Below are 104,963 nucleotides of genomic sequence, written 5' to 3'. Positions count from 1 at the left end.
CGATGGTAGTGTGGGGTCTCCCCATGTGAGAGTAGGGAACTGCCAGGCATCAAATAAAGCAGAAAGCTCAGTCGAAAGACTGAGCTTTTTGTTTTTGCGTTTAAAAAGAACCCCGTCCCGAAAGGTGCGGGGTTTTTTGCTGTGTGGGGTATATCTCCCCGGTGGCGCTGCGCTTACCGGAGCTACGGATCCTCGGCCACCTGCTGGCCGAGGGGACATCAATGCCGCAAAGTTACCGACGTCAATCGTAGTCTGCTTCAGCCTGCTGCTCATGTATCAAATTCAATAACGGATACGGTTGACCCAGATCGTCCGTTTCAGAGCGACCTGTCACTTTGAAACCCATTCTCCGATAAAACCCGACCGCTTGTTCATTCTGCTCATTTACGTTGGTCGTCAGTGTTGGCGTTAACGACAGCGCATGCGCGATCAGCAATCTCCCCACACCGCAGCCGCGGACATCCGGATCGACGAACAGCGCATCCATATGATCTCCGGTCAACAGCATAAAGGCGATCGGCTGGTCCTCCGTGTTAACCGCCACCCACAGCGGAGCCTCCGGTAAAAAGGCACGTACCAGCTCCTCCAGCTCTCTCCGATACGCTTTTGACAGAAAATCGTGCGTGGCGTCGACTGACCGACACCAGATCGCAATCAGTTTATCCCCTTCATCAGGCCGGGAACGGCGGATGCTAATAACCATATTTTCTCCTTTTCTTCATTCTTATATTCTAACTCAATGCGCGCCGTGAAATTTTCTCACCGTGAACATGCAGACTCGACATTCACCCGATTCCTGGTTATCTTCAGCTATCTGGATGTCTAAACGTTTATACGTATGCTATGAGGTAATAGAGTTATGCCAATTCGGGTGCAGGACGAGCTACCAGCCGTCAATTTCTTGCGCAATGAAAACGTCTTTGTGATGACGACAACGCGTGCAACAACTCAGGAAATCCGCCCCCTGAAGGTGTTAATCCTCAACCTGATGCCGAAGAAAATCGAGACGGAGAATCAGTTCCTGCGTCTGCTGTCGAACTCTCCGCTGCAGGTGGACATCCAGTTATTACGTATCGATGCGCGTGAGTCACGTAATACGCCGGCGGAGCATCTGAATAACTTTTACTGCAATTTCGATGAGATCTGCGATCAGAACTTCGACGGCCTGATCGTCACCGGCGCTCCCTTAGGCCTGGTTGAATTTAATGATGTCGCTTACTGGCCGCAGATCAAACAGGTGCTGGAGTGGGCCAAGGATCACGTCACTTCGACGCTGTTCGTCTGTTGGGCGGTTCAGGCCGCGCTGAATATTCTGTACGGCATTCCCAAGCAGACCCGCGCCGAAAAGATTTCTGGCGTTTATGAACACCATATTCTTCATCCACACGCTTTACTGACCCGCGGTTTCGACGACTCTTTCCTGGCCCCACACTCACGCTATGCTGACTTTCCTGCAGGGCTTATCCGGGATTATACCGATCTCGAGATCCTCGCGGAGACGGAAGAGGGCGATGCGTATCTGTTCGCCAGTAAAGATAAGCGTATAGCCTTTGTCACCGGCCACCCCGAGTACGATGCCAATACCCTGGCAAGTGAATATTTCCGCGATGTGGAAGCCGGTTTGAACCCTGAGATTCCCCACAACTATTTTCCGCAAAACGACCCGCAGAACAAACCGCGCGCCACCTGGCGGAGCCACGGTAATCTGCTGTTCGCTAACTGGCTGAACTATTACGTCTACCAGATTACACCATACGATCTGCGTCATATGAATCCAACGCTGGAGTAATACTCCGCACGAAACGATCCTAAAGCGTTTCAGCACTTTGCCTCTGGCACCTTCGGGTGCCTTTTTTATTTCCGAAATTCACCTCATGGCTGATGATAACTTTAATTTCATTGTTATCAATATGTTAATCTCATTTTAAAATTAAAATGGAAATTGTTTTTGATTTTGAAAATTAATTGAGTAGTCTTAATTGTGCTGAGCGAAAACTGCACAACGATCTTTCGCTCGCTTCCAGCGGATCAACCAAGAGGAGCAGCACAATGACGCAGCAGGCGACAATCACCGATGAACTGGCCTTTAGTCAGCCCTATGGCGAGCAGGAGAAGCAGATCTTGACGCCTGAGGCGGTAGAATTCCTGACGGAACTGGTGAGCCGCTTTACGCCGGCGCGCAATAAACTGCTGGCCGCGCGTCTGCAGCAGCAGCAGGCCATTGACGATGGGCAGCTGCCGGATTTTATTTCGGAAACTGCTTCCATTAGAAATGGCGACTGGACCATTCGCGGTATCCCGGCGGATTTGCAGGATCGCCGCGTTGAAATCACCGGCCCCGTCGAGCGCAAGATGGTCATTAACGCGCTGAATGCTAACGTAAAAGTCTTTATGGCGGACTTTGAGGATTCGCTGGCGCCGGACTGGCGTAAAGTCATTGATGGCCAAATCAACCTACGCGATGCCGTGAACGGGACCATCAGCTACACCAATGAGGCTGGCAAAATCTACCAACTGCAGCCCAATCCCGCTGTGCTGGTATGCCGTGTGCGCGGCCTGCACCTGCCGGAAAAGCATGTGACCTGGCGTAATGAGGCCATTCCCGGCAGTCTTTTCGATTTTGCGCTCTATTTCTTTCATAACTACCAGGCGCTGCTGGCGAAAGGAAGTGGTCCCTACTTCTATCTGCCAAAAACCCAGGCCTGGCAGGAGGCGGCATGGTGGAACGATGTCTTCAGCTTTACTGAAGATCGCTTTGACCTGCCGCGCGGCACCATCAAGGCCACGCTGCTGATTGAAACACTGCCGGCGGTGTTCCAGATGGATGAGATCCTGCATGCGCTGCGCGACCATATTGTCGGCCTGAACTGCGGCCGCTGGGACTATATCTTCAGCTATATCAAGACGCTGAAAAACCATCCTGACCGCGTACTGCCGGACCGCCAGGTGGTGACGATGGATAAACCCTTCCTCAGCGCCTACTCACGGCTGTTGATTAGGACCTGCCACAAACGCGGGGCGTTTGCGATGGGTGGAATGGCGGCCTTTATCCCGAGTAAAGAGGCCGAGCGTAACCGTCAGGTGCTGAATAAAGTCACCGCCGACAAAGAGCTGGAGGCGAACAACGGTCACGATGGCACCTGGATCGCCCATCCTGGGCTGGCGGATACCGCCATGGCGGTGTTTAACCGCGTGCTCGGCGACAAGCCGAATCAGCTCTCGGTGACCCGTAGCGAGGACGCGCCAATTACCGCCGAACAGCTGCTGGCCCCCTGCGAGGGCGAGCGCACGGAAGCCGGGATGCGCGCCAACATCCGCGTGGCGGTGCAGTACATCGAAGCCTGGATCTCCGGCAACGGCTGTGTACCGATTTATGGCCTGATGGAAGACGCCGCGACGGCCGAGATCTCGCGCACCTCTATCTGGCAGTGGATCCATCATCAGAAAACCCTGAACGACGGCACGCCGGTCACGAAAGCGCTGTTCCGCCAGTGGCTGGCGGAAGAGCTGATGGTGATTCAGGAGGAGCTGGGGGAGCACCGCTTCAGCCATGGCCGCTTTGACGATGCGGCGCGGCTGATGGAGCAGATCACCACCTCCGACGAACTGATTGATTTTCTGACATTACCGGGCTACCGCCTGCTGGCCTAATCGCCAGATGGTGTTGTTCGCCATTTAGTCCTTCACCAATGACGCCTGGGGAGCCAGGAAATAATATGGAGCATCTGCACATGAAAACCCGTACCCAACAAATCGAAGAATTAAACAAAGAGTGGACGAACCCGCGCTGGGAAGGGATTACCCGCCCGTACAGCGCGGAAGAGGTGGTGAAATTACGCGGCTCGGTGAACCCGGAATGCACGCTGGCGCAGCTTGGCGCAGCGAAAATGTGGCGTCTGCTGCACGGTGAGGCGAAGAAAGGGTACATCAACAGCCTTGGCGCGCTGACCGGCGGCCAGGCCTTGCAGCAGGCGAAGGCCGGCATCGAAGCCATTTATCTCTCCGGCTGGCAGGTGGCGGCGGATGCTAACCTGGCGTCCAGCATGTACCCGGATCAGTCGCTGTACCCGGCCAACTCGGTACCGGCGGTGGTGGATCGGATCAACAATACCTTCCGCCGCGCCGATCAGATCCAGTGGTCAGCCGGGATTGAGCCGAACGATCCGCGCTTTATCGACTACTTCCTGCCGATTGTGGCGGATGCGGAGGCCGGTTTCGGCGGCGTCCTGAACGCCTTTGAGCTGATGAAATCGATGATTGAAGCCGGTGCAGCGGCTGTTCACTTCGAAGATCAGCTGGCGTCGGTGAAGAAGTGCGGTCATATGGGCGGTAAAGTGCTGGTTCCAACCCAGGAGGCGATACAGAAACTGGTGGCGGCGCGTCTGGCGGCCGACGTGATGGGGGTCCCGACGCTGGTGATCGCCCGTACCGATGCTGACGCTGCCGATTTAATTACCTCAGACTGCGATCCGTACGATCGTGAGTTTATTACCGGAGATCGCACCAGCGAAGGGTTCTTCCGCACCCATGCCGGGATCGAGCAGGCGATCAGCCGCGGGCTGGCTTACGCGCCGTATGCGGACCTGGTGTGGTGTGAAACGTCGAAACCGGATCTCGAGCAGGCGCGTCGCTTTGCCGAAGCCATTCATGCGCGTTTCCCGGGCAAACTGCTGGCCTATAACTGCTCGCCGTCGTTTAACTGGAAGAAAAATCTCGATGATAAAACCATCGCCAGCTTCCAGCAGCAGCTGTCGGACATGGGGTACAAATACCAGTTTATTACCCTCGCCGGGATCCACAGCATGTGGTTCAACATGTTCGACCTCGCCCATGCCTACGCTCAGGGTGAGGGGATGCGCCACTATGTTGAAAAAGTGCAGCAGCCGGAATTCGCCGCCGGGCCGGAAGGCTATACCTTCGTCTCGCATCAGCAGGAGGTGGGCACCGGCTACTTCGACAAGGTCACTACCATTATCCAGGGCGGCGCCTCGTCGGTGACGGCGCTGACCGGCTCGACCGAAGAAGATCAGTTTTGAGCCATGCCCGGTGGCAGGACGCTCACCGGGCCTGTGAAGGGATCCAGACCGGATAAGCGAGCGCGCCATCCGGCCTGACGTGGTACCGGATGGGGGAGTTCGATGACGCGTGGTCTGGAATTACTGATTGCCCAAACGATATTGCAGGGATTTGACGCTCAGTATGGGCGTTTTCTCGAAGTGACTTCCGGCGCGCAGCAGCGCTTTGAACAGGCCGACTGGCATGCGGTGCAGCAGGCGATGAAACAGCGGATCCACCTCTATGACCACCATGTGGGTCTGGTGGTGGAGCAGCTGCGCTGCATCACGGAGGGAAAAAGCACGGATGCCGACTTTTTGCTGCGGGTGAAAGCCCACTACACCCGTTTGCTGCCGGATTACCCTCGTTTTGAAATTGCCGAGAGCTTTTTCAATTCGGTCTACTGCCGCCTGTTTGACCACCGCTCGCTGACCCCCGAGCGGCTCTTTATTTTCAGCTCGCAGCCCGAGCGTCCTTTTCGCACCCTTCCGCGCCCGCTGGCGAAAGATTTCTATCCAGAGCGCGGCTGGTCGCACCTGCTGGGTAAAGTGCTGTCCGATCTGCCGCTGCGGCTGCCGTGGCAAAATAAAGCGCGGGATATCGGCTATATCATTGCCAGTCTGCAGGAGGCGCTGGGGGAGGAACCGCTCGCCACCTGTCATCTACAGGTCGCCAATGAGCTGTTCTATCGCAACAAAGCCGCCTGGCTGGTGGGCAAACTGGTGATGCCGATGACCACGCTGCCCTTCTTGCTGCCGATCCATCGCAGCGACGAGGGCGAGCTGTTTGTCGATACCTGCCTGACCACCCATGCCGAAGCGAGCATCGTTTTTGGCTTCGCGCGTTCCTATTTTATGGTTTATGCGCCCCTGCCCGGCGCTCTGGTGGAATGGCTGCGCGAGATCCTGCCGGGTAAAACCACGGCCGAGCTGTATATGGCGATTGGCTGCCAGAAGCACGCCAAAACCGAAAGCTATCGCGAATATCTGCACTACATCGCTCGCTGCGATGAGCAGTTTATCGAGGCGCCGGGCATTCGCGGGATGGTGATGCTGGTGTTTACCCTGCCGGGGTTTGACCGGGTGTTCAAGGTGATCAAAGACCGCTTCGCGCCGCAGAAGGAGATGACCGCCGCCCACGTGCGCGCCTGCTATCAGCTGGTAAAGGAGCATGACCGCGTCGGGCGGATGGCGGACACGCAGGAGTTTGAAAACTTCGTGCTGGAGAAACGACAAATCGCGCCAGCGCTGCTGGCGCTGCTGCAGGCGGAAGCGGGGAACAAACTGACCGACCTCGGCGACCGGATTGTCATCAGTCATCTGTATATTGAACGGCGAATGGTGCCGCTCAACCTGTGGCTGGAGCAGGTTAACGGCCAGGCGCTGCGCGATGCGGTAGAAGAGTATGGGAATGCTATCCGCCAGCTGGCCGCCGCCAACATCTTTCCCGGCGATATGCTGTTTAAAAACTTCGGCGTCACCCGCCACGGCCGGGTGGTGTTCTACGACTATGATGAAATCTGCTATATGACGGAGGTGAATTTCCGCCAGATCCCGCCGCCGCGCTATCCCGAGGATGAGCTGGCCAGCGAGCCGTGGTACAGCGTCTCGCCGGGGGATGTGTTTCCGGAGGAGTTCCGCCACTGGCTGTGCGCTGACCCGCGCATTGGGCCGCTGTTTGAGGAGATGCATGCCGACCTGCTGCGTGCCGACTACTGGCGCGAACTGCAGACGCGGATTAAAAACGGTCATGTGGAAGATGTCTATGCTTACCGGCGTAAGCAGCGTTTTAGCGTGCGCTATGGCGCCGACAGTAGGCCGGATGAGGCGTTTACGCCGCCATCCGGCAAGGTGCGCCGATCTGCCTGATGGCGCTACGCTTATCAGGCCTACTTAAAATGCCCCTGCGGGGCATTTTTTTATTTAACCCCGCCGTATGCCAGCGTCACTTCCTTCGCCGCTTTGATCACCAGCGCGCCCAGCTCGGTCACCCGATCATCGGTCATGCGTGAGATGGGACCGGAGATGGAGATTGCCGCGAACGGTTCGCGGTGTTCATCATAAATGCAGGCGGCGACGCAGCGCAGGCCGAGCGCGTGCTCCTCGTCATCGAACGAGTAGCCCCGCTTGCGGGTCTGCGCTAAATCTTCCTTCAGATGCAGCGGCGAGACCAGCGTGGCATGCGTATAGGCATGCAGCCCTTTACGGTGCAGCAGGCTGGTCACCTGCTCTTCGCTCAGCTGCGAGAGGAACGCCTTCCCGGCGCCGGAGGCGTGCATCGGCAGTTTTCCGCCGATTGGCGCCGACATACGCATCAGCTGGGTGCACTGCACCTGGTCGATAATGATCGCCTGGTGGTCGCTCTGGTCAAGCACCGCCAGATTCACCGTTTCACCGGAATCCTCCATCAGCTGGCGCAGGATCGGGTGGACAATCGCCAGCAGATTGCGGCTTTGCAGAAAGCTGCTGCCGACCACGAAGGCATGCGCGCCGACGGCCCAGTGGCCCAGCTCGCCGACCTGGCGAACGAAACCCAGCTGCTGCATGGTGGTCAGCAGGCGGTGAGTGGTTGAGTTGGGCAGACCCGCCTGCTGCGCCAGCTCGGTCAGCGCGACGCTGCTGTGGGACTCGGCAATCCATTCGAGCAATTTCAGGCCGCGGGTCAGCGACTGAACCTGACCGCCAGCCTGTTGGGCGGTGGCAGCCGCGGGTTTTCTGCCGCGTTTCGCGGGAACGGGGGTAGTGGCCATCGCGGACTCCTTTTTCTGTATCGTGGAAATGATTTTCGTTTTATTTGGCGATAATGCAATCACAACCGGACTCATCGGAGGAGTGAAGCTGAACATGTCTCATATTGCCCGTTGTTGTCTTTTCCGCTCCGGTGGTTTATGCCAGTATGGTTTGTTGGCTATTTGGCCTGTGTTGAGCGTTGTCGGGAGCAAGTGTGAGCAGCAAAGTTGAGCAACTGCATCAGCAGTTAAAAGAACGTATTCTGGTTCTGGATGGGGGCATGGGCACCATGATCCAGGGCTACCGTCTGAGTGAGCAGGACTTTCGCGGTGAGCGCTTTGCTGACTGGCCGTGCGACCTGAAAGGCAACAACGACCTGCTGGTGCTCAGCAAGCCCGAGGTGATCCGCGAGATCCACGACGCCTACTTCGAGGCCGGCGCGGATATCATTGAGACCAACACCTTTAACTCGACGACCATCGCGATGGCGGATTACCAGATGGAGTCCCTGTCGGCAGAGATCAACTTTGCGGCGGCGAAGCTGGCCCGCGCCAGCGCCGATGCCTGGACGGCCCGCACGCCGGAAAAACCGCGCTACGTCGCGGGCGTGCTTGGCCCAACCAACCGCACCGCCTCTATTTCGCCTGATGTGAACGATCCGGCGTTCCGCAATATTACCTTTGATCAGCTGGTGGCTGCTTATCGCGAATCCACCCGGGCGCTGGTGGAAGGCGGCGTGGATCTGATCCTGATTGAAACGGTATTTGACACCCTGAACGCCAAAGCGGCCATCTATGCGGTGAAAGAGGAGCTGGAGGCGCTGGGCGTTGACCTGCCGCTGATGATCTCCGGGACCATTACCGATGCCTCCGGCCGCACGCTTTCCGGGCAGACCACCGAAGCTTTCTATAACTCGCTGCGTCACGCCGAAGCCTTATCGTTTGGTCTGAACTGCGCCCTCGGGCCGGACGAACTGCGCCAGTACGTCCAGGAGCTGTCGCGTATCGCTGAGTGCTACGTTACCGCACACCCGAACGCTGGCCTGCCCAATGCCTTCGGCGAATACGATCTGGATGCCGATACCATGGCGGCGCAGATCCGCGAATGGGCGGAAGCCGGTTTCCTCAATATCGTCGGCGGCTGCTGCGGCACCACGCCGGAACATATCGCCGCCATGAGCCGCGCGGTGGCCAGCCTGCCGCCGCGCCAGCTGCCGGAGATCCCCGTCGCCTGCCGTCTTTCCGGCCTTGAGCCGCTGAATATCGGCGATGACAGCCTGTTTGTGAACGTCGGCGAACGTACCAACGTTACCGGCTCGGCGAAATTTAAACGCTTAATCAAAGAAGAGAAGTACAGCGAAGCGCTGGACGTGGCGCGTCAGCAGGTGGAAAGCGGCGCGCAGATCATCGATATCAACATGGACGAGGGGATGCTCGACGCCGAAGCGGCGATGACGCGCTTCCTCAACCTGATTGCCGGCGAGCCGGACATTGCCCGCGTGCCGATCATGATCGACTCCTCCAAGTGGGAAGTCATTGAAAAGGGCCTGAAATGCATTCAGGGCAAAGGCATCGTTAACTCGATTTCGATGAAAGAGGGCGTTGAGCCGTTCATCCAGCATGCGAAAAAGGTGCGCCGCTACGGCGCCGCGGTGGTGGTGATGGCCTTTGACGAAGTGGGACAGGCTGATACCCGCGAACGTAAAATTGAGATTTGCCGTCGCGCCTACAAAATCCTCACCGAAGAGGTCGGCTTCCCGCCAGAAGATATTATCTTTGACCCGAATATCTTCGCGGTGGCGACCGGTATCGAAGAACACAATAACTATGCCCAGGACTTTATCGGCGCCTGCGAAGACATCAAACGCGAGCTGCCGCACGCGCTGATCTCCGGCGGCGTCTCCAACGTCTCCTTCTCTTTCCGCGGCAATGACCCGGTACGTGAGGCGATCCACGCGGTATTCCTCTACTACGCGATCCGTAACGGCATGGACATGGGCATCGTCAACGCCGGCCAGCTGGCGATTTACGACGATCTTCCCGCCGAGTTGCGTGACGCGGTGGAGGACGTGATTCTCAACCGCCGCGATGACAGCACCGAAAGATTGCTCGAGCTGGCGGAAAAATATCGCGGCAGTAAAGTTGACGACGGCGCAAATGCCCAGCAGGCGGAATGGCGCAGCTGGGAGGTGAAAAAACGCCTCGAATATTCGCTGGTGAAGGGCATTACCGAATTTATTGAACAGGACACCGAAGAAGCGCGTCAGCAGGCCGCTCGCCCGATTGAGGTGATCGAAGGGCCGCTGATGGACGGCATGAACGTGGTCGGCGATCTGTTCGGCGAAGGCAAAATGTTCCTGCCGCAGGTGGTGAAATCCGCCCGCGTCATGAAACAGGCGGTGGCCTACCTGGAGCCGTTTATTGAAGCCAGTAAAGAGCAGGGCTCCAGTAACGGCAAAATGGTGATTGCCACGGTAAAAGGCGACGTTCATGACATCGGCAAAAACATCGTCGGCGTGGTGCTGCAGTGCAATAACTACGAAATAATCGATCTTGGCGTGATGGTCCCGGCGGATAAAATTCTCAAAACCGCCAAAGAGGTGAACGCGGATCTCATCGGCCTTTCCGGGTTGATTACCCCGTCGCTCGACGAAATGGTTAACGTGGCGAAAGAGATGGAGCGCCAGGGCTTTACCATCCCGCTGCTGATCGGCGGCGCGACCACCTCTAAAGCGCATACGGCGGTGAAAATCGAGCAGAACTACAGCGGCCCGACCGTTTACGTACAGAACGCTTCGCGCACCGTCGGGGTGGTGGCTGCGCTGCTCTCGGACACGCAGCGCGATGAGTTTGTCGCCCGTACGCGCAAAGAGTATGAAACCGTGCGTATCCAGCATGGGCGTAAAAAACCGCGCACCCCGCCGGTGACCCTGGCCGCCGCACGGGAAAACGATCTGGCCTTTGACTGGGAGAGCTACACTCCGCCGGTGGCCCATCGCCTGGGGATTCAGGAGGTGGAAGCCAGTATCGAGACGCTACGCAACTACATCGACTGGACGCCGTTCTTTATGACCTGGTCGCTGGCGGGCAAATATCCGCGCATTCTGGAAGATGAAGTGGTAGGGGAAGAGGCGCAGCGCCTGTTCAAAGACGCTAACGAGCTGCTGGATAAGCTGAGCGCAGAGAAAACCCTCAACCCGCGCGGCGTGGTGGGCCTGTTCCCGGCCAACCGCGTGGGCGACGATATTGAAATCTATCGCGATGAAACCCGCACCCACGTGCTGACGGTGAGCCATCACCTGCGCCAGCAGACGGAGAAGGTCGGCTTCGCCAACTACTGCCTCGCCGACTTTGTGGCGCCGAAGCTGAGCGGCAAAGCGGACTACATCGGCGCCTTCGCCGTCACCGGCGGCCTGGAAGAGGACGCGCTGGCGGAAGCCTATGAAGCGCAGCATGATGACTATAATAAGATCATGATCAAGGCCATCGCCGATCGTCTGGCGGAAGCCTTCGCCGAGTATCTGCACGAGAAAGTGCGCAAGGTCTACTGGGGGTATGCGGCCAATGAGAACCTCAGCAATGAGGAGCTTATTCGCGAGAATTACCAGGGGATCCGTCCGGCGCCGGGGTATCCGGCCTGTCCGGAGCACACCGAAAAAGGCACCATCTGGCAGCTGCTGGACGTCGAAGCCCATACCGGCATGAAGCTTACCGAATCGTTCGCCATGTGGCCGGGGGCATCGGTTTCCGGCTGGTACTTCAGCCATCCGGACAGCAAATACTTCGCCGTGGCGCAGATCCAGCGCGACCAGGTCGAAGACTACGCGCTGCGTAAAGGGATGACCCCGGCGGAAGTCGAGCGCTGGTTAGCCCCTAATCTGGGCTATGATGCGGACTAGTCGTCATCTTTCCTTACAACAAACAAGGCGCTCTGTGAGCGCCTTGTCTCTTTATTGAGGTTAACCCCTTATACTGAGATAGGTTCCAGAACGTCGGAACACCTATAACGATAAGGAGAAGCTGATTCCGTGTTAACTCTGCTACACCTGTTGTCCGCGGTCGCTCTGCTGGTGTGGGGCACGCATATCGTGCGTACCGGGGTGATGCGCGTCTATGGCGCTCGCCTGCGTACCGTTCTCAGTAGCAGCGTAGAGAAAAAGCCGCTCGCCTTCTGCGCGGGTCTTGGCGTGACTGCGCTGGTGCAAAGCAGCAATGCCACCACCATGCTGGTGACCTCGTTTGTCGCCCAGGATTTAGTGGGCCTCACGCCGGCGCTGGTGATGGTGCTGGGAGCCGACGTCGGTACGGCGCTGATGGCGAGGGTGCTGACCTTCGACCTGTCGTGGCTGTCGCCGTTGTTGATATTTATCGGGGTGATTTTCTTCCTCGGCCGCAAGCAGACCCGCGCCGGGCAGCTGGGGCGAGTGGGGATTGGCCTTGGGCTGATCCTGTTGGCCCTGGAGCTGATTGTGCAGGCCGTCCACCCCATTACCCAGGCCAACGGCGTGCAGGTGATTTTTGCCTCGCTGACCGGGGATATTATGCTGGATGCCTTGATTGGCGCCGTATTCGCGATCATCAGCTACTCCAGCCTGGCGGCGGTGCTGCTGACCGCGACGCTGACCGCGGCAGGAGCGATCTCTTTTCCGGTGGCGCTGTGCCTGGTGATTGGCGCCAACCTGGGATCGGGGCTGTTGGCGATGCTCAACAACAGCGCGGCGAACGCGGCGGCGCGCCGGGTGGCGCTGGGCAGCCTGCTGTTTAAGCTGGTGGGGAGCCTGATCATTCTGCCGTTCGTCCATCCGCTGGCCGCGGCGATGCACAAGCTGCCGTTGGCCGAGTCCGAGCTGGTTATCTACTTCCACGTTTTTTACAACCTGCTGCGCTGCATCGCGATGGTGCCTTTTGCCGGACCGATGGCGAAGCTGTGCCAGCGCATGATCCGCGATGAACCCGAGCTGGATAACCATCTCAAACCCAAGCATCTCGACCCGTCGGCGCTGGACACCCCGGCGCTGGCGCTGGCCAATGCCGCGCGCGAGACGCTGCGCATTGGTGACGCGATGGAGCAAATGCTGGAGAGCCTGCATAAGGTGATGCATGGCGAACCGCGTCAGGAGAAAGAGCTACGCCGCATGGCGGACGATATCAACGTACTCTACACCGCCATTAAGCTCTATCTGGCGCGTATGCCAAAGGATGAGCTGGCGGAAGAGGAGTCCCGGCGCTGGGCGGAAATTATTGAGATGTCGTTAAACCTCGAGCAGGCCTCCGATATCGTCGAGCGGATGGGCAGCGAAATCGCTGATAAATCGCTGGCGGCGCGGCGCGCCTTCTCGGTGGAAGGGTTAAAGGAGCTGGACGCCCTGTACGATCTATTGCTCAGCAACCTGCAGCTGGCGATGTCGGTCTTCTTCTCCAGCGATGTACCCAGCGCCCGTCGCCTGCGGCGCAGCAAACACCGGTTCCGCATTCTTAACCGCCGCTACTCGCATGCGCACGTTGACCGTCTGCATCAGCAGAACGTGCAGAGTATCGAAACCAGTACGTTGCACCTGGCGCTGCTAGGGGATATGAAGCGTCTGAACAGCCTGTTCTGCTCGGTGGCTTACAGCGTGATGGAGCAGCCGGATGAAGACGACGAACGGGATGACTATTGAGACCTTCCCCGGCGGCGCTGCGCTAACCGGGGTTATGCGTTTGGACGTTCCGTTGAGGCAGCCCGGATAAGGCGCAACGCGCCGCTATCCGGGAAACGTTAGCCATACCAGCTCAGAAGCGGTGGCCTGCAGGCAGGGTTACCGCTGCTTCCCCCGCTTTGAACAACAGCGTCGGGTTCGGGCCGCCAAGGGTCGCGTGACCATCGGTGACCTGGATCCAGTTTCCTTCCGGTAAACCAATCACCGTTAATTCCGGCGCCACGACCAGCAGTTCGCGGATACGCTGTTCGCGGGTTTCACCCTGATGCCCGGTCGGCAACGCGTTGGTGAAGTGCGGGTTAATCTGGAGCGGGAACAGCCCCAGCGCATCAAATCCTTGGGGATCGACAATCGGCATATCGTTGGTGGTGCGAATGGTCGGGCAGGCGAGGTTTGAACCTGCGCTCCAGCCGATATACAACGCCCCGCGTTTGACGACATCGACAATCGGCGCCAGCAGCCCGCGGCTGCGGCACTCTTTCAACAGCTGGAAGGTGTTCCCGCCGCCGACGATCACCATCTCGGCGCTTTCAATGGCGGCGATAGGGTCGGCGACGCGGTGGATACCGGTTACGCTGACCGCCATCGGCGCCATAACCGCAGCCACTTTGGCCGTGTAATCATCCCAGGTTTGCGTCACGCCAGCGAAGGGGATGAATACCGCCGTCCGGCGGCCTTTGACCTGACCGGCAATCAGCGGCAGGGCGTGTTCCAGCCAGGCTTTCCCCGGCAGCGTGGAGTTACTGAGTAGCAGCAGTTCCATCTTTTCTTCCTGTTTTAAACCTATTATTGAAGCAGAAATTCTAGCATCGCCCCGATACCGGCGCGCTGACATGGCGCATGATGTGGGTAAGCGGAATGCTGTTCATGAGCCCGACGAAGCCGTTGAATAATGAATAACGCAATCCAGGTTTTTTCTCGCCCGCAAGGTAGGGTATATTTCGCTTTTACAGGAGAATCTATGCTGCCCGACTCATCAACCCGATTAAACAAATACATCAGTGAAAGCGGCATCTGCTCGCGTCGCGAAGCGGACCGCTTTATTGAACAAGGCAACGTCTTTATCAATGGCAAGCGCGCCACGATTGGCGATCAGGTGAAGCCTGGCGACCTGGTCAAAGTTAACGGACGGTTGATTGAGCCGCGCGAAGCGGATGATCTGGTGCTGATTGCGCTGAATAAGCCGGTCGGCATTGTGAGCACCACGGAAGACGGCGAGCGCGACAACATTGTCGATTTCGTCAACCACAGCAAGCGTATCTTCCCTATCGGCCGTCTGGATAAAGACTCCCAGGGGCTGATCTTCCTCACCAATCACGGCGACCTGGTGAATAAGATCCTGCGCGCCGGCAACGACCATGAAAAAGAGTATCTGGTTACGGTCGATAAGCCGGTGACCGATGAGTTCATTCGCGGCATGGGCGCGGGGGTACCGATTCTCGGGACCGTAACCAAAAAATGTAAGGTAAAGAAAGAAGCGCCGTTCGTTTTCCGCATCACGCTGGTGCAGGGGCTGAATCGCCAGATCCGTCGCATGTGCGAGCATTTTGGCTATGAAGTGACGAAGCTTGAGCGTACGCGGATTATGAACGTCAGCCTGACGGGGATCCCGCTGGGTGAGTGGCGCGATCTGACCGATGACGAGCTGATCGATCTGTTCAAGCTGATTGAAAACTCTTCTTCCGAAGCGAAGCCGAAAGCTAAGCCGAAGGCCAAAGCGGCGACCCCCGGCATCAAGCGCCCGGTGGTGAAGATGGAAAATAGCAACGATAAGGGCCGCCCGGCTGGCAACGGCAAACGTTTCACCCAGCCGGGACGTAAAAAGAAAGGGCGTTAACGCCTGCCGCGGGTCGGCGTATTCGCCGACCAGGAAAAGGTCGCTTCCTTATCCGTCTTATAAGCCTGCTGTTTTTTTACCTGGCGGGCTTTCTTCGCTTCCGCTTCACGCTGGGCCATCAGCTTATCGATATATTCCTTTTTCACGCTGTTCGTTTCCGCATTGCTCAGCGGGCGGCCGTGCGCAATGCGCGCGCGGTCAAGCAGCGTTTTCAATTCGCGCTGTTCGCGCTCGGTCATCTCTTTTTGTGTAATACGGGGGAGTGCCATGGTGGTGCCCTCAGTCAGACCAGAGCACCCAGTGTACGGCAATGAATATTTTACTGATAGCCTGTATGGCAACTAAAGCAGGCTAACGTCCGGGCCGGCGCCCGGACGTGTCACGCTCAGCGCTTGCTGGCTTTTTTGGCGATGGGCTTCCCTGACCAGTATCCGGCCAGCAGCGAACCGGACAGGTTATGCCAGACGGAGAACAGGGCTCCCGGCAGCGCCGCCAGCGGGCCGAAGTAAATTTTACCCAGCGCGGCCGCCAGGCCGGAGTTCTGCATCCCTACCTCGATCGCCAGCGTACGGCAGGTGGATTCATCAAAACCAAACAGACGTCCGCCCCAGTAGCCGCCGAGCAGGCCAATGGTGTTATGCAGGATCACCGCGATAATCACCACCAGGCCAACGGACGCGATATGGGCCGCGGAACCCGCCACCACCGCGCTGATGATCGCCAGAATGCACACCATCGAGAAAGCGGGGAGGAACGGTTCCACCGCTTTCACCACCTTCGGCAGCAGATGATGGACAATCAGCCCCAGGGCGATGGGGATGACCACAATCTGCAGAATGCTCAGCAACATCCCCATGACGTCGACCTGAATGTGCGCGTCGACGTACAGACGGGTCAGCAGCGGCGTCGCGATGACGCCGACCAGGGTGGAGACCGAGGAGATAGTCACTGACAGGGCCACATCCCCTTTGGCCAGAAAGATCATCACGTTGGAGGCCGTCCCGCTGGCGACGCTGCCCACCAGCACCATCCCGGCGGAGAGCTCCGGCGGCATATGAAACAGCAGCGCCAGCAGCCAGGCGGCGAGCGGCATCACCAGATAGTGCAGAAATATCCCTGCGGCGACCGGCGCCGGACGCGACAGGACGCGTTTGAAATCCGCCAGCTTCAGATGAACCCCCATACCGAACATAATCAGCATCAGCAGGGTGGTAACCCACGGGCCGATCGGGGTGAAGGTGGTGGGGGTGTAATAGGCCAGAACGGAGAGCAGCAGTGCCCATAACGGGAACAGCCGCGTCAGAGTTGCGAGCATGTTGTGTTCCTTGCGATACGCAAACCGGCCGCGCCGTCCCGGTAGGGCGGCGAGCAGGTCAGCTGGTTGTGTTGATGTTGTTATAAAAAAGCCGGGTTCGAGCCCGGCTATAGGTATTGTTTATCGTGCTAAGGAATTTTATTCAAACAAATTATGATGCAACGTCTGCACCACCTTCTCCGCATCGGCCCCAGGCACCAGGAAGCAGAGGTTGTGGCTGGACGCGCCATAGCAGATCATGCGGATGTTAAACGGATCAAGGACGCCAAACACCTCTTTGCCGACGCCGCAGGCTTTCGACAGCTCGTTGCCGATCAGGGCAACCAGCGCCAGGTCTTCTTCCACTTCCACGCGACACAGCGAGGAGAGCTCGGTCAGCAGCGCCTGGGTCAGCAGGGTATCGCCCGCAGAGGTTGAGCCAGTGGTGTCCATGGTCAGGGCCACGCTCACTTCGGAGGTGGTGATCAAATCGACGGAGATGTTATGGCGCGCCAGAATACCGAACACTTCGGCGAGGAAGCCGCGGGAGTGCAGCATATTCAGGCTGTGCAGCGTCAGCAGCGTCTGGCGGCGACGCAGCGCCAGCGCGCGGAACAGCGGCGGGTTCTCGGTGGTTTTACACACCAGCGTACCGCCCGCTTTAGGTTCTTTACTGGAGCCGACAAATACCGGGATATCGCTGCGCACGGCAGGCAGCAGGGTCGCCGGGTGCAGCACTTTGGCGCCAAAGGTGGCCATTTCCGCCGCCTCTTCAAAGGCGATGACGTCGATGCGTTTCGCCGCTGGCGCGACGCGCGGGTCGGTCGTATAGATCCCGGGCACATCGGTCCAGATATCGACGCGGGTGGCATTCAGCGCTTCGCCGAGCAGAGCGGCGGTATAATCGCTGCCGCCGCGGCCGAGGGTGGTGGTGCGGCCCTTCGCTTCGCTGCCGATAAAGCCCTGCGTCACCACCAGGCCTTCCGCCAGACGCGGCGTCAGCTGCTGCTGGGTCAGTTCGGCGACAGCGGCGATATCCGGTTCGGCGCGGCCAAAGCGATCGTTAGTGCGCAGCACTTTACGGGCGTCAAACCATTGCGCCTGAATTCCGCGTTCACGCAGAATCTCCACAAACAGCAGGGTGGACATCAGTTCGCCATGGCTGACCAGTTCGTCAGTCAGCGCGCTAGAGGAGGCGAGCGCGGCTGCTTCCGCCAGCGTGGTGATATTTTCCAGCAGGCGCTCAATCTCTTCGCGGATCACGTTCGGATAGCGCAAACGCTCCAGAATATTGAACTGGATCTGGCGCAGAGCGTCCAGCTGGGAAAAACGTTCGGTGGGTTCCAGCCCTTCCGCTAAGGCCACCAGAATGTTGGTCACGCCGGCAGAGGCGGAGAGCACAACAATACGGGTATTGGCATCAAGCAGCGCCACATCAATGCTGCGGTTCATCGCGTCAAAATCAGCAACGCTGGTGCCGCCAAATTTGGCGACGACTAAATCTGTCATAACAACCTCGTGTCAGGGGGCCTGACTTATTAAAACGATTCCTGAACACCGATCCTGACAGGGGCTGGATGCCGCCGGATCGCAACAAAATGTCTTAATAAGCCAGGCCAAATTATTCAGCCATGGCACAAGGGAAGAGCGATAAACAGGGTGGCGCAGAATGATAAACAACTACGATGTCACCCAGAAGTGCTCCACCTTGTAGACCCGACTCACCGCTCTGGGCGCTGAAGTGTTCGGGTATGAAACGCCCGACTGCGAACGTTTCTGGTGACAACCCAGGGGATTCAGCCCCTGTGGCCGGTGAGGAGCGTAACCAGACGCTCTTTCACCTCGGCGTTGCTCCCCCTCACGTATTTTCGCCGGACTGGTTCCTCCAATACGGTTACCTGGGCAACGCACCTCTTCTGGCAATTACCGACGTCTTTCACCTGGCCGGGGGAATAAGGACATTATATCCCCCGCGAATACCCTTTCGCTGTAGCGTGAAATGCGCGAGCAATAGATACTTACAATACGTAAGCACTGCGGATATATAAAGGCTTAACGCCAGCTATGTCAACGCTGCGGTTATGCGGATTTTTCATGCCCCTGCGGCTAACAGAAAAAAGCCTTATGATAGCTATACTAATGGGGCTTTTTACTCCGTTTTGACCTGATTCCTGACCGGCGTCAGGGACAAGTCACAAAAATCATCACAATTTTCCGTCACCGGCGCTACAATCGACCGAAGTCACAATCTCAAATCAGAAGAGTATTGCTAATGAAAAACATCAACCCAACGCAGACCTCTGCCTGGCAGGCATTACAGAAACACTTCGACGAAATGAAAGATGTCACTATCAGCGAGCTGTTCGCCAAAGATAGCGACCGTTTTTCTAAGTTTTCCGCGACGTTCGACGATCTGATGCTGGTGGACTTCTCCAAAAACCGCATCACCGAAGAGACGCTGGCTAAACTGCAGGATCTGGCGAAAGAGACCGATCTCGCAGGCGCCATCAAGTCGATGTTCTCCGGTGAAAAGATCAACCGCACCGAAGATCGTGCGGTACTCCACGTCGCGCTGCGCAACCGCAGCAATACGCCGATTGTGGTTGATGGCAAAGATGTGATGCCGGAAGTGAACGCTGTGCTGGAGAAGATGAAAGCCTTCTCTGAAGCGATTATCTCCGGCAGCTGGAAAGGCTACACCGGCAAACCGATCACCGACGTGGTCAACATTGGTATCGGTGGCTCCGACCTCGGTCCGTTCATGGTCACCGAAGCGCTGCGTCCGTATAAAAATCACCTCAACATGCACTTTGTCTCCAACGTCGATGGCACCCACATCGCCGAAGTGCTGAAGAACGTCAACCCGGAAACCACCCTGTTCCTGGTCGCGTCCAAAACCTTCACCACTCAGGAGACCATGACCAACGCCCACAGCGCACGCGACTGGTTCCTGGCGACCGCGGGCGACGACAAGCATGTGGCTAAACACTTCGCGGCGCTCTCCACCAACGCGAAAGCGGTTGGCGAGTTCGGCATCGACACCGCCAACATGTTCGAATTCTGGGACTGGGTTGGCGGCCGTTACTCCCTGTGGTCGGCGATTGGCCTGTCCATCATTCTCTCCGTGGGCTTCGACAACTTCGTTGAGCTGCTGTCTGGCGCGCATGCGATGGATAAACACTTCTCCACCACCCCGGCGGAGAAAAACCTGCCGGTGCTGCTGGCGCTGATCGGTATCTGGTACAACAACTTCTTCGGTGCGGAAACCGAAGCGATTCTGCCGTACGACCAGTACATGCACCGTTTTGCCGCCTACTTCCAGCAGGGCAACATGGAGTCCAATGGTAAGTATGTCGACCGTAACGGCCACGCCGTGGACTACCAGACTGGCCCGATTATCTGGGGCGAGCCGGGCACCAACGGTCAGCACGCGTTCTACCAGCTGATCCATCAGGGCACCAAAATGGTACCGTGCGATTTCATCGCCCCGGCTATCACCCACAACCCGCTCTCCGATCATCATCCGAAGCTGCTGTCCAACTTCTTCGCCCAGACCGAGGCCCTGGCCTTCGGTAAATCCCGTGAAGTGGTGGAGCAGGAATATCGCGATCAGGGTAAAGATCCGGCGACCCTGGAGCACGTGGTGCCGTTCAAAGTGTTCGAAGGCAACCGCCCGACTAACTCTATTCTGCTGCGTGAGATCACCCCGTTCAGCCTCGGGGCGCTGATTGCTCTGTACGAGCACAAAATCTTCACCCAGGGCGCGATCCTTAACATCTTCACTTTCGACCAGTGGGGCGTTGAGCTGGGCAAACAGCTGGCTAACCGCATCCTGCCGGAACTGAAAGACGGCAGCGAAGTCAGCAGCCACGACAGCTCCACTAACGGTCTGATTAACCGTTATAAAGCCTGGCGCGCATAACGCTTGCGCCGTTAAGACGAAATGCCGACCTTATGGTCGGCATTTTTTTACAGCCGCCGCAGCAGGCGGGCTGGGTTTCCCGCCCACACGCCTTTCTCGGTGATGGACTTCGTCACCACGCTGCCCGCGCCAATCACCACGCCGTCGCAGATGTTGACGGCCAGAATCGTGGCGCCGCTACCGATCGACACGTCATCGCCAATCTCAATCCGCCCCCAGCTGGCGCGGTCGGCGTTTGGTTTGCCGTCGCGAAACAGGTCGTTGGCGAACATCACCCCGTGACCGATAAAACAGCGCCGGCCAATGGTGACGTACTCGCAGATAAAGGTATGCGACTGGATTTTACTCTCCGCGCCGATGCGGGTATTCCCCTGGATCTCAACGAACGGTCCAACGAAGACGTTATCACCCAGCGTGCAGTCGTACAGGTTGGCGGGCTGGTAAATAACGACATTTTTCCCACAGACGACGTTACGTACGCCGGTATCACGAAGCTCAGGCATAGTTCCTCTCACAGCGGTTTGGCCAGAATATGCAAGGTGCTTTGCTGGCTGGCGGAATGGAAAGTCGTGTCTCTGATGTGCTGCATCCCCTGGCGTTCGTAAAAACGGCGCGCGGCGGGATTCGCGGCGAGTACTTCCAGCCACAGCCAGCGTTCGCCGGCCGTTTTTGCTCGCGTCTCGACGGCGTGAAAAATCTGCTCGCCGTAGCGGTGGCCAGTCTCCCCCGGCATCAGGTAGAGCTTATGCAGCAGCGTACCCATCGTGCCATCTTCAGCCATTCGCTGCTGAAAGCTATATTTAGCGAAACCAACGGGGGAAGCGGCTTCGGCGATGAGCCAATGATGGTTGGCATCGGTAAGACTCCGACGTAGCGCATCTTCGGCATATTCTTGCTTAAGAAATAACGCCAGTTCATCGGCATTGCTCCAGAGATGGGCGAAGTGGTGCTGGTAACTGGCATAACCCATCGCGCTCAGTTGTGGCGCGTCCTCGGGCAATGCCTTTCGGATAGTTAACATGCTGCGTTCCTCGGGTCGTTCAGCGGCTATAGTGCCTGTAATATGAACAACGTGGAACGACAAAAATCGGTGGGGAAGGGGCTGGAGGTTCTTCCTCCAGCCGGGGGGGTTAACGGGCGAAAGCGATCGCTTCGATTTCGACGCCAGCGTCTTTCGGTAACCTGGCCACTTCCACGCAGGAGCGCGCCGGAAAGGCCGCCTGATGTTCGGTAAAGAAGGCCTCGTAGGCGGCATTGATGGCGGCAAAATCCGCCAGGTCTTTCACAAACACCGTGGTTTTGACGATCTGACCAACGGTGAGGCCGGCGGCTTCGACGATGGCTTTCACGTTCTCCAGCGACTGGCGCGCCTGTTCGGCAATGTCGTCGGGCATGGTGCCGTCCTGCGGATTAATGGGCAGCTGGCCGGAGGTAAGGGTCATCGCGCCGAGCTTGACGCCCTGAACGTACGGACCAATCGCGGCGGGCGCGTCAGCGGTAGTAATAATCATGTGGTTACCCCTTCAAACAGTTACAGAAAATAATTCAACAGCACCAGCGAGCCGACGCCGCTCACCACCACCCACACCAGACCTAAACGGAAGCTGGCGAGCGTACAGATAATGGCGGCGATCACCTTCGGATTTTTTAAGTCGAACTCCATGCTGGAATTCACGCTCAGGATCTGAATGGTGATGATGGCCGGCAGGACGGTGACCGGCACGAAGCGCAATGTTTTGGTCACCCGCTCAGACATCTGGATCTTGCCGGCCAGGCCGATAAACGAGAAACGAATAAGAAAAGTGACCGCGGCCATGCCCAGCGTCAGGGCGATAAAATAGCTATTACTCATTTTCCAGCGCCTCCACTAACGGCATGTCGGATTCGGTTGTTGCCCTCTGTTTGCGCTCTTCCGCCAGGTCGACGCACAGGCCGGCGAGGACGCCGAGCACGGAGGCGACGACGATACCCAGCGAGTAGGGCAGGACCACTAACAGCACGCCGGAAACGGCGGCCACTACCGCGGCGACGGTGCAGGCCTGGCTTTTAATTTGTGGCACCACGATGGCGATAAAGGCGGCGACCATGGCGAAATCGAGACCGTATTTTTCAATGTGGGGAAACGAGGCGCCGACCAGCGCGCCAAGAAAATCGGCCAGCACCCAAATCGCCCAGAAGGTGATCATCGCCGAGCCATAAAACAGATATTTTTCCTTTTTATTTCCTTCCATCTCTTTAACGGTGGTGGCATACACCTCGTCGGTGAGCGCATAGGACATAAAGCATTTTTTAAAGAATGAGGCTTCGCGCACGGTACCGGAAATAGAGGCGCTATACAGCACGTGGCGAAGATTAATAATTAATGTGGTGAAAATAATCACGCCGAGCGTGGCGCCGGTTTTTAACATATTCAGTGCCAGCATCTGCGCCGAGCCGGCAATCACAATCGCCGACCACGCGGTACTTTGCCAGACGCTCATTCCGGCGCTGACGCTTAACGCGCCAACAATGAACGAGAAAGGAAAGTCCCCGATGCACAGGGGCATAATGGCGCTGGCGCCGCGTAATATGACTTTTTTATTCATCGTAAAATACCTGTTGGTGCAGGCAATAAATCATTATTGCGTAGGGTACAAAAGGGCTGGTCTTATTTGCTGACCATAATGCGAATGATCTCTTTATCGGTTTGCGCCATAGGCTTAATTACGAGGCGGCACAGGTTATTAATCGACTGTTCGACGTCGGCGCAGACAATGCCGTCGTTGGCGCTGGCGCAGCGGTTTTGCATCGCCATCAACACAGATTTAAAGGCGCTGGAAACCACCGAGGAGACCTTCATCGCGCAGCTGTTGGAAGCGCCATCGCAAATCATACCGGTAACATCGCTAATCATATTGATGATGGCGGTGTTGATGGTTTCGATATTGCGGGTAAACAGCCATGCCATACCGGCGGCGGCGCCCATGGCGGCGGTGGAGGCCGCGCACAGTGCGGACAAGCGGGTATAGCGCGAATGGATGGAAATGGCCGTCAGATGCGAGAGCGCCAGCGCGCGAGCGAGCGTCTCTTCATCGGCATTCAGATGCTCGGCGACGGTAACTACCGGCATGGTCGCTGCGATCCCCTGGTTGCCAGAGCCGAAGTTCGACATGGCGACCACCGGGGCTCCGCCCATACGCGCATCGGAAGCTGCGACGGTGTTGATAATGACCTCGCTCATTAAGTCATTACTTAACAAACCATTTTTAACGGCTTCAGAGAATGTTCCGTTAATATTCAACCCATACTTTTTCGATTTGCCTTCTGCAGCCAGTGCGCTATTCAGGCGGGCGGCTTCCAGAATAAACGTAATATTCTCAACCGGGGTGGAGATAATAAAGTCATACGCTTCCTGGAGAGAGAAAGTTGGCAGTTCAGTCTGCGCTGTGGCGCTATTTTCCCCGGCGTGTAATGGCTGCTGTTCGCCATTAATATATAACTCGACCACATTGGTATGCGTGCCTTTTACCACGACGCGACAGGTCTGGTCACCGGCGCTGAGGGTGAGATCGAGATGAATAAAGTCAGGTGTATCCTGGACATCAATAGTAACGTGGCCGGCATCCACCAGCGCTTGTGCCTGTTCCACATGCTGTGAAGTAATGCCTGCCAGGGTCTGTAATCCCTTATCGGCATCGCCACCAAAGGCGCCGATGGCGGCGGCCAGCGCGACGCCATTAACTGTCGTGCCGGGAATCGTGACGCCCGTGGCGTTTTTGTACAGATTGGCAGAAATAAAACCGCTAATTTTTTCGCAGGGTGTCGCTAAATGTTTCGCGGCGTAAGCGGTGGTAAATGAAATAGCAACAGGTTCCGTACAACCTAATGCTGGTGCGACTTCTCGCTGTAGCCAGCGAATAAAAAGTGAGGATGCTTGGTCAGACATTATTATGATTCCTGGACGTAAGATGATGAGGAAATATGCTAAGGGAATCGGCAGAAAAAAACTTTCTCAAATAACCCTTTATTTATTAAGGTCTGGAGAAAAATTTTATTTTTAGCCTTATCTAAACATGCAGGCCTGTATGTAAATTAAGTTATTGATTAACAATGACTGTGCAGGGATAGTTTTATACAAAAAAGGGGATTCAGTTATGTCGATCACACGCCGTTAAGGAGGGCATTTTTCTCTTTTGCCGAAATCCTGTCCTGAGGGCGCAAACGTGTAAAGCCCACGCGGTGAGGGGTAACTGTAGATCTGGATCACACTTTTGCGCTATACCGGACGCAACAAGGACTGATTATGAGGTGTGAATATGTCGTCGGTTTATCGCCCACTGGTGAATTTTATCGCCACTGCGATGCAAACGGTTTTGAATCTGGGGCTGCTGTGCCTGGGGATTATCCTGATCGTCTTCCTCGGTAAAGAGACGCTGCATCTGGCCGATGTCCTCTTTACCCCGGAGCCGACCAGTAAGTACCGGCTGGTGGAAGGACTGGTGGTCTACTTTCTCTACTTCGAATTTATCGCGCTGATCGTCAAGTATTTTCAGTCGGGGTTCCACTTCCCGCTGCGCTATTTCGTCTATATCGGCATCACCGCGATTGTGCGTTTGATCATCATCGATCATGAATCGCCGATGGCGGTGCTCATATACTCCGCCGCGATCCTGATCCTGGTGATTACGCTCTGGCTGTGTAACTCCAATCGCCTGAAACGCGAATAAAAAAAAGCGGCCTCCAGGGCCGCTGACCAACAGTCACAAATAGAATTTATGTAGGGTCCAGTTGAGGATAGCAGTGGCATTGGCCTTACTTTTTCAGCTGAGGGCGACGGCGACAATACCCGGTTGGGGTCGTGTATTGCGGCTAGACCGTCGGCCCCCATCTGAAATTTGGGCCGGTGTTACAAAAAAAACTTAACCTTTCACCCCACCCGCCGTCAGGCCGTTCACCAGCCAGCGCTGCGCCAGCAGGAACACTACCGTGATTGGGATGGCGGAGAGTACCGCCGCGGCGGCAAAGTCGCCCCACAGATAGTTCTGCGGGTTGAGATACTGTTGCATACCTACCGCCAGGGTATAGCTGTTCACATCGCGCAGCAGCAGCGAGGCGACCGGCACTTCGGTGATGGCGGCGATGAACGACAGAATAAATACCACCGCCAGAATCGGCACCGACAGCGGCAGCAGCACGAGACGGAACGCCTGCCATGGGGTCGCGCCATCCAGCGCCGCCGCTTCTTCCAGCGAGCCATCGATGGTTTCGAAGTAGCCTTTAATCGTCCAGACGTGCAGGGCGATACCGCCCATGTAGGCAAAGATCACGCCGCCGTGGGTGTTGAGGCCGACGAACGGGATGTACTGGCCCAGGCGGTCAAACAACGCGTACAGGGCAACCAGCGACAGCACCGCCGGGAACATCTGGAAAATCAGCATCCCTTTCAGCAGGGTCGCTTTCCCCGGGAAGCGCATACGGGCAAAAGCGTAGGCGCAGGTGGTGGAGAGGGCGACGATGCCGATCGCGGTAATCCCGGCGACCTTAATCGAGTTCCACAGCCACAGCAGGACCGGGAACGGCGGCGGCGTGACGCGGCCATCCGCGTGTTCGACGCTGAAGCCTAACGCCAGACGCCAGTGTTCCCAGGAGATGGTATCCGGGATCAGGCTGCCGGTGGCGAAGTTGCCTTCGCGCAGCGAGATAGCGATAACCATCAGCAGCGGAAACATAATCGCGGCGATAAAAATCAGTAGCAGGAGATGCGTGGTAAATAAACGTAGCTTCTGCGATTTGGGTTGGACCATAGCCATTATCGTTATCTCCCTTAATCAAACTTCATGCGTGTGGCTTTCAGGTTCACAATCGCTAACGCGCCAACCAGCAGGAAGATAAGCGTTGCGATAGCCGCCGCCAGGCCGAAGTCCTGACCGCCGCCGCCTTCAAAGGCGATACGGTAGGTGTAGCTCACCAGCAGGTCGGTATAACCGGCCGGGGTGGTGGTGCCGAGACGGTCCGGACCGCCGTTGGTCAACAGTTGAATCAGGACGAAGTTGTTAAAGTTAAAGGCGAAGCTGGCGATCATCAGCGGCGTCAGCGGCTTAATCAGCAGCGGGAAGGTAATTTTAAAGAAGTTCTGGAACGGGCCGGCGCCATCCATTGCCGACGCTTCGTACAGATCGTCCGGAATCGCCTTCAGCAGCCCCATGCACAGGATCATCATGTACGGGTAGCCCAGCCAGGTGTTGACGATGATGATCATGGTGCGCGCGGTGGTCGGGTCGCTAAACCACGCCGGTTTAATGCCGAACAGCGCGCTGAGCATCATGTTGATTTCACCAAAGCTCTGGTTGAACAGGCCTTTGAAAATCAGAATCGAAATAAATGACGGTACGGCATACGGCAGAATCAGCAGGACACGGTAAATCGCTTTGCCTTTCAGCGCTTCCCACTGCACCAGGCAGGCGAGGATCATCCCCACCGCGACGGTCAGCACCACGGTCAGAACCGAGAACACCACCGTCCAGACGAAGATGGCGAAGAACGGTTTCTGGATGCCTTCATCGTGGAAGACGCGGGTAAAGTTATCCCAGCCGATAGTCACGGTGTAGCCCGGGCTCAGCTTTTCTGTGCCCCAGCTACCGTCGGCGTTGATTGCCTGGTAGAAACCAACGTCGTTGTTCGGGCGGTATTTGACGTGGGTTTGATTGTTGGTCAGCTCGCCGTTTTCGCCAAGCGTATACAGCGGTTGGGTGCCGGAGAACTGGCGCAGCGAGCTCATGATCACTTTGCTGTCATCTGGCAGTACGGCGGTCAGCTGGTTCAGCGCGGTGCGGTTCTGGGTAATGACGCGCAGGTTGGCGCGCTCGCCTTCCGGCAGGGCGTCAGTTTCTTTTAACGCCAGCTTCTGCTCGCCGCCGAATTTAAAGGCATCGGAAAGGTAGTTTTTACCGCTCTCGCCATCGGTCAGGGCCAGCTTCCACTCGTCGCCTGCCGGGATCAGCGTGAAGTTATAGGCTTTGCCGGCCTGGAAGGAGCGATCCATCAGCACCTGCTGCGCGCGCTCAAAGGTCAGCTGGTTGGTGCTGCTGTAGTTGGTGAACGCGATAGCGATAGTACAGATCAGCGGAAACAGGACAAACAGGCCCATGCCGGCGAGGCCGGGATAGACATAGCGCCAGGCATAGGCCTTGCGATTAGCGAAAATATACAGGCCAACTGAGCTTAAAATCAGCGTCATGATGGCGAACAGGTACTCCCCCTGGGCGTACATCAAAACAACAAGGTAACCCACCAGCAGGCACAGTAAGCCAATCACAGACCATGTGAGTTGCGGACTTTGCCACCAGTGTCTCTTTTTAACGGCATCCATGGGGATCATCCTCTACAGCGTTAAACATCTGTCGGCGTCAGTGCCTGATGGCGCTGCGCTTATCCGGCCTACGGATTGTGTAGGCCGGATAAGGCATTCATGCCGCCATCCGGCACGTACGCTACAGCATTACTTAGTGATACGGCTCTGGGCATCCTTCAGCGCAGCATCGACAGTCTGACGGCCGCTGGCGGCGTTGATAACCGCGGTACGAACGGCATACCAGAAGGCAGACATCTGCGGGATGTTAGGCATAATTTCGCCTTTCTGGGCGTTCGCCATGGTGGCAGCGATGCGCGGATCTTTTTCCAGTTTTTCCTGGAAGGATTTCAGCGCCACCGCACCCAGCGGTTTGTCGTTGTTAACAGATTCCAGACCCTGATCGGTCATCAGGTAGTTTTCGAGGAACTCTTTCGCCAGCTCTTTGTTCGGGCTGGCGGCGTTGATCCCCGCGCTCAGCACGCCAACGAACGGTTTCGATGGTTTGCCTTTAAAGGTCGGCAGCAGGGTCACGCCGTAGTTAACCTTGCTCTTATCGATGTTAGACCACGCCCACGGACCGTTGATGGTCATCGCGGTTTCACCTTTGTTGAAGGCCGCTTCCGCGATGGAGTAATCGGTATCGGCATTCATGTGCTTGTTCTTGATCAGGTCAACCAGGAAGGTCAGGCCCGCTTTCGCGCCTGCGCTGTCCACGCCGACGTCTTTCACATCGTACTTGCCGTTTTCAAACTTGAACGCGTATCCGCCGTCGGCAGCGATCAGCGGCCAGGTGAAGTACGGTTCCTGCAGGTTGAACATCAGCGCGCTCTTACCTTTCGCTTTCAGTTCTTTATCCAGCGCCGGGATCTCTTCCCAGGTCTTCGGCGGGTTCGGCACCAGGTCTTTGTTGTAAATCAGGGACAGCGCTTCCACCGCGATCGGGTAGGCGATCAGTTTGCCGTTATAGCGAACGGCATCCCAGGTGAACGGATAGAGTTTGTCCTGGAACGCTTTGTCCGGGGTGATTTCCGCCAGCAGGCCGGACTGCGCGTAGCCGCCGAAACGGTCATGCGCCCAGAAGATGATGTCCGGGCCGTCGCCGGTCGCCGCAACCTGCGGGAATTTCTCTTCCAGCTTGTCCGGGTGTTCTACAGAAACTTTAATGCCGGTGTCTTTTTCAAACTTTTTACCCACTTCAGCGAGGCCGTTGTAGCCTTTGTCGCCGTTAATCCAGATAACCAGCTTACCTTCTTCAATTTTCGCGAGGGCAGAGGCGGAAAACATCATCGTGGTCAGTGCCGACAGCGCGAGGATGCGAGCGCCAGTTTTGATTTTCATATACCCGTCCTTTTTGGTGTTGTACTCGTGGATACACTTCGGTGGCTTAACGATGATGAGTTTCCTTTTTTAACAACCCCTTTCCATCCTCCCCAGGTCTACGCCCCACCCGCTGGTTGTGTGATCTCCATTGCAAAAACGGCCGTATTGCGTCCTGGAGCACAGAAAAAAGCGCCCAATTTTGTCGCCTCCATCACGAAATCACCCGCTGCCCGCCATCCCCCGCGGCGAGAGCCAATCTCTCATCCTCCCATCTCCTCCCCCATAAAAAAGCCGGGGGGTGGAGGATTTGCCCGGCTAATGAATGCCGCATAGTCGACCCATCTTGAATGTGACTGTTAGTGACAGGTTGTAACGAAGGGAGAAGGGCATGGCGAGCGTACAGCTGCGAAATGTAACGAAAGCCTGGGGTGACGTGGTGGTATCGAAAGATATCAATCTCGATATCCACGAAGGGGAATTCGTCGTGTTTGTCGGGCCATCGGGCTGCGGCAAATCTACCCTGCTGCGTATGATTGCCGGGTTAGAAACTATTACCAGCGGGGACCTGTTTATCGGTGACACCCGCATGAACGAGATCCCACCGGCAGAACGCGGCGTTGGGATGGTATTCCAGTCTTATGCGCTCTATCCCCACCTTTCCGTTGCGGAAAATATGTCGTTTGGCCTGAAGCTGGCCGGCGCGAAAAAAGATCTGATTAACCAGCGGGTGACCCAGGTGGCGGAAGTGCTGCAGCTGGCCCATCTGCTGGAGCGTAAACCGAAAGCCCTCTCCGGCGGTCAGCGCCAGCGTGTGGCGATTGGCCGTACGCTGGTGGCTGAGCCGAGCGTCTTCCTGCTGGATGAGCCGCTCTCCAACCTCGATGCCGCCCTGCGCGTTCAGATGCGTATCGAAATCTCCCGTCTGCATAAGCGACTGGGCCGCACCATGATCTATGTGACCCACGATCAGGTTGAAGCGATGACCCTCGCGGACAAGATCGTGGTCCTCGACGCCGGCCGTGTGGCGCAGGTCGGGAAACCGCTGGAACTCTATCACTATCCGGCTGACCGCTTCGTCGCCGGCTTTATCGGTTCACCGAAGATGAACTTCCTGCCGGTCAAAGTTACCGCGACGGCTATCGATCAGGTGCAGGTTGAACTGCCAAACCGTCAGCAAATCTGGCTACCGGTGGACAGCGCCAATGTTCAGGTGGGCGCCAACATGTCCTTAGGTATCCGCCCGGAGCATTTACTGCCCAGCGATATCGCCGATGTGACCCTCGAAGGCGAGGTTCAGGTTGTAGAGCAGTTAGGTCACGAAACGCAAATTCATATCCAGATCCCCGCCATCCGTCAAAACCTGGTCTACCGCCAGAACGACGTGGTGTTGGTAGAAGAGGGAGCCACATTCGCTATCGGTTTGCCGCCAGAACGTTGCCATTTATTCCGTGAGGATGGCACCGCTTGTCGTCGGCTGCATAAAGAGCCGGGCGTGTAAGGCTTCCCATTAAAAAAGGCGCGAACCCGGCTGGCGGTACACCGGCGAAGCGTGCAAAGAAAAGCAATGATCTCAGGAGATAGAATGATGATTACTCTGCGCAAACTTCCACTGGCGGTCGCCGTCGCGGCAGGCGTTATGTCTGCTCAGGCGCTGGCTGTCGATTTCCATGGCTACGCGCGTTCCGGCATTGGCTGGACCGGCAGCGGCGGCGAGCAACAGTGCTTCAAAGCGACCGGCGCTCAAAGTAAATACCGTCTTGGTAACGAATGTGAAACCTATGCGGAACTGAAGCTGGGCCAGGAGCTGTGGAAGGAAGGAGATAAGAGTTTTTATTTCGATACTAACGTTGCCTATTCCGTGAATCAGGAAGATGACTGGGAAAGCACCTCTCCGGCGTTCCGTGAAGCCAACATCCAGGGTAAAAACCTGATCGACTGGCTGCCGGGCTCCACGCTGTGGGCGGGTAAACGCTTCTATCAGCGTCATGACGTTCACATGATCGACTTCTACTACTGGGATATCTCCGGCCCGGGTGCAGGTCTGGAAAACGTTGACCTTGGCTTCGGTAAGCTCTCTCTGGCCGCTACCCGTAACTCAGAAAGCGGCGGCTCTTATACTTTCTCCAGCGATGACACCAAGAAATATGCTGCGAAAACTGCCAACGACGTCTTTGACATCCGTCTGGCGGGCCTGGAAACCAACCCGGGCGGCGTGCTGGAGTTAGGCGTCGATTACGGCCGTGCGAACCCGCAGGATGACTATCGCCTGGAAGACGGCGCGTCGAAAGACGGCTGGATGTGGACCGGTGAACATACTCAGTCCATCTGGGGCGGCTTCAACAAGTTTGTGGTTCAGTACGCCACTGACGCAATGACCTCCTGGAACAGCGGCCACTCTCAGGGAACCAGCATCGATAACAACGGCAGCATGATCCGCGTTCTGGATCACGGCGCGATGGACTTCAACGATGACTGGGGCCTGATGTACGTTGCGATGTACCAGGACGTGGATCTGGACAGCAAAAACGGCTCCACCTGGTACACCGTGGGTGTTCGTCCGATGTACAAATGGACGCCGATCATGAGCACCCAGCTGGAAATCGGTTACGACAACGTGAAATCTCAGCGTACCAGCGAAAACAACAACCAGTACAAAATTACTCTGGCTCAACAGTGGCAGGCAGGCAACAGCGTCTGGTCTCGTCCGGCTATCCGTATCTTCGCAACCTACGCGAAGTGGGATGAAAACTGGGGCTACAGCAACACCTCTGGTCTGCAGACGAAAGACAGCAGCGGAAGCGGCGCTTTCACCTCCAGCCGCGGTGACGACAGCGAAGTTACCTTCGGTGCCCAGATGGAAGTGTGGTGGTAATACCGTCCGCAGGACGGGTGTAACCTGGGAGGGGCATCGGCCCCTCCTGACTATTCAGGGTTAGCGCGCTATTGCCTGGCTACCGCTAAACCGATGCTATCCAAGGTGAGAAGAATGAAAATGAAGAAAACTCTCGTCGCTCTGTGTTTATCCGCAGGGATGTTGGCATGCGTGCCGGGGATGAGCCTTGCCGATGTTAACTTTGTACCGCAGAACACCAGCGCCGCGCCGTCTATTCCAGCCAGCGCGCTGCAGCAGCTGATCTGGACGCCTGCCGATCAATCGAAGACGCAGAGCGTAGATTTAACCACCGGCGGTCAACGCCTGGATGTTCCAGGGATCGTCGGACCGGTCGCCGCCTGGAGCGTGCCGGCCAATATTGGTGAGCTGACCCTGACCCTCGACAGCGAACTGAACAAACATAAACAGATTTTTGCGCCGAACGTGCTGATTCTCGACCAGAACATGACGCCAGCGGCGTTCTTTCCCAGCAACTACTTTACCTATCAGCAGCCGGGCGTGATGACTGCCGATCGCCTGGGCGGAGTGATGCGCCTGACCCCGGCGCTGGGCCAGCAGAAGCTCTATGTGCTGGTGTTTACCACTGAAAAAGATCTCCAGCAGACCACCACCCTGCTGGATCCGGCGAAGGCCTATGCCAAAGGCGCAGGCAATGCGGCGCCGGACATCCCGGATCCGATCGCCAAACATACCACCGATGGCGTGCTGAAGCTGAAAGTGAAAACCAACAGCACCTCCAGCGTGCTGGTGGGGCCGCTGTTCGGCTCCTCCGGCCCGGGCCCGGTCACCGTCGGTAACACCGCGGCACCGGTAGCTGCGCCAGCCGCCGCAGCCGCTGCGGCGCCGGCCGCCAAAAGCGAACCGATGCTCAGCGATACCGAGACCTACTTCAACAACGGTATTAAGCAGGCGGTGAAACAAGGTGACATCGACAAAGCCCTGAAATTGATGAACGAAGCTGAGCGCCTCGGCTCGAAATCCGCTCGTTCCACCTTTATCAGCAGTGTAAAAGGCAAGGGGTAATCGTCTCCCCACAATGCTGATGTTTAGGCACAGCCTTTAGGTGCATCCTCCGGGATGCACCTTTTTTTGCACGCGCGGCGGTCTGTTGCATGGCTGTTGCGTGAATGATCGTATATTGACGTTTGCCCGCCACCAACCGCCTATTCTGCGATACAATGCTCTCACGTTATGTACCGGAGAATCAGGCATGTCCCATCCTGCGCTTACGCGACTGCGTGCGCTGCGCTATTTTGCCGTTATGCCGCCCCTGGCGCCGGCCCTGAGTGACTGGCTGCTGCTGGAGGACTCAATGACCCAGCGTTTTGAGCAACAAGGAAAGCAGGTCACCGTCACCCTGGTTAACGAAGGGTATATCGGGCGTGAGGCGCTGGCTGACGAAGCGGCTCTGTTGCCCGACGAGCCGCGCTACTGGCTGCGGGAGATTATACTCAATGCCGATGGCGAGCCCTGGCTGGCCGGGCGCACGGTGGTGCCGGAGTCGACGCTGTGTGGGCCGGAGCTGGCGCTACAGCAGCTCGGGCAGACCCCGCTGGGCCGATACCTGTTCACGTCGTCGACGTTAACCCGCGATTTTATTGAAATTGGTCGCGATGCAGCGCTGTGGGGGCGTCGTTCCCGTCTGCGGCTGAGCGGCAAACCCCTGCTGCTGACCGAGCTGTTTTTGCCTGCGTCGCCGTTGTACTAAGAGGAAGAAAAAATGGAGTGGAGTCTGTCGCAGAATAAGCTGTTGGCGTTTCATCGCCTGATGCGCACTGACAAACCGATCGGCGCCTTGCTGCTGCTGTGGCCGACGCTGTGGGCGCTGTGGGTGGCCTCGCCGGGCGTCCCGCCGCTGTGGATCCTGGCGGTATTCGTCGCCGGCGTCTGGCTGATGCGCGCCGCCGGCTGCGTGGTGAATGACTATGCCGATCGAAAATTTGATGGTCACGTAAAGCGTACCGCCCGCCGTCCGCTGCCGAGCGGCGACGTCACCGAGAAAGAGGCGCGAACGCTGTTTATCGTTCTGGTGCTGCTCTCCTTCCTGCTGGTGCTCACCCTCAACACCATGACGATTTTGCTGTCGGTGGCGGCGCTGGCGCTGGCGTGGGTCTATCCGTTTATGAAGCGCTACACCCATCTGCCGCAGGTGGTGCTGGGGGCGGCCTTTGGCTGGTCGATTCCAATGGCCTTCTCGGCCGTCAGCGAATCGCTGCCGCTGAGCTGCTGGCTGATGTTCCTCGCCAATATTCTGTGGGCGGTGGCCTACGATACCCAGTATGCGATGGTGGATCGCGATGACGACGTCAAGATCGGCATTAAATCGACGGCGATCCTGTTCGGCGAAAACGATCGTCTGATTATCGGTATCCTGCAGGTGGCCGTGCTGGCGCTGATGGGCGCGGTAGGCTGGCTGAACGGGCTGGGCTGGGAATACTACTGGTCGCTGTTCGTGGCGGCGGGTCTGTTTGGCTGGCAGCAGAAGCTTATCTTCAATCGCGACCGCGATAACTGCTTTAAAGCGTTTATGAACAATAACTACGTCGGGCTGGTGCTGTTCCTCGGCCTGGCGATGAGCTACCTGTAAAATCCCTGTCCCCATCCCCCCGGTTTGCCGGGGGGCGAGGAGGACAGCAAACGCCGCGTTACGCGTCGTCCTGCGTGACGCTTTCGATCGTCAGACGTACATCCGACGTAATCAAATCCGCCAGCATCCGATAGACCTTCAGGGTCTCTTCCGGCTCGGCATCGCCCGTATCGCTGATATAGCCTTCATCGCGCAGGGTCAACACCAGGGTACTGAACACCGCTTTATCGAAGAACTCCGGCGCGTTGATGCCATGCAGCACCGACAGGCGCTGAGCCACGGTACGGCTCTCTTTCTCCAGCGAGCTGCGGTTGATCGACGGGTTAGCGCTCAGCAGCCAGAAGGTAATGGCGTAGCGCTGCAGCGTCTCGCGGGCGCCTGCGGCCAACAGCTGCAGAGAGCGAGAGTGCGACGGGTTGAGGCTCATCATATCGCCATCGATGACGATCAGCTCCTGACGCAGCATCTCGGCAATCAGCGCATCCATCACTCCGGCCAGCTCCGCTTTCTCCCAGCGCAGGAACAGCTCGGCTTTAAGGAACGGATAGAGCGTTTCCACATGGCGCAGCACTTCGGCGCGGCTGAGATGACGATGCTGAGTCACCAGGGCGGCTAACAGCGACGGCATCACCAGCATATGGGCGATGTTGTTGCGATAGTAGGTCATCAGCACCGCCTGCTCGCGCGGCAGAATGATGATGTCGCCAATGGTGTCTTTCTCGACTTCGAACTTGTTCATCTGCAGGGCGTGGTCGATAAGTTCGCTGGCCGAAGCGGACGGCGCGGTGGCATCCGGCGAATAGGGCACATTGCGCAGCAGCGCGAGGTAACACTCCAGCTGCTGGGTGAGCTGCTCACGGGTCAGCGAACGCTGGCGGGAGGCCAGCAGCGCCGTACAGCAGAGGTTCATGGCGTTGGCCGCGCCGGCGTTGTTGATGCGTACCATCAGGTCAGCGGCGATGTTATTCACCGTCGGCGTCAGCCAGGAAGGGCGGACCGCTTCGATCGGGTCAATCGCTTCCCGCCACTCCGGCACATGGTGGTTCAGATAGGTCATCAGCGGTAGCGGTTCGCCGAAGTTAACGTAGCCCTGGCCAAGATTGCGCAGCTTGCTTAAGCCGCGCACCATCTGCGGCAGACTCTCTTTCTCTTTGGTGGCGCCGCGCAGCTCTTTGGCATAGGTCCCTACCTCCATCACGTGCTCGTAGCCGATGTAAATCGGCACCAGGGTGATCGGCCGGGTGCCGCCGCGCAGCATCGCCTGGATAGTCATCGACAGCGTACCGGTCTTCGGATCGAGCAGACGGCCGGTACGGGAGCGGCCGCCTTCGACGAAATACTCTACGGAATAGCCGCGGCTGAACAGTTCGCCAAGGTACTCGCGGAACACCGTGGAGTAGAGCTTATTGCCCTTAAAGGTGCGGCGAATAAAGAATGCGCCGAGGCGGCGGAAGATTGGCCCGGCTGGCCAGAAGTTAAGGTTGATACCCGCCGCGATATGCGGAGGCACCAGCCCCTGGTGGTACAGGACGTAAGAGAGCAGCAGATAGTCCATGTGGCTGCGGTGGCAGGGGACATAGACAATCTCATGGCCGTCGTGCGCCAGCTGGCGTACGCGCTCGGCGTTATGCACGTTGATGCCCTGGTACAGGCGGTTCCAGGTGAAGCCGAGAATGCGGTCGGTCAGGCGGATCATCTCGTAAGAGAAGTTCGCGGCAATCTCTTCCATCAGCGCAATCGCGTTCTGCTGGGCCTTCTCGTGGGAAATTTTCTTGCTGCGCGCTTCGTCTTCCACCGCCCGGGCAATGGCCTTCGACGCCAGCAGCTTGTTAAACAGATCCTGGCGGGCCGGCAGACGCGGGCCGACGGCGGCCAGGCGCTGGCGGGCAAAATGCATCCGCGCGACGCGAGCCAGTTTCTGGGCGATGATCTTATCGGTACCGTGCTCATCCGCCATGCGGCGCAGCGATACGGAAGGCGAGAAGCGCACGAAGCTGTCTCGGCCGAGCCAGGAGACGGCGAAAAATTTCTGAATGCCGTTAAGCATCCGCAGCGGCGGATTAACTTCCCCTTTCTCACGACCCGGCGAGCGGCCGAACATCACCGACACCGGCACCATTTGCACATCGAGATCCGGATGGTTGCGGTGCAGATCGAGGTAGTCGTGGAACAGCTTGATGGACTCTTCTTTTGGCGTGTAGTAGGTGAATACGCGCGGCCCGCCGTGGATGAATACGTAGCGCGGCAGCAGGGCGCCGTCGATTTCCAGCGGTTCAAGCGGGTCAGGTAAATCATGCGCCAGACATTGGGCGCGCAGCGTCAGCAGGTCCGCCTTGGAGTTATAGGGCAGGACGTACATGACCGGACGCGAGGTATCGAGTCCTAATTCCTGAGCAGGCTCTGCCGGAATAGACTTGCTTTTTACCAGCACCCGTAATGGTAAATTCAGTAATTTATAGTAAATTCGTTGCCAGCCGGACATAAACGATGTGAAGCCTCTGGTTAATCATGCAAATGCGCGGCAAGAATAACAGAAAGCGGGCAAAATTTCCGTTACCGCGCGGCAAACGCGTACACTCATCGACGTCATTTACATAAAAAGGTTTTGTGATGGCCAATAATACCACCGGGTTAACCCGAATCATTAAGGCGGCAGGTTACTCCTGGAAAGGATTTCGCGCGGCGTGGATCAACGAGGCCGCGTTTCGTCAGGAAGGTGTCGCCGCCATCGTGGCCGTCGCGATAGCCTGCTGGCTGGACGTCGACGCCATCACCCGCGTATTGCTGATTGGCTCGGTCCTGCTAGTGATGATAGTCGAAATTCTCAACAGCGCGATTGAGGCGGTCGTGGACCGTATTGGCTCGGATTATCACGAGCTTTCAGGGCGCGCCAAAGACATGGGGTCGGCGGCGGTCCTGCTGGCGATTATCATCGCGCTGATCACCTGGGGAACGCTGCTGTGGAGCCATTATCACTAACGTTCTTCGCTAACCCTCGCAAAATATAAACAATCTGCCGATTTTTGTGTGCCATGTGGTTCCAAAATCACCGTTAGCTGTATATACTCACAGCATAACTGTATATACACCCAGGGGGCGGAATGAAAGCGTTAACGACCAGGCAGCAAGAGGTGTTTGATCTCATTCGGGATCATATCAGCCAGACGGGCATGCCGCCGACGCGTGCGGAGATTGCTCAGCGCTTGGGGTTCCGTTCCCCAAACGCGGCGGAAGAACACCTGAAAGCGCTGGCGCGTAAAGGCGCAATCGAGATCGTCTCCGGCGCCTCGCGCGGTATCCGCCTGCTGACGGAAGAAGAGCACGGCCTGCCGCTGATCGGCCGCGTCGCCGCCGGTGAGCCGCTGCTGGCGCAGCAGCATATTGAAGGCCACTATCAGGTCGACCCGTCGATGTTCAAGCCCAACGCCGATTTTCTGCTGCGCGTCAGCGGGATGTCGATGAAAGACATCGGTATTCTGGATGGTGATCTGCTGGCGGTCCACAAAACCCAGGATGTGCGTAACGGCCAGGTGGTGGTAGCGCGCATTGATGATGAAGTGACGGTCAAGCGCCTGAAAAAGCAGGGCAACGTCGTCGAACTGTTGCCGGAAAACAGCGAATTTACCCCTATCGTTGTCGATCTGCGTCAGCAGAGTTTTACCATTGAGGGTCTGGCCGTTGGCGTGATCCGTAATGGAGAATGGCTGTAACGCCTGCCCCCGCGCAGCGTCATCTGATGCATGACGCTGCGACGTTTGTCCTCAATCAGGTCTCCGAACATGCTGCTCAACGCTGCCGATAAAGCGCTGTGGCGCCTTGCACTCCCCATGATTTTCTCCAATATCACCGTCCCGCTGCTGGGGCTGGTGGATACCGCGGTGATCGGCCACCTTGACAGCCCGGTATATCTCGGCGGCGTCGCGGTCGGAGCGACGGCCACCAGTTTCCTGTTTATGCTGCTGCTGTTTCTTCGCATGAGCACCACCGGGCTGACCGCTCAGGCCTGGGGGGCCAAAGATCCGCTGCGACTGGCGCGGGCGCTGGTGCAGCCGCTGGCTCTGGCGCTGGGCGCCGGGGTGTTGATTATCCTGTTTCGCCTGCCGCTGATTAACCTCGCCCTGCATATCGTCGGCGGCAGCGGGGCGGTTCTCGAGCAGGCGAGACGATTTCTCGATATCCGCTGGCTCAGCGCTCCCGCGTCGCTGGCCAACCTTGTGCTGCTTGGCTGGCTGTTGGGGGTCCAGTATGCCCGGGCGCCGGTGATTTTGCTGGTGGTCGGTAATCTGTTGAATATTGTGCTCGACCTGTGGCTGGTGATGGGCCTGCGGATGAACGTCCAGGGGGCGGCGCTGGCCACGGTCACTGCGGAGTACGCCACACTCATTATCGGCCTGATGATGGCGAAGCGGGTGCTGACGCTGCGCGGCGTGCCGCTGGCGATGCTGAAAAACGCCTGGCGTGGCGACATGCGCCGTCTGCTGGCGTTGAATCGCGACATCATGCTGCGCTCCCTGCTGCTGCAGCTGTGCTTTGGCGCGCTGACCGTCTACGGCGCCCGTCTGGGCAGCGATATCGTGGCGGTCAACGCCGTACTGATGACCATGCTGACCTTTACCGCCTACGCGCTGGATGGCTTTGCCTATGCCGTGGAGGCCCACTCCGGCCAGGCCTACGGCGCGCGCGACGGCAGCCAGCTGCTGGAGGTGTGGCGGGCGGCCTGCCGGCAGTCCGGTATGGTGGCGCTGGCGTTTGCCCTGGTTTACAGCCTGGCGGGGGAGTACATCATCGCGCTGTTAACCTCGCTGCCTTCCCTGCAGCAGCTGGCCGATCGCTATCTGATCTGGCAGACCATCCTGCCGGTGGTCGGGGTCTGGTGCTATCTGCTGGACGGCATGTTTATCGGTGCGACGCGCGGCGCGGAGATGCGGAACAGTATGGCGGTCGCTGCGGCCGGCTTCGCCGTGACGCTGCTTACGGTCCCGGCGCTCGGCAATCACGGCCTGTGGCTGGCGCTGGCGGTGTTTCTCGCGCTGCGAGGCCTGTCGCTGGCGCTGATCTGGCGCCGCCACTGGCGACGCGGCACCTGGTTTAGTTAGCCCTTTCTCTAGCTCGCCGTTATCGGTGAACGTCCTCCGGTCGCGCCAGGCTTGCCGGAGCGACTCAGTAGCCCGGCGAGCGTAGCGCGTGTCGGGAAAACCACCTTCAGCGTTTCCAATGAGGGCTATGGTTAAAAATTCCGAATAACGAATCGGCGCCAGCATTCTCATCTATAGTTAATACCATGTCCGGCACAAAACGGGCTGTAAACCCACCGAATGATGAGGACGTTATCATGAATAAAGACGAAATCGGCGGTAACTGGAAACAGTTGAAAGGTAAAGCCAAGGAACAGTGGGGCAAACTTACCGATGACGATATGACCGTAATCGAAGGGAAGCGCGACCAGCTGGTCGGCAAAATTCAGGAGCGTTACGGCTATGAGAAAGATCAGGCTGAGAAAGAAGTCTCAGACTGGGAGCATAAGAACGACTATCGCTGGTAGCGTTCCGTGATCCGAAGAATGAAGCATTTGTGTTAGTGCCTGTCTAAATGGCGCAGGGACGCGCCGTTAACCCTTTTTCCCGCTGCGGCTGCCGCTCAGCGGGCTTTCTTTTTGAGCTGAATCGTATGATCATGCTGGCAGTGTCCCGGCGTGCTGCAGGCTTCCACTTCCACGCAGCTCGCGCAAAGGCCATGAGCTTCAATCACGTTGTGGCGCAGGGCGAAGCCCATTCTGGCCGCCAGCGTGTGCATGATATCTTCCACCCCTTCAGCCGCCTCTTCCTTCACCACGCCGCAGCGGTCGCAGATAAACATGGCCGAGCTGTGGGTTGGCTGGTCAAAGAGATGACACAGCACATAGCTGTTGGTCGATTCCACCTTGTGGACAAAACCCTGCTCGAGTAAAAACTCCAGCGCGCGGTAGACCGTCGGCGGCTTCGCCTGCGGCTCTTTCTCACGCAGCAGATCCAGCAGGTCGTAGGCGCTGATTGCCCCTTGCTGCAGGCTCATCAGGCGCAACACTTCCAGACGCTGTGGGGTCAGGCGTACGCCGCGTTGCGCACACAGCTTTTCAGCATGCGCTAACATCTCTTGCGAAGGGGTCTTATCCATGAGCATCCTCAGGTTGCGTGAAATTGAATCTGTTACTTTATCACGTTCCGCGGAAAACGCCGAGACCCGACGGGTGATGCGGGTCATACTTCAGATTGTCGGCGCCAGTCCACTCCCTGGCGCTGGCCGCTGACGCTCGTGGAGGCTGCGCCTTAGCCGGTCGTTAAAACCGTATGCCCGATTTAATCGCAACACGCCTGACCCAGGGTATGCTATATCTGAAGTGTCTCATTTTCGGGAGAAAACGATGAAACGACCTGATTGCATTCGCCACTGGCGCGAACTGGAAGGGCCCGACGATGCCACTTATCCCGACAGCCCGGAGCGTTTTTCCATTGGCGCGCCGCTGGGGCGCGGTTTACGCCTCAACCGGCTGGGGATCCACCACGAGAGACTGCCGCCCGGGCGGCGCACCTCTTACCCGCACGCGGAGAGCGATGAGGAAGAGTTCATCTATGTGCTGGAGGGCTATCCGGAAGTGTGGATAAACGGCTATCTCTGGAAGCTGGAGCCGGGCGATAGCGTAGGTTTCCCCGCCGGCACCGGCGTTTGCCACACTTTTCTCAATAACACCGAGCAGGAGGTTCGTCTCTTGGTGGTGGGTGAGGCCAACAAAAAGTACAACCGAATTTACTACCCGCTCAATCCCGGCTATGCCGCGACGCGCCAGGATCGCTGGGTTGATCATCCGCCGCAGTTCTTTGGCCCACATGACGGCAAACCGCGGATAAAGTAATCGACACCGGGAAGGGGCGAAGCGCGGCGCACTACGCGCCTGTGGTTTATCTTTATGCTATAGTAGCGCCCCTTTTTACCCGGATGCTTATTTATTCGCCATGATGCCTGAATCAACGTCACCTGTTTTTCCTGCTCACCGCTTCTCCATCGCGCCGATGCTCGACTGGACTGACCGGCATTGCCGCTACTTCCTGCGGCTGCTGTCGCGGCATACGCTGCTGTATACCGAAATGGTGACCACCGGGGCGATTATTCACGGCAAAGGGGACTATCTGGCCTATAGCGAAGAAGAACACCCGGTTGCTCTGCAGCTCGGCGGCAGCGATCCGCAGGCCCTGGCGCAGTGCGCGAAGCTGGCCGAGGCGCGCGGCTATGATGAGATCAATCTCAACGTCGGCTGCCCCTCCGATCGGGTGCAGAACGGGATGTTTGGCGCCTGTCTGATGGGGAACGCCCAGCTGGTGGCCGACTGTATCAAAGCGATGCGCGATGTGGTGTCGATCCCGGTCACGGTGAAGACCCGTATCGGCATCGACGACCAGGATAGCTATGAATTCCTTTGCGATTTCATTGAGACGGTCTCCGGCAAGGGCGAATGTGAGATGTTTATTATTCACGCCCGCAAAGCCTGGCTCTCCGGTCTGAGCCCGAAAGAGAACCGCGAGATCCCGCCGCTGGATTATCCCCGCGTCTGGCAGCTGAAGCGTGACTTCCCCCACCTGACGATGGCGATTAACGGCGGTATCAAATCGCTGGATGAAGCCAGAGTGCAGCTTGAGCATATGGATGGGGTGATGGTCGGGCGTGAGGCCTATCAGAATCCGGGTATTCTGGCTTCGGTCGACCGGGAGATTTTCGGCGTCGCCGGCGCGGATGCCGATCCGGTGGCCGTCGTGCGGGCCATGTACCCGTATATTGAGCGCGAGCTCAGCAAGGGTACTTATCTGGGCCATATCACCCGTCATATGTTGGGACTGTTTCAGGGTATCCCGGGCGCCCGGCAGTGGCGTCGCTACCTGAGCGAGAATGCGCATAAAGCCGGCGCCGACATTGCGGTGCTGGAGCAGGCCCTGAAGCTGGTGGCCGATAAGCGTTAGTTTCTCACCAAAACCTGGTGAAATTGACCACGCCTCGCACACCATTGCGGGGCGTTTTCTTTTAAATTCAGTTGGTTATTGTTGGCATGTTTTTTGTAATACCTGCAGAGCGACATATTAATGACTGTGGGGAGAGAGCCATGCTGGAACTGTTATTTGTCATCGGATTTTTTGTCATGCTGCTGGTCACCGGTGTATCGCTGTTGGGGATTATCGCCGCCATCGTGGTGGCTACGGCGCTGATGTTCGTCGGCGGTTTGTTTGCTTTAATGATTAAATTGCTGCCGTGGCTGCTGTTGGCGGTGGTGGTGGTGTGGGTTATTCGGGCACTGAAAACCCCGGACGGAAACGCTTTTCGCGACAATAACCGTTGGCGTTACTAAGGTATTGAGGGGTATGTCACAACCTGAACAATTTTGCACAGAACCGCGTAGGCATTACTGCGCAAATCTGTCACTATTAGCGCGTTAACGAATTCATCGCGCTGTACCCTACATACAGCCGAACTAAAAAAAAGTAAGGGCTTCCCAGGTGGAAGCCCTAAACTTTTGTCCCTTTGTCCGCTTACGGCAGCAGCAGACTCGACCCCTGTGTCACCCGGCTCTCCAGAACTTCATGCGCTCGTCGCGCTTCGGTCAGCGGATAGGTCTGACTCTCGGGCACGTCCACTTTAATCACGCCGCTGGCGATCAGCGAAAACAGCTCACTGCAGGCTTCCGCCAGCTCTTCCCGGTTGGTGATATAGCCCTGTAGCGATGGGCGGGTGACATACAGAGAACCTTTCTGGTTCAGGATCCCCAGATTAACGCCGGTTACCGGGCCGGAAGAGTTGCCAAAGCTGACCATCAGGCCGCGGCGTTGCAGACAGTCCAGAGAGGCTTCCCAGGTATCTTTCCCTACCGAGTCATAGACCACGGCGACTTTCTTACCGTCGGTGAGCGCTTTGAGCCGCTCCGCGATAGGTTCTTCGCGATAGTTAATCACCTGCCAGGCGCCCGCCGCTTTGGCGCGCTGCGCCTTCTGCGCGCTGCCGACGGTGCCGATAAGTTTCGCCCCCAGCGCTTTCGCCCACTGACAGGCTATCAGCCCCACGCCGCCGGCGGCTGCGTGAAACAGGAACATCTCATCAGGCTTAATTTCATAGGTTTTGCGCAGCAGATACCAGACCGTTAATCCCTTGAGGAACGACGCGGCGGCCTGTTCGAAAGAGATGGCGTCCGGGAGGACCGCCGCTTTGTCGGCCAGCACATTGTGCACCGTGCTGTAGGCGCCGAGCGCCGACTGGGCGTACACCACCCGATCGCCTACCTTAATGTGCGATACCCCGTGGCCAACTTTACTGACGACGCCGGCCGCTTCGGTGCCGAGGCCGCTCGGCAGCGACGGCGGCGGATAGAGGCCGCCACGAACATAGGTGTCGATATAATTGATACCGATGGCTTTGTTTTCGACCTGAATTTCATGCTCAGCGGGATCGCGGGGCGTGAATTCAACCGCCTGAAGCACCTCCGGCCCCCCGTGTTTTGAAAATTCGATGCGTGTTGCCATGTTCGCTCCTGTGTTGTTCTGAGATTATCCAGTAAGCTTAACAGCCTGCGGCGGCGGCGACGGATTTTCTTACCCGCCTCAGGCCAGTCACGCTGAATGGGTTCTTTAGCGGCAATGGCTTTCTCGCTATACTGTCACGCTCTTTTCCGTATCGGTGAAACGTTAGGCTATGGCAGGAAATAAACCCTTCAACAAACCACAGACAGAAACCCGCGAACGCGATCCGCAGCTCGCCGGGCTGAAAGTCCCGCCGCACTCGATTGAAGCGGAGCAGTCGGTGTTGGGCGGTTTAATGCTGGATAACGAGCGCTGGGACGACGTCGCCGAACGCGTCGTTGCCGACGACTTTTATACCCGTCCGCATCGTCATATCTTTACCGAGATGGCGCGCCTGCAGGAGTCGGGCAGCCCGATTGACCTGATCACCCTTGCGGAGTCGCTGGAGCGTCAGGGACAGCTGGACAGCGTGGGCGGCTTCGCCTATCTGGCTGAACTGTCCAAAAATACCCCCAGCGCGGCAAACATCAGCGCCTATGCCGACATCGTGCGCGAACGCGCGGTCGTGCGCGAGATGATCTCGGTGGCCAATGAAATCGCCGAGGCCGGCTTCGACCCGCAGGGGCGAACCAGCGAAGATCTGCTCGACCTCGCCGAGTCCCGCGTCTTTAAAATCGCTGAAAGCCGGGCCAATAAAGACGAAGGGCCGAAAAACATCGCCGATGTCCTCGACGCCACCGTCGCCCGTATCGAACAGCTGTTCCAGCAGCCCCACGACGGCGTTACCGGGGTCAACACCGGCTACGACGACCTCAACAAAAAGACCGCCGGCCTGCAGCCGTCGGATCTGATTATCGTCGCCGCCCGTCCGTCGATGGGTAAAACGACCTTCGCCATGAACCTCGTGGAAAACGCAGCGATGCTGCAGGACAAGCCGGTACTCATCTTCAGTCTCGAGATGCCCTCGGAACAGATCATGATGCGTTCTCTGGCCTCGCTGTCGCGCGTCGATCAGACCCGCATTCGTACCGGTCAGCTGGACGATGAGGACTGGGCGCGGATCTCCGGCACCATGGGCATTCTGCTGGAAAAACGTAACATCTATATCGATGACTCCTCCGGCCTGACGCCGACGGAAGTGCGTTCCCGCGCGCGGCGTATCGCTCGCGAGCACGGCGGCATCGGGCTGATTATGATCGACTACCTGCAGCTGATGCGCGTGCCGTCGCTCTCCGACAACCGTACCCTTGAGATCGCCGAAATCTCCCGCTCGCTGAAGGCGCTGGCCAAAGAGCTGCAGGTGCCGGTGGTGGCGCTGTCGCAGCTGAACCGCTCGCTGGAACAACGTGCTGATAAACGTCCGGTCAACTCCGACCTGCGTGAGTCCGGCTCTATCGAACAGGATGCCGACTTAATCATGTTCATTTACCGTGATGAGGTCTATCACGAGAACAGCGATCTGAAGGGCATCGCGGAAATTATCATTGGTAAACAACGTAACGGCCCGATCGGCACCGTGCGACTGACTTTCAACGGCCAGTGGTCGCGTTTCGATAATTATGCTGGCCCTCAGTATGATGATGAGTAATCCTTCCTCCTTCTTTAATTAAGGAATTCAAATGCAAGCGGCAACTGTAGTTATCAACCGCCGCGCTCTGCGACACAACCTGCAACGTCTGCGTGAACTGGCGCCTGCCAGCAAACTGGTTGCGGTGGTGAAAGCGAACGCCTACGGACACGGTCTTCTTGAGACCGCGCGAACGCTGACCGACGCCGACGCTTTTGGCGTCGCCCGCCTGGAAGAGGCGCTGCGCCTGCGAGCGGGGGGGATCGCCCAGCCGATCCTCCTGCTGGAAGGCTTTTTTGCGGCGGAAGACCTGGCGGTGATCGCCGCTCAGCGTCTGCATACGGCGGTGCATAGCCCCGAACAGCTGGCGGCGCTGGAGCAAGCCGACCTCCCCGAGCCGGTGACCGTGTGGATGAAACTGGATACCGGTATGCATCGCTTAGGGGTGCGCCCGGAGGAAGCTGAGGCGTTTTATCAGCGTCTGAGCCAGTGCAAAAACGTCCGCCAGCCGGTCAACGTGGTGAGCCACTTCGCCCGCGCCGATGAGCCGACCTGCGGCGCCACCGAACGGCAGCTGGATATCTTCACCACCTTTACCGAAGGCAAGCCGGGATGGCGCTCTATTGCCGCCTCGGGCGGCATCCTGCTGTGGCCGCAGTCGCATTATGACTGGGTGCGTCCGGGCATTATCCTGTATGGCGTGTCGCCGCTGGACGATCGCTCCACCGGGAAAGATTTTGGCTGTCAGCCGGTGATGACCCTGACGTCCAGCCTGATTGCCGTGCGCGAGCATAAAGCAGGGGAGCCCGTCGGCTACGGCGGCACCTGGATCAGCGAACGCGACACTCGGCTCGGCGTGGTCGCGATGGGCTATGGCGACGGTTATCCGCGCGCCGCGCCGTCGGGCACCCCAGTGCTGGTCAATGGCCGCGAAGTGCCGATTGTCGGCCGGGTGGCGATGGATATGATCTGTGTTGACCTCGGCCCGCAGGCCGAGGATAAAGCCGGCGACGCGGTGGTGCTATGGGGAGAGGGACTCCCGGTAGAGCGCATCGCCGAGATAACGAAAGTGAGCGCTTACGAACTTATTACGCGACTGACCTCCCGCGTCGCCATGAAATACCTCGACTGAGCCTCGTTCGTACCGGATAGCTCAGACGCTGGTCCGGTACGCAATCGGTATAGCCGCGGACAAAAAAGCGGTTTATACCGCTGCGCAGTCACTTTCCCCTCAACATCCTCTCGACCTGCCGTCATATCCGGTTTATTGTGTAAGAACCTGCCCTATGTAAACCTGGAGATACATCGCGTGTTTCAAAAAGTTGACGCCTACGCCGGCGACCCAATTCTTTCTCTGATGGAACGCTTCAAAGAAGACCCGCGAAGCGACAAAGTCAACCTGAGTATCGGGCTATATTACAACGATGACGGCATTATCCCGCAGCTGCAGGCGGTGGCGGAAGCGGAAGCGCGCCTGAACGCCGAGCCGCACGGCGCCTCGCTGTATCTGCCGATGGAAGGGCTGAGCGGCTACCGCCAGGCGATTGCCCCGCTGCTGTTTGGCGCAGAGCATACCGCGCTTAAGCAAAACCGCATCGCCTCCATTCAGACGGTCGGCGGTTCGGGCGCGCTGAAGGTCGGGGCCGACTTCCTCAAACGCTACTTTCCTGAGTCTCATGTCTGGGTCAGTGACCCGACCTGGGAAAACCACATCGCCATATTTGAAGGGGCTGGCTTCGAAGTAAGTACTTACCCCTGGTTTGATAAAGCCACCAACGGCGTGCGCTTTGAAGCGCTGCTGGCGACGCTGCAAACGCTGCCGGCGCGCGACATTGTGCTGCTGCACCCCTGCTGCCACAACCCGACCGGCGCCGACCTGACGCCGGAACAGTGGGATCGTGTGGTGGAGATCCTGAAAGCGCGTCAGCTGATCCCGTTCCTCGACATTGCCTACCAGGGCTTTGGCGCAGGGCTGGAAGAGGATGCCTACGCCATTCGCGCCATCGCCAGCGCCGGGATGCCGATGCTGGTCAGCAACTCTTTCTCCAAAATTTTCTCCCTGTACGGGGAGCGCGTCGGCGGCCTGTCGGTGGTCTGTGAAGACAGTGAAACCGCAGGCCGCGTGCTGGGCCAGCTGAAGGCCACCGTGCGCCGCAACTACTCCAGCCCGCCGAGCTTTGGCGCGCAGGTGGTGGCGATGGTGCTGAACGATGCCGGGCTGAAAGCCACCTGGCAGGCGGAAGTGGACGCCATGCGCGCGCATATCCTGACCATGCGTCAGGCGCTGGTCGACGCGCTGCAGCAGGTTGCTCCGGGCAGCAAAGTGGATTATCTGCTCAAGCAGCGCGGGATGTTCAGCTACACCGGCTTCAGCGCGGCGCAGGTGGATCGCCTGCGCGACGAGTTTGGCGTCTACCTGATTGCCAGCGGACGTATGTGCGTGGCGGGGTTAAACTCACGTAATGTTCAGCAGGTAGCGAAAGCCTTTGCCGCGGTAATGTAAGCCGCTCTCCAGCAGGTTGTCTCTGCCGGTCAACGGGCAGGGGCAACCCCCTCTGATTGTGATCATCCTCTTTTTCTATGACATCTGCGCGAAAAAGGCTTTTCATCCCTGCCGCCTGCGGGTAAGGTCGGGACGTTACTAAGCATGCACATTATTGAAAACAATAATGATTGATAGATTTAGGGATAAATATGCGCAAACTTACTCTCGCCCTTGCGGCGGCCTCTCTCCTGTTCACGCTGAACAGCGCCGTCGTGGCGCGCGCCTCCACGCCGCAGCCGCTGTGGGTCGGTACCAACGTGGCCCAGCTGGCCGAGCAGGCGCCGATCCACTGGGTTTCGGTGGCGCAAATTGAGAACAGCCTGCTGGGGCGCCCGCCGATGGCCGTCGGTTTTGATATCGATGACACCGTCCTCTTCTCCAGTCCCGGTTTCTGGCGCGGGCAAAAAACCTTCTCCCCCGGCAGTGAGGATTACCTGAAAAACCCGCAGTTCTGGGAAAAAATGAACAACGGCTGGGACGAATTCAGCATGCCAAAAGAGGTGGCGCGCCAGCTGATTGCCATGCATGTGAAGCGTGGCGACAGCATCTGGTTCGTCACCGGCCGCAGCCAGACCAAAACAGAAACCGTTTCTAAAACCCTGCAGGATGATTTCCTCATCCCGGCCGCCAATATGAACCCGGTAATTTTCGCTGGCGATAAGCCGGGTCAGAACACCAAGACCCAGTGGCTGCAGGCGAAGCAGATAAAGGTTTTCTATGGCGACTCGGATAACGACATTACCGCTGCCCGCGAGGCGGGCGCCCGCGGGATCCGCGTGCTGCGCGCCGCCAACTCCTCCTACAAGCCGCTGCCGATGGCCGGCGCGCTGGGCGAAGAAGTGATCGTCAATTCCGAATACTGATGGGCGCCTGAACGGGATAAACGGCAGCGGTGACGCTGCCGTTTTTTTATGCAAAATCCGGGGTGGAAGGTTTTACCTTTTCACGTATTGCTGCACACTTAGAGGGATTCATTCGCAAAAAGGAGTCGATGATGTGGTATCAGCAAACCCTGACGCTTGGGCCTAAATCCCGTGGTTTTCATCTGGTCACCGACGAAATCCTCGGCCAGATCCGCGGGCTGTCCGGGGTGAAGGTCGGCCTGCTACACCTCCTGCTCCAGCATACTTCCGCTTCCCTGACGCTCAACGAAAACTGCGATCCCACCGTCCGGTATGACATGGAGCAGTATTTTCTTAACGCCGTGCCGGACAATGCGCCGTACGAACATGATTATGAAGGCCCTGACGATATGCCGTCGCACATCAAATCATCGATGCTTGGCGTGTCGCTGATGCTGCCGGTCGAGGACGGACGCGTCAGGCTGGGGACCTGGCAGGGCATCTGGCTGGGGGAGCATCGGATACACGGCGGTTCGCGGCACATCGTTGCGACGCTCATGGGGGAATAAAAGATGACAATTTCGGAGTTATTGCAGTACTGCATGGCGAAGCCGGGAGCAGAGCAGAGCGTCCACAGCGACTGGAAAGCCACGCAGATTAAGGTCTCGGACGTGCTGTTTGCCATGGTGAAGGAGGTCGAAGACCAGCGGCCGGCGGTTGCGTTGAAGGCGAGTCCGGAGCTGGCGGAGCTCCTGAGGCAGCAGCATCGCGACGTCCGGCCCAGCAAGCATCTCAATAAAGCGCACTGGAGCACCGTCTTTCTGGATGGCTCGCTGCCGGATTCGCAAATCTACTACCTGGTCGATGCGTCTTACCAGCAGGCGGTGAAAATGCTGCCGGAGCCGGTCCGGCAGCAGCTTTCCCGCTAATTATTTCAGCATCGGCTTCAGGAAGCGCGCGGTGTGCGAGGCTTCGCACTCAGCGACGGTTTCCGGCGTACCGGAAACCAGAATTTCGCCGCCGCCGCTGCCGCCTTCCGGGCCGAGATCGACAATCCAGTCGGCAGTTTTTATCACGTCGAGGTTGTGCTCAATCACCACGATGGTATTGCCCTGATCGCGCAGCTGGTGCAACACTTCCAGCAGCTGCTGGATATCGGCGAAGTGCAGACCGGTGGTTGGCTCATCGAGGATATACAGCGTCTGCCCGGTACCGCGTTTGGACAGCTCGCGCGCCAGCTTGACGCGCTGTGCCTCGCCGCCGGAGAGCGTAGTCGCCGACTGGCCAAGGCGAATATAGGTCAGCCCGACGTCCATCAGCGTTTGCAGCTTACGCGCCAGCGCCGGAACCGCATCGAAGAACTCACGGGCTTCTTCAATGGTCATATCCAGCACTTCATGAATCGTTTTGCCTTTGTACTTAATCTCCAGCGTTTCGCGGTTATAGCGTTTGCCTTTGCACTGGTCGCACGGTACGTAGATATCCGGCAGGAAGTGCATCTCGACCTTGATCACGCCGTCGCCCTGGCAGGCTTCACAGCGGCCGCCGCGCACGTTAAAGCTGAAGCGGCCCGGCGTGTAGCCACGCGAACGTGATTCAGGTACGCCGGCAAACAGTTCACGGACCGGAGTAAAGACGCCGGTGTAGGTGGCCGGGTTGGAGCGCGGCGTACGGCCGATCGGGCTCTGGTCGATGTCGATCACTTTATCGAAATGTTCCAGACCCTGTACATCGCGGTACGGCGCCGGTTCCGCAATGGTGGCACCGTTGAGCTGGCGCTGGGCAATCGGGAACAGCGTGTCGTTGATCAGCGTGGATTTACCCGACCCTGAAACGCCGGTAATACAGGTGAAGAGCCCCACCGGCAGCGTCAGCGTTACGTCTTTCAGGTTGTTACCGCGCGCGCCGGTCAGTTTGAGGACTTTCTCCGGATCGGCGGGCACGCGCTGCTTCGGCACTTCAATTTTGCGCTTGCCGCTCATGAACTGGCCGGTCAGGGATTCCGGGACGGCCATAATGGCCTCCAACGGCCCTTCCGCCACCACCTGGCCGCCGTGGACCCCGGCCCCAGGGCCGATATCGATCACATGGTCGGCGGCGCGAATGGCGTCTTCGTCATGCTCAACGACGATCACCGTGTTGCCTAAATTACGCAGGTGGATCAGGGTCCCGAGCAGGCGCTCGTTATCGCGCTGGTGCAGGCCGATGGAGGGCTCATCCAGGACGTACATCACGCCAACCAGTCCGGCGCCAATCTGGCTCGCCAGACGGATACGCTGGGCCTCGCCGCCGGAGAGCGTTTCCGCCGAACGGGAGAGCGTCAGGTAGTTGAGGCCGACGTTGACGAGGAACTTCAGGCGATCGCCAATCTCTTTCAGCACTTTTTCGGCGATTTTCGCCCGCTGGCCGGAGAGTTTCAGATTGTTGAAGAAGTCCATCGCGTGGCCGATGCTCATATCGGAAATGGTCGGCAGTGGGGTGTTTTCCACAAACACGTGGCGCGCCTCGCGGCGCAGACGCGTACCGTCGCAGCTGGCGCACGGGCGATTGCTGATGAACTTCGCCAGCTCTTCGCGCACCGCGCTGGATTCCGTCTCTTTGTAGCGGCGCTCCATGTTATGCAGCACGCCTTCGAACGGATGGCGGCGTACCGAGGTGTCGCCGCGGTCGTTCATGTATTTGAATTCAATATTCTCTTTACCGGAACCGTACAGGACCACTTTCTGCACGCTGGCGCTGAGAGTGCCCCACGGCGCTTCGACGTCGAACTTGTAGTGCTCCGCCAGCGACTTCAGCATCTGGAAGTAGTAGAAGTTACGTCGATCCCAGCCGCGGATGGCGCCGCCCGCCAGCGACAGCTCCGGATTTTGCACCACGCGATCGGGGTCGAAATATTGCTGCACGCCGAGGCCGTCGCAGGTCGGGCAGGCGCCCGCCGGGTTGTTGAAGGAGAACAGGCGCGGCTCCAGCTCGCGCATGCTGTAGCCGCAGATCGGGCAGGCGAAGTTGGCGGAAAACAGCAGTTCTTCCGCTTTCTCATCATCCATATTGGCCACGATGGCGGTACCGCCGGAGAGCTCCAGCGCGGTTTCAAACGACTCGGCCAGACGTTGCGCCAGATCGTCGCGGACCTTGAAGCGGTCAATTACCACCTCGATGGTGTGTTTCTTCTGCAGCTCCAGCTTCGGCGGATCCGAGAGATCGCAGACTTCGCCGTCGATCCGTGCGCGGATATAGCCCTGGCTGGCGAGGTTTTCCAGGGTTTTGGTGTGCTCGCCCTTACGCTCTTTAATAATGGGCGCCAGCAGCATCAGACGCAGGCCTTCCGGCTGGGCGAGGACGTTATCGACCATCTGGCTGACGGTCTGCGCCGCCAGCGGCACGTCGTGGTCCGGACAGCGCGGCTCGCCGACGCGGGCGTACAGCAGACGCAGGTAGTCGTGAATTTCGGTAATAGTACCCACCGTCGAGCGGGGGTTGTGAGAGGTTGATTTCTGTTCGATGGAAATCGCCGGCGACAGCCCTTCGATATGGTCGACGTCCGGCTTCTCCATCAGCGACAGGAACTGTCGCGCATAGGCGGAGAGCGATTCGACGTAGCGACGCTGGCCTTCGGCATACAGGGTGTCGAAAGCGAGTGAAGATTTGCCAGACCCGGAAAGCCCGGTGACGACAATGAGTTTGTCGCGCGGGATAACGAGGTTGATGTTTTTGAGATTATGGGTGCGGGCGCCCCGAACTTCGATCTGATCCATTCACCTTTCCCGGTAGGTAGATACACGGATTGCCTGGTTTGCTTGAAGGACAAACGGCAGAAACGGCTAATTATGACACAATTTAACCTGTCTGGATATACAGTATTGGAATGGCGCTGCGGGAAGCGTGTGAAAATTTGCATAGCGGCGGCATGTTTTCTGGAATTGGCTTAGCAGCTATCAAATTGTCCCTTTGTGGTGTTAGAATTCCCGGTTTACACTTATACAAAACGTATTATTCAGGAGATTCGATCATGGCCAGCAGAGGCGTAAACAAGGTGATTCTCGTCGGTAATCTGGGGCAGGACCCGGAAGTACGCTACATGCCAAGTGGCGGCGCAGTCGCCAACTTCACGCTGGCAACTTCCGAATCCTGGCGTGACAAGCAGACCGGCGAAATGAAAGAGCAGACTGAATGGCACCGCGTTGTGCTGTTCGGCAAACTGGCGGAAGTCGCTGGTGAGTACCTGCGTAAAGGCTCTCAGGTGTACATTGAAGGCCAGCTGCGTACCCGCAAGTGGACCGATCAATCCGGTCAGGACAAATACACCACTGAAGTGGTGGTGAACGTTGGCGGCACCATGCAGATGCTGGGCGGCCGTCAGGGCGGCGGCGCACCGGCAGGCGGCGGCCAGCAGCAGGGCGGTTGGGGTCAGCCTCAGCAGCCGCAGGGCGGCAACCAGTTCAGCGGCGGCGCGCAGTCCCGTCCGCAGCAGCAGGCTCCGGCAGCGCCTTCCAACGAACCGCCGATGGACTTCGACGACGATATCCCGTTCTAAGGCTTGCCTTAGACGCAATAGCCGCGTAGTTAAAACAGAAAGCCCCGGTTTCGCCGGGGCTTTTTTTATGATTATTCCACCACCGCCTCAGGAGTCGTTTTGACCACTGACCACTGATCGCGGATCGCGAGCGCTTCAGGCCGCGGGCACCTGAGCGGTTGCGGGCGTCGCCACGCCTGGCTGCGGTGCGGCGGGCTGTGTCGCTGGCCTCTGCCGCGGCGCGGCCGTCGCTTTTTGTTTGCGGGCCATGTCATCGACGATCAGCCGATAGGCGATGTAATACTTATAGATATTGCTGACGTAGGTCACCGTTTCCGCGCCGATTTTTTCTGCCGCCAGATTTTCGACATTACCGAACCAGACGTTTGGATCAAACCCGCGCTGTTTGGTCATGGTGCGCAGGCGGGCGATACGCGCTGGACCGGCGTTGTAGGAAGCAAAGGTAAATAGCGCTTTATCCAGCCGGGTCATGGGCTCATCAGCATAGTATCGATCTATCATCCAGCGCATATATTTCACGCCAGCATGAATGTTGGGATCCAGCTGTTTAATATCGCCCACCTTCAGCTCTCTTCCGGTGCTGGGCATCACCTGCATCACCCCGACGGCGCCGACGTGGCTTCGAACCGACTGGTTCAGCCGCGACTCCTGGTATCCCTGGGCCGCCATCAGCAGCCAGTCGACATCGTAGCGATCGCCATATTTACGGAAGACGTCCACCATGGCGAGGAACTTGCGCCGTTCCTGACTCGCTGCGGCATTTTTGACATATTTAGCGTTTTTCAGGTAACGCAGCAGGAGAGTATTGCCCAGCGTGGTGCCCTGACGATTCTTTTTCACGAAGTTGTTCAGCAGCGCCAGCAGCTGTGGACTGTCCTGGCGTACCGCCCACGCAATGTTGCCGCCGTCGCGCAGCACCACGTTGTCATGGACCTGGATTTTCGGAAACACCTGTTTCCAGAAAACAGCTTTATGCTGATCGACGACGATCAACGGCACCAGCCCGGCGTTGAGCATTTCCAGCAGATCTTCATCCTCCAGCGCTTCCGGCGCCGCTTCCAGGGTAACCGGCGGTCTTGACTCACTGGCAAATCGGGCGTTCAGCGCTTGCAGACTGTCGTAATAGCTGGAGGAGCGGCGAACAAAGACCGTTTGACCGGAGAGCTGCTCCAGGCTGTCGACCTTTGGCGACGCCGGGCCGGAGATCAGCAACTCTTTGACGCCGCTGTAGAGCGGCTGAGCGAAAGCGGCCTGGGCTTCCCGCGACGAAGTGATGGTCAGGTTGGCGGCGACGATATCCCCTTTACCTTCATTGAGCGCGGTGAAGAGATTATCCCGGCTGACCGGCACGAAAACGATATGCAGCTTCAGGTGGCGCTGTTTCAGCTTTTTATCCCTGGCCAGCTGTTTATTCAGATCTTTTTCCAGCGCCATGAAAATGTCGTGCGTCGCTCCGCGTTGGGTTCCCTTATCAATAAAAAAGAAGGTCTTGCTGTAGGTGGTTAATACCCGGATGGTGCGCCGATCAAGCATGCCAGGCAGATCGCCTTTCCACGGCTGCAGCATGTCGTCGATATGGATTGACAGCGTGTTGTCTTCGGTTGCCACCGGCGGCGCTTTTTCCGCCTCCGCCGCAAGCAGGATAGGGGCGAATAACAGCGTCGCGAGGCAGGTGAGCCAGGCGATAAACAGGCGTGATAGCAAGTTGGCGTTCATGGAGGAACACTCCGCAGGGGGATGTGTTTATTTTAGCAGAACGGCTGCCGTTAGCCGGATTCAATAATAGGAAAATAACGCTGATAAACCTGAACATGCCGCCGAGTATCGTTCGGCAGATTATTATTATTTGGCTATGCAGGAAGGGAAAAGAGAATAGCGAAGAAGGAAGATCTGATGATATTTCAGGGCCAGTCATAAGGCTTCCGTTTGCGTTAATTATCGGCAGATATTATTGCGGTTGAATAAACCCCAGGCAGGCCCGTTGGGCCTGCCTGCTGTGTGGATCAGGGCTGCACCACTTTCCAGATGGTATATTTCTCTTCGCCCGGTTTTACCGCCTGAGCAAAGTGCTGGTTTAAATGGCTGGCGGTGAACATTACCGCGCCGTCCGGGCCGATAGTCGGCGTATCGGGCCAGTATACGCGCTCGTCAGCGGCCAGCAGGGTGAACTGTCCGCTCTGCGGGCGATACCGGACAATACCGTTATGGGTCACATCGGTGATATAGAGCGCGCCATGCTTATCGACCACGATGCCATCGCTATTCCCGCCGACCTCACCCGCTGTACGGATGGCGGCGGCGAGTTGTCGTTCGCTCATGGCGGGATCGCGCAGCGCGGCGGTGGCGATGGTCCGCGCCGTGGTGCCGGTGGTGACCGTCCAGTAGAGGGTTTCCTGGTCCGGTGACAGCGCGATACCGTTGATGCCCAGAATAATGGGATTGCCCGGCCAGACGGTTTCCCCATGGGACGTCACCTGCAGGCCGGCAACCGGCATCAGCGCCGGGTGCTTATTCAGTACCCGGCGAACCGTCCCACGCTGAGCATCCACAACGATCAGTCCGGCCTGGTTATCCGGCGCGCTGCGCAGGCCGCTGTCGGCGATATAGGCCACCCGGCGCGCTTCATCGACCACAATATCGTTAAGAAAGCTCCCTTCACGATCGGCAACGCTGTCGAGCGGAATACGCTGCACCAGTTTGCCGTCGCTGAGCGCATAAATCATGATCTTTTGCGCCTCCGGCGGCGCCGTCTTTTCGCCGGCGACAAAGCCCTGATCTAATGCCCACAGCCAGCCGTTGCGGTGGTCGACATAAAAGCCCAGCACATTGCGCAGGTGCGTGCGGGGATCGGCGCTGATGCTGTTCGCCTCGGTGGATGGAAAGGCGGTAAGGCGTGCGGGGCCGCTCAGCGACGCGGTATCGAGCAGGCTGAGCGTAGCGGGCGCCTGGGGCGAGATCAGGCGTGGGGTACTGACAAACGCCCGGCCAGCGGCGTCAAAATGCAAGCCCGCGATGGGGGCATCGACGGAGCGCGCATCGACGCGCTGCTCCCAGGTTACTCCGGCATAACTGCGCCAGAGCGCTAAATGGGCGGGGTCGTCGGCTCCTGCCGCCAGCGCGTTCTGTCCCAGGGACAGTAGGCCGAGAATAACAAGTGAAAAACGATGCATTATGGTCTCCAGGAAGCAGAAAAACGAGAGAGGGTTGGTTAGCTCTGGTAAAGGATTTTATTAATTCCCCTGGCGAAGATAAGATGCCGGGAATGACAATCATTTGTTCTCTGGAGAACCAAATGGCCCGGCGGTTTGATTATCTTTCGGATGTGGAAGTGTTTCTGGCTGTGGCCGAGCGCGGGTCATTTACCGCCGGCGCGGTGGCGCTATCGTCAACGCCGTCGGTGCTCAGCCGGGCCGTCACCCGTCTTGAGACGCGCCTGGGATGTCAGCTGCTGCGCCGTTCCACCCGGCGGATCAGCCTGACTGAGGCCGGAAATGCTTACCTGATTCAGGTCCGCCAGGCATTTGAGGTGCTGGATAATGCCGAACGGGAGGCGCAGGGGCAAGAAGGGTCGCTGTCCGGACGCGTAAAGCTGAGCGTACCCACCACCTGGGGACACTACCGTCTGCCGCCGCGCCTGGCGCTGTTCCGTCAATTACATCCCGACGTACAGATTGAGCTGAATATGACCAACCGTAATGTCGATATTATCGCCGAAGGTTTCGACCTGGTGGTGCGCCAGGGACATTTACCCGACAGTGGTCTGGTGGCAAAAAAACTGGAGGATGCCGGGCTATGTCTGGTGGCCTCGCCGGCTTATTTATGCTCTACGACGCAACCGCTCAATAAAATAGCCGATTTGCGCCATCATTCATGCCTGACATTTATTTTGCCGGCGACGGGAAAAGTTGCGGAATGGGTATTTCGTGAAAATGACCAGGATATTAACTGGCTACCGCCTTCCTCCCTGCATGTTTCTGATGATGTGCTCGGGGTAGTCTCGTTGGCCCTCGCAGGGGCGGGGATCTGCCAGAGCTATGCGTTTATTGTGCAGGAGGCGGTGGCGCGTGGGGAGCTGGTCCCTGTGCTTCCAGCATTCGCCGGACGCTCACGGCCTTTCTCGGTCGTTTACCCGCCGCATAAAAGCCAGTCAGCCGCCGCACGGGCGTTGATTGCGCTGCTGCCCCTGCCGGCGGAAGCTTTGGCGACGCTCAGCGCCACATCGTCTGATACGAATGGATGAAGACTCATCCAAAGGGACTAATACATATTGTCAATTATTTTTATTTAATCTTATTTTTTATTGTATTTTCTTTTCTTAGGTTGATTTGTTTCTATTTTTATAGCGCCTAATCATTAATCTCTCGACGAAAAGTAAACGTTACTAATAATGGAGTATGTTGTTAGGAATTGTCTTAAGTCCAAATAATTGTCAGGGATGCTTGCAGTTTATATTAATGAATGCTATCACTATATACGGTAACAATTTGAAGCATTTATATAAGGAAGGAATATGAAATGGACTATTCTTAATACTCTGATCTGCCCGCAATCCGGCATCGCCTTTTCGGCGATATCCAGCCTGCGTTTCTTAAAATTTATTATGTGGTACGAGGCCGATGTGATCCTGCTGCCCGGCGAGACAATGAAGCTCTATTCCTCAAGAGTTTTAATTAATGACCAGTATCATTCATTAAAAATCTACAATATTGCGGTGTACGACGAGGCGCAGTGGGAAATATTACGCGAGCGGCCATCGTGCCCATACCATGCCGGCGGCGAGCGGTCTGACTCCTGTTTTTACCAGTCCTTTTGCGCGATTAAGCGCTGCCCGAATAATATTCCCCGCAGCGAAACCTGGCGGTAGTCAGGCCACGCCGGGGGCGGTGTAGCGTCATTTCTCCAGCAGGGCGGCCAGTCGTGGCTGGACGCCTGCGCAGCCGGCCAGCACGCGGTTACCTCGCCGCAGCCCCTCATTGGCGAGAAACGCATTGCACGTTCCGCCCGCCTCCTCAATCAACAGCATGCCTGCCAGCGCGTCCCAGCTGTTCATATGCGCTTCATAATAGGCATGGAGTTGGCCGGCGGCGTTATCAGAGCAGACATCATCCACCCCGGGGATCGTTGCCGCCAGCATCTTTGTTTTTCTGGAGTCGCTGGATGAGTTTACCGGCACCTTTTTCGTCGGGGCGCCGGATGTCACTACGCTACCGCTGCTGCTCAATAACGCCAGCATGTCGGGTAACTATCAGGTCTTGTCGAATACCGCGCTGATTTTGCTGGCGCCATCGCTGCTCTTTATGGTGGTGATCCATAAATTTATGCGTCCGGAGATGATGGCGAGACTGGGGAAATAAGGGCTGCAGAAAACGAAAAAGCTTCCCGGTGGGAAGCTTTTTAACCTCAGGTCATCATCATTGGCCATTCTGGCGGTGTCTGACTCATGACTTCAATCATCACATCTTTGATATTGCCCCAGATTTTGGCAATATCGAGCAGGGTGATGCCGAGCAAACCGGTGGCGAACCAGCAGGCGGCGGCAAGGCCGAGGCAGCTGCAGATCACCGCCAGACCGGCATAATCGCTTTTGCGAAGTTGGATATTCAGTGAACTGGCAAGAAACATCAGTACCGCGCTCACCAGGGGCCAGCGCAACAACACAACACTGGTAGTAATGGAAGCCATTAACCTGTCCTCAAAGAAAGTCGGAGAGCCATGGACGACCTGGCGCGACTGACGATGGCATAGCGCTCTGGTCTCAACTGGCCTACTAGAGAGTGATGAAACGCCATTTCTGTTTCATCAACTTGTGTGAACTATATCACACTTGGCGCTTTATTCACCAGTCAAAAAATGAGCTTTCGCTGCGCTTAATAACAATGCTATTTATGTGGATATTAGTGAGTAACCTCCGATGATCTTATTTTCATTCTCTTGCTAATGATTATTATTCTGCGGGTTTTATTACTTGTTCTTGTTTAATACACGGAGAAACCGAGTCAGAAGCGCGTCTATTCTTAATCTTGGCGGAATATCTTCCGAATACCTGATAAATAAGTATTATTCTTCCCTGTCAGTGGTAAAGCTGACGCCCGTGAGGGCTGGCGGAAATCGGCTGATGTCTATCGCAGTCGCGATTGCTAACGTGTTTGGGCTACCTTAATTAAGGCATATCGCATGGATGTAAGCGTAAATGGGTGACAGTACGCCGCATAAGGCGCTAAGGCTCATCGGAACGGGTTTGGTTATTTTATTGCCAGTGGTACTGGCATTGTGGTTTGCCCAACTGCGGGCGAAAGCCGAAACCATTGATCAATTACACTCATTTTCGCAGCTGGCGCTGCAAAAAACGGAAATGGTCATCCGCGAAGCGGATCAGGCCCGGGCGAAAGCCAGCCAGTATCGCGGGGAGCTGTGCTCAGCGGACCATCAGCGTTATTTATTGCATATCGTTCGCGGCCTGCTGTATGTAGAAGATCTGATCTACGCTAACGGCCAGCGCTTTATCTGTTCAACGTCCGTTCATCAGCAAACCGGCTGGCGGATGCCGGCGGCCAATTACACCAAAAAGCCGGATGTCGCGATTTACTATTACCGGGACACGCCGTTTTATCCCGGCTTTGCCATGAATTATATGCAGAAGGGGCCCTATGTGGTGGTGGTCAATCCCTTCTCGTACAGCTCGGTAATCGCCAGCGATCGCGATTTAGCCTATGGCGTGTTCGATACCAAAACCAACCTCTTTTTCTCGGTGAGTAACAATGTCGAGCCCGCGGAGCTCCATGCGTTAATTCGCGAAGGCGATACCTTTTTTGATCAGAATGGCCGGGTGTATACGATAGCCCGCTCCGCTATCCGGCCGATCGCCGTCATTATGTCCACCTCGCGGGCCAGCTATTATCATAACTTTTGTGACCAGGCCAGCCTGACGCTGCCGCTGGGGATCATCTGCAGTATTTTACTGGTGCTGGTGTGGTCGCGCACCCGCCGGCAGTATCACTCGCCGCGCAATATGCTGCAGCGGGCTCTGAGCTGCCGCCAGCTGCGCCTGCACTACCAGCCGATTATCGATATTAAAAATAACCGCTGCGTCGGGGCGGAAGCGCTGCTGCGCTGGCCAGGGTTTGACGGTCCGGTGATGAACCCGGCGGAGTTTATTCCGCTGGCGGAAAATGAAGGCATGATTGCCCAGGTGACGGACTACGTGGTGGATGAGCTGTTTTACGAAATGGGAGAGTTTCTTGCCAGCCATCCGCAGCTGTACGTGGCGATCAATCTCTCTGCGTCGGATTTCCACTCGGCGCGGCTGATTTCACAGATCAGTGAGAAAGCGCGCAGCTATGCGGTCTGTATCGGGCAGATCAAAATCGAAGTAACCGAGCGGGGGTTTATCGACGTACCGAAGACCACGCCGGTGATTCAGGCGTTCCGCGAAGCGGGCTATGAAATTGCCATCGATGATTTCGGCACCGGCTATTCGAATCTGCATAATCTGCACGCCCTGAACGTCGATATCCTTAAAATCGATAAAACCTTCGTTGATACGCTGACCACCAACAACACCAGCCACCTGATTGCCGAACACATCATCGAGATGGCGCGCGGGTTGCGTCTAAAGACTATCGCGGAAGGCGTGGAGACGCCTGAGCAGGTAAGCTGGCTCTACAAGCGCGGCGTGCAGTATTGCCAGGGCTGGCTGTTTGCGAAAGCGATGCCGGCGCGGGAGTTTATGCAGTGGTTAGCCAATGCGCCCGCGCCCGTGAACGTGCCTCAGCCGTCGCGTCACGCGGAGATCTGATGGCGGTAGTCGCTGGGGGTGCGGTCGAACTCCCGGCGGAAAACCCGCGAGAAGGTTTGCTGCGAGACGTAGCCCAGATCCATGGCGATATCAAAGATCGGCCGCTGGGTGGTTCGCAACGCCTCCGCCGCCAGCAGCAGACGGCGCTGACGAATATAATCCCCCAGCGTCTGATGCATCACGGTGCGGAACATCCGCTGCAGGTACCACTTCGAGTATCCTGACTTTCTAGCGACTACATCAATGTTAAGTGGTTGATCGATATGTTCATCAATCCATTCAATCAGTGTTTGAATAATATCCTGATGGGACATAAAGCGGCCTCTCTCAATTCTCGATTCGTCGTTTTGTCTGCGGGCGAGTATAATTCCTCAAGTTAACTTGAGGTAAAGCGCTTTATGGAAAAGAAATCACCCCGCATCAAAATGCTGCTGACGCCCGGGGAAGTGGCAAAACGAACCGGCGTGGCGGTCTCGGCCCTCCATTTTTATGAGAGTAAAGGGCTGATCCACAGCCAGCGGAATGCCGGCAATCAGCGGCGCTACCGGCGCGATGTCCTGCGCGCGGTGGCGATTATCAAAATTGCGCAACGTATCGGCATCCCGCTGGCCACCATCGGCGACGCGTTTGGCGTGCTGCCGGAAGGGCACAATCTCAGCGCAAAAGAGTGGAAAATGCTGTCATCACAGTGGCGCGAGGAGCTGGACCGGCGTATCCACACCCTGACGGCGCTGCGCGACCAGCTCGACGGCTGCATCGGCTGCGGCTGTTTATCGCGGCGCGACTGCCCGCTACGCAACCCGGGCGATAAACTGGGGGAAGAGGGGACCGGCGCCCGGCTGCTGGAGGAGGAGTGATAAAACTAAAGCGCCACAACTGGGCGCTTTAGTTGTTTTCCGGTCTTGGTCTTTCGCATTATCTCGTTGGTTCACGAGAGGGTTTCCCCCGACGTCGACGTCCCTCAGTATTGCGCAATCTGTTGATGGAGGTTCCGGTTTGCGTCGACACTTTAACTATGGCATCTGCCGCCGTTTTTTCCTCACTATTTTGCCGAAATTTTCCCGGCAATCAGCGCCTGTTCCTATAGTTAATTTGAACAAACCACGGGAGAGGCCCATGCTGACGGTACATCATCTTAATCAGTCACGATCGCAACGCGTACTGTGGGCGCTGGAGGAGCTACAGCTGCCTTATCAGATAGTCCGCTATCAGCGGGAAAAGTCGATGCTGGCGCCAGCGGCATTGAAGAAAATCCACCCGCTGGGTAAATCGCCAGTGCTGGAAGACAACGGCAATGTGCTGGCGGAGTCCGGAGCGATCCTTGAGTATTTGCAGGAGAGCTGGGACAGCGATGGGCTGCTGAAGCCACAGGGCGCGGATGACAAACTGCAGTACCGCTTCTGGCTGCACTATGCCGAAGGCTCGCTGATGCCGCTGCTGTTAATGAAGTTGGTGTTTGCCAGCCTCGGCAAACCCCCGGTGCCCTTTGGCGTCCGCTCGCTGGGCTCGCTGCTGGGCAAAGGTATCCAGAAAGCGTGGCTCGATCCTCAGCTGGCCACCCATGCGCGGTTCATTGACGACCATCTTGCCACGCGGCCATGGTTTGCCGGCGATCGGCTGAGCATGGCCGATATCCAGATGAGCTTCCCGGTAATGGCGCTGCTGGCCCGCGGCGGCATGCATGATCTTCGCCATATTGAGGCCTGGCGACAGCGGGTGGAGCAGCGCCCGGCCTGGCAGCGGGCTATCGAGCGCGGCGGCCCCTTCACCTTACCCGGCGCCTGAAGTATCAGCGGATCCGATGACGCGGCTAAATGAAAGCAACTCACTAAAAAATTGTTAGCGGATTGCGCATGGACGATAACGTTTGCGCATCGGCTGGTTATTTTCTGTTCGTCATAAGCGAAATTTAGCGAAATACGATAAACATCGGTTGAAAAGGGTTATCTAAAGGCCGGATAATCGTTTGCCTTTCTGTTTTACTCCCTCTTTTTTCTGCTAGCCGGGGGGAGTTGATAAGGTTGACACACCGTAGTGTATGCGCGGAGTTAAACGTTTGCTTTTTTGCGGCCCCCCTGGCGCTGCGATTCGGTACAAGGAGATCGCGTTTAACTGGCAGTGGAAGGTCCACCACGCATATCAACGAACAATAAAAATTTTCAGGGGAAGTTTTCTATGTCTACGCCTTCAGCGCGTACCGGCGGTTCATTAGACGCCTGGTTTAAAATTTCGGCGCGCGGTAGCACCGTGCGTCAGGAGATTGTTGCAGGTCTTACTACCTTTCTGGCAATGGTGTACTCCGTCATCGTGGTGCCGGGCATGCTCGGAAAAGCGGGCTTCCCACCGGCCGCGGTGTTTGTTTCTACCTGTCTGGTGGCGGGCGTTGGCTCGCTGGCGATGGGATTATGGGCAAACCTGCCGATGGCCATCGGCTGCGCTATCTCGTTGACCGCTTTCACCGCCTTCAGCCTGGTGCTGGGGCAACACATCAGTATTCCGGTGGCGCTCGGCGCGGTATTCCTGATGGGCGTCCTGTTTACGGTGATCTCGGCAACCGGCATCCGTAGCTGGATCTTGCGCAACCTGCCGCAGGGCGTGGCCCACGGTACCGGGATCGGGATCGGTCTGTTCCTGCTGCTGATTGCCGCCAATGGCGTTGGCCTGGTGATCAAAAACCCGCTGGACGGTCTGCCGGTGGCGTTGGGGAACTTTGACAGCTTCCCGGTGGTGATGTCGCTGATTGGCCTCGCGGTGATCATCGGTCTGGAAAAAATGAAGGTACCGGGCGGTATTCTGCTGACCATTATCGGCGTGTCGATTGTCGGCCTGATTTTCGATCCTAACGTCCATTTCTCCGGGATTTTCGCCATGCCATCCCTGAGCGATGACCAGGGCAACTCGCTGATTGGTAGTCTGGATATCGTCGGCGCGCTAAATCCGGTCGTGCTGCCCAGCGTACTGGCCCTGGTGATGACGGCGGTCTTTGACGCCACCGGCACCATCCGCGCGGTGGCCGGTCAGGCGAACCTGCTGGACAAAGACGGACAGATCATCAACGGCGGTAAAGCGCTGACCACCGACTCCCTGAGCAGCGTCTTCTCTGGCTTAGTCGGGGCGGCGCCGGCGGCGGTGTATATCGAATCGGCGGCGGGTACAGCAGCCGGCGGTAAAACCGGCCTGACCGCGGTGACGGTAGGGGTCCTGTTCCTGCTGATCCTGTTCCTCTCTCCGCTCTCTTATCTGGTGCCGGCCTACGCGACCGCGCCGGCGCTGATGTACGTCGGCCTGCTGATGCTGAGCAACGTGGCGAAGATCGATTTCAATGACTTCGTTGACGCGATGGCTGGCCTGATCACCGCGGTGTTTATCGTGCTGACCTGCAACATCGTGACCGGCATCATGATCGGTTTCGCGACCCTGGTGATCGGCCGTCTGGTCTCCGGCGAGTGGCGCAAGCTGAACCTCGGCACGGTGATTATCGCTGTGGCGCTGGTGGTGTTCTACGCCGGCGGGTGGGCGATTTAAACCCTTTGTGCTCCTCACGGGCGGCTCAGGCCGCCCGTTTTATTTTTAAGCCACATCCTGTTTCCATTTGCGTTAATCTGGGTAGCGTATGATTCAAAGGCAAGACGCCTCACAGGTATAAAAGAAAACGCAGCAAACAGGGAACACATGGAAATATTCTTTACCATCCTCATCATGACCCTTGTGGTCTCACTCTCCGGGGTAGTGACGCGCGTACTGCCCTTTCAGGTTCCACTCCCACTGATGCAAATCGCCATTGGCGCGCTTCTGGCGTGGCCGACCTTTGGTTTGCATGTTGAATTTGATCCAGAGCTGTTTCTGGTCCTGTTTATCCCGCCGCTGTTGTTCGCCGACGGCTGGAAAACGCCAACTCGCGAATTCATTGAGCACGGGCGCGAGATCCTCGGCCTGGCGCTGGCGCTGGTGGTCGTAACGGTGGTCGGCATCGGCTTTCTGATCTACTGGATTGTGCCGGGCATTCCGCTGATCCCGGCGTTCGCGCTGGCGGCCGTGCTGTCGCCGACCGATGCCGTGGCGCTCTCGGGTATCGTCGGGGAAGGGCGGATACCGAAAAAAATCATGGGTATTTTGCAGGGTGAGGCGCTGATGAACGACGCCTCCGGCCTGGTCTCGCTCAAGTTTGCCGTCGCGGTGGCGATGGGCACCATGGTCTTTACCGTCGGCGGCGCCACCGTCGAGTTTCTGAAAGTGGCGATTGGCGGCGTGCTGGCCGGGTTTGTGGTGAGCTGGTCGTATGGCCGCTCGATGCGCTTCCTCAGCCGCTGGGGCGGTGACGAGCCCGCCACGCAGATCGTCCTGCTGTTCCTGCTGCCGTTTGCCTCCTATCTGATTGCCGAACATATCGGCGTCTCCGGCATTCTGGCGGCGGTGGCGGCAGGGATGACCATCACCCGTTCCGGCGTGATGCGTACCGCGCCGCTGGCGATGCGCCTGCGCGCCAACAGCACCTGGGCGATGCTGGAGTTTGTCTTTAACGGCATGGTGTTTCTGCTGTTGGGCCTGCAGCTGCCGGATATCCTCTCCAGCTCGCTGGTGGCGGCGGAAGCCGACCCCAATGTCGAGACCTGGATGCTGTTTACCGACATCATCCTGATCTATGCCGCGCTGATGCTGGTGCGTTTTGGCTGGCTGTGGTCGATGCGTAAGCTTAGCCAGCGCTTCCTTAAGAAGAAACCGATGGAGTTTGGCTCCTGGACCACGCGCGAGCTGCTGATCTCCTCCGTTGCCGGGGTGCGCGGGGCGATTACCCTCGCCGGTGTGCTCTCTATTCCGCTGTTGCTGCCGGACGGGAATGTCTTTCCGGCGCGCTATGAGCTGATTTTCCTCGCCGCCGGGGTGATCCTGTTCTCGTTGTTCGTTGGGGTGATTGCGCTGCCGATCCTGCTGCGCCACATTGAATCGAGCGATAATGTGCAGCAGCGGAAAGAGGAGCGTCTGGCGCGCGCGGCGACGGCGGACGTGGCGATTGTGGCGATCCAGAAGATGGAAGAGCGGCTGGCGGCGGATACTAAAGAGAATATCGATAACCAGCTGCTGACCGAAGTCAGTTCGCGGGTGATCGGTAACCTGCGCCGCCGCGCCGATGGTCGTAACGATGTGGAAACCTCGATGCTCGAAGAGAGCCTGGAGCGGCGCTTCCGCCTGGCGGCGCTGCGCTCTGAGCGCGGTGAGCTGTACCATCTGCGCGCCACCCGGCAGATCAGTAACGAGACGCTGCAGAAGCTGCTGCACGACCTCGACCTGCTGGAAGCGCTGTTGATCGAAGATCAGTGATCGTCAGACCCGGTGGCGTAGCGCCGCCGGGTGATCTCTCGTAACGCACGTGTGCCCGCGGGCAGCTGACGCCTTACCGGGCCGACAACCTCCGCGGTATCCACCCGATGCGCACCAGCCTGGCGCCGCCAGGCGTTATTCCAGCCAGAACGCTTTACTGCACGCCAGCCAGGCCTCAGCGCTGCGCGACATATACACGCCTTCCCGCCAAATCATCCCCAGCTCCCAGCGCAGCTCGCTTTGCAATGGGATCCAGCAAAAGTTCTGCGGGTCGAGACGCTGGCAAATCGGCTCCGGCAGGATCGCCACGCCAATGCCGGCCTGCACCATGGCGGCGAGAAAATCCCACTGACCGCTGCGCACAGCGATCCGCGGCTTCACGTCGTGCTCGCTAAACAGGCGCATCAGCTGCTGGCTGAGGGCAAATTCCTCGTTGTAGATAACCAGCGGATGCGCCGCCAGCTCCGCCGGCGAGAGCGACGTTTTGCCTTCCCACGCCGCGGTCCTGGGCGTCAGGACGCACAACGGGTGGTTGAATAACGGCAGGGTGGTGAGGCTGCTACCCTCTTCGATGGGCAGGGCGGTCATCGCCATATCAAGTTCGCCATTGCTGACCGCCTGCTGAACCGTCAGGCCGCCAAACTCGGCGATTTTCAGCTCGACGCCCGGGTAGCGCTGGCGGAAACGGCTGATCGGCTCCGCCATCAGCATCCCGACCATCGGCGGAATGCCAAGACGCAGCACCCCCTTATGCAGGTGATTGATATCGCTCAGCTCTGACTCCAGCTGGCTGAACTCGCCGAGGATCGCCTGGCCGCGTTCAAAAACCACGCGCCCGGTATCGGTAAGCAGCAGTTTGCGGCCGTCGCGGATCAACAGCGTGCAGTTCAGTTCATCTTCGAGATTTTTGAGCATCTTGCTGATGGTGGGCTGTGTGACAAACAGCTTTTCCGCCGCGCGAGTAAAACTCTGCTGACGAACCACTTCAACGAAATAGCGCAGCGTTCGGATATCCATAATTATTCCCTGAGACTATACCTGCGATGATTTTAATTCATTTCTGTCCGCGTCGGCGGCTCTCTATACTGCATGCCTGACTTCTTTTTTTCAGGACTATCGCTCATGGCCTTCGCGCCAGCTCGCGTGACGCCCATGGTCATGCAACGTCTTCTGGTACCCGTTCAGGTACTTATCTATGCCGGACTGTTCGTCTGCGCTGAATATTTGGTTAGCTGGCTACGCCTGCCGCTTCCGGCGAATCTGGTCGGGATGCTGATCATGCTGGCGCTGATTGTCTGCCGGGTGATTCCTTTAAACTGGGTGCGGGCCGGCGCCCGCTGGCTGCTGGCGGAAATGCTGCTGTTTTTCGTGCCGGCAGTGGTGGCGGTCGTTAACTATGTGCAGCTGCTGATGGTTGATGGTTGGCGTATTTTTCTGGTGATTGGTTTAAGTACCATGATGGTGCTGGGCGCAACCGCCTGGGTGGTTGATAAAGTGTATCGCTATGAAGTTAGCAGGATGAAACATGAGTGATTTTCAGCTGAGCGTCCTGTGCCTTCTGGTCACACTGGGGCTTTATTTTGCCAACAAGCGGCTATATCGCCGCTTCCATAAACTCCCATTGATGCCGCTGGTGTTAACCCCGATCCTGTTGGTGATGATTCTGGTATTTGGCCATATCTCCTATAAAAGCTATCTGGGAGAGACCCACTGGCTTCTGTGGCTGCTGGGCCCGGCAACGATTGCTTTCGCCGTGCCGGTATATGACAACCTGGCGATTATTAAGCGCCACTGGATGTCACTCACCGCCGGGGTGACCACCGCGTCGGTTGTTGCGGTGACCAGTTCGGTCTGGCTGGCGAGATGGTTGACGCTGCCTGATGAGATCCAGCGGAGCCTGGCTGTGCGCTCGGTAACGACGCCCTTTGCCCTTGCCGCAGCGAAGCCGCTGGGCGGCCAGCCTGATTTAGTCGCTCTGTTTGTTGTTGTCACCGGGGTATTCGGTATGGCGATAGGTGATGTACTGTTTCTGCGACTTTCTATTCGCGCAGGAATGGCGAAAGGAGCGGGGTTTGGCGCAGCATCACATGGCGCTGGTACCGCACGATCTTATGAGCTTGGCCCACAGGAGGGCGTCGTCGCCAGCCTGGTGATGATGCTTTCCGGAGTCGTGATGGTGCTGGCCGCGCCTTTGGTGCGCTGGGCACTGTTTTAAAAGTCACTCCGCGCTCATTTCAGCTATTTTTTACGGATGAACCTGGTGGCATGGTGATTAATGGAACAACTTGATTGGGGATTTATCACTATCTCTGATTGTTGCCAGGGAAAATAATCCTTAATTAGTCTTAGTTCTAATATTATTTATTGATAACCCTAGTCTGGTTTTTCTTTAATCCGCCATGATTATTCTTAATTATTTATCGATAGTTTGTAACCAAATGTTTCTATTTGAATATTGTTTTATTTACTATATTTATTTGTATGTGTTTGAATATTTTAATAATGAATATTTTGATATTATAACTCAATGATTTTATTTGCATATTTTTAATGCATATATGATGGTTATTAATGACAGACATTTATGACTTTGAATTAGCCTTTCTTCTATTGTTGAGAATACTCCTGGTTTCCGTTATCTTGTTTGCGTGAGCTTTTATTATTGAATGGATTCAAGTGGAATTAAAGCTCTTGCATTTGAACTAATGTTAAATGCAAGCCATACATTTCCCTAAGAAATATACCAGCAGTTAAGAACGTTGGTATCCAATCTCATTCGCTAATAGCTTGCCATAAACAATTGATGGATTGATTGTTATTCTGAATAAATAGGGGAATACAAATGAAAGCAAATTTCAAAACGTTAGCTAAGATTTTAGCTTTATCTTCTGGCTGCTCTTTGGTGGCAATGTCTCATGCGAATAATACTATCGACTTCACGGGGACGGTGGCCGAAACCACATGTTCCGCCAGTATTGATAATAATGCTTCATCTATTGAAATGGGGACTGTCTCGGTAGCAGATTTAACAGCGAACGTCTATAGCGCCGCGAAGAACTTCTCTTTCACACTGGCCGGTTGCCCTACGGGCGAAGGTGCTCTGACCAAAGCCCGAATTACCTTTGGTGGTGAAGCAGATAAGTTTAATAGTGATTATTTTCGAAACCAGGCTACAGGAACACCAGCAACCAATGTTGCTGTTGCTATTTTTGATGGCGCTGGCGTATTGCAAAAGAACAATACTGAAGGTTCTGATGTCGATATTTCTTCTGGGGAAGCGACCATTCCGTTTATCGTAAAAATGGCTAAGTCAGGTTCCTCTGCTCCAACTAAAGGCCCAGTGAAGACGACCGTAACCTATAACGTAACCTATTATTAATTAATCACTATATCAAGGGAAAGCAGTTTGCTTTCCCTGTTTGGACAAGGCTATGAACAGATTATTATGTTTAGTGTGTTTTTTTTTCTCTATTTCAGTTTCGCAGGCTAGCGTAGTTGTTGGCGGAACGCGCGTTATCTTTGATGGAACAAAAAAGACAACCACCGTCTCTGTTCAGAATAAAGATAATGTTACAAATATCGTCCAGTCATGGTTAGCCATCGTTGATGAGACATCACCCGCGAAAGACTCCTTTATTACCACCCCGCCTCTTTTTCGCTTGAAGGCAGGAGAAAAAGGATTTGTACGCATTCTTCGTACAGGCAAACCGATGCCGGAAGATCGAGAGTCTATGTTATGGCTCAATATTAAAGGAATTCCTGCAACGGATGACGTATCAGATAAAAATATAGTGCAATTTGCGATTAACTCAAGGATTAAACTCATTTATCGGCCTGCAGCTTTAAAAAATGCTATTCCGGAAGAATTTGCTCAAAAACTGCAATGGTCAAATGATGGCAGAGCCATTAAGGTAAAAAATGATTCTCCTCTCTATATGAATTTCTCTGAGATTTTTATTAATGGTAAAGCAGTACCCGAGGCGTGGTTTGTTGCACCCTATTCAACGATAAGAATACCGGTAGCTAATGCCTCTCCAGCTGGGAAAAAAGAAATCACATGGAGTGTGATCAATGATTATGGTATGTCGGGACCAAAATATAAGGCCATCATTCAATAGCGCTGGATGGAATGATGCATTCTCATTGAAAACTAGCTATATCGCCATACTTTGCAGTCTTGGCGCTATCCCCTTAACGTCTTTCGCTGGGGAGTATTTTAACCCACATTTACTTGAAGTTAATGAAACTAGTGCGACAAGCGTAGATTTATCTTATATTTCTCGCGAAGCCGTACCTCCTGGTCAGTATAATCTTGATATTTATATTAACGACAAGTTTATCGCTTCTGACACTATCGTCTTTAAGCCACAAAAGGAAGGTAGTGATTCGCCTGCTGAGCCGTGTATTAGCGTTGCGCAACTAAAAGAGTGGTCAATAAAAACGCAGGATTATCCTGAGCTCACGATAGAGGGCTCCGAGTGTGCAAAACTGCCTGCAATACCAGGATGGGAAACGGCGGTTTTACTTTCACAGCAGCGAGTCGATTTTACCGTGCCGCAGGTCGCGATGCTGCGTCACCCTCAGGGCTATGTCCCCGAGAATCAATGGCAGCAGGGCATTACCGCCGGGCTGCTTAACTATAATATTTCGGGGCAAAAAAACGATCCGCGGCACGGAGGCGCATCGACATCCAGTCAGTTTCTTAGTCTGCAGCCTGGGTTGAACGTTGGGCCATGGCGTTTACGTAATTACAGCACCTTTAATCATGATAATGATGGCAACCAGTGGGACTCCGTCTATAGCTATATTTCGCGCGATATCCATGCTCTGAAAGGCCAGCTGATACTGGGGCAGACTTACACCTATCCTGGCATCTTTGACAGCCTCAGCTTCACCGGTGTGCAGATGAATGCAGACAGGGAGATGCTACCGGACAGCATGAATGGCTTTGCTCCGGTGATCAAAGGCATTGCCCGGACGACTGCAGACGTAACGGTATATCAGAATGGATACAGCATCTATAAAACCACGGTCTCTCCCGGGGCATTCGAAATAAATGATCTTTATCCAACGGGGAGTGCGGGCGATCTCTATGTTACGGTGAAAGAGTCTGATGGCGGCGAGCAGAGCTTCGTGGTGCCTTTTGCCTCGCTGGCGATTCTCCAGCGGGAAGGGCAGATAGACTATGCTTTCAGCAGCGGTAAAACTCGCTCGGCGAGCTCAGGCGGAAAGGAATACCATTTTCTGCAATCCACCCTTGCCTGGGGTGCATTGAGTAACGTTACGCTGTACGGCGGTTTTCAGCAACTTGAAGATAAATATAGCAATGCGCTGTTGGGAGCTGGGTTTAATCTGGGATCTGTTGGCGCACTCTCATTGGATGCTTCTCAGTCCTGGGCTGATATAAAAGAAAATCCAACCGCGGATAATACCACTGCCAGCGAGGGGCAGTCTTATCGCGTGCGTTTTAGTAAAGATTTTCCATTAACGGGTACCAACTTCTCCGTTGCCGGATATCGGTATTCAACCCATGGCTATTATTCTCTGCAGAATTTCATTGACCGGGCAAATGCTCATAGCGGGTGTTGTTCATTAACGGGGCGGACTAAAGATCGTTTTGACGCTTCGGCCTCCCAGATTTTCTCCGGGTTCGGTTCTCTCGCCCTCTCGCTGGTCAGTGAATCTTATTGGGATAATTCACGTATGGAGTCGCTGGGGGTGAGCTATAGCAATACCCTGGGTCGCATTTCTTACTTCATTAACTACTCCTACAGCCGAAATGTGCAGAGCACAGGCCAGAACAGCGATAGCTCTCCGACCAGCGATAATATGATATCGCTTACGATGAGCATGCCTTTTGGCGCGGATATATCGGCTAACTACAACCTGAACAGCAGCCGGACGGGCGACACGACCCATAGCCTGGGGTTGAGCGGTTCTGCGTTTGCGGACCGTTCTCTGAACTGGAACGTGCAGGAAGGCTACAACGCCAGCGATAAAAGTACCTCTGGAAACGTCAATCTGAACTATCAGGGTTCCCGGGGCGAAGTCGCCGCCGGATACGGGTATGACAGCTATAGCTCGCACTACAATTACTCGCTTCGCGGCGGGATGGTTGCCCATTCTGGCGGGGTAACCCTTTCTCGCTATCTGGGCGAGAGCGTGGCGCTGGTCGAAGCGCCGGGCGTCAGCGATGTGGCAGTTCGGGGGCAGACGAATATTACGACCGATGCTTTTGGATACGCCGTTGTGCCTTTTGTACGCCCCTACCATGAAAACAATCTCTCTCTTGATGAGCAGCAGGTCTCTGGTGCGGAAATTGATAACATTGTCAGAAAGGTAGTCCCGACGCGAAATGCGATTGTTAAAGTCAAATATGATACCTGGATCGGCTATAAGGCCATGGTCACCATCAACTACAAAAATAAAGCGGTGCCTTTTGGCGCCGTGGTGACGCTTGAGGATGAAAATCTGAATGATAAAGAGCGTCGTAGTTCGATTGTCGGCGATGCCGGGCAAGTCTATATTACCGGGTTACCCAAAAAAGGCCGGCTATTTGTGAAGTGGGGTGATACGCAAAATAGCCAGTGTTATCTCAATTATGATTTTTCATCTGATCAGTCAGTGGATGATATCGTTTTTTATGCAGAGAATTGCCGATGATGAATATCAGGATAAAGGCTTTAATTCATAATCTCAGGATAGCGGCGATGAAGAGGGGGAATGGCCGGCTATCCATAAAACCAAGTTTATTGCTTATTATTAGCATTGGGGTTTTATTCATTTTCGCAAGACCTGCCTGGCCCTTTAACGCCAATAGTGTAGTTAATTTTAATGTCAGCGGTAAGATTGAAGAGCCCGTATGTGAAGTGTCGGTAAAGCCCTCCAGTACTATCGATCTGGGAACGGTTTCCCTTCAACGTCTGACCGGTAAACCAGGCGCGAGTAGTGATGCCACGGCCGTTGCCATTGCCTTTGAGCATTGCTCAACGGGGATGACCTCGGTGACGATAACATTTAACGGTAATTCATATAGTAGTACCTATCCCAGTATTTATCAGGATGAGCTTATTTATGGTGCCAAGAACGTAGGGTTACAGCTGCTAAGTGCGGTGGATCAGAAAAGCCTGGGGCCAAATGATACTTATACCTATGCCCTCCCTGAGGGCGCTGAACGCGTTTTTAATATGATTGCCAGAATGTACACCCCTGACGGGAAAGTAACAGCGGGAAAGGTGGCTTTTACCGTTACTTTCAACGTGACCTACAAATAATAGTGCGCATAAAAACATATAAATGGAGTTAGTATGAAACGGTTTTTTTTACTGCTGCTGTGGCTGTCTCCAGTTTGTGGCTGGGCCTGCAGCAACTATATAAATGGCGGGGATGTCACCATTGCCAACCTGCCGCCAAGAATATTGCTGAGTGCGAATAACTATACGGCTGGGACCATTCTCTATGACTCCGGGAAAATCACCGGGCCGCAAACTTCGATGAATAATTGTAATGGTGGTATTTACGCACAGTTTAAATGGGCTTCCTCAATGGTGGGTTCTCACACCAGCGATCATATCTATACGACTTCAGTCCCGGGGATCGGTATCAGAATAAAAGTGTGGCTTAATGTCACAGGGCAAATGGAGGGTTACAATACCCAAATCAAACCTGACTATAGCGAACATTATATAGGAGATGCGAATTTTCTATTGGGGCAGGGGAGCTTGTTTTATTTTTATAACCACTCTCACTACAACCCTGTCTATCAATTGCAATTGATAGCCACTGGCGGCGCTATCGCCAGCGGTAGTGCTCTGACCTTGGGTAACCCAACCTCAACGGTGTCCATCAAAGATGGCGATGGCACGATGGCAGCTTCCAGTTTGCGCGTCACTGGTTCCACGCAAATCCAGCTGGTGCCGATGGGGTGCGATGTTGACGTGACAAGTCTGCTATTTCAGATGGGCAACGTCAGCGCCTCTGAATTTAATAAGGCGACAAAAGTCGGTTCTGCACAACAAAATCTGACGCTGACTTGCGAACCAGGAACGAACGTCACACTGAAGGTCTCGGCCTCTTTAGCTCAAGGAGATAATCCAGACAATAGCGTGATATCCCTGGGATGGGCTCCTGATGCGGCAACAGGTGTCGGCGTGCAATTAAATCTTAATGGGAAGGCATTACCCTTGAATACGGATCTCACATTGTTTTCATCCAGCAGAACGACAGTTTTGAATTCGGGTGCAGAGGCCAGTTACCGCGTATTCAGCAATCCGGACAACCCGGGAGGGGCTTCAGGTACAGAGAGACTTTCCTTTACGACTAACTATTATAAAACCGGTTCCGAGGTGAAGGCTGGGCAGGCGAACGCCAACGGAACCCTGAACTTTACCTACAATTAACCTAAATGCCGCGGGTTGCTTCCCCGGCCAGCAGGCCGGGGAAGCGAGCTTAATGCGCCTGACCTTTCTCGATGCCAATCCCTGTCTGCGAACGGATAAACTGGGCGCGGAACTGCTCGCGCTCGCGCATCCCTTCCGGTGAGTTATCGGTCGCGGAGAAGAGCCAGATGCCGATAAAGGCGATCGCGATGGAGAACAGCGCTGGGTATTCATACGGGAACAGCGCTTTCTCATGACCGAGGATCTGCACCCAAATGGTCGGGCCGAGGATCATCAGAATCACCGCCGTCAGCAGACCCAGCCAGCCGCCGATCATCGCCCCGCGGGTGGTCAGCTTCGACCAGTACATCGACAGCAGGATAATCGGGAAGTTACAGCTGGCGGCAATAGAGAACGCCAGGCCGACCATGAAAGCGATATTCTGATTTTCGAACAGGATGCCCAGCAGAATGGCCACCACGCCGAGGATCAGCACCGTAATTTTGGAGACCTTCAGTTCCTGACGCTCGGTCGCCCCTTTACGGAAGACGTTGGCGTACAGGTCGTGCGACACCGCTGAGGCGCCCGCCAGCGTCAAGCCAGCGACCACCGCCAGAATGGTGGCGAAGGCGACCGCGGAGATAAAGCCGAGGAACAGGTTGCCGCCCACCGCATCCGCCAGATGCACCGCCGCCATATTATTGCCGCCGATAAGCTGCCCGGCCGCGTCTTTGAACACTGGGTTCGCGCCGACCAGCATGATGGCGCCGAAGCCGATGATAAAGGTCAGAATATAGAAGTAGCCCATAAAACCGGTGGCGTAGAACACGCTTTTACGCGCTTCTTTGGCGTCGCTCACGGTAAAGAAACGCATCAGGATATGCGGCAGGCCGGCGGTACCAAACATCAGACCGAGGCCAAGGGAGAGCGCGGATATCGGATCTTTCACCAGCCCGCCTGGGCTCATAATCGCCGCGCCTTTCGGGTGGACGGCCATCGCTTCGGTAAACAGATTATTGAAGCTGAAGCCGACGTGCTTCATCACCATAAAGGCCATAAAGCTGGCGCCGAACAGCAGCAGAACCGCTTTGATAATCTGCACCCAGGTGGTCGCCAGCATGCCGCCGAACAGGACATAGAGCACCATCAGGACGCCCACCAGCACCACCGCAACGTGATAGTTAAGACCGAACAGCAGCTGGATCAGCTTGCCGGCGCCGACCATTTGGGCGATCAGATAGAGGGCCACCACCACCAGCGAGCCGCAGGCGGAGAGGGTGCGGATCGGTCCCTGTTTGAGACGATAGGACGCCACGTCGGCAAAGGTGTAGCGGCCAAGGTTGCGCAGACGTTCGGCAATCAGAAACAGGATAATCGGCCAGCCGACAAGGAAGCCCAGCGAGTAGATCAGACCGTCGTAACCGGAGGTATACACCAGCGCGGAGATACCAAGGAACGACGCTGCCGACATAAAGTCGCCGGCAATCGCCAGCCCGTTCTGGAAACCGGTGATATTGCCGCCGGCGGTGTAGTAATCGCTGCGCGAACGCACCCGTTTTGACGCCCAGTAAGTGATATACAGTGTCAGGGCGACGAAAATCAGGAACATGACAATCGCCTGCCAGTTGGTCGGCTGGCGCTGTACCGCGCCGGTAATGGCGTCTGCGGCCTGAACGCCGAGGGGCAGCAGCGTGGCGGCGAGCGCCGTCAGGACTCTCTTGATCATGCTTTTACCTCGTTGAGAACGCTCTTGGTCAAACGGTCAAATTCACCGTTGGCCCGCCAGACATAAATACCGGTGAGAACAAACGAAATGACGATCACCCCGATGCCCAGCGGGATCCCGCGGGTGACGCTGGTCCCGGCGTGCAGCGGCGTGCCGAGCCAGCCTGGCGCGAAGGCGATAAGCAGAATAAAGCCCACATAGATCACTAACATAATCACTGACAGAATGGCGGCAAACCGTTGCCGTGATGCCACCAGCTCCCTGAAATGCGCACTATTTTCTATCCGCTGACAAAGTTGTTCATTCATCTTAGCGTCTCCAGAGGTCTCCCTTTCGTCATCCACGCAGCGGACGCTGGCGACAGCAACCCCTCCGGCGTTAAAGGCCGGGATACGGTTCGCTGACGGCGTTCCTGCGAGTGAAATCCTGGGGGAGGGACTTATTTTTATCCTCTCCCCGGTGGGGGAGAGGGTGTAGGGAATCGGTCCTTACTTAAGAAGGCATGGTAATGGCCTGCTTCTCTTCGAGCAGTTTTTCCACTACGCCAGGATCGGCGAGAGTCGAGGTATCGCCGAGGTTGCTGGTGTCGCCCGCGGCGATCTTGCGCAGAATGCGGCGCATGATTTTGCCCGAGCGGGTTTTTGGCAACGAATCGGTCCAGTGCAGAACATCCGGCGTCGCCAGTGGGCCGATCTCTTTGCGCACCCAGTTACGCACTTCCGCATACAGCTCCGGCGTCGGTTCTTCACCGTGATTGAGCGTCACGTAGGCGTAGATAGCCTGGCCCTTGATGTTGTGCGGAATACCGACCACTGCCGCTTCGGCGATTTTCGGGTGCGACACCAGCGCCGATTCGATCTCGGCAGTACCCAGACGGTGGCCGGAGACGTTCAGAACGTCATCCACGCGGCCGGTGATCCAGTAATAGCCATCTTCATCTCGGCGCGCGCCGTCGCCGCTAAAGTACATATTTTTGAAGGTGGAGAAGTAGGTTTGCTCAAAGCGCTCATGATCTCCGAACAGGGTTCGCGCCTGGCCGGGCCAGGAGTCGGCGATGGCAAGATTGCCCTCGGTGGCGCCATCCAGCGGCAGGCCTTCGTTATCCACCAGCACCGGCTGGACGCCGAAAAACGGGCGGGTAGCGGAGCCAGCCTTCAGCTCAATCGCCCCCGGCAGCGGGGTGATCATAAAGCCGCCGGTTTCGGTCTGCCACCAGGTGTCCATCACCGGGCACTTCTCGTTACCGATCTTCTTCCAGTACCACTCCCAGGCTTCCGGGTTAATGGGTTCGCCGACCGAGCCGAGAATGCGCAGTGAGGAGCGGTCCGTGCCTTCGATAGCCTTGTCGCCTTCCGCCATCAGGGCACGGATCGCCGTCGGCGCGGTATACAGAATGCTGACCTTATGCTTATCGACGACCTGGCACATACGCGCCGGGGTTGGCCAGTTCGGCACCCCTTCGAACATCAGAGTGGTGGCGCCGCAGGCCAGCGGGCCGTACAGCAGATAGCTGTGGCCGGTGACCCAGCCGACATCGGCGGTGCACCAGTAAATATCGCCCGGGTGGTAATCGAAAACGTATTTAAAGGTGGTGGCCGCGTAGACCAGATAGCCGCCGGTGGTGTGCAACACCCCTTTCGGTTTACCGGTGGAGCCAGAGGTATAGAGGATGAACAGCGGATCTTCAGCGTTCATCTCGACGGGCCGGTGTTCGGCGCTGGCGTTCGCCATCAGATCGCTCCACCACAGATCGCGGCCCTCCTGCCAGTCGATTTTACCGCCGGTACGTTTCAGGACCACGACGTGTTCAATGCTGTTGACGTTCGGGTTTTTCAGCGCGTCATCGACGTTTTTCTTCAGCGGGATGGCGCGACCGGCGCGCAGCCCTTCATCCGCGGTGATCACCAGGCGCGAGCTGGAGTCGATAATGCGTCCGGCCACTGCCTCCGGCGAGAAGCCACCGAAAATCACCGAGTGGATGGCGCCGATGCGGGCGCAGGCCAGCATCGCCACCGCGGCTTCCGGCACCATCGGCATATAGATGGCGACCACGTCGCCTTTTTTAATCCCGAGGCCGAGCAGCACATTGGCGAAGCGGCAGACGTCCGCATGCAGTTCACGGTAGGTGATGTGCTTGCTCTGGCTGGCGTCGTCGCCTTCCCAGATGATGGCGGTTTGATCGCCGCGCTCGGCGAGATGGCGGTCGAGGCAGTTGGCGGCGAGGTTCAGGGTGCCGTCTTCATACCATTTGATGGAAATATTACCCGGCGCAAAGGAGGTATTCTTCACGCGGGTGTAGGGGCGCATCCAGTCAAGGATTTTGCCCTGCTCGCCCCAGAATGTATCAGGGTCGGTTATGGATTGTTGATACTGCGCCTTGTACTGATCCGGGTTAATCAGGCAACGTTCCGCAATGTTAGCGGGAATAGGGTGTTTGTGTATTTGGCTCATGGCTTTTTTTCTCCTTTGAACTTGTTAAATATATGTCAAACAAACGTTAAGAGTAGGGGTTTTGGCAGCTTTGTTTGTTAATTGGGGGGCAGATCACGCAATGATTCAACTGAGTGAAATTTCGTCAAATGAAACTTTGAAGTGAAATAATTACGCAAATGAATTTATAGAAACGGAAGATGTGAAATATTTTTTATTACAAATACTTATGCATTGTAACTGGGGAAAATTCGTGACTTTATGCAGAAAACCAGAAGAAAGCCCTATTCTTAAAGGCTTGCGCAGCATGCCGTGCAAATGATACTGATATTGCGCGTTAAATAACCCCACAAAGCAACGCAACACAATTCATACCCCCTGCAGTGGGTACCATGACGAAAAGGAATGGTGCCTTTCATTGAGGAAGTCTGTAGTGAAGAAAACAAAAAAAGTCAGTCTGGCCTGGCAAATTTTGCTAGCCCTGGTGCTGGGTATCCTTTTGGGCAGTTATCTGCATTACCACGCCGAAAGTCGCGATTGGTTGATTAGCAATTTGCTGACGCCGGCGGGCGATATCTTTATCCATCTGATTAAAATGATCGTGGTCCCGATTGTTATTTCGACCCTGGTGGTCGGGATTGCCGGCGTGGGCGATGCCAAACAGTTAGGCCGGATCGGCGCCAAAACCATTATCTATTTCGAAGTGATCACCACGGTGGCGATCGTGCTGGGTATCACCCTGGCCAACGTCTTCCAGCCGGGAACGGGCATTGATATGTCGCAGCTGGCGGCGGTTGATATTTCGAAATACCAGAACACCACCGCTGAGGTGCAGAGCCATGCGCATGGCCTGATGGGCACCATCCTGTCGCTGGTGCCGACCAACATCGTGGCGTCGATGGCGAAAGGCGATATGCTGCCGATTATTTTCTTCTCGGTGCTGTTTGGTCTGGGGCTCTCCTCGCTGCCGGCGACGCACCGTGAGCCGCTGGTGACGGTCTTCCGCTCCATCTCCGAAACTATGTTCAAAGTCACCCATATGGTGATGCGCTATGCGCCGATCGGGGTGTTCGCCCTGATTTCAGTGACCGTCGCCACCTTTGGTTTCGCCTCGCTGTGGCCGCTGGCCAAGCTGGTACTGCTGGTTTACTTCGCGATCCTGTTTTTCGCGCTGGTGGTGCTGGGGATTGTCGCCCGACTGTGCGGCCTGAGTATCTGGATCCTGATCCGCATCCTGAAAGATGAGCTGATTCTGGCTTACTCCACCGCCAGCTCCGAGAGCGTGCTGCCGCGTATTATCGAGAAAATGGAAGCCTATGGCGCGCCGGCGTCGATCACCAGCTTCGTGGTGCCGACCGGCTACTCCTTTAACCTCGATGGCTCAACGCTGTATCAGAGCATCGCGGCGATCTTTATCGCCCAGCTGTACGGCATCGACCTCTCCATCTGGCAGGAGATCACCCTGGTACTGACCCTGATGGTGACCTCGAAAGGGATCGCCGGCGTGCCGGGCGTCTCTTTTGTGGTGCTGCTGGCCACCCTGGGCAGCGTCGGGATCCCGCTGGAGGGCCTCGCCTTTATCGCCGGCGTTGACCGTATCCTCGACATGGCGCGTACCGCGCTGAACGTGGTGGGCAATGCGCTGGCGGTGCTGGTTATCGCCAAGTGGGAGCATAAGTTCGACCGCAAAAAAGCGCTGGCGTATGAACGCGAAGTGCTGGGCAAGTTTGATAAAACCGCGCAATAAAACACAAAGCCCGGCGCGAGCGCCGGGCTTTTTCTTATCCTTTACTGATCCTGTCAAACTCTTCGCAGCCGGTATCAAACCCCTCCAGGCAACTGACGTTAAGCCAGTGCAGCGCCTTCTGCTTATTCGGTTCGATAAAGCCTTTCTCTCCCTGCTGGAACATCATCCCGGCCCAGTATTCGGCATAGCCGGTCCGCGAGAGCGCCGAGCTGCCTTTAAAGTAGGCGCTCGCTTTCCCATCATCTTCCGGACCGTGCACGCCGCTGGCGTAGATCAGCCCCAGCAGCATCTGGGCGTCTACCGCCGCATCGCTTTCGCTGTCCCGGGCGGCATCCTGCAGAAGCGTGATGGCGTGCGCCACGTCGGTGGGGCCAGCCTGACGGTTCACCAGCACTCGCGCGAGGACGATCTCCCCGGATTTACTGCCGGCCTCGACGGCTTTTTCCGCCAGCTGGCGGGCCTGCGGATAGTCCGCCTGCTGCGGATTGCGAATTTTTAGCTGCGCCAGCAGGGCCAGCGCGTCGCCATCGCCCTGCGCCGCTGCTTTCTGTGCCCAGAATTCGGCTTTCTGATAATCGCCGGAGCTAACCCAGGTATCCGCAAGGTAATATTGCGCGCGTCGATCGCCGGCTTCCGCCTGCTGTTGATACCGGCTACCCGGTTCGGTGGCCACCGCTGCGCCGCTGGTAATGACCAGTAAAAATAAAAAGAGGTATTTCATTTGTATTTATTATCAGCAAGGAACATAGCGCGCAGTATAAAGGGAGGTGAAAAAGAAGAAAATGACAGGGATCGGTAGGTAGAGCGGATTCGCTCGACCTACCGCAGGTACGCGGGCACGGCGCCGCTTGTATGCCGGGTGGCGGCTGCGCCTGACCCGGCCTACGCATCGCGCGAGCCGGATCAGGCCGCCGCACCTTAACCCATCGCGCTTTCGCGCAGGCGGGATTTCAGCTTGTTGTACTCGTCGATCACGTACTGTTCCGCCGCGCGCTGATCGGCAATCCGCTCAACGTTGACGGCGCAGTACTTGTACTCCGGCGTTTTGGTTATCGGGCTCAGGTTCTCGGACACCAGCTCGTTACAGGCACCAATCCACCACTGGTAGGTCATATACACCGCCCCTTTATTCGGCCGGTCGCTGACCTGCGCGCGGGTGATGATCCGACCCTTGCGCGAATTCACCCACACCAGCGCTTCATCCTCAATGCCTAACCGTTCGGCATCGGCGGTGTTGATTTGCGCATAGCCAGGCTCATCCGCCAGCGCCGCCAGCGCCGCGCAGTTACCGGTCATTGAACGGCACGAGTAGTGGCCGACTTCGCGCACCGTCGACAGCACCATCGGGTACTCGTCGGTGAGCTTATCGATCGGCGCGACCCAGTCGCAGGTGAAGAACTGCGCCAGCCCGTTCGGGGTATCGAACTTCTCTTTAAACAGATACGACGTCCCCTGATCGGCGTCGGACTCATCGCGGCACGGCCACATGACGTAGCCAAGCTCACCCATTTTCTCGTAGGTGGCGCCGTAGAAGTCCGGGCACAGATGCCGCAACTCGTCCCAAATCTCCTGGGTGTTGTTGTAGTGCATCGGATAACCCATCCGGGTGGCGATTTCGCTGATGATCTGCCAGTCGGTTTTCAGATCCCACTTCGGCTCCACGGCTTTAAAGAAGCGCTGGAAGCCGCGGTCCGCTGCGGTATACACGCCTTCGTGCTCGCCCCACGAGGTGGACGGCAGGATGACGTCGGCCGCGGAGGCGGTTTTGGTCATGAAAATGTCCTGGACGATAACCAGCTCCAGATCGTCGAATGCCTTACGCACTGCGGACAGCTCGGCGTCGGTCTGCAGCGGATCTTCACCCATAATGTACGCCGCCCGCACTTCGCCATGCGCCGCGCGGTGCGGCAGCTCGCTGATGCGGTAGCCGGTGTGCGCCGGCAGGCTATCGACGCCCCAGGCTTTGGCGAACTTCTCGCGGTTCTCCGGGAACTTAACGTATTGATAGCCCGGATAGGTATCCGGCAGCGCGCCCATGTCGCAGGCGCCCTGAACGTTGTTCTGGCCACGCACCGGGTTGACGCCGACGCTCGGTTTGCCGAGGTTACCGGTGAGGATCGCCAGGCTGGTCAGGGAACGCACGGTCTCCACGCCCTGGTAGAACTGGGTCACGCCCATGCCCCACAGAATGGCGGCGGATTTGGCGCTGGCGTACATCCGGGCGCAGGCGCGGATCTCCTGGGCGCTGACCCCGGTGATCTCCTCCACCGACTCCGGCGTGTAGCCTTCAACGATTTTGCGATACTCCTCGAAGCCTTCGGAACGGCTGGCGACGAAGGATTTATCGTACAGATCCTCTTCAATAATCACGTGGCCAATGGCGTTGAGCAGCGCGATATTCGAGCCGTTCTTCAGCGCAATGTGCATATCGGCGATGCGCGCGGTTTCAATTTTGCGCGGGTCGCAGACGATAATTTTCGCCCCGTTGCGTTTAGCGTTAATGACGTGATTCGCCACGATAGGGTGGGAATCCGCCGGGTTGTAACCGAAGATAAACACCAGATCGGTGTTATCAATCTCCGTGATGGCATTACTCATGGCGCCATTACCGACCGACTGGTGCAGACCTGCAACCGAAGGGCCGTGTCAGACGCGAGCGCAGCAGTCGACGTTATTGGTACCAATAACGGCGCGCGCGAATTTTTGCATCACATAGTTGGTTTCATTCCCGGTACCGCGGGAGGAGCCGGTGGTTTGGATCGCATCCGGGCCATATTTGGCTTTAATGGCGCTGAGGCGAGTGGCGACGTAATCCAGCGCCTCATCCCAGGAGACAGCTTCCAGCTTGCCGCCACGTTGACGACGGATCATGGGGGTTTTCAGGCGCGGCGTCAGGATCTGGGTATCGTTAATAAAGTCCCAGCCATAATAGCCCTTCAGGCACAGGGTTCCCTGGTTGGTTTTCCCCTGCGCCGCTTCAGCCCGAACGATTTTGCCGTTATCGACCACCAGGTTGATTTTGCAACCTGATGCGCAATACGGGCAAACCGTGACGACTTTTTTCATCGGTCTTGCTCCAGTTATTCAATGGGCGCGTTTGCGCTATCGCGCCGTCACTATGCATCTTCTATGCCATATTTTCATTGTGGGTATTCCTTGATGATACGCGGCTTTTTTGGGCGAAATGCTGACGAAAAACAGCCTGTCGACAGATTTGACGTGTCGATACCCTGGAGATGTGACGGCGCTTGAAAAAATGTCACCGGAAGAGGAATTTGTCGGCGCAGCCTTGCAGAATCGATCAGACTGACACTAACTCCCCGCGGGCAGAGGCAAAGATGAAACCGGTCATTTTAGTGGTTGATGACGACATAGCGATGGGCGAGCTGCTCAGCGATGTGCTCGGCGCGCACGCGTTTGAGGTGCTGGTCTGCCAGACCGGCGGCGACGCGCTGGCGACGGTGGCGCAGCGGGCGGACATCGCGCTGGTTTTGCTGGATATGATCCTGCCGGATACCCATGGCCTGCAGGTGCTCCAGCAGCTGCAGCGCACCCGGCCTGAGCTGCCGGTGGTGATGCTCTCCGGCCTGGGCAGCGAGTCCGATGTGGTGGTGGGCCTGGAGATGGGCGCCGATGATTACATCGCCAAACCGTTCAGTTCGCGGGTGGTGGTCGCCCGGGTGAAGGCGGTGCTGCGGCGCAGCGGGGCGCTGGCCAGCGAGGCGCCGGGCGGCGTCGCTGGCCTGACGTTCAACGGCTGGCGGCTGGATACCACCCGCTGTGAGCTGTATAACCCGCAGCAGCAGGCGATCCCGCTGACCCAGGGAGAATACGGTTTGCTGCTGGCGCTGGCGCAGAACGCCCGCCGGGTGCTGAACCGCGAACAGTTGCTGGCGCTGACCCATACCGAAAGCACCGAGGTGTTCGACCGCACCATCGATGTGCTGATCATGCGCCTGCGGCGCAAAATCGAGCTGAACCCGCATCAGCCGACGCTGATTAAAACGCTGCGCGGCCTGGGCTATGTCTTTTCCGCCGACGTGACCCACAGCGAGAAGGCGGCGTAGGGCGGGAAGCTGTCTAACCGGCCTGCCCATTGCTGGGGGAGTCAACCCTTCTAATTATTCTGCAACTGAATAAACGCCTGTAGCTCAGTGAGCGTTTTGGCGCCGTCGATCGCATTGGCAGCCTGCAGGCTGGCGCGTGCGCAGGCGTGGGCTAGCTGCAGACTGTCGGTTAACGGCCAGCGTTCGTGGCTGCCGTACAGCAGGCCGGCGCAGAAGGCATCCCCGGCGCCGACGCTGCCGACAATCTCCTCCGGCGGCAGCCGCCATGACGGCACCCAGCGCCCGGCTTCGGTACGGGAGACGCCCCATGCCCCCTCCGGGCAGTGGATCACCACCCGTTGGCGCACGCCGGCGTCAAGCAATGCGCTGGCGGCGCGGGCGATATGGGCGACGTGCGGCTCGCCGTTGGGTAGACGAATCTCCAGCCCGCTAAACTCGCTGGCTTCCAGCTCATTGATGGTCAGGTAGTCAAGATGCGCCAGCGCCGGCAGGACCAGCGGGCGGTAGCGCGGGTCGCCCTTGCGCGACACCAGATCGAGGGAAACCTCATAGCCTCGCTCGCGCATCTGCGCCAGCAACCGCGCGCTGCGGGTGCCGTACTCTTCGTCGGGGCGATCGAGACTCTCAAGCAGCAGCAGATAGCCGAGATGGAAAATTTTCAGCGGCGCATCCAGCGGCTCAAAGGCCGGAAGGTCAAGCAGGCGGTTGGCGCCGGGAGAGTGAAAGAAGGTGCGCTGGCCTTCGGCGTCGGTCATCACCTGAGTCATCGAGGTGGGGGCGGAGCTGGTGCGCTGCACAAGCTGGCGATTGATATGGTACTGATCGAGCATGGCGGTAATGTAGTCGCCATCGTTATCCTCGCCAATCAGGCCGACCGCCTGCAGCGGCAGTCCGGCGTGCATTTTGGCCAGGGTCAGCAGGACATTCAGCGGCGCGCCGCCGGTGGCGCGTTCGCTGTGAATAATTTCCACCAGCCAGCCGCGCTCCGGCCACTGTCTGATCAGGTGGACATGATCGACCAGCATGTTGCCTGCGGCAATAATGCCTTTGCGTTCCATGATCGCTACTCCGCGCCGTCATACCTGTTAAGCGTAGCGCACAATCGGCGGAACGATTGTGCGCCCGGTTGCGCTTATTTCACGGTCCAGCCTTTGTAGGAACTGACGTTGTTTTTGTCGATCATGGTCACCGGGATCAGCACCGGCGCGGTTGGGGCCGGTTTGCCCTGCAGGATGTTGTAGCCAATTTCCACCGCCTTCGCCGCCATCACCTGCGGATCCTGCGCCGGCGTCGCGACGAACAGCGAGTTCTTACGCTTCAGCGCCTCTTCGCCGTCCGGGCTGCCGTCGACGCCGACGATGAAGAACTCGCTGCGCTGCGCCTGTTTTGCTGCCAGATCGGCGCCAATCGCCGTCGGATCGTTGATCGCGAACACGCCGTCAATCTTCGGATTGGCCGCCAGCAGGGAGGTCATCACCTCCAGTCCGCCTTCCCGGCTGCCTTTGGCGTTCTGGTTGGAGGACAGAATTTTTATATCCGGGTGTTTTTTGAACTCCGTTTCGCAGCCTTCGACGCGGTTTTGTACCGCGGATACCGGCGGCCCGTTGATGATCACCACGTTGCCTTTGTTGTTCAGACGGTCGCTAATGTATTTACAGGCCAGCTCGCCCGCCTGGGTGTTATCGGAGGTGATGGTGGCGTCGGCCCCTTCGGCGGCAACGTCAACCGCCACCACCACGATCCCGGCCTCTTTGGCCCGCTTCACCGCCGGGCCAATGCCTTTCGAATCGGCGGCGTTGAGGATAATCATATCGACCCTGGCGGCGATAAAGTTGTCGATCTGCGCCACCTGCTGGCCCAGGTCGTAGCCGCTGGAGACCAGCGTCACTTTGACGTTATCCCCCGCCAGCTTGCGGGCTTCCAGCTCCGCGCCCTTGGTGATCTGCACAAAAAACGGGTTGGCAAGGTCGCCCACCGTCACGCCTATCGCTTTCAGCTCTTTGGCCGACGCAAAGGGGGAGGCGGCCAGCAGCGCGCCAGCACACAGCGCGGTGACTATCGGTTTTAAACGCATTCGCTTTTCCTCGCAGGTAAGATGGTGTTGTTATGCACTTTGATGGTGTCGGGTACGGTATTTGTCGATCAGCACCGCAATGATGATCACCGCCCCTTTGATCACCAGTTGCCAGAAGTAGGAGACCCCCATCAGGGTCATACCGTTATTGAGGGTGGCGATAATCAGCGCCCCCACCAGCGTACCGGTGATGGTGCCGATGCCGCCGACGAAGCTGGTGCCGCCGAGAATGACTGCGGCGATGGCGTCCAGCTCGTAGCCGACCCCGAGATTGCCGTTGGCACTGTACAGCCGGGAGGCGCTCATCACCCCGCCAAGGCCGGAGAGCAGGCCGCTCATGCCATAGACAAACAGCAGCACCAGCCAGACTTTGATGCCGGTCAGCCGCGCCGCCTGCATGTTGCCGCCCACCGCGTAGATATGCACCCCAAGGGTGGTTCGGCGCAGGATAAACCAGCACACCGCGATAACCGCCAGGGCGATGACCACCAGCCACGGCACCGGGCCGAGGTAGTCATTGCCGATCCACTCGAAGCTGATATCGGAGTTGATTACCGTGGTGCCGTCGGCCAGCAGATAGGCGGCGCCGCGCAGCGCCGTGTAAGTGCCGAGGGTGACGATAAACGGCGGTAGCCCGGCGAAGGCCACCAGCGCGCCGTTGAACAGCCCAAGCAGCAGGCCGAGCATCAGCGCCGCCGGAATTGACAGCAACGCCAACTCCGGGATCAGCGAGACCACCATTGCCGCCACCGCGGTGGTTCCGAGAATGGAGCCGACGGAGAGGTCAATGCCGCCGGTGAGGATGATGAAGGTCATTCCCGCCGCCAGCACAATGTTGATCGAGGCCTGGCGGGTAATATTCAGCAGATTGCTTTCCGTGAAGAAGTTGGGGGCGATAAAGCCGAAAACGGCGACGATCAGGATGAGGATCGGCAGAATGCCGACGGTCTGCATCAGGTCGCCCATCAGCATTTTTTTCGCCGAAGCGGATGTCGCGACCGGCGCGGAGGTCTCTTTCGGTATGCTCATAGTTGCCCTGCCTTAAGGTGAGAATCGTTCACGCCGGTGGCCAGCGTCATGATCTGTTCCTGGCTGATATCGCCGGACTGCAGCTCGCCGGCGATAGTCCCTTCGCGCATCACATAGACCCGGTCGCTCATGCCCACCACTTCAGGCAGTTCGCTGGAGATCATCAGAATAGCGACGCCCTGGCGCGCCATGTCGTTCATGATGCGGTAAATCTCACTTTTCGCGCCGACGTCGACGCCGCGGGTGGGTTCATCGAGGATCAGAATGCGTGGGCCAATCGCCACCCAGCGCGAAATCAACAGCTTCTGCTGGTTGCCACCGGACAGTCCGCCGGCGCGCACCTGGGCGTGCGGCACGCGAATGTTAAGTAACTGGATGGCGTCATCGGAAATAGTTTGCGCCTTACGGCGATTGAGCATCCCCCAGGTCGCGTCGCGCTCCAGCGTCGCCATGGTGATGTTTTCCTGGGCCGCCAGTTCGAGAAACAGGCCCTGCTCTTTGCGATTTTCGGTCAGAAAGCCGATTCCATGGTCGATGGCTTCGCGCGGCGAGTGGATCACCACCGGCTCGCCGTCGATCTCGATCACCCCGCCGGTGGCTTTGCGCACGCCAAAGATCAGCTGCGCCAGCTCGGAGCGTCCGGCGCCGACCAGCCCGGCGAGGCCGACGATTTCGCCAGCATGCACCACCAGGCTGCTGGGCTTAACCTTGCCGCCATCGGTCAGATCCTCGACCCGCAGGCGCGGCTGGCCGCGGGGAATATCGCGCTCTTTATTGAACAGATCGCTGAGCGGACGGCCGACCATCATGCGCACCAGCTCCGGCGCATTGAGCTTGTCGCGCACCAGGCTGCCGACATACTGCCCATCGCGCAGGACGCTGACCCGGTCGGAGAGCTCATACACTTCCGCCATGCGGTGGCTGATATAGATGATCGCCATGCCCTCGTCACGCAGGCGCAGGATGAGGTCGAACAGGCGCTGGGTTTCTCGCGAGGAGAGGGCGGCGGTGGGTTCATCCATCACCAGAATGCGGCTTTGACGGTGCAGAGCGCGGGCGATCTCCACCTGCTGCTGTTCGGCGATGGTCAGGGTCATCACCCGGTCGCTGGCCTTGAACTGGGCGCCGAGACGGTCGATCACCGCCTGCGCCTGGCTGAGCATCGCTTTGCGCTGCACCAGGCCACCGCGCGCCAGCTCGCTGCCGAGGAAGATGTTTTCCGCGACGGTCAGGTTCGGCGCCAGCTGCATCTCCTGGTAGATCAACGTGATCCCGGCGGCCAGCGCGTCCTTGGGGCCGCGGATCGTTTGTGGTTTCCCGTCGATCAGGATCTCGCCGCTGGTGGCGGTATAGGCGCCGGCGAGGATCTTCATCAGCGTGCTTTTTCCGGCGCCGTTTTCCCCCATCAGGGCATGGATCTCGCCGGGCCAGACCGTCAGGTCGACGCCCTTCAGCGCGTAGAATTTGCCAAAAGCTTTGGCGATATGGCGCATTTCCAGTACCGGGGTGGCGGTCATCACGGCGCTCCTGTCTGCGAGAACAATAGCTGCAGTCCACCACCGGAAAATAAATGCAGGATGTCAGAATCCATTCATATTTGTCATAGTGATAAATAGTTAACCGCGATCACAGTTACGCGGCGTCATTTTCTGCACCGTCACGCTTATCTGCCGACCGTTCCTTCACCGGAGTTGCTATGACCGCTCGCCGACACCCGTTTTTCACCAGCGCCCGTGGCCGCCTGCTCTCCTTTAATCTGCTGATGGTAGTCGTCACCCTGCTGGTGAGCGGCGTGGCGGTGTTCGGCTTTCACCACGCCAGCCAGCTGCAGGAGCAGGTGCAGCGCCAGACCCTCAACGATATGCGCGGCAGTATGGATCTGGCGCGGGACACGGCGAATGTCGCCACGGCGGCGGTGCGCCTGTCGCAGGTAGTGGGCGCGCTGGAGTACAAAAGCGAAGCGGAACGGCTGCTGGCGACGCAGCAGGCGCTGAAGCACTCGCTGGCCCAGCTGGCGGCGGCCCCGCTGGCGCAGCAGGAGCAGGCGCTGGTGGCCAGTATTATTCGCCGCAGCAACGCGCTGCAGCAGAGCGTGGCGGAGATGCTGGAGCGCGGCCAGCGCCGCCATCTGCAGCGCAATGCGCTGCTGAGTTCGCTTTACCAGAATCAGAGCAACCTGCGCCATCTCGCCGATCTTAACGATCGCGGCGGGGAGCGGGCGATCGATCCTCGCCGGCTGGCCGAGATGGACCGGCTGATCGTCGCCGCGATCCATACCGTCACGCCGCGGTCGATCGTCCTGCAGCTCGACCAGCTGCGCGGCGACCTGCCGGCCCATAGCGCCGATCCCGCGCTGGCGTTTGTTCTTCCCGACGTCACCCGGGAGCTGGCGAAGCTGGCCCCGCTGTCGGCCCAGCTGGAGGAGAGCGACCTGACGATCAGCTGGTACATGTACCACATCAAAGCGCTGGTCGCGCTGCTTAACGACGACATCAATCAGTACGTGACCCGGGTGGCGGAAGCCTCCGAACAGCGGGCGGCGCAGAGCCATCGGGAGCTGCGCTCCATCAGCATGTTTATTCTGCTTTCCGCGCTGCTGGCGCTGGCGATCACCGGCTGCGCCGGGTGGTACATCTACCGTAACCTGGGCTCTAACCTGACCGCTATCTCGCGGGCGATGTCGCGGCTGGCTCAGGGAGAGCCGAACGTCTCGGTGCCGGCCCTGCAGCGGCGCGACGAGCTGGGCGAACTGGCGCGCGCCTTTAACGTTTTCGCCCGCAATACGGCGTCGCTGGAGCACACCACCCGGCTGCTGAAAGAGAAGACCACCCAGATGGAGATCGATCGGATTAAGCGCCAGGAGCTGGAGGAGGCGCTGCTGCACAGCCAGAAGATGAAGGCCGTCGGCCAGCTGACCGGAGGCCTGGCGCATGATTTTAACAACCTGCTGGCGGTGATCATCGGCAGCCTTGAGCTGGTGGAGCCGAATGCGCAGGATGCGCCGCGCCTCACCAGGGCGCTGAAGGCGGCGGAACGCGGGGCGCTTCTGACCCAGCGGCTGCTGGCCTTTTCGCGCAAGCAGGCGCTGCATCCCCAGGCGGTGGCAATGGCGCCGCTGCTGGAGAACCTCAGCGAGCTGATGCGCCACTCCCTGCCGGCGACCTTGAGCCTGGAGATTGAGGCGCAGTCGCCGGCATGGCCGGCATGGATAGACGTCGGCCAGCTGGAAAACGCCCTGATCAACCTGGTGATGAACGCCCGCGACGCCATGGCCGGGCGCGCGGGCGTCATTAAAATTCGCACCTGGAATCAGCGGGTCACTCGCAGCAGCGGCCAGCGGCAGGATATGGTGGCCCTGGAGGTGATCGATCACGGCAGCGGCATGTCGCAGGCGGTGAAAGCCCGGGTGTTTGAACCCTTCTTCACCACCAAAGCCACCGGCAGCGGCAGCGGCCTGGGGTTGTCGATGGTGTATGGCTTTGTGCGCCAGTCGGGCGGCCGGGTGGCGCTGGAGAGCGCGCCGGGGCAGGGGACGACGGTGCGGCTGCAGCTGCCCCGGGCGATGACCGAGGTCGTGAAGGCGGTGGCGCCGGTGGAAGACGAACCCATCCCGGCGGGAGAGCGGCTGGCGCTGGTGCTGGAGGATGAAGAGGATGTTCGCCAGACGCTGTGCGAGCAGCTGCATCAGCTGGGCTGGTTGACGCTGGAAACCGCCAGCGGGGAAGCGGCGCTGCAGCTGCTGGAGGCCTCGCCGGCTATCGCCCTGTTGATCAGCGATTTGATGCTGCCCGGCGCGCTGAGCGGCGCCGATGTGATCCATACCGCCCGACGCCGCTTTCCGGCGTTGCCGGTGCTGCTGATCAGCGGTCAGGATTTGCGCCCGGCGCAGAACCCGGCCCTGCCGGAGGTGGAGTGGCTGCGTAAGCCCTTTACCCGCGCCCAGCTGGCGCAGGCGCTAAGCGCGGCGTACGCGAGGATTTGAGATTCCTCCGCTACCCGGGCGGCATGCCGTTGATTAAGGTAGCGGCAGGACTCTGATGAGATTGGCCCCGATGAAACGTTACGCAACCGCACTGCTCTTTTGCACTCTGTCGCTGACCAGCCTGGCCGCTCGCGCCGATATTATCGATGACGCGATCGGCAATATTCAGCAAGCCATTAACGACGCCTATAACCCGGGCAGTAGCCGTTCCAGTGACGACGACGACAGAGACAATGACGATGGCCGTTATGATGACGGGCGCTATCAAGGGAGCCGCCAGCAGAGTCGTGACAGCCAGCGCCAGTATGACGATCGGCAACGCCAGCTGGACGATCGCCGCCGTCAGCTGGATGAACGCCAGCGCCAGCTCGATCGCGATCGCCGCCAGTTAGAAAGCGATCAGCGTCGTCTGGACGATGACTATTGATCGCCCCGCTGCAGACCGACGCTTAATCCAGTACTATTTCCATCCCGTCATAGCCCGCTTCGAAACCTTCCGGTAGCGGGTTATCCATCATCCAGACGTCAAACTGATGGCTGATATGGGTGAGGATCACTCGCGGACAGCCTATCGCCTGGTTAAGGGCGCGAACGGTAGTGAAATCGTTGTGGTTACGCGGGGTCTGCGCGCGCGGCTCATGACTGCAGTCGATGATCATCGCCTGCGGGCGATTGTTGAGTAAAAACTTCAGCGTCTTGTCCGGCAGCCCGGCGGTATCCGAGAGCCAGGCCACCCGACTGTGGGCCGACTCCAGCAGATAACCGAAGGTGAGCTTCGAATGGTTGAGCGGCAGGGGCGTCACCCGCAGGCCCTGCAGCTCAAACACCACAAACGGCGTGACGGTATGGCTGAAGTCGAGCAGGCCGGGGTGCTTGAGCAGATCGTCGCAGCCGGCGTCGTCCGGCGGGCCATAGACCGGGATCGGCCCGCCCACGCCCCAGCGCAGCGGAAACAGCCCCTGCACATGATCCAGGTGATAGTGGGTTAGCAGCACTTGCTGAAAGCTGCCGGCGGGATGATGTTCCATCAGATCCGGCCTGCCGGCGTCCAGCAGCGTCACTGCGCTGTTGAACGTCACCACCCCGCTACAGGGGCGGCGGCGATGGCTTTCCTCACGGCGGGCGCGGCGGCAGGCCGCGCAATCGCAGCCGAAGACCGGCACCAGCTGAGCGCCGCCGGTGCCGGTTAAGCGGAGGGTCAGGCTCATCGTGTCACCTTGTGTTTATACCAGCGGATCCGCTTCGCGCACCGCGTGGCTGCGCAGCAGGCGGAAAAACTCATCGACCGATTGGCGGAGACTGCCGTCGTTATTCAGCGTCAGGCAATCGTCCGGCTTATAGCGCGCGGCGCGGTCCAGACGCTGGGCGATGTCCACCGCATTTTCCCGGCCGCGCTGCTCCAGCCGCTGGCGCAGCACCGGCGGCGAGACGGCGAGACAGATCGGCACCAGCACCTCGCCGTAGCGTTCCCGCGCCAGCGCCAGATGGGCGCGGGAGCCATTGGCCACCACGTCGAAGCCGGCGTGCAGCCAGAGGTCGATCTCCACGCCAATGCCATAGTAAGTATGGTTGGCGTGCCAGCTGAGGGCAAAGAGATGCTGCTCGGCGCGGGTAAAAAATTCATGTTCGCTGAGGGCGATATGGTTTTCGTTACCGGCGTTAAAGGGCCGGGTAATGTAACGATGCGCCACCAGCAACTGCGGGTGCTCGCGCTGGCGCAGCGCCGCCAGCAGGCTGTCTTTACCGGAGCCGGAGGGCCCCACCAGCCAAATCAGTTTCCCCGGCATTAAAAGACCCTCCTTCCCTGGCGCCAGACATGGTTGATGTGGACATGCTCGCCGCGACGGTGCGCCAGCACCAGGTCGGCGCGTTTCCCCTCGGCGATGACGCCGCGATCGTCAAGGCCCAGCGCCTGCGCCGGATGTTTGCTGACCAGACGGATCGCCTGCGCCAGGGTGAAGGCGTTATCCTCGGCGTCGGCGATGCGGAATGCGGCATCCAGCAGGCTGGCGGGGTAGTAGTCGGAAGAGAGAATGTCGAGCAAACCGTGGTTCGCCAGCTGGTGGGCGGCGACGTTGCCGGAGTGGGAACCGCCGCGCACGATATTCGGCGCCCCCATCAGGACGTGCATCCCGCGCTGACGTGAAGCCTGCGCCGCGGCCAGGGTGGTAGGAAACTCGGCGATCACGCTACCCAACTGGTGGGATTCAGCCACATGCGCCTCGGTAGCGTCGTCGTGGCTGGCGAGGGCGATACGGCGGGCGCGGCACATGGCGGCAATGGTCTGGCGATTGGGCTGCGACCAGGTGGTGGCCAGGGCCATCTGCTCGGCTTCAAAACGATCCATCTCGTCATGCGTCAGATGGTACTTTCCCTGATAGTAATCGCGGTACTTGCTGCGATCGGCATACTGGCGCTGGCCCGGGGAGTGATCCATCAGCGAGACCATGCTCACCGATTCGCGCTCGATCAGCTTTTCAAACAGCGGCAGCGTGGTGTGATGCGGCAGCTCGCAGCGCAGGTGCAGACGGTGCTCGGCGCGGTTAAGACCACGCTTTTGCGTCTCTTCCACCGCATTGACCATCTTCTCCAGATTCTCAAGACGATCGCCGCCATCGCGCACGTCGCCAATCGCCACGGCGTCGAGCACGGTGGTGATGCCGCTGGCGACCATCATTGCATCGTGGCTGCTCATCGCCGAGTGGGCCGGCCAGTCCACCTTCGGTCGCGGGGTAAAGAATTTGTCGAGGTTATCGGTATGCAGTTCGATAAGGCCCGGCAGCAGCCAGCCGCCTTCGCCATCCAGCGCCTGCGGCAGCCGGCTCTGGCTTTCCGCGAAGGCGAGAATGCGACCGCCCTGGACTTCCAGCGAACCGTGTACCACGTCGTCGTCGAGAACCAGTTTTACGTTATTGATAATCATGCTGTCATTCCCATGGGGTGCAGCCGGTCGGCGACCTGGCGGCGTACCCCTTCGTCATGGAAAATCCCGACGATGGCCGCGCCGCGCGCTTTGGCATCGTGGATCAGGTCGACCACGGCAGCACTGTTTTTGGTATCCAGTGAGGCGGTGGGTTCATCGAGGAGCAGGATCGGATAGTCGACCGCAAAACCGCGGGCGATATTGACTCGCTGCTGTTCGCCGCCGGAAAAGGTCGACGGCGCAAGATGCCACAGACGTTCAGGAACGTTGAGGCGGGTCAGCAGCTGGGCGGCTTTGGCGGCGCTCGCTTCACGCGGCGTCCCGAGGTCGAGCAGCGGCTGCATCACCACCTCCAGCGCCGAAATGCGCGGGATCACCCGCAGAAACTGGCTGACCCAGCCGATGGTGGTTTGACGCACTTCCAGCACCTTGCGCGGCGTGGCGGTGACCAGATCGACCCATTCGTCGCCGTGGCGGATATGAATATGGCCGCTGTCCGGCAGATAGTTGGCGTACAGCGAGCGCAGCAGGGTCGATTTGCCGCTGCCGGAGTGGCCGTGGAGCACCACGCACTCCCCGGCGTTAACGGTCAGCGAGGCGTCGGCCAGCACCGGCAGACGCACGCCGTGCTGCTGGTGCAGAACAAAGGTTTTATGAATGTTTTCAACGCGGATCATGTTAGCCCTCACGGGGTTGAGTTGCCGGGTGGCGCTTCACTGACCCGGCCTACGAATAACGCATCTGCAGGCCGGGTAAGGCGCAGCCGCCGCCCGGCAAAACAGCGTCAGTTCTGCAATACCGACGACACCAACAGCTGGGTGTAAGGGTGATGCGGATCGTCGAGCACCCGGTCGGTTAAGCCACTCTCCACCACCTGGCCCTGCTTCATCACCAGCAGTCGGTTCGCCAGCAGGCGGGCGACGCCGAGATCGTGGGTGACAATCACCACCGCCAGATTCAGCTCCACCGCCAGACCGCGCAGCAGATCAAGCAACCGTGCCTGCACGGACACATCCAGCCCGCCGGTAGGTTCATCCATAAACACCAGCTTCGGCTGGGTGACGAGATTGCGGGCAATCTGCAAACGCTGCTGCATGCCGCCGGAAAAGGTGGTGGGCAGGTCGTCGATGCGTGAGGGCGGGATCTCCACCTCCTGCAGCCACTTTTCGGCGGTGGCGCGAATGTTGCCGTAGTGGCGGGCGCCGGTGGCCATCAGCCGTTCGCCGATGTTGCCCCCGGCGGAGACCTGGCGACGCAGGCCGTCCATCGGGTGCTGATGCACCACCCCCCATTCGGTGCGCAGCAGGCGGCGGCGTTCGGCTTCGCTCATGGCGTACAGCGAGCGCTGTTGGTACAGCACCTCGCCCCGCTGCGGCGTCAGGCGGGCGGAAATCGCCTTCAGCAGGGTGGTTTTACCGGATCCGGATTCCCCAACGATGCCGAGCACTTCCCCCGGCCACAGTTCGAAGGAGACGTCGCGGAAGCCTTTATCCGGGGCATAGAGATGGGTCAGGTGATTGACGGCAAGTAACGGCTGGCTCATTTTTTCTGCTCCTCGCTCTGCTGGCGGCAATAGTCGGTATCGGAGCAGACAAACATCCGCTGGCCGCTGTCATCCAGCACCACTTCGTCGAGGTAGCTGTGGCGCGAGCCGCAGATGGCGCAGGGCTCATCCCACTCCTGGACGGTAAACGGATGGTCGTCGAAATCGAGACTTTCCACCGGGGTATAGGGCGGCACGGCGTAGATCCGCTTTTCACGCCCGGCGCCGAACAGCTGCAGCGCCGGCATCATGTGCATTTTCGGGTTATCGAATTTCGGGATCGGCGAGGGGTCCATCACGTAGCGGCCATTGACCTTCACCGGGTAGGCGTAGGTGGTGGCGATATGGCCGAAGCGGGCGATATCTTCATACAGTTTCACCTGCATCACGCCATACTCTTCCAGGGCGTGCATGGTGCGGGTTTCGGTTTCGCGCGGCTCGATAAAGCGCAGCGGCTCCGGGATCGGCACCTGATAGATCAGGATCTGATCCTCCACCAGCGGCGTCTCCGGGATGCGGTGGCGGGTCTGGATCAGGGTGGCGTCTTCAGTGCGCTCAGTGGTGGCGACGCCGGTCACGCGCTTAAAGAACTGGCGGATCGACACCGCGTTGGTGGTGTCATCGGCGCCCTGGTCAATCACCTTCAGCACGTCGTTCTCGCCGATGACGCTGGCGGTCAGCTGGATGCCGCCAGTGCCCCAGCCGTAGGGCATGGGCATTTCGCGACCGCCGAACGGCACCTGATAGCCGGGAATGGCTACCGCTTTGAGAATAGCCCGGCGGATCATGCGCTTGGTTTGCTCGTCGAGATAAGCAAAGTTATAGCCAGTCAGTGGGTTAGCCACGTTCGTTCTCCCGTTGCAGGCGTTTCAGCAGCGCCAGTTCGGCCTGGAAATCGACATAGTGCGGTAGCTTCAGATGCGAGACGAAGCCGGCGGCTTCAACGTTATCGGCGTGGGCCAGCACAAACTCTTCATCCTGGGCGGGACCGGCAATCTCTTCGTCATAGTCCGCCGCCTGCAGGGCGCGGTCGACGAGGGCCATGGCCATCGCTTTGCGCTCGCTCATGCCGAAGGTCAGACCGTAGCCGCGGGTGAAGTGCGGCGGTTCATCCTGCGGGGCGACGAAGCCGTTGACCATTTCGCATTCGGTCAGCAGCAGCTCGCCAATATTGACGCTAAAGCCCAGCTCTTCCGGGACAATCTCCACCTGCACGTAGCCGCTGCGGATCTCGCCGGCAAACGGATGGTTGCGGCCATAGCCGCGCTGAGTCGAATAGGCCAGCGCCAGCAGGTAGCCTTCATCGCCGCGCATCAGCTGCTGCAGGCGCGAAGAACGCGAGCAGGGGTAGACCGGCGGGGTGCGGGTGATATCGTCGGGCGGTGTGCCGCGATCTTCCTCGGCCTTCGCCAGCCCCTGCTGCGTGAGCAGGCTGAAAACATGCGGCGAGGTCGGCGCTTCGCTATCGGCTTTCGGCACAGACGGCGCGTCGCCGTTCGCCAGCAGGGTAAAATCGAGCAGGCGGTGGGTGTAGTCGTAGGTAGGGCCCAGCAGCTGACCGCCGGGGATATCTTTGTACACTGCCGAGATGCGGCGTTCGAGACGCATTCCGGCGGTGTCGATCGGTTCGCTAACCGCCAGCCGCGGCAGGGTGGTGCGGTAGGCGCGCAGCAGGAAGATCGCTTCGACGTTATCGCCGCTGGCCTGCTTGAGCGCCAGCGCCGCCAGTTCGCGATCGGCGATGCCGCCCTCGGTCATCACCCGGTCCACCGCCAGATTGAGCTGGTCGCTTATCTGGTCAACGCTCAGTTCGGGAAGCCGTCCATCGCCCCGTCGTTTCTGTTCCTGTAAGGCGTGAGCGGCGCGGATCGCCTTCTCGCCGCCCTTGACGGCAACGTACATTTAGCAAACCTCCACGTGGGTGGTGCGCGGGATCGCCAGCAAGCGCTCGCCGCAGGTGAGGATCAGGTCAATGCCCAGCGGGAACGGGTGCGGGCGCTCCGTCAGTTCGTCAATGATGCAGTCCGGCAGCTGAGGGGCGATCATTCGCTCTTCGGCAATGCCTGCCCCGGTCAGGCGCAGCATGCGCCCGCCGCTCAGGCTGGCGAGCTGGACGATCAGCGTGACGCCGGTCTCTGGGGCGGTGACGGTGCCCGCGGAGAGGACGTTGAGCTGCTCGGCGCTGATGCCGTCATTGGCGACCGCAAAGACCGCCTGCTGCGGCTGGTCCACCAGCGGCGCGCCGGTATGGAAGCGCAGATTCTGTCCCACCAGATCGTTATGCAGGGCGCTGGCGAGCCAGACCGGCGTTTCGTGATCGGCAAGGGTCAACAGCAGGCTGGTGGAGGCGACGTTCAGCGGCTGCCAGCCGTGCTGCAACTGCTGCAGGGAGACAATCACCCCCGGCTCGCTCATCGCTTTCAGCAGGCGACGAAAACTGTGTTGGGCATCCTGCACAGCCAGGGTAAAAGCGGGTTGTAAGGTCATGCGTTATCTCCGCGAACCAGGGTAAAGAAGTCGACCCGGCTGGCGTTGACTTCGGCGCGTCGGGCTTCAGTGCGCGCGCTGCGTAGCGCTTCCAGCGGGGTTATCAGGGTTTCCATTAAATTGTGAAAATGGCGGGGCGACTGCAGCAGGGCGTCGATGGCCGCGCAGCGTTCGGCGTGCGGGCGGTCGCGGCCTAAGATCCAGCTGTAGCCGAGCGTACCATCGGCCAGACGTACCGCCGCCCGGGTGAGCGTGGCGTCGCCGGCGAAGAAACGGTCGCCGATACCGCCCATCCGGGCCTGAAGCTGCACCAGGCCTGTCTCGGGAGAGCGGATCAGATCATACTCCGGCGCCAGCTGCAGGGCGTGCATGCGTGCCAGAAGATCTTGCGGTTCACTGTGGGCCAGCACGGACATCCAGCGCTGACGGGTGGCGGTATCGAAGTGCATTCAGTGCTCCATGGTGAATTCAATCATGTCGGCGCGGGTCAGGCTGACGGAGTATTCGGTGACGGCCTGCTCGCCCTGGCGGCTGTTGAGGGTGCGCACGCAGAGCAGCGGCGCCATATTGGGGATCTCCAGTAGCTTGCTCTCTTTCGCCTGCGCGCGACGGGCGCTGATTTTGGTGCGCACCCGGGTCAGTTTGACGTCAAGCCGATCGCGGAGCAGGTTGTGCAGCGAGCCGTGGCTGAAGGTCTGCAACACCGGCCAGAAGCGCAGGTCGGCGAAGTAGTGGTCAATCAGGCACAGGGCGACGCCATTGACCCGGCGCAGGGTGCGCAGGTGGATGACATTCTCGCCCTCGCTAATGCCAAAGGCCTCGGCAACGTGCGCGCTGGCGGGGCGCAGTACCGACAGCAGTTTTTCGCTGGTGGGATCGCTGCCTTGTTCCAGCAGGTTCTGGCTGAACCGCGCCTGGGCATTGAGCGGGTAATCGATCGGCCGCATCAGCACCAGCACGCCGACGCCCTGACGGCGTTGTACCCAGCCGCGCTCAACCAGCTGGTCGATAGCCCGACGCAGGGTATGGCGGTTTACGTCGAAGCGCGTCGCCAGCTGCTGCTCGGCGGGCAGATAGTCGCCGCAGCGATAGTGGTGGCGCAGCTCCTGCTCAAGCCGGGCGGCGATTTCCTGATAGCGCGTGGGATAACTGGTCGGATGTCTGGACAGGTGCATGGTCATCAAGCCTCACACAGCATAGGCGAGGAGCCTCCTCGCGTTGTGAGCCGATCCTGACCGGTTTATGTTGCAGTTCTGTTAAGTGATGATGACTAAAGGATGAAGAGTTAATGCCAGACGGATGACAGGGCGGCCAGGCCGCCCTGGCGGGGTCAGCCTTGTTTGACTACGTTGATCATCCATGGGACGCCAAAGCGATCGACGACTTTGCCGAAGCCGTGGGCCCAGAAGGTTTCCTGCCAGGCCATCTCAATGCGCCCGCCGACCGCCAGCGCGTCGAACCAGCGCTGGCCTTCAGCGACATCGTTGGGATCGAGGACGAGGGTGAAGCCGGCGTAATGCACATCGGGCCCGAAGGCGCTGTCGCTTAGCATCAGCTCGCCGTTGCCGATGCGCAGGCTGGCGTGGGCGATGGCGTCATCCGCCATCTTCTGGCCAGACGGGCAGCCGTCAGAGGCTTCCTGCGCCGAAGGCGGCATTTCGCCAAAGGTCATTTTAAACATCAGCTCGGCGCCCAGCGTCTGCTGATAGAAGGCGATCGCCTCGGCGCAGTTGCCCGCAAAGGCAAGGTAGGGACTTAAGGACATGGTGAATACCTCAGTGACCGTAACCCGTAAAGCGTAGTCGCCCACAGCGGGATTGAGCCAGACGGCAGCGCGAAAATGGGGCGGGAATAGTGCTGCAGGCGGCAGCGTAAATAGCGGCGGCTGGCGGGATAAATAACTGGATGCGCAGGGAGGCGAAGGGCAGTGAGGATATCGGGAGCGGCGACGGCGATAGGGGAAAATAATCGCGTCGCCTGCCCGGAAATAAATCAGTTCTTTTTGACGAATTCAGATTTCAGCTTCATCGGGCCAAAACCGTCAATTTTGCAGTCAATATTGTGATCGCCTTCGACCAGGCGGATATTCTTCACTTTGGTGCCGATTTTCAGCATCGATGAGCTGCCTTTAACCTTCAGATCTTTCACTACCGTGACGCTGTCGCCATCGGCCAGTAAATTGCCATTGGCATCTTTAACGATCAGAACGTCGTTTTCTTCCGTGGCTTCGGCAGGGTTCCACTCATGGGCGCATTCCGGGCAGATGTACATGCCGTTGTCTTCATAAGTGTAAGTCGAATCGCATTTTGGGCAGTGTGGCAGTTGCATGACGTTCCTCGTGATGTCGTCGAAAAACAGGACGTTGGTCCTTTAAACAGCGGCTGAGAGCCGAAAGTGGCTATGATTATAGCGCAATCACCCACTTTTGTCGGGTGTTTTTTTGCTAAAAAATAGCCGGGGCGCTATTCCGGGAAGAACCGAATAATTGCTGAAATTAACCGCCGGCGATGGAACAATATCGACGAAATAATTTCCGGGCGATCGGCAGGAAATGAACTTATTTATTTTCTGGGACTCTGTAATTAGGCGGTAAATTTATGTGAAGTTGATCGCAGATATAAACACTGTTAGGGTAAAAAAGGGGAGCAGGTCAATTTCATCAATGATGACGATGAGCCGCTCCATTTATTCACCAGTAGCCACAGCAGGCGTCAACAGGTTCGGTTGTACATTCTGTCAGCAGACAGTGCAGGCAAACCTGCTACGCTTGAAATGAGGAGCACAGCAATTCACCGCTCCTGACGCACGTTGCGAATGGCTTTGCCATTCGGCGAAGAGACGTGCATTCAAGGCGGAGTAGCAGAGGAAAAATATGCTTAAAAGGAAAAAAATAAAGCCCATCACCCTTAAGGATGTGACCATCATCGACGATGGTAAACTGAAAAAGGCGATCACCGCGGCCTCCCTGGGCAACGCGATGGAGTGGTTCGATTTCGGCGTCTACGGCTTTGTGGCCTACGCCTTAGGTAAAGTCTTCTTCCCCGATGCCAACCCAAGCGTGCAGATGATTGCCGCACTCGGTACCTTCTCCGTTCCATTTTTAATTCGTCCGCTGGGCGGCCTGTTCTTCGGGATGCTGGGCGATAAATATGGTCGGCAGAAAATTCTCGCGATAACTATCGTGATCATGTCGATAAGTACTTTCTGTATCGGCCTTATTCCTTCGTATGCCACGATAGGTATCTGGGCGCCGATCCTGCTGCTGCTGTGTAAAATGGCGCAAGGCTTCTCGGTCGGTGGTGAATATACCGGGGCGTCGATCTTCGTCGCGGAATACTCCCCTGACCGTAAACGCGGGTTTATGGGCAGCTGGCTGGACTTTGGCTCCATCGCCGGGTTTGTGATGGGGGCCGGCGTGGTGGTCCTGATCTCCAGCGTGGTGGGTGAACAGAACTTCCTTGAGTGGGGTTGGCGTATCCCGTTCTTCCTGGCGCTGCCGTTAGGCATCATCGGCCTCTATCTGCGCCATGCGCTGGAAGAGACCCCGGCGTTCCAGCAGCATGTGGACACCATGGAGCAGGGCGACCGTGAAGGTCTGCAGGACGGGCCGAAGGTCTCTTTTAAAGAGATTGCCACTAAGCACTGGCGCAGCCTGCTGACCTGTATCGGTCTGGTGATTTCCACCAACGTGACCTACTACATGCTGCTGACCTACATGCCGAGCTACCTGTCGCATAACCTGCACTACTCGGAAGATCATGGGGTGCTGATCATCATCGCCATCATGGTCGGGATGCTGTTTGTGCAGCCGGTTATCGGTATGCTTAGCGACCGTTTCGGCCGTCGCCCGTTTATCCTGATTGGTAGCGTGGCGCTGTTTGCCCTGTCGATCCCGGCCTTCATTATGATCAACAGCAACGTGACGAGCCTGATCTTCGCCGGTCTGCTGCTGCTGGCGGTGGTGCTGAACTGCTTTATCGGCGTGATGGCCTCATCGCTGCCGGCGATGTTCCCGACCCACATCCGCTTCAGCGCTCTGGCCAGCGCCTTTAACATCTCGGTGCTGATTGCCGGTCTGACGCCAACCCTGGCGGCGTGGCTGGTGGAAACCACTCAGAACCTGATGATGCCGGCGTACTACCTGATGGTAATCGCGGTGGTGGGTATGGCGACGGGCCTGTCGATGAAAGAGACCGCTAACCGTCCGCTGAAAGGGGCGACCCCGGCGGCGTCGGACATCCAGGAAGCGAAAGAAATCCTTGGCGAGCACTACGATAACATCGAACAAAAAATCGAAGATATCGATCAGGAGATCGCCGATCTGCAGGCAAAACGGTCGCGTCTGGTGCAGCAGCATCCGCGTATCAACGACTAACTGTTTTCACTGCTAATCATGCCGCCTGGGGAAACCCCGGCGGCATTTTTTATGCCTCCGGCAAGGCCAGACCGTGACGACGCTGTTGGCTAAGTTTACGGTACTGCTGCGGCGGCATCCCCACGTAGCGGGTAAAGGTGCTGTAGAAACGGCTGCTGGAGCGGAAACCGGCGGTGAGGGCGATATCCAGGATGGTCTTGTCGGTATCGCTCAGCAGCGCCCGCACGTGATTGATACGCATGGCGGTAATGTACTGCTTCATGGTTTGCTGCATCACTCTCTGGAATACCCCCATCGCATAGTTCGGGTTGAGCTTAACGTGCTCGGCGACGGCATTGACGGTCAGCGCCTGGTCGTAGTGGGCGGCGATAAATTCCAGCATCTGGCTGACATAAAACTGCGCATGGCGCGAGACGCTGTTCTTATGGGTGCGCGAGGTTTTGTTGACCAGAATCGGCTGCCAGCCGGCGAGGCTCAGCCGCTTCAGCATCAGGGCGATTTCATCGATCGCCAGCTGGCGAATCTGTTCATTGTCGTGGTTCAGCTCCTGCTGCCAGCGGCGCACCTCGAAGGCGCTCAGCTGCTGGGCGGCGAGGGATTTAATCACCATCCCGTGAGTGACGTGGTTGATCAGCTCCCGGTCCAGCGGCCATGAGAGAAACAGATGCATCGGCAGGTTAAAGATCGCCATCTGTTGGCAATCCCCCGGGCGGGTCAACTGATGCGGCGTACAGGCCCAGAACAGAGTGATATAGCCTTTCTCTATGCGCACCACTTCGTTATTAATCAAATATTCCACGTCGCCATCGAACGGCACGTTGACCTCCACCTGGCCATGCCAGTGGCTGGTAGGCATGGCGTGCGGCGGGCGCAGCTCGATATCCATACGCTGATACTCAGAGTAGAGCGCCAGCGGGCTGCGGCTCTGCTTTTCATCGCTGCTGCACATAAAGGGATCGGGGGGCAGGGAGGTGAAGCGGTATTCCATCGTTAGCGTATTCCTGAATTGTCAGAGTGGCTGCATTTTTCGCCAGAACTGACGACAGCTTAGCGGAAGAATCGGCCCATTTTCTCTCCTTTTTGCGCAATCTGTTCCCGAAAACTCAGATTTTGTGGCGCTTAATGGCCGATCAGAGCTTTCGGGAATGCTCCGGTGGGAACAGGGCAGCGCAACGCTGAACGGCGTGCCACTCTGCAAGGGTTCAATGACCTGATGGAGAGAGCGTAATGACCGCCCCAAAAATTACCTTTATCGGCGCCGGTTCGACGGTGTTCGTTAAAAATATTCTCGGTGATGTTTTCCAGCGCCCGGCGCTGAAATCGGCGCATGTCGCGCTGATGGATATCGATGACACCCGGCTGGAAGAGTCGCATACCGTGGTGCGCAAGCTGATGGATTCCG

At 57.7% G+C, this 104,963-nt stretch carries 94 protein-coding genes, 3 pseudogenes and 1 riboswitch (1 of these 98 running past the window's edge); of the genes and pseudogenes, 50 read left to right on the top strand and 47 right to left on the bottom strand.

Annotated features, from left to right (window positions below; all coding sequences use genetic code 11):
* Positions 1 to 241: 241 nt before the first annotated feature.
* The gene (locus tag ABLU95_RS08060) at positions 242 to 703 is read right to left on the bottom strand and encodes an acetyltransferase (protein WP_065883729.1); all 462 of its coding nucleotides are present in this window, start codon (positions 701 to 703) and stop codon (positions 242 to 244) included.
* Between the two features lie 156 nt (positions 704 to 859).
* Between ABLU95_RS08060 and metA the strand changes: the two genes are divergently transcribed.
* The 4 genes from metA to aceK all read left to right on the top strand — a co-directional run bounded on the left by metA (position 860) and on the right by aceK (position 6,923).
* Positions 860 to 1,789 carry a homoserine O-succinyltransferase gene (metA, locus tag ABLU95_RS08055; RefSeq protein WP_004146576.1) on the top strand — a complete coding sequence of 310 codons (930 nt, stop codon included), beginning with the start codon at positions 860 to 862 and terminating at the stop codon, positions 1,787 to 1,789.
* A 260-nt stretch (positions 1,790 to 2,049) separates the two neighbouring features.
* Positions 2,050 to 3,651: a malate synthase A gene (aceB, locus tag ABLU95_RS08050; RefSeq protein WP_101990232.1), complete on the top strand. Its 1,602-nt coding sequence runs from the start codon at positions 2,050 to 2,052 to the stop codon at positions 3,649 to 3,651.
* A gap of 80 nt (positions 3,652 to 3,731) precedes the next feature.
* Positions 3,732 to 5,036 (top strand): isocitrate lyase, encoded by a 1,305-nt coding sequence (gene aceA, locus ABLU95_RS08045; RefSeq protein ID WP_004206828.1) that lies wholly within the window; start codon positions 3,732 to 3,734, stop codon positions 5,034 to 5,036.
* 102 nt (positions 5,037 to 5,138) lie between these two features.
* Complete coding sequence (aceK, locus tag ABLU95_RS08040) at positions 5,139 to 6,923, top strand: bifunctional isocitrate dehydrogenase kinase/phosphatase (RefSeq protein ID WP_348874676.1); 1,785 nt, start codon at positions 5,139 to 5,141, stop codon at positions 6,921 to 6,923.
* A 50-nt stretch (positions 6,924 to 6,973) separates the two neighbouring features.
* Here the strand turns inward: aceK and iclR are convergent, their stop codons facing one another.
* Positions 6,974 to 7,804 carry a glyoxylate bypass operon transcriptional repressor IclR gene (gene iclR, locus ABLU95_RS08035; protein WP_004206826.1) on the bottom strand — a complete coding sequence of 277 codons (831 nt, stop codon included), beginning with the start codon at positions 7,802 to 7,804 and terminating at the stop codon, positions 6,974 to 6,976.
* A 194-nt stretch (positions 7,805 to 7,998) separates the two neighbouring features.
* Here iclR and metH point away from each other — a divergent pair, with 194 nt between their 5' ends.
* Both metH and ABLU95_RS08025 read left to right on the top strand, forming a co-directional pair.
* Positions 7,999 to 11,682 (top strand): methionine synthase, encoded by a 3,684-nt coding sequence (gene metH / locus ABLU95_RS08030; RefSeq protein ID WP_348879199.1) that lies wholly within the window; start codon positions 7,999 to 8,001, stop codon positions 11,680 to 11,682.
* 129 nt (positions 11,683 to 11,811) lie between these two features.
* On the top strand, positions 11,812 to 13,443 hold the full coding sequence (locus ABLU95_RS08025) for a Na/Pi cotransporter family protein (RefSeq protein ID WP_004206824.1): 1,632 nt from the start codon (positions 11,812 to 11,814) through the stop codon (positions 13,441 to 13,443).
* 112 nt (positions 13,444 to 13,555) lie between these two features.
* Here ABLU95_RS08025 and pepE read toward each other — a convergent pair whose 3' ends face one another.
* Positions 13,556 to 14,245, bottom strand: a complete 690-nt coding sequence (pepE, locus tag ABLU95_RS08020; protein WP_032454551.1) for a dipeptidase PepE — start codon at positions 14,243 to 14,245, stop codon at positions 13,556 to 13,558.
* Between the two features lie 198 nt (positions 14,246 to 14,443).
* Between pepE and rluF the strand changes: the two genes are divergently transcribed.
* Positions 14,444 to 15,319, top strand: coding sequence for a 23S rRNA pseudouridine(2604) synthase RluF (gene rluF, locus ABLU95_RS08015; protein WP_023291614.1), 876 nt, complete (start codon positions 14,444 to 14,446; stop codon positions 15,317 to 15,319).
* On the opposite strand, the gene ABLU95_RS08010 is transcribed toward rluF, so the two are convergent.
* From ABLU95_RS08010 to lysC, 3 genes are all read right to left on the bottom strand, one after another.
* Positions 15,316 to 15,588 carry a DUF3811 domain-containing protein gene (locus ABLU95_RS08010; RefSeq protein WP_004177859.1) on the bottom strand — a complete coding sequence of 91 codons (273 nt, stop codon included), beginning with the start codon at positions 15,586 to 15,588 and terminating at the stop codon, positions 15,316 to 15,318. The genes rluF and ABLU95_RS08010 overlap by 4 nt on opposite strands.
* Positions 15,589 to 15,704: 116 nt before the next feature.
* Entirely contained in the window at positions 15,705 to 16,634 is a 930-nt protein-coding gene (gene panS, locus ABLU95_RS08005; RefSeq protein WP_017900130.1) for a ketopantoate/pantoate/pantothenate transporter PanS, read from the bottom strand.
* A gap of 138 nt (positions 16,635 to 16,772) precedes the next feature.
* The gene (lysC, locus tag ABLU95_RS08000; RefSeq protein WP_017900129.1) at positions 16,773 to 18,122 is read right to left on the bottom strand and encodes a lysine-sensitive aspartokinase 3; all 1,350 of its coding nucleotides are present in this window, start codon (positions 18,120 to 18,122) and stop codon (positions 16,773 to 16,775) included.
* Positions 18,123 to 18,301: 179 nt separating this feature from the next.
* Positions 18,302 to 18,537: riboswitch (Lysine riboswitch) on the bottom strand.
* Between the two features lie 348 nt (positions 18,538 to 18,885).
* Between lysC and pgi the strand changes: the two genes are divergently transcribed.
* Positions 18,886 to 20,535, top strand: a complete 1,650-nt coding sequence (gene pgi / locus ABLU95_RS07995; protein ID WP_023291617.1) for a glucose-6-phosphate isomerase — start codon at positions 18,886 to 18,888, stop codon at positions 20,533 to 20,535.
* A gap of 47 nt (positions 20,536 to 20,582) precedes the next feature.
* On the opposite strand, the gene ABLU95_RS07990 is transcribed toward pgi, so the two are convergent.
* The 6 genes from ABLU95_RS07990 to ABLU95_RS07965 form a co-directional block, all read right to left on the bottom strand.
* Positions 20,583 to 21,038: an acyltransferase gene (locus tag ABLU95_RS07990; protein WP_023291618.1), complete on the bottom strand. Its 456-nt coding sequence runs from the start codon at positions 21,036 to 21,038 to the stop codon at positions 20,583 to 20,585.
* An 8-nt stretch (positions 21,039 to 21,046) separates the two neighbouring features.
* Positions 21,047 to 21,556, bottom strand: coding sequence for a GNAT family N-acetyltransferase (locus ABLU95_RS07985; RefSeq protein WP_348879197.1), 510 nt, complete (start codon positions 21,554 to 21,556; stop codon positions 21,047 to 21,049).
* Between the two features lie 109 nt (positions 21,557 to 21,665).
* A complete protein-coding gene (locus ABLU95_RS07980) occupies positions 21,666 to 22,046 on the bottom strand; it encodes a RidA family protein (RefSeq protein ID WP_277476058.1) in 381 nt (126 codons plus the stop codon).
* A 20-nt stretch (positions 22,047 to 22,066) separates the two neighbouring features.
* On the bottom strand, positions 22,067 to 22,387 hold the full coding sequence (locus ABLU95_RS07975; RefSeq protein ID WP_004206276.1) for an AzlD domain-containing protein: 321 nt from the start codon (positions 22,385 to 22,387) through the stop codon (positions 22,067 to 22,069).
* Positions 22,380 to 23,120, bottom strand: a complete 741-nt coding sequence (locus tag ABLU95_RS07970; RefSeq protein ID WP_004206277.1) for an AzlC family ABC transporter permease — start codon at positions 23,118 to 23,120, stop codon at positions 22,380 to 22,382. Before ABLU95_RS07970 ends, ABLU95_RS07975 begins: the two co-directional genes overlap by 8 nt.
* 62 nt (positions 23,121 to 23,182) lie before the next feature.
* Positions 23,183 to 24,460 carry an L-serine ammonia-lyase, iron-sulfur-dependent, subunit alpha gene (locus ABLU95_RS07965; RefSeq protein ID WP_023291622.1) on the bottom strand — a complete coding sequence of 426 codons (1,278 nt, stop codon included), beginning with the start codon at positions 24,458 to 24,460 and terminating at the stop codon, positions 23,183 to 23,185.
* Positions 24,461 to 24,830: 370 nt separating this feature from the next.
* Between ABLU95_RS07965 and psiE the strand changes: the two genes are divergently transcribed.
* Entirely contained in the window at positions 24,831 to 25,241 is a 411-nt protein-coding gene (gene psiE / locus ABLU95_RS07960) for a phosphate-starvation-inducible protein PsiE (RefSeq protein ID WP_004206282.1), read from the top strand.
* 192 nt (positions 25,242 to 25,433) lie between these two features.
* Here psiE and malG read toward each other — a convergent pair whose 3' ends face one another.
* The 3 genes from malG to malE all read right to left on the bottom strand — a co-directional run bounded on the left by malG (position 25,434) and on the right by malE (position 29,203).
* Positions 25,434 to 26,324, bottom strand: coding sequence for a maltose ABC transporter permease MalG (gene malG, locus ABLU95_RS07955; protein ID WP_002884725.1), 891 nt, complete (start codon positions 26,322 to 26,324; stop codon positions 25,434 to 25,436).
* 14 nt (positions 26,325 to 26,338) lie between these two features.
* Positions 26,339 to 27,883, bottom strand: coding sequence for a maltose ABC transporter permease MalF (malF, locus tag ABLU95_RS07950; protein ID WP_023291623.1), 1,545 nt, complete (start codon positions 27,881 to 27,883; stop codon positions 26,339 to 26,341).
* Between the two features lie 129 nt (positions 27,884 to 28,012).
* Positions 28,013 to 29,203, bottom strand: coding sequence for a maltose/maltodextrin ABC transporter substrate-binding protein MalE (gene malE, locus ABLU95_RS07945; protein ID WP_004206285.1), 1,191 nt, complete (start codon positions 29,201 to 29,203; stop codon positions 28,013 to 28,015).
* A 370-nt stretch (positions 29,204 to 29,573) separates the two neighbouring features.
* Here malE and malK point away from each other — a divergent pair, with 370 nt between their 5' ends.
* The 5 genes from malK (at position 29,574) to ubiA (ending at position 34,665) form a co-directional block, all read left to right on the top strand.
* A complete protein-coding gene (malK, locus tag ABLU95_RS07940; protein ID WP_025713802.1) occupies positions 29,574 to 30,683 on the top strand; it encodes a maltose/maltodextrin ABC transporter ATP-binding protein MalK in 1,110 nt (369 codons plus the stop codon).
* Between the two features lie 84 nt (positions 30,684 to 30,767).
* Positions 30,768 to 32,057, top strand: coding sequence for a maltoporin (locus ABLU95_RS07935; protein WP_002884747.1), 1,290 nt, complete (start codon positions 30,768 to 30,770; stop codon positions 32,055 to 32,057).
* A gap of 114 nt (positions 32,058 to 32,171) precedes the next feature.
* Positions 32,172 to 33,101 carry a maltose operon protein MalM gene (malM, locus tag ABLU95_RS07930; protein WP_008807310.1) on the top strand — a complete coding sequence of 310 codons (930 nt, stop codon included), beginning with the start codon at positions 32,172 to 32,174 and terminating at the stop codon, positions 33,099 to 33,101.
* A 187-nt stretch (positions 33,102 to 33,288) separates the two neighbouring features.
* Positions 33,289 to 33,786: a chorismate lyase gene (ubiC, locus tag ABLU95_RS07925; protein WP_348879196.1), complete on the top strand. Its 498-nt coding sequence runs from the start codon at positions 33,289 to 33,291 to the stop codon at positions 33,784 to 33,786.
* 12 nt (positions 33,787 to 33,798) lie between these two features.
* Positions 33,799 to 34,665 carry a 4-hydroxybenzoate octaprenyltransferase gene (gene ubiA, locus ABLU95_RS07920; RefSeq protein ID WP_002884808.1) on the top strand — a complete coding sequence of 289 codons (867 nt, stop codon included), beginning with the start codon at positions 33,799 to 33,801 and terminating at the stop codon, positions 34,663 to 34,665.
* 58 nt (positions 34,666 to 34,723) lie between these two features.
* Here the strand turns inward: ubiA and plsB are convergent, their stop codons facing one another.
* Positions 34,724 to 37,147, bottom strand: coding sequence for a glycerol-3-phosphate 1-O-acyltransferase PlsB (gene plsB, locus ABLU95_RS07915; RefSeq protein WP_289553831.1), 2,424 nt, complete (start codon positions 37,145 to 37,147; stop codon positions 34,724 to 34,726).
* A 128-nt stretch (positions 37,148 to 37,275) separates the two neighbouring features.
* On the opposite strand from plsB, the gene ABLU95_RS07910 reads away from it, so the two are divergent.
* The 4 genes from ABLU95_RS07910 to ABLU95_RS07895 all read left to right on the top strand — a co-directional run bounded on the left by ABLU95_RS07910 (position 37,276) and on the right by ABLU95_RS07895 (position 40,207).
* Positions 37,276 to 37,644: a diacylglycerol kinase gene (locus ABLU95_RS07910; protein WP_004206290.1), complete on the top strand. Its 369-nt coding sequence runs from the start codon at positions 37,276 to 37,278 to the stop codon at positions 37,642 to 37,644.
* A gap of 122 nt (positions 37,645 to 37,766) precedes the next feature.
* Entirely contained in the window at positions 37,767 to 38,375 is a 609-nt protein-coding gene (gene lexA, locus ABLU95_RS07905; protein ID WP_004206291.1) for a transcriptional repressor LexA, read from the top strand.
* A 69-nt stretch (positions 38,376 to 38,444) separates the two neighbouring features.
* Complete coding sequence (gene dinF, locus ABLU95_RS07900) at positions 38,445 to 39,761, top strand: MATE family efflux transporter DinF (RefSeq protein WP_348879194.1); 1,317 nt, start codon at positions 38,445 to 38,447, stop codon at positions 39,759 to 39,761.
* A 236-nt stretch (positions 39,762 to 39,997) separates the two neighbouring features.
* On the top strand, positions 39,998 to 40,207 hold the full coding sequence (locus ABLU95_RS07895) for a CsbD family protein (protein WP_023291626.1): 210 nt from the start codon (positions 39,998 to 40,000) through the stop codon (positions 40,205 to 40,207).
* Positions 40,208 to 40,302: 95 nt separating this feature from the next.
* Here ABLU95_RS07895 and zur read toward each other — a convergent pair whose 3' ends face one another.
* Positions 40,303 to 40,818, bottom strand: a complete 516-nt coding sequence (gene zur / locus ABLU95_RS07890) for a zinc uptake transcriptional repressor Zur (RefSeq protein ID WP_049013098.1) — start codon at positions 40,816 to 40,818, stop codon at positions 40,303 to 40,305.
* Positions 40,819 to 41,065: 247 nt separating this feature from the next.
* On the opposite strand from zur, the gene ABLU95_RS07885 reads away from it, so the two are divergent.
* The 3 genes from ABLU95_RS07885 to pspG all read left to right on the top strand — a co-directional run bounded on the left by ABLU95_RS07885 (position 41,066) and on the right by pspG (position 43,036).
* Positions 41,066 to 41,554 (top strand): cupin domain-containing protein, encoded by a 489-nt coding sequence (locus ABLU95_RS07885; protein WP_023291628.1) that lies wholly within the window; start codon positions 41,066 to 41,068, stop codon positions 41,552 to 41,554.
* 100 nt (positions 41,555 to 41,654) lie between these two features.
* Positions 41,655 to 42,653 carry a tRNA dihydrouridine(20/20a) synthase DusA gene (dusA, locus tag ABLU95_RS07880; RefSeq protein ID WP_087848896.1) on the top strand — a complete coding sequence of 333 codons (999 nt, stop codon included), beginning with the start codon at positions 41,655 to 41,657 and terminating at the stop codon, positions 42,651 to 42,653.
* 140 nt (positions 42,654 to 42,793) lie between these two features.
* Entirely contained in the window at positions 42,794 to 43,036 is a 243-nt protein-coding gene (gene pspG, locus ABLU95_RS07875) for an envelope stress response protein PspG (RefSeq protein WP_004206297.1), read from the top strand.
* Positions 43,037 to 43,217: 181 nt separating this feature from the next.
* Here pspG and ABLU95_RS07870 read toward each other — a convergent pair whose 3' ends face one another.
* Entirely contained in the window at positions 43,218 to 44,201 is a 984-nt protein-coding gene (locus ABLU95_RS07870; RefSeq protein ID WP_023291630.1) for a quinone oxidoreductase, read from the bottom strand.
* A 169-nt stretch (positions 44,202 to 44,370) separates the two neighbouring features.
* On the opposite strand from ABLU95_RS07870, the gene dnaB reads away from it, so the two are divergent.
* The 6 genes from dnaB to ABLU95_RS07840 all read left to right on the top strand — a co-directional run bounded on the left by dnaB (position 44,371) and on the right by ABLU95_RS07840 (position 50,081).
* Entirely contained in the window at positions 44,371 to 45,786 is a 1,416-nt protein-coding gene (gene dnaB, locus ABLU95_RS07865) for a replicative DNA helicase (protein ID WP_002884942.1), read from the top strand.
* Positions 45,787 to 45,817: 31 nt separating this feature from the next.
* Positions 45,818 to 46,897, top strand: coding sequence for an alanine racemase (gene alr, locus ABLU95_RS07860; protein ID WP_047718370.1), 1,080 nt, complete (start codon positions 45,818 to 45,820; stop codon positions 46,895 to 46,897).
* A 177-nt stretch (positions 46,898 to 47,074) separates the two neighbouring features.
* Entirely contained in the window at positions 47,075 to 48,268 is a 1,194-nt protein-coding gene (gene tyrB, locus ABLU95_RS07855) for an aromatic amino acid transaminase (RefSeq protein WP_348879190.1), read from the top strand.
* A 191-nt stretch (positions 48,269 to 48,459) separates the two neighbouring features.
* Positions 48,460 to 49,173, top strand: coding sequence for an acid phosphatase AphA (gene aphA, locus ABLU95_RS07850; protein WP_004151745.1), 714 nt, complete (start codon positions 48,460 to 48,462; stop codon positions 49,171 to 49,173).
* Positions 49,174 to 49,304: 131 nt separating this feature from the next.
* The gene (locus ABLU95_RS07845; protein ID WP_004206303.1) at positions 49,305 to 49,721 is read left to right on the top strand and encodes a secondary thiamine-phosphate synthase enzyme YjbQ; all 417 of its coding nucleotides are present in this window, start codon (positions 49,305 to 49,307) and stop codon (positions 49,719 to 49,721) included.
* 3 nt (positions 49,722 to 49,724) lie between these two features.
* Positions 49,725 to 50,081: an MmcQ/YjbR family DNA-binding protein gene (locus ABLU95_RS07840; protein WP_023291634.1), complete on the top strand. Its 357-nt coding sequence runs from the start codon at positions 49,725 to 49,727 to the stop codon at positions 50,079 to 50,081.
* On the opposite strand, the gene uvrA is transcribed toward ABLU95_RS07840, so the two are convergent.
* Complete coding sequence (gene uvrA, locus ABLU95_RS07835) at positions 50,082 to 52,907, bottom strand: excinuclease ABC subunit UvrA (RefSeq protein WP_348879187.1); 2,826 nt, start codon at positions 52,905 to 52,907, stop codon at positions 50,082 to 50,084.
* A 254-nt stretch (positions 52,908 to 53,161) separates the two neighbouring features.
* On the opposite strand from uvrA, the gene ssb1 reads away from it, so the two are divergent.
* Positions 53,162 to 53,686, top strand: a complete 525-nt coding sequence (gene ssb1, locus ABLU95_RS07830) for a single-stranded DNA-binding protein SSB1 (RefSeq protein ID WP_004151744.1) — start codon at positions 53,162 to 53,164, stop codon at positions 53,684 to 53,686.
* A gap of 135 nt (positions 53,687 to 53,821) precedes the next feature.
* Here the strand turns inward: ssb1 and ABLU95_RS07825 are convergent, their stop codons facing one another.
* The gene (locus ABLU95_RS07825) at positions 53,822 to 55,402 is read right to left on the bottom strand and encodes a lytic transglycosylase F (protein WP_080901801.1); all 1,581 of its coding nucleotides are present in this window, start codon (positions 55,400 to 55,402) and stop codon (positions 53,822 to 53,824) included.
* A 287-nt stretch (positions 55,403 to 55,689) separates the two neighbouring features.
* Positions 55,690 to 56,856 (bottom strand): L-dopachrome tautomerase-related protein, encoded by a 1,167-nt coding sequence (locus tag ABLU95_RS07820; protein ID WP_032454566.1) that lies wholly within the window; start codon positions 56,854 to 56,856, stop codon positions 55,690 to 55,692.
* Between the two features lie 122 nt (positions 56,857 to 56,978).
* Between ABLU95_RS07820 and ABLU95_RS07815 the strand changes: the two genes are divergently transcribed.
* On the top strand, positions 56,979 to 57,926 hold the full coding sequence (locus ABLU95_RS07815) for a LysR family transcriptional regulator (RefSeq protein WP_348879202.1): 948 nt from the start codon (positions 56,979 to 56,981) through the stop codon (positions 57,924 to 57,926).
* Positions 57,927 to 58,196: 270 nt separating this feature from the next.
* Positions 58,197 to 58,550, top strand: a complete 354-nt coding sequence (gene iraM / locus ABLU95_RS07810; protein ID WP_023291644.1) for an anti-adapter protein IraM — start codon at positions 58,197 to 58,199, stop codon at positions 58,548 to 58,550.
* Positions 58,551 to 58,577: 27 nt separating this feature from the next.
* Here iraM and ABLU95_RS07805 read toward each other — a convergent pair.
* Positions 58,578 to 58,772 (bottom strand): annotated as a pseudogene (locus tag ABLU95_RS07805) (inositol monophosphatase family protein); the annotation flags it as partial.
* 25 nt (positions 58,773 to 58,797) lie between these two features.
* On the opposite strand from ABLU95_RS07805, the pseudogene ABLU95_RS07800 reads away from it, so the two are divergent.
* Positions 58,798 to 59,040, top strand: a pseudogene (locus tag ABLU95_RS07800) (ABC transporter permease); the annotation flags it as partial.
* A gap of 46 nt (positions 59,041 to 59,086) precedes the next feature.
* Here the strand turns inward: ABLU95_RS07800 and ABLU95_RS07795 are convergent.
* On the bottom strand, positions 59,087 to 59,368 hold the full coding sequence (locus tag ABLU95_RS07795) for a YjcB family protein (protein WP_002885064.1): 282 nt from the start codon (positions 59,366 to 59,368) through the stop codon (positions 59,087 to 59,089).
* A gap of 508 nt (positions 59,369 to 59,876) precedes the next feature.
* Here ABLU95_RS07795 and ABLU95_RS07790 point away from each other — a divergent pair.
* Entirely contained in the window at positions 59,877 to 61,481 is a 1,605-nt protein-coding gene (locus ABLU95_RS07790) for an EAL domain-containing protein (RefSeq protein WP_348879184.1), read from the top strand.
* On the opposite strand, the gene soxS is transcribed toward ABLU95_RS07790, so the two are convergent.
* Positions 61,466 to 61,795 carry a superoxide response transcriptional regulator SoxS gene (gene soxS / locus ABLU95_RS07785; RefSeq protein WP_023291646.1) on the bottom strand — a complete coding sequence of 110 codons (330 nt, stop codon included), beginning with the start codon at positions 61,793 to 61,795 and terminating at the stop codon, positions 61,466 to 61,468. The two genes, ABLU95_RS07790 and soxS, sit on opposite strands and share 16 nt — an antisense overlap.
* A gap of 84 nt (positions 61,796 to 61,879) precedes the next feature.
* Between soxS and soxR the strand changes: the two genes are divergently transcribed.
* The 4 genes from soxR to ABLU95_RS07765 all read left to right on the top strand — a co-directional run bounded on the left by soxR (position 61,880) and on the right by ABLU95_RS07765 (position 66,800).
* Positions 61,880 to 62,338 carry a redox-sensitive transcriptional activator SoxR gene (soxR, locus tag ABLU95_RS07780; RefSeq protein ID WP_004206331.1) on the top strand — a complete coding sequence of 153 codons (459 nt, stop codon included), beginning with the start codon at positions 61,880 to 61,882 and terminating at the stop codon, positions 62,336 to 62,338.
* A gap of 259 nt (positions 62,339 to 62,597) precedes the next feature.
* Positions 62,598 to 63,266, top strand: a complete 669-nt coding sequence (locus ABLU95_RS07775; protein ID WP_080901798.1) for a glutathione S-transferase — start codon at positions 62,598 to 62,600, stop codon at positions 63,264 to 63,266.
* A gap of 390 nt (positions 63,267 to 63,656) precedes the next feature.
* Entirely contained in the window at positions 63,657 to 65,006 is a 1,350-nt protein-coding gene (locus ABLU95_RS07770; protein ID WP_004206333.1) for an NCS2 family permease, read from the top strand.
* Positions 65,007 to 65,153: 147 nt separating this feature from the next.
* Positions 65,154 to 66,800, top strand: coding sequence for a Na+/H+ antiporter (locus tag ABLU95_RS07765; RefSeq protein WP_004206334.1), 1,647 nt, complete (start codon positions 65,154 to 65,156; stop codon positions 66,798 to 66,800).
* A gap of 135 nt (positions 66,801 to 66,935) precedes the next feature.
* On the opposite strand, the gene ABLU95_RS07760 is transcribed toward ABLU95_RS07765, so the two are convergent.
* Positions 66,936 to 67,817: a LysR family transcriptional regulator gene (locus tag ABLU95_RS07760; protein WP_017900105.1), complete on the bottom strand. Its 882-nt coding sequence runs from the start codon at positions 67,815 to 67,817 to the stop codon at positions 66,936 to 66,938.
* 105 nt (positions 67,818 to 67,922) lie between these two features.
* On the opposite strand from ABLU95_RS07760, the gene ABLU95_RS07755 reads away from it, so the two are divergent.
* From ABLU95_RS07755 to ABLU95_RS07725, 7 genes are all read left to right on the top strand, one after another.
* Entirely contained in the window at positions 67,923 to 68,333 is a 411-nt protein-coding gene (locus ABLU95_RS07755; protein WP_017900104.1) for a CidA/LrgA family protein, read from the top strand.
* Positions 68,326 to 69,015 carry an LrgB family protein gene (locus ABLU95_RS07750; RefSeq protein ID WP_080901797.1) on the top strand — a complete coding sequence of 230 codons (690 nt, stop codon included), beginning with the start codon at positions 68,326 to 68,328 and terminating at the stop codon, positions 69,013 to 69,015. The genes ABLU95_RS07755 and ABLU95_RS07750 overlap by 8 nt, the downstream gene beginning before the upstream one ends.
* A 627-nt stretch (positions 69,016 to 69,642) precedes the next feature.
* Positions 69,643 to 70,179 (top strand): fimbrial protein, encoded by a 537-nt coding sequence (locus ABLU95_RS07745; RefSeq protein WP_017900102.1) that lies wholly within the window; start codon positions 69,643 to 69,645, stop codon positions 70,177 to 70,179.
* Between the two features lie 52 nt (positions 70,180 to 70,231).
* Positions 70,232 to 70,918 carry a fimbrial assembly chaperone gene (locus ABLU95_RS07740; RefSeq protein ID WP_048322709.1) on the top strand — a complete coding sequence of 229 codons (687 nt, stop codon included), beginning with the start codon at positions 70,232 to 70,234 and terminating at the stop codon, positions 70,916 to 70,918.
* Positions 70,872 to 73,463 carry a fimbria/pilus outer membrane usher protein gene (locus ABLU95_RS07735; RefSeq protein WP_348879182.1) on the top strand — a complete coding sequence of 864 codons (2,592 nt, stop codon included), beginning with the start codon at positions 70,872 to 70,874 and terminating at the stop codon, positions 73,461 to 73,463. Before ABLU95_RS07740 ends, ABLU95_RS07735 begins: the two co-directional genes overlap by 47 nt.
* Positions 73,460 to 74,074 carry a fimbrial protein gene (locus ABLU95_RS07730; RefSeq protein ID WP_087848887.1) on the top strand — a complete coding sequence of 205 codons (615 nt, stop codon included), beginning with the start codon at positions 73,460 to 73,462 and terminating at the stop codon, positions 74,072 to 74,074. The genes ABLU95_RS07735 and ABLU95_RS07730 overlap by 4 nt, the downstream gene beginning before the upstream one ends.
* Before the next feature lie 33 nt (positions 74,075 to 74,107).
* Entirely contained in the window at positions 74,108 to 75,199 is a 1,092-nt protein-coding gene (locus ABLU95_RS07725) for a type 1 fimbrial protein (protein ID WP_087848886.1), read from the top strand.
* 49 nt (positions 75,200 to 75,248) lie between these two features.
* Here ABLU95_RS07725 and actP read toward each other — a convergent pair whose 3' ends face one another.
* The 3 genes from actP to acs form a co-directional block, all read right to left on the bottom strand.
* Positions 75,249 to 76,901: a cation/acetate symporter ActP gene (gene actP / locus ABLU95_RS07720; protein ID WP_025999225.1), complete on the bottom strand. Its 1,653-nt coding sequence runs from the start codon at positions 76,899 to 76,901 to the stop codon at positions 75,249 to 75,251.
* On the bottom strand, positions 76,901 to 77,212 hold the full coding sequence (locus tag ABLU95_RS07715) for a DUF485 domain-containing protein (protein ID WP_004206350.1): 312 nt from the start codon (positions 77,210 to 77,212) through the stop codon (positions 76,901 to 76,903). Before ABLU95_RS07715 ends, actP begins: the two co-directional genes overlap by 1 nt.
* Positions 77,213 to 77,396: 184 nt before the next feature.
* Complete coding sequence (acs, locus tag ABLU95_RS07710) at positions 77,397 to 79,355, bottom strand: acetate--CoA ligase (RefSeq protein ID WP_004206352.1); 1,959 nt, start codon at positions 79,353 to 79,355, stop codon at positions 77,397 to 77,399.
* A gap of 100 nt (positions 79,356 to 79,455) precedes the next feature.
* On the opposite strand from acs, the pseudogene ABLU95_RS07705 reads away from it, so the two are divergent.
* Together ABLU95_RS07705 and gltP are read left to right on the top strand one after the other, a co-directional pair.
* A pseudogene (locus ABLU95_RS07705) lies at positions 79,456 to 79,656 on the top strand (hypothetical protein).
* A gap of 111 nt (positions 79,657 to 79,767) precedes the next feature.
* Positions 79,768 to 81,081: a glutamate/aspartate:proton symporter GltP gene (gene gltP, locus ABLU95_RS07700; RefSeq protein WP_004206354.1), complete on the top strand. Its 1,314-nt coding sequence runs from the start codon at positions 79,768 to 79,770 to the stop codon at positions 81,079 to 81,081.
* A gap of 34 nt (positions 81,082 to 81,115) precedes the next feature.
* On the opposite strand, the gene ABLU95_RS07695 is transcribed toward gltP, so the two are convergent.
* Complete coding sequence (locus tag ABLU95_RS07695; RefSeq protein WP_023291654.1) at positions 81,116 to 81,802, bottom strand: tetratricopeptide repeat protein; 687 nt, start codon at positions 81,800 to 81,802, stop codon at positions 81,116 to 81,118.
* 197 nt (positions 81,803 to 81,999) lie between these two features.
* Complete coding sequence (fdhF, locus tag ABLU95_RS07690) at positions 82,000 to 84,147, bottom strand: formate dehydrogenase subunit alpha (protein WP_077598907.1); 2,148 nt, start codon at positions 84,145 to 84,147, stop codon at positions 82,000 to 82,002.
* Positions 84,148 to 84,419: 272 nt separating this feature from the next.
* Here fdhF and ABLU95_RS07685 point away from each other — a divergent pair, with 272 nt between their 5' ends.
* Positions 84,420 to 85,148, top strand: coding sequence for a response regulator transcription factor (locus ABLU95_RS07685; protein ID WP_044525150.1), 729 nt, complete (start codon positions 84,420 to 84,422; stop codon positions 85,146 to 85,148).
* 50 nt (positions 85,149 to 85,198) lie between these two features.
* Here ABLU95_RS07685 and ABLU95_RS07680 read toward each other — a convergent pair whose 3' ends face one another.
* From ABLU95_RS07680 to ABLU95_RS07665, 4 genes are all read right to left on the bottom strand, one after another.
* On the bottom strand, positions 85,199 to 86,206 hold the full coding sequence (locus tag ABLU95_RS07680; protein ID WP_080901638.1) for a carbohydrate kinase family protein: 1,008 nt from the start codon (positions 86,204 to 86,206) through the stop codon (positions 85,199 to 85,201).
* Between the two features lie 74 nt (positions 86,207 to 86,280).
* Complete coding sequence (locus ABLU95_RS07675) at positions 86,281 to 87,222, bottom strand: ABC transporter substrate-binding protein (protein ID WP_032454582.1); 942 nt, start codon at positions 87,220 to 87,222, stop codon at positions 86,281 to 86,283.
* 30 nt (positions 87,223 to 87,252) lie between these two features.
* A complete protein-coding gene (locus ABLU95_RS07670) occupies positions 87,253 to 88,251 on the bottom strand; it encodes a ribose ABC transporter permease (RefSeq protein ID WP_023291658.1) in 999 nt (332 codons plus the stop codon).
* Positions 88,248 to 89,768 carry a sugar ABC transporter ATP-binding protein gene (locus ABLU95_RS07665; protein ID WP_048296446.1) on the bottom strand — a complete coding sequence of 507 codons (1,521 nt, stop codon included), beginning with the start codon at positions 89,766 to 89,768 and terminating at the stop codon, positions 88,248 to 88,250. The genes ABLU95_RS07670 and ABLU95_RS07665 overlap by 4 nt, the downstream gene beginning before the upstream one ends.
* Before the next feature lie 179 nt (positions 89,769 to 89,947).
* Here ABLU95_RS07665 and ABLU95_RS07660 point away from each other — a divergent pair, with 179 nt between their 5' ends.
* Entirely contained in the window at positions 89,948 to 92,233 is a 2,286-nt protein-coding gene (locus ABLU95_RS07660; RefSeq protein ID WP_348874696.1) for an ATP-binding protein, read from the top strand.
* 70 nt (positions 92,234 to 92,303) lie between these two features.
* Entirely contained in the window at positions 92,304 to 92,660 is a 357-nt protein-coding gene (gene yjdP / locus ABLU95_RS07655) for a DDRRRQL repeat protein YjdP (protein ID WP_032429059.1), read from the top strand.
* A 22-nt stretch (positions 92,661 to 92,682) separates the two neighbouring features.
* Here the strand turns inward: yjdP and phnP are convergent, their stop codons facing one another.
* From phnP to ABLU95_RS07595, 12 genes are all read right to left on the bottom strand, one after another.
* Positions 92,683 to 93,441 carry a phosphonate metabolism protein PhnP gene (phnP, locus tag ABLU95_RS07650; RefSeq protein WP_023291662.1) on the bottom strand — a complete coding sequence of 253 codons (759 nt, stop codon included), beginning with the start codon at positions 93,439 to 93,441 and terminating at the stop codon, positions 92,683 to 92,685.
* A gap of 15 nt (positions 93,442 to 93,456) precedes the next feature.
* On the bottom strand, positions 93,457 to 94,020 hold the full coding sequence (gene phnN, locus ABLU95_RS07645; RefSeq protein WP_004206368.1) for a ribose 1,5-bisphosphokinase: 564 nt from the start codon (positions 94,018 to 94,020) through the stop codon (positions 93,457 to 93,459).
* Complete coding sequence (gene phnM, locus ABLU95_RS07640; protein ID WP_348879179.1) at positions 94,020 to 95,156, bottom strand: alpha-D-ribose 1-methylphosphonate 5-triphosphate diphosphatase; 1,137 nt, start codon at positions 95,154 to 95,156, stop codon at positions 94,020 to 94,022. The genes phnN and phnM overlap by 1 nt, the downstream gene beginning before the upstream one ends.
* Positions 95,153 to 95,833, bottom strand: a complete 681-nt coding sequence (gene phnL / locus ABLU95_RS07635) for a phosphonate C-P lyase system protein PhnL (RefSeq protein ID WP_060589936.1) — start codon at positions 95,831 to 95,833, stop codon at positions 95,153 to 95,155. The genes phnM and phnL overlap by 4 nt, the downstream gene beginning before the upstream one ends.
* 107 nt (positions 95,834 to 95,940) lie before the next feature.
* Positions 95,941 to 96,699: a phosphonate C-P lyase system protein PhnK gene (gene phnK / locus ABLU95_RS07630; protein ID WP_023291666.1), complete on the bottom strand. Its 759-nt coding sequence runs from the start codon at positions 96,697 to 96,699 to the stop codon at positions 95,941 to 95,943.
* Entirely contained in the window at positions 96,696 to 97,544 is an 849-nt protein-coding gene (locus ABLU95_RS07625; RefSeq protein WP_080901633.1) for an alpha-D-ribose 1-methylphosphonate 5-phosphate C-P-lyase PhnJ, read from the bottom strand. The genes phnK and ABLU95_RS07625 overlap by 4 nt, the downstream gene beginning before the upstream one ends.
* Positions 97,537 to 98,601: a carbon-phosphorus lyase complex subunit PhnI gene (locus ABLU95_RS07620; RefSeq protein WP_023291667.1), complete on the bottom strand. Its 1,065-nt coding sequence runs from the start codon at positions 98,599 to 98,601 to the stop codon at positions 97,537 to 97,539. Before ABLU95_RS07620 ends, ABLU95_RS07625 begins: the two co-directional genes overlap by 8 nt.
* Positions 98,602 to 99,186, bottom strand: a complete 585-nt coding sequence (gene phnH / locus ABLU95_RS07615; RefSeq protein WP_008807244.1) for a phosphonate C-P lyase system protein PhnH — start codon at positions 99,184 to 99,186, stop codon at positions 98,602 to 98,604.
* A complete protein-coding gene (phnG, locus tag ABLU95_RS07610) occupies positions 99,183 to 99,635 on the bottom strand; it encodes a phosphonate C-P lyase system protein PhnG (RefSeq protein WP_348879176.1) in 453 nt (150 codons plus the stop codon). Before phnG ends, phnH begins: the two co-directional genes overlap by 4 nt.
* Positions 99,636 to 100,361, bottom strand: a complete 726-nt coding sequence (gene phnF, locus ABLU95_RS07605) for a phosphonate metabolism transcriptional regulator PhnF (RefSeq protein ID WP_348879175.1) — start codon at positions 100,359 to 100,361, stop codon at positions 99,636 to 99,638.
* Between the two features lie 155 nt (positions 100,362 to 100,516).
* On the bottom strand, positions 100,517 to 100,951 hold the full coding sequence (gene yjdN, locus ABLU95_RS07600; protein WP_023291671.1) for a VOC family metalloprotein YjdN: 435 nt from the start codon (positions 100,949 to 100,951) through the stop codon (positions 100,517 to 100,519).
* Between the two features lie 227 nt (positions 100,952 to 101,178).
* A complete protein-coding gene (locus ABLU95_RS07595; RefSeq protein WP_023291672.1) occupies positions 101,179 to 101,514 on the bottom strand; it encodes a zinc ribbon domain-containing protein YjdM in 336 nt (111 codons plus the stop codon).
* 544 nt (positions 101,515 to 102,058) lie between these two features.
* On the opposite strand from ABLU95_RS07595, the gene proP reads away from it, so the two are divergent.
* Positions 102,059 to 103,561, top strand: coding sequence for a glycine betaine/L-proline transporter ProP (proP, locus tag ABLU95_RS07590; protein ID WP_023291673.1), 1,503 nt, complete (start codon positions 102,059 to 102,061; stop codon positions 103,559 to 103,561).
* A 49-nt stretch (positions 103,562 to 103,610) separates the two neighbouring features.
* On the opposite strand, the gene melR is transcribed toward proP, so the two are convergent.
* Positions 103,611 to 104,549: a transcriptional regulator MelR gene (melR, locus tag ABLU95_RS07585; protein WP_004206385.1), complete on the bottom strand. Its 939-nt coding sequence runs from the start codon at positions 104,547 to 104,549 to the stop codon at positions 103,611 to 103,613.
* A gap of 239 nt (positions 104,550 to 104,788) precedes the next feature.
* On the opposite strand from melR, the gene ABLU95_RS07580 reads away from it, so the two are divergent.
* Positions 104,789 to 104,963 carry the start of an alpha-glucosidase/alpha-galactosidase gene (locus ABLU95_RS07580; protein WP_086075961.1) on the top strand. Its footprint extends 1,178 nt past the window's final position, so 175 of the gene's 1,353 nt are visible here — the first part of the coding sequence; the start codon lies at positions 104,789 to 104,791; the stop codon falls past the right edge of the window.

This window comes from Klebsiella sp. GG_Kp146 (assembly GCF_040061975.1).
Lineage (GTDB): Bacteria > Pseudomonadota > Gammaproteobacteria > Enterobacterales > Enterobacteriaceae > Klebsiella > Klebsiella quasipneumoniae.
Note: the sequence above shows the minus strand (reverse complement) of the source record. Positions and strands in the feature narration are given on the sequence as shown.

What these genes read in the sequence shown, in the direction of transcription:
- ABLU95_RS08060 (WP_065883729.1), bottom strand. Translation starts at nt 703, where the DNA reads ATGGTTATTAGCATCCGCCGTTCCCGGCCTGATGAAGGGGATAAACTG.
- metA (WP_004146576.1), top strand. Translation starts at nt 860, where the DNA reads ATGCCAATTCGGGTGCAGGACGAGCTACCAGCCGTCAATTTCTTGCGC.
- aceB (WP_101990232.1), top strand. Translation starts at nt 2,050, where the DNA reads ATGACGCAGCAGGCGACAATCACCGATGAACTGGCCTTTAGTCAGCCC.
- aceA (WP_004206828.1), top strand. Translation starts at nt 3,732, where the DNA reads ATGAAAACCCGTACCCAACAAATCGAAGAATTAAACAAAGAGTGGACG.
- aceK (WP_348874676.1), top strand. Translation starts at nt 5,139, where the DNA reads ATGACGCGTGGTCTGGAATTACTGATTGCCCAAACGATATTGCAGGGA.
- iclR (WP_004206826.1), bottom strand. Translation starts at nt 7,804, where the DNA reads ATGGCCACTACCCCCGTTCCCGCGAAACGCGGCAGAAAACCCGCGGCT.
- pepE (WP_032454551.1), bottom strand. Translation starts at nt 14,245, where the DNA reads ATGGAACTGCTGCTACTCAGTAACTCCACGCTGCCGGGGAAAGCCTGG.
- rluF (WP_023291614.1), top strand. Translation starts at nt 14,444, where the DNA reads ATGCTGCCCGACTCATCAACCCGATTAAACAAATACATCAGTGAAAGC.
- ABLU95_RS08010 (WP_004177859.1), bottom strand. Translation starts at nt 15,588, where the DNA reads ATGGCACTCCCCCGTATTACACAAAAAGAGATGACCGAGCGCGAACAG.
- panS (WP_017900130.1), bottom strand. Translation starts at nt 16,634, where the DNA reads ATGCTCGCAACTCTGACGCGGCTGTTCCCGTTATGGGCACTGCTGCTC.
- lysC (WP_017900129.1), bottom strand. Translation starts at nt 18,122, where the DNA reads ATGACAGATTTAGTCGTCGCCAAATTTGGCGGCACCAGCGTTGCTGAT.
- pgi (WP_023291617.1), top strand. Translation starts at nt 18,886, where the DNA reads ATGAAAAACATCAACCCAACGCAGACCTCTGCCTGGCAGGCATTACAG.
- ABLU95_RS07990 (WP_023291618.1), bottom strand. Translation starts at nt 21,038, where the DNA reads ATGCCTGAGCTTCGTGATACCGGCGTACGTAACGTCGTCTGTGGGAAA.
- ABLU95_RS07985 (WP_348879197.1), bottom strand. Translation starts at nt 21,556, where the DNA reads ATGTTAACTATCCGAAAGGCATTGCCCGAGGACGCGCCACAACTGAGC.
- ABLU95_RS07980 (WP_277476058.1), bottom strand. Translation starts at nt 22,046, where the DNA reads ATGATTATTACTACCGCTGACGCGCCCGCCGCGATTGGTCCGTACGTT.
- ABLU95_RS07975 (WP_004206276.1), bottom strand. Translation starts at nt 22,387, where the DNA reads ATGAGTAATAGCTATTTTATCGCCCTGACGCTGGGCATGGCCGCGGTC.
- ABLU95_RS07970 (WP_004206277.1), bottom strand. Translation starts at nt 23,120, where the DNA reads ATGAATAAAAAAGTCATATTACGCGGCGCCAGCGCCATTATGCCCCTG.
- ABLU95_RS07965 (WP_023291622.1), bottom strand. Translation starts at nt 24,460, where the DNA reads ATGTCTGACCAAGCATCCTCACTTTTTATTCGCTGGCTACAGCGAGAA.
- psiE (WP_004206282.1), top strand. Translation starts at nt 24,831, where the DNA reads ATGTCGTCGGTTTATCGCCCACTGGTGAATTTTATCGCCACTGCGATG.
- malG (WP_002884725.1), bottom strand. Translation starts at nt 26,324, where the DNA reads ATGGCTATGGTCCAACCCAAATCGCAGAAGCTACGTTTATTTACCACG.
- malF (WP_023291623.1), bottom strand. Translation starts at nt 27,883, where the DNA reads ATGGATGCCGTTAAAAAGAGACACTGGTGGCAAAGTCCGCAACTCACA.
- malE (WP_004206285.1), bottom strand. Translation starts at nt 29,203, where the DNA reads ATGAAAATCAAAACTGGCGCTCGCATCCTCGCGCTGTCGGCACTGACC.
- malK (WP_025713802.1), top strand. Translation starts at nt 29,574, where the DNA reads ATGGCGAGCGTACAGCTGCGAAATGTAACGAAAGCCTGGGGTGACGTG.
- ABLU95_RS07935 (WP_002884747.1), top strand. Translation starts at nt 30,768, where the DNA reads ATGATGATTACTCTGCGCAAACTTCCACTGGCGGTCGCCGTCGCGGCA.
- malM (WP_008807310.1), top strand. Translation starts at nt 32,172, where the DNA reads ATGAAAATGAAGAAAACTCTCGTCGCTCTGTGTTTATCCGCAGGGATG.
- ubiC (WP_348879196.1), top strand. Translation starts at nt 33,289, where the DNA reads ATGTCCCATCCTGCGCTTACGCGACTGCGTGCGCTGCGCTATTTTGCC.
- ubiA (WP_002884808.1), top strand. Translation starts at nt 33,799, where the DNA reads ATGGAGTGGAGTCTGTCGCAGAATAAGCTGTTGGCGTTTCATCGCCTG.
- plsB (WP_289553831.1), bottom strand. Translation starts at nt 37,147, where the DNA reads ATGTCCGGCTGGCAACGAATTTACTATAAATTACTGAATTTACCATTA.
- ABLU95_RS07910 (WP_004206290.1), top strand. Translation starts at nt 37,276, where the DNA reads ATGGCCAATAATACCACCGGGTTAACCCGAATCATTAAGGCGGCAGGT.
- lexA (WP_004206291.1), top strand. Translation starts at nt 37,767, where the DNA reads ATGAAAGCGTTAACGACCAGGCAGCAAGAGGTGTTTGATCTCATTCGG.
- dinF (WP_348879194.1), top strand. Translation starts at nt 38,445, where the DNA reads ATGCTGCTCAACGCTGCCGATAAAGCGCTGTGGCGCCTTGCACTCCCC.
- ABLU95_RS07895 (WP_023291626.1), top strand. Translation starts at nt 39,998, where the DNA reads ATGAATAAAGACGAAATCGGCGGTAACTGGAAACAGTTGAAAGGTAAA.
- zur (WP_049013098.1), bottom strand. Translation starts at nt 40,818, where the DNA reads ATGGATAAGACCCCTTCGCAAGAGATGTTAGCGCATGCTGAAAAGCTG.
- ABLU95_RS07885 (WP_023291628.1), top strand. Translation starts at nt 41,066, where the DNA reads ATGAAACGACCTGATTGCATTCGCCACTGGCGCGAACTGGAAGGGCCC.
- dusA (WP_087848896.1), top strand. Translation starts at nt 41,655, where the DNA reads ATGATGCCTGAATCAACGTCACCTGTTTTTCCTGCTCACCGCTTCTCC.
- pspG (WP_004206297.1), top strand. Translation starts at nt 42,794, where the DNA reads ATGCTGGAACTGTTATTTGTCATCGGATTTTTTGTCATGCTGCTGGTC.
- ABLU95_RS07870 (WP_023291630.1), bottom strand. Translation starts at nt 44,201, where the DNA reads ATGGCAACACGCATCGAATTTTCAAAACACGGGGGGCCGGAGGTGCTT.
- dnaB (WP_002884942.1), top strand. Translation starts at nt 44,371, where the DNA reads ATGGCAGGAAATAAACCCTTCAACAAACCACAGACAGAAACCCGCGAA.
- alr (WP_047718370.1), top strand. Translation starts at nt 45,818, where the DNA reads ATGCAAGCGGCAACTGTAGTTATCAACCGCCGCGCTCTGCGACACAAC.
- aphA (WP_004151745.1), top strand. Translation starts at nt 48,460, where the DNA reads ATGCGCAAACTTACTCTCGCCCTTGCGGCGGCCTCTCTCCTGTTCACG.
- ABLU95_RS07845 (WP_004206303.1), top strand. Translation starts at nt 49,305, where the DNA reads ATGTGGTATCAGCAAACCCTGACGCTTGGGCCTAAATCCCGTGGTTTT.
- ABLU95_RS07840 (WP_023291634.1), top strand. Translation starts at nt 49,725, where the DNA reads ATGACAATTTCGGAGTTATTGCAGTACTGCATGGCGAAGCCGGGAGCA.
- uvrA (WP_348879187.1), bottom strand. Translation starts at nt 52,907, where the DNA reads ATGGATCAGATCGAAGTTCGGGGCGCCCGCACCCATAATCTCAAAAAC.
- ssb1 (WP_004151744.1), top strand. Translation starts at nt 53,162, where the DNA reads ATGGCCAGCAGAGGCGTAAACAAGGTGATTCTCGTCGGTAATCTGGGG.
- ABLU95_RS07825 (WP_080901801.1), bottom strand. Translation starts at nt 55,402, where the DNA reads ATGAACGCCAACTTGCTATCACGCCTGTTTATCGCCTGGCTCACCTGC.
- ABLU95_RS07820 (WP_032454566.1), bottom strand. Translation starts at nt 56,856, where the DNA reads ATGCATCGTTTTTCACTTGTTATTCTCGGCCTACTGTCCCTGGGACAG.
- ABLU95_RS07815 (WP_348879202.1), top strand. Translation starts at nt 56,979, where the DNA reads ATGGCCCGGCGGTTTGATTATCTTTCGGATGTGGAAGTGTTTCTGGCT.
- iraM (WP_023291644.1), top strand. Translation starts at nt 58,197, where the DNA reads ATGAAATGGACTATTCTTAATACTCTGATCTGCCCGCAATCCGGCATC.
- ABLU95_RS07795 (WP_002885064.1), bottom strand. Translation starts at nt 59,368, where the DNA reads ATGGCTTCCATTACTACCAGTGTTGTGTTGTTGCGCTGGCCCCTGGTG.
- ABLU95_RS07790 (WP_348879184.1), top strand. Translation starts at nt 59,877, where the DNA reads ATGGGTGACAGTACGCCGCATAAGGCGCTAAGGCTCATCGGAACGGGT.
- soxS (WP_023291646.1), bottom strand. Translation starts at nt 61,795, where the DNA reads ATGTCCCATCAGGATATTATTCAAACACTGATTGAATGGATTGATGAA.
- soxR (WP_004206331.1), top strand. Translation starts at nt 61,880, where the DNA reads ATGGAAAAGAAATCACCCCGCATCAAAATGCTGCTGACGCCCGGGGAA.
- ABLU95_RS07775 (WP_080901798.1), top strand. Translation starts at nt 62,598, where the DNA reads ATGCTGACGGTACATCATCTTAATCAGTCACGATCGCAACGCGTACTG.
- ABLU95_RS07770 (WP_004206333.1), top strand. Translation starts at nt 63,657, where the DNA reads ATGTCTACGCCTTCAGCGCGTACCGGCGGTTCATTAGACGCCTGGTTT.
- ABLU95_RS07765 (WP_004206334.1), top strand. Translation starts at nt 65,154, where the DNA reads ATGGAAATATTCTTTACCATCCTCATCATGACCCTTGTGGTCTCACTC.
- ABLU95_RS07760 (WP_017900105.1), bottom strand. Translation starts at nt 67,817, where the DNA reads ATGGATATCCGAACGCTGCGCTATTTCGTTGAAGTGGTTCGTCAGCAG.
- ABLU95_RS07755 (WP_017900104.1), top strand. Translation starts at nt 67,923, where the DNA reads ATGGCCTTCGCGCCAGCTCGCGTGACGCCCATGGTCATGCAACGTCTT.
- ABLU95_RS07750 (WP_080901797.1), top strand. Translation starts at nt 68,326, where the DNA reads ATGAGTGATTTTCAGCTGAGCGTCCTGTGCCTTCTGGTCACACTGGGG.
- ABLU95_RS07745 (WP_017900102.1), top strand. Translation starts at nt 69,643, where the DNA reads ATGAAAGCAAATTTCAAAACGTTAGCTAAGATTTTAGCTTTATCTTCT.
- ABLU95_RS07740 (WP_048322709.1), top strand. Translation starts at nt 70,232, where the DNA reads ATGAACAGATTATTATGTTTAGTGTGTTTTTTTTTCTCTATTTCAGTT.
- ABLU95_RS07735 (WP_348879182.1), top strand. Translation starts at nt 70,872, where the DNA reads ATGATTATGGTATGTCGGGACCAAAATATAAGGCCATCATTCAATAGC.
- ABLU95_RS07730 (WP_087848887.1), top strand. Translation starts at nt 73,460, where the DNA reads ATGATGAATATCAGGATAAAGGCTTTAATTCATAATCTCAGGATAGCG.
- ABLU95_RS07725 (WP_087848886.1), top strand. Translation starts at nt 74,108, where the DNA reads ATGAAACGGTTTTTTTTACTGCTGCTGTGGCTGTCTCCAGTTTGTGGC.
- ABLU95_RS07715 (WP_004206350.1), bottom strand. Translation starts at nt 77,212, where the DNA reads ATGAATGAACAACTTTGTCAGCGGATAGAAAATAGTGCGCATTTCAGG.
- acs (WP_004206352.1), bottom strand. Translation starts at nt 79,355, where the DNA reads ATGAGCCAAATACACAAACACCCTATTCCCGCTAACATTGCGGAACGT.
- ABLU95_RS07695 (WP_023291654.1), bottom strand. Translation starts at nt 81,802, where the DNA reads ATGAAATACCTCTTTTTATTTTTACTGGTCATTACCAGCGGCGCAGCG.
- ABLU95_RS07685 (WP_044525150.1), top strand. Translation starts at nt 84,420, where the DNA reads ATGAAACCGGTCATTTTAGTGGTTGATGACGACATAGCGATGGGCGAG.
- ABLU95_RS07680 (WP_080901638.1), bottom strand. Translation starts at nt 86,206, where the DNA reads ATGGAACGCAAAGGCATTATTGCCGCAGGCAACATGCTGGTCGATCAT.
- ABLU95_RS07675 (WP_032454582.1), bottom strand. Translation starts at nt 87,222, where the DNA reads ATGCGTTTAAAACCGATAGTCACCGCGCTGTGTGCTGGCGCGCTGCTG.
- ABLU95_RS07670 (WP_023291658.1), bottom strand. Translation starts at nt 88,251, where the DNA reads ATGAGCATACCGAAAGAGACCTCCGCGCCGGTCGCGACATCCGCTTCG.
- ABLU95_RS07665 (WP_048296446.1), bottom strand. Translation starts at nt 89,768, where the DNA reads ATGACCGCCACCCCGGTACTGGAAATGCGCCATATCGCCAAAGCTTTT.
- ABLU95_RS07660 (WP_348874696.1), top strand. Translation starts at nt 89,948, where the DNA reads ATGACCGCTCGCCGACACCCGTTTTTCACCAGCGCCCGTGGCCGCCTG.
- yjdP (WP_032429059.1), top strand. Translation starts at nt 92,304, where the DNA reads ATGAAACGTTACGCAACCGCACTGCTCTTTTGCACTCTGTCGCTGACC.
- phnP (WP_023291662.1), bottom strand. Translation starts at nt 93,441, where the DNA reads ATGAGCCTGACCCTCCGCTTAACCGGCACCGGCGGCGCTCAGCTGGTG.
- phnN (WP_004206368.1), bottom strand. Translation starts at nt 94,020, where the DNA reads ATGCCGGGGAAACTGATTTGGCTGGTGGGGCCCTCCGGCTCCGGTAAA.
- phnM (WP_348879179.1), bottom strand. Translation starts at nt 95,156, where the DNA reads ATGATTATCAATAACGTAAAACTGGTTCTCGACGACGACGTGGTACAC.
- phnL (WP_060589936.1), bottom strand. Translation starts at nt 95,833, where the DNA reads ATGATCCGCGTTGAAAACATTCATAAAACCTTTGTTCTGCACCAGCAG.
- phnK (WP_023291666.1), bottom strand. Translation starts at nt 96,699, where the DNA reads ATGAGCCAGCCGTTACTTGCCGTCAATCACCTGACCCATCTCTATGCC.
- ABLU95_RS07620 (WP_023291667.1), bottom strand. Translation starts at nt 98,601, where the DNA reads ATGTACGTTGCCGTCAAGGGCGGCGAGAAGGCGATCCGCGCCGCTCAC.
- phnH (WP_008807244.1), bottom strand. Translation starts at nt 99,186, where the DNA reads ATGACCTTACAACCCGCTTTTACCCTGGCTGTGCAGGATGCCCAACAC.
- phnG (WP_348879176.1), bottom strand. Translation starts at nt 99,635, where the DNA reads ATGCACTTCGATACCGCCACCCGTCAGCGCTGGATGTCCGTGCTGGCC.
- phnF (WP_348879175.1), bottom strand. Translation starts at nt 100,361, where the DNA reads ATGCACCTGTCCAGACATCCGACCAGTTATCCCACGCGCTATCAGGAA.
- yjdN (WP_023291671.1), bottom strand. Translation starts at nt 100,951, where the DNA reads ATGTCCTTAAGTCCCTACCTTGCCTTTGCGGGCAACTGCGCCGAGGCG.
- ABLU95_RS07595 (WP_023291672.1), bottom strand. Translation starts at nt 101,514, where the DNA reads ATGCAACTGCCACACTGCCCAAAATGCGATTCGACTTACACTTATGAA.
- proP (WP_023291673.1), top strand. Translation starts at nt 102,059, where the DNA reads ATGCTTAAAAGGAAAAAAATAAAGCCCATCACCCTTAAGGATGTGACC.
- melR (WP_004206385.1), bottom strand. Translation starts at nt 104,549, where the DNA reads ATGGAATACCGCTTCACCTCCCTGCCCCCCGATCCCTTTATGTGCAGC.